Below are 115,343 nucleotides of genomic sequence, written 5' to 3'. Positions count from 1 at the left end.
CTTTGCCCAATACGAACTGGACGAGCCGATCCAGTACGTGAAGAGCAACGCGATCCAGTCGGCCACCAAGAACCTGCAGAACAACGACTGGACCCGGCGCAAATTGCTGGAGCAGCACGCCTTGGGCGGGCGCTACATCACCCTGGTCGGCTCGCCCGGACAGGTCGCCGACGAGCTGGAATCGTGGATCAGCGAGACCGGCCTGGATGGCTTCAACCTAACGCGCATCGTCACGCCGGAAAGCTATGTGGACTTCATCGACCTGGTGGTGCCGGAGCTGCAAAAGCGCGGGTCGTACAAAACTGAATATGAACAGGGAACGCTGCGGGAAAAAGTCTTCCAGGGCAGCGCCCGCCTACCCGAACAACACACCGGTTCCACCTACCGACAAACTGCTTCTCTGACTGGAAATACCCAATGAAAAAGACACTGCTCACTCATCCAGTCAAAGCACTGGCCCTGGCGTTCGGACTGTTCAGCTCAGCGGTATTCGCCGCCGATGCGCCGTTGAAGATCGGCACCACCGCCGCCTTTGCGATTCCTCTGGAAGCCGCTGTAGCCGAAGCCGGCAAGCAAGGCCTCAAAGTCGAGCTGGTGGAGTTCACCGACTGGATCGCACCCAACGTCAGCCTGGCTGCCGGCGATATCGACGTGAACTATTTCCAGCACATCCCGTTCCTGGAAAACGCCAAGGCCGCCGCCGGTTTTGACCTGGTGCCCTATGCGCCGGGCATCATCAACAACGTCGGGCTGTATTCGAAGAAGTACAAAAGCATCAACGACTTGCCCCAGGGCGCCAGCGTGGCGATTGCCAACGACCCGATCAACAGCGGTCGTGGCCTGCAACTGCTGGCCAAGGCGGGGCTGATCACGCTCAAGCCGGGAGTGGGCTACAAGGCCACCGAAGAGGACATCGTTTCCAACCCGAAGAAGATCAAGATCCTGCAGGTCGAGGCCGTGCAACTGGTGCGCGCCTATGACGATGCCGACCTGGTGCAGGGCTACCCGGCGTATATCCGCCTGTCCAAGACCTTCGATGCCGAGTCGGCGCTGCTGTTCGACGGCCTCGACCATCCGGAGTACGTGATCCAGTTCGTGATCCAGCCCAAAAGCAAGACCGACCCACGGGTGATCAAGTTTGTGGATATCTACCAGCATTCGCCGGTGGTGCGTGCCGCCTTGGATAAATCCCTCGGCAAGCTCTACCAAGTCGGCTGGGAAGATAAAAAATGACCGCCGCCCATGCCCAACTGCGCGACCTGGGCCTGCCGCCCAGGGACGCCGAGCAGAGCGAATTGCACCCGGACCTCAATCGCGCGCATGTGCGTTTCATCAACCTGGGCAAGACCTACGACGGCACGGTGCATGCCTTGCAAGGCATCGACCTGGCGATCCAGCGCGGTGAAGTGTTCGGCATCATTGGCCGCAGCGGCGCCGGCAAGTCATCGCTGATCCGCACCATCAATCGCCTGGAACAACCCAGCAGCGGGCGGGTGCTGATCGATCAGGTGGACATCGGTGAGTTTGATGAAGACCGTCTGGTGGCCCTGCGTCGACGCATCGGCATGATCTTCCAGCACTTCAACCTGATGTCGGCCAAAACGGTGTGGCAGAACGTCGAGTTGCCGTTGAAAGTGGCGGGCGTGCCGAAGCAGCAGCGCGAGCAAAAAGTACGCGAGCTGCTGGAACTGGTGGGGTTGCAGGACAAGCACACGTCTTACCCGGCGCAGCTGTCCGGTGGGCAGAAACAACGGGTGGGCATTGCCCGTTCGCTGGTGCACGACCCCGAGATCCTGCTGTGCGACGAGGCCACCTCGGCCCTCGACCCGGAGACGACCCAATCGATCCTCGGCCTGCTGCGTGAGATCAACCGGCGCCTGGGTTTGACCATCGTGCTGATCACCCACGAGATGGCGGTGATCCGCGAAATCTGCGACCGCGTGGTGGTGCTGGAACATGGGCGCATCGTCGAGCAAGGCCCGGTGTGGCAGGTGTTCGGCAACCCGCAGCATGAAGTCAGCAAAACCCTGCTGGCCCCCCTGCAACACGGGCTGCCGGACGAGTTGCAAAGCCGCCTGCAGGCCACACCGGCATCGCCTGACGCGGCGCTGGTGCTGCGTTTGCAATTCACCGGCGGCGACACCGACGAACCCGATCTGGCCGCCCTGTTCAGCGCCCTCGGCGGCCGCGTGCGCCTGTTGCAAGGCGGTGTGGAACGCATCCAGGGGCATGCCTTGGGGCAATTGCTGCTGGCGGTAAACGGCTCGCCCCACAGCGCCGAAGAACTGCGCAAACGGGCCGGGAATTGGGCACAACAGACGGAGGTGCTGGGTTATGTGGTTTGATCGATTGGTACAAGGCGCCATCGACACCTTGCTGATGGTCGGCGTGTCATCGCTGATCGCGCTGCTGGTGGGAATCCCGTTGGCGGTGTTCCTGGTGACCAGTGACAAGGGCGGCATTTACCAGGCCCCGGCGCTGAACCGCGTGCTGGGGGCGTTCGTCAATCTGTTCCGCTCGATTCCGTTCCTGATCCTGATGGTGGCGCTGATCCCGTTCACTCGTCTGATCGTCGGCACCACCTACGGCGTATGGGCAGCGGTCGTACCCTTGACCATCGCCGCCACGCCGTTCTTTGCACGCATTGCCGAAGTGAGCCTGCGCGAAGTCGACCACGGCCTGATCGAAGCCGCACAAGCCATGGGCTGCCGCCGCTGGCACATCATCTGGCACGTGCTGTTGCCGGAAGCGCTCCCGGGGATCGTCGGCGGTTTCACCATCACGCTGGTGACCATGATCAACTCATCGGCCATGGCCGGCGCGATTGGCGCGGGGGGCTTGGGGGATATTGCTTACCGGTATGGGTATCAGCGCTTTGATACACAGATCATGCTGACGGTGATTGTGCTGCTGGTGGCGTTGGTCGCGGTGATTCAGTTGGGCGGGGATCGGTTGGCGCGGGGGCTTAATAAGCGGTGAGGGAGGGTGCTGGTCTGTACCTGTTAGTTCTGACAGTTGTGGGGCCGTTTTTTGGGGTATCTAATCGGGTCAGCGTGGTAAACAACGGTATGGACAATCGATTACTGGAGTAAGGGGCATGTTGAAGGTCAAGGCATCTTGCGGTACTGCGATTGCAGTGTTTTTCATAGCAGTATCCAGTGTCACAACTGCAGTTGCGACCCCGCTCCCGGAGGCAAATACCCGTGGGTACTTCGCTGAAACCTGGATTTGGGATTGCGGCCGGCCAGCTATGAATACGAGTATGGTTTGTAGCCAGGGAGTAGATCAGAGCGTTCAGTTCATTTCGGGATTCGCTAAAAATGGCAGCTCATGGTTTCAGTCGCTCTAAAATCAATGTTGAGAGGCTTCCGTTAGTTTTTGAAAGCGAAAGGTCAGGATGAGTCGTAACACCTAAGTTGTCCCGACAAGTTGTTAAAGATGAGCTGATGCTTATGAACAATCGGCACAAACGACTTTAATAGTGAGCTGGGGGCTTGCTTGCAGCTGCCCCTATGGTATGACGTAGCCGCTCGTGGGAAAAAGCCTGCTGGGGGTGATATACGTTACTTACAAGTTCATTGATTGGCGCGGGGTTCAACACGCTCTAAAATATTTCGCTCGTCTGTACCCGTTAGTTCTAACAATTGCGTCATTTTTTTGGGGTATCCAATCAGGTCATCATCGGTGATAGACAGCCGACTATTGGAGTGAAAGTATGTTCAAGTTCAAAGCGCCTAAAAGTTTGGCAATGATTGTTCTTTTAGTCATTGTGGCTACTGGCGGTAGTGCAATGGCGACTCCGCTTGGGCAGCATAAGAGTGCTATGTCCATTCATCACAGCATTGCCCTGAAAGATACATTGAATTTTCTGGGCGCCTATGAATTTTTACCTAACACCCCGATTTTGGACTTTTTAGGCAACGCTTTTTGCGGGCCTAAGAATTCCGGCTTACAAGGTCTGTGTTCTAACGTCGTATTCTAGCGGCGCTTGTCTCATAAATAGGGTCTGCGCCTATTCGTCTTTAGTTAGCCCAAAGGTTTGGCAACAGTTGCATGTTTCCTAACTAGGCAGCTGTCGGCCATGCACAAGCAATCCCATTAAATACTCTCTCTTTAGCGTACAGCTTAATCTTATGGAACCGCCCACCCCCAGCTCTGCCACAGTCAGCATGATGTTCGTCAGTGGCAACTTACGCAATGATTCCAAGCAGTACGATGATACATTCATCCCCTCGCTTACATTGGCGGCACAGTGGGCGATCACGAAGAGCTTCTCTGACCCACTCGCCCCAACCGTCTCAAATGAATAAACTTACTCCTCGACCAATGAAGTTAACGAATATCTGCAAGCATTTACCGCTCGTATAAACCTGTTAACTTTGACAGTTGTTGGCGGTCTTGTTTGCGCATCTAATCAGCCCAAACCTTTATCCAAGGATGGAACGATGATGAACAAGTACCTGATAAGTTTCGTGAGCTGCCTGCTGGTCGGCGCGTTTGGGCTGTCGGTCAACGCCGCCGGTTACATCGACCTGGGTCATGCAACAGGTGAGCAATGCAAAACCGAAAGCGTCACCAACAACGGTATTGCTGTCGGCAACTGCTCTCCTGCCAGTACCAGCGCCAACAACGTCCCGTTTGTCGCAAACGTGAACACGCCGAACTCGCAGGCGCGACTGGAGCCACTGGATCCTCATCAACCCTGTGTCGCAAGGGCCATCTCCAATGACGGATGGATTGGCGGCAGCTGCAACGATGCCAACAGTGTCGACCAGGCGGTGATCTGGAACGCAGCGACGCCCGGCGCTGCACCGACTGTTCTGACGCCGCTTCCAAGTACTTTACTGCGTGCTGCAGATGTGCGAACCATGATCACTGCGTTCAATCAACGTGGAGACATGATTGGATGGAGTATCAGCAACAACGATGAACGCTCCACTGTCGTCTGGCTCGCGGGCACCGGCACACCTGTACGGGTTTTTTCATCGCTGCTTGGCCTGCTTGGCTACAACGACAAGTGCATCCCTACCGATGTGAACACCACCCTTGCCAACGGCTACCCCAGCATTGCTCTGAACTGCCCAGGCGCCAATGGCATCACCGTACCTCGAATTGCTCAAAGGAATGCCTCCGCCTACGCCGTCACATCCTTGCCCATTGCGAGCGGGGCCAACCGCTGTACTGTCAGCGGCATCAATAACTTGATGCAATCCGTGGGTGATTGCGAATATCCCCAGGCCGACATCAACCTGAACCGGACGGCCGTCTGGAATACACCCACCGCCACGCCACAGACATTGACCCTCGCCGTAGACTCCAAGAATGCAGGACTGGCAATTAACAATACGGGGGTTGTGCTGGCAGCGCGTCAGGATGCTACGGGCAGAGCCAGCTATTTGACGTGGCTTCCAACTCTCGGGGTGTTCGGCATTCAACTGATCGTCCCGCCCACCGGGGCTGTTTGGGTGCAAGCGTTCAGCATCGCTGACAACGGCATCGTGGCGTTAAATAGCACTGATAGCGATCAGTACAACACTGGATGCATCTGGACACCTGCTACAAGCGGTAGTCCCGCAACGAACAACTGCCTTGCCTCAATCGGGGGTGGCAAAAAAAATCAACTGACCACTCTCTCCCAAAACGGCGGATATGCAGGAGGCGTTAACGTTAACGGTGCCCAAGACCTGGATGCAGTAGCAACGCCACTGCCCTGAACTCAGGGGCCCGTCAGCAAAACATGGGATATAGTCACCGTTTAACCGCCCAAGCGTCTCCCTATGACTCTCAAGCCCGACGACCTCAGCACCATCACCGCCACCACCCTCGGCCACTACAACAAAGTGGCCGAGGACTTCCGTGAAGGCACCCGCGATCACGATGTGAGCCAGAACATCGATGCCCTGCTGCGGCATATCCAGGGTCCGGCACCGTTTACTGTGCTGGATTTCGGCTGCGGCCCCGGGCGTGACTTGCAGACCTTTACCCGCATGGGCCATATCGCGGTGGGGCTCGACGGCTCGGAGCGGTTTGCGCAGATGGCGCGGGAGGACAGTGGCTGCGAGGTGTTGCAGCAGGATTTCCTCAAGCTGGACCTGCCTGTCGAGCGCTTTGACGGGATCTTCGCCAATGCGGTGTTGTTTCATATCCCCAAGCAGGAACTGCCACGTGTGCTCAAGCAATTGCATGGGGCATTGAAGGCGGGCGGCGTGTTGTTCAGTTCCAACCCTCGGGGTGACAACCAGGAAGGTTGGAATGGGCCACGGTACGGGTCTTATCACGACCGGGCGGCGTGGCAAACACTCCTGACGCAAGCCGGGTTTGTGGAGTTGGAGCATTACTACCGGCCGGCAGGCTTGCCCAGGGCGCAACAGCCCTGGTTGGCGAGTGTGTGGCGCAAGCTGTAGATTTTCATTGCATGGTCTGACGCCATCGGGGGCAAGCCCCCTCCCACAGTTTGATGTGTAAATACAGTCAACACGTGGGAGGGGGCTTGCCCCCGATGACGCCTGCTGAGGCAGCCTTACTCCACCTGATACACCAACGGTTTTTCACCCACCCCATGTGCAGTCACACTGCGCCCGGCATAACCTTCTTTTTCCTCGCCAGAAAAATTCGCCACCAACCGCGTGCCATCGGCAAAGGTGGTTTGCTGCACCTGCCTGTCCGCCGTCAGCCAACGAAAATCCGTCATCGCCTGGGTCGCCAAACGCTGGTGCAGCGGCCGGAAGAACCGATCCTGCCGCTGGATCACCGGCAGCCGCTGTTTAACGGTCGAGGCACTCAGGTGATACAGCGGCGGCACGTTGTAGAGCAGTTGCGTCAGCTCATTCTCGACCCGCACATTGCTCAGTTTGAGACTGTCGAACAGCCAGTGGTGTGTGGTGATCACCGAGCCGTGGAACACCGCCTGGTACAACGGCAGCCGCATGCTCGGCTCAAAGTAGACCGTGCGAAACGGCTCTTTGAGCGGCACCGGCTTGAAGAACACCGTCGGCTGCTCCGGCGGGTACCAATTGCCCACGTAGTAGGGCGATTGCTTGTCCTGGGTCATGGCCTGGTCACCCCAGCCAATCACCGGCGTCTGCATGCCATGGGCGAACAGAATGCCTTGGGCGGTGATGGCGTTGCCGTCTTCGGAACCGGTTGGCAATTTGAGCACCGTGTTGAGCCAGCGCGAGGCGTCGACATTGCCCTCGGCGTTTTGCGCCTGGGTCATCCGGGCGCCGTCGCGGTAGCTGTCGAACACCATGCTGGTGGCATAGGCATCGAGGAACCAGGCGTTGAAACCGGCCTTGGCCTGCACGGCCTTCACACGGGCTTCGAGCAAAGGCCGCACGCAACGTGGGTCGGTGTAGTGACCGGACTGCTGGAAGCCGGTTTTCAGCTTGCCACCCTTCAACATAATCGCGCAGTCGCGGTAAGCCCTGCTGCCCAGGTGGGCGGTGGTCCAATCCGGATTTTCCGTGGCAGACAACGCGGTTTCATAGGAATCGTAGGGCGCCATCAGATAACCCGCCTCAACCCCGGCGCGGATCGCCTCGGGGTGCCACAGGCCGCCCTCCCAGCCTTCGCCCAGGGTCAGCAGCAAGCGTGAAAGACCTGTATCACGCAGCGACTGGATCGCCCGGCTGCCCCAGGCTTGGGGGGTATCGCTCAGCGCACCGGCGAACGCGACGGCCAACTCGCTGCGCAGCTCACCATAACGTGCAGCGAGGCGCGTCATATCCGGCTCTTGCACCTGCCAACTCTGCCGGGCCTTGCTGTTGATTGCCGCATTCAGCCCCCGCAGCAGCGCGGTCTGCTCATAGCGATTCAAGGCCGTCGCCTGCGCCAGGATCTTTGTCGACTCCTTGTCGAGCAAGCCTTTGAGTTCATGGCCACGCAGGCGTTTGAGCAACAACGGCCAGTCACGCACATCCTCCGGCGCCAGCAGGTCATTACCCCACAGGTAGACATGGCTGGCACCCAGCAACTTCTCGGCCTCGGGTGTCTGCCGCAGTTTTTCCGCCAGCGCTTCATAACGCCCTTGCTCCACCAGCCATTGGCGATAGCGCTTGGCGCCGGCCAAGGGATCGGCCTCCCCCAGGTGCAACAGCAGGGTCATCGGCGCATCAGGGTCGAGCGCGGTGAATTCGTGGGCCACGGACAGCGCCATCCCTTCCTGCCAGCGCAGGCGATTGTTGTAGGGGTTGGTCAGCAACCAGTTCAAGGTGAAGCGTCCGTGGTCCAGGCCCCACAGCGGCAGGCTGAGATCCTGGGTGGTGTTGAGATCACCTTGTTCCTGCAAAAACGCGTTCCATACAGCGTTGTCGGCGGGCACGTAATGCCCTTCGGCCAACGGCCACATCAGCCCGTTGCCCAGGGCGCTGGCGGGTTGCTGAAGGATAGGTAGCTCGCCAGGCTCACGCGCGCGCAGGGTCAACTTGAGGTCGCGCTGTTCAAGGCTGGCGCTCACCCGGAAGGCGCCGTCGTCCCACTGCCAACTGGCCTGTTGATCGCTCCGCACAAGCTGGCTGACGGCACGCGCCGGCAAGCCGCTGGAAGCTTGTACCGTCGCCTGCCCGTGGGGCGTCACGCGGATGGCGAGGGTGGCCGGGTCGAGTTCGACCCGCCACAGGGGGTTTTCCAATACGGTGCTGGCAAAAGCCATGGGTGACAGCAACAGTGTGCAAATCAACAGACCGTGGCGCAGGAAGTGAGGCATGTTCAGCTCTGCTCTGGTTTGGGCTCCCGGATCTTGTACCAAGCCACATAAAGCGCAGGCAAAAACAAAAGTGTTAACAAAGTCGCGATGATGATCCCGCCGATCATCGCGTAGGCCATCGGCCCCCAGAACACCTCACGGGCAATCGGGATCATGCCCAGGCTCGCCGCCGCCGCCGTGAGCAGGATCGGCCGGCGCCGATGCTCGGTGGCTTCCACCACCGCATCCCACGGCGTATAGCCGGCCACCTCATACTCATGAATCTGCGTCACCAGGATCACTGAGTTACGGATGATGATGCCGATCAACGCCAGGATGCCGAGGATCGCCACGAAACCCATGGGCGTGCCCGTAGGGATCAACGCCAGCACCACACCGATCAGCCCGAGCGGCGCGACGCTCGCCACCAGGAACATCTTCTGCACGCTGTGCAGCTGGATCATCAGGAACGTCGCCATGAGGAACAGCATCAACGGCACCACGCTGGCAATCGGTCCCTGGGCCTTGCCGCTTTCTTCCACGGTGCCGCCGGTAGCGACCTTGTAGCCCACCGGCAGGCCAGCGCTGAACTTGTCGATTTCCGGTTTGAGCTGCTTGACCAGGTCCGTCGGCTGCATCTCATCGCGCACCGAAGCCTTGATGGTGATGGTCGGCTTGCGGTCGCGACGCCACACCAGTGGCTGCTCCAGCTCGTAACGCACGGTGGCGAAGGCCAGCAGCGGAATCGACGTACCGTTGGGCGTGACGATCTGCAGGTTCTGCAAGGTTTCCGGCGTACCACGTTCGGCGTCTTCGGCACGACCCACCACGTTGATCAGGTAGATATCGTCATGCACCTGGGTCACCGAAGCGCCGCTGACCACGCTGTTCATCAGTTGCGCCACGTCTTCCGACGACAGCCCCAGTTGGCGTGCCTTGTCCTGGGCGATGTCGATGCGCAGCACTTTGCCCGGCTCGTTCCAGTCGTAGATGATCTCGCCCAGATGAGTGTTCTTGTCCAGCAAGGTCGCCAGTTCGATGGCGTGCTTGCGCACCTGGTCGGTGTCTTTGCCCGACACGCGATACTGAATCGGCCGGCCCACTGGCGGGCCCATTTCCAGCGGCTGCACGTAGCTGCCGATCCCGACGAAATCATCACGCAGGCGCTTTTGCAGGCGCGCGATCAACTCGCCGCGCTCTTCCAGGCCCTTGCTCACGATGACCAACTGCGCGTAGTAGGGGTTTTCCAGTTGCTGGTCGAGGGGCAGGTAGAAACGGATCGCGCCCTGGCCGATGTACGTGCTCCAGCGGGCAATGTCCGGGTCGTCCTTGATGATCGCTTCCAGGCGGTCGACGGCCTTGCGCGTCTCGTTGATCGAGGCGTTTTGCGGCAGGTTGAGGTCGACGAGGATTTCCGGGCGGTCCGACGAGGGGAAGAACTGGTTCTGCACGAACTGCATGGAAAACACCGACGCCGCGAACAACGCCACGGTGATGCCAATCGCCCACCAGCGGTTACGCATGGCCCACAGCATGCCGCCATTGAAAGCCCGTCCAATCCGCCCCGGCTCTGCGTTGTGAGGTTTGACGTTGGCACTCAGGATATGCACGCCGATCACCGGCGCAAACAGCACCGCCACCACCCACGACACCAGCATCGCCACGGCTATCACCGCAAACAGGGTAAAGGTGTACTCGCCCGCCGAGCTGGCGTTGAGGCCGATCGGCACAAACCCCGCGACCGTCACCAGCGTACCGGTGAGCATCGGGAACGCCGTGGACGTGTAGGCGTAGGTCGCCGCCTGTTCCTTGGTCTCGCCTTTTTCCAGGCGTGTGATCATCATCTCGACGGTAATCATCGCGTCGTCCACCAACAGGCCGAGGGCGATGATCAGCGCGCCCAGCGACACGCGCTGCATGGTGATGCCGCTGTACTCCATGAACACAAACACCAGCGCCAGCACCAACGGAATCGAGCACGCCACCACCAGCCCGGCGCGCATACCCAGGCTGATAAAGCTCACCACCAATACGATGATCACCGCTTCGAACAACGCGCTGGTAAAGCCGCCGACAGCCTCTTCCACCACTTCCGCCTGGTCGGACACCTTGTGCACGCCGACGCCCACTGGCAGGTCGGCGGTGAGTTCGTCCATGCGCTCGTGCAGGGCCTTGCCGAACGACTGGATATTGCCGCCCTTCTGCATGGCAATCGCCAGACCGATGGCCGGCTTGCCGTTGAACCGGAACATCGGCCGCGCCGGGTCCACATAACCACGGCTGATGTCTGCGATATCCGCCAGGCGATAGAAACGGTCATTGAGCCGCAGGTTGACGTTGGCCAGGTCCTTCTCCGAGGCGAACTGCCCCGAGGTGCGCACCGAAATCCGCTCCGGCCCGGCCTCGATCACCCCGGCCGGCGTCACTGCGTTCTGCGATTGCAGGCTCTGCACCACCTGGCGCTGGTCAATCCCCAGTGCCGCGAGTTTGCGCGTGGAGAAGTTCAGGTAAATCACTTCATCCTGCTGGCCGATCATCTCGACCTTGCCCAACCCCGGCACCGAGCGGATCTCGGCGCGTACCTGCTCCACGTAGTCACGCAACTGGCGCATCGACAGGCCATCGCCGGTAAAGGCGTACACCGAGCCAAATACATCACCGAACTCATCGTTGAACGACGGCCCCTGCAAACCCGGTGGGAAGCTGCCACGAATGTCGTCGATCTTCTTGTGTACCAGGTACCAGATATGGGGGATGTCCTTGGCGCTGGTGGTGTCCTTGAGGAACACGAATACCGTGGACTCGCCCGGCCGGGTGTAGCTTTTCACGTAGTCGAGGGAATCGAGCTCTTCGAGCTTTTTCTCGATGCGGTCGGTGACCTGCTTGAGGGTTTCTTCCTGGGTCGCGCCCGGCCAGCGGGTCTGGATCACCATGGTCTTGATGGTGAAGGAAGGGTCTTCCTCACGGCCCAGGTTCATGTACGAAAACACGCCCATCAGCAGCGCGACGAACATCAGGTACCAGACGAAGGACTGATGCTTGAGGGCCCAGTCGGATAAGTTGAAGCTCCCTTTCATCGCGGGCTGTCCTCGTCGATTTTGACTTTTTGCCCAGGTTTCAGGCTGTTGACGCCGGCGGTGACGATGCGCTCGCCGGGTTTGACGCCGCCGTTGAGCAAGGCGCTGTCGGCATCGCGGCTGATCACCGTGATATCACGCGGTTGTACCGTCTGGCTCTGGGTGTCGAGCAGCCAGATGCGGGCCTTGCCGTCGACGTCCTGCAAGGCGCTCAGGGGCACTTCGATGCGCGGGGCGATGGCGGTGCTCAACGTTACGCTGATCGCCGTGCCCAGGCGGAACGCGGGCGGCGTGTCGGCCAGGGTCAGGCGCGCACGCCGGGTGCGCGTGGCGCTTTGGGCCTGGGGTTCGATCTCGCGCACGATAGCGGTGGTATGCACGCTGGGGTCGAGCTGCCCGGCAACCAGGAACACCACGTCCGGTGGCAAGCGCTCGGCGAGGCCGGCGGGCAGGTCGATCACGGCTTCCTTGATATCCGGGCGCGCCAGGGTGACGACCTGCTGGCCGGCACTGACCACCTGGCCGGCCTCGGCATTCCAGGCGGTGACGATACCGGCGTGGTCAGTGCGCAGTTCGGCGTAGTTGAGCTGGTCCTTGGCTTGATTGACGGAGGCCTGGGCCTGATCGAGCGAGGCCTGGGTGGTCTTCAGGTCGGTCTGGGCAATATCCAGCTGGGCCTGGGCGCCGACGCCACGGTTGAACAACTCCTGCTGGCGGCGCGCATTGGCCTGGGCGTTGATGTATTGCGCCTGCACGCGGGCCAGCTCGCCCTGGGCCGAGCGCAGTTGGTTCTGTTGGTCGGTGGGGTCGAGGACGGCGAGCAAGGCGCCCTTCTCCACCTCGGCGCCCACGTCCACCGCGCGGCGGGCAATGCGGCCGGGTACGCGGAAGCCTAAATTACTTTCGTAGCGGGCCTGGATGGTGCCGGCGAAGCGACCGAGGTTTTCCTGGTCTTGCGACTTCACTTCCATGGACAGGACCGGGCGCACGGGCTCGGGCGGCGGTTCTTCCTTGGAGCAGGCCACCAGCAACACGCTGGCGACGAGTATCCCCGTGAGGCGTTTCATGGCTGCGCTCCTGGCTGGGCAATCTCGACAATCATGCCGGGATGCAGCAATTGCCCGCCGGCGACCACAACCTTTTCGCCGCCCTTGAGGCCGTCACCAATGATGACTTTGCCGGTGAGGTAACGTGCCACGGTGACTTTGTGCAATTGCGCCTTACCGTCGCCGTCGACAAACCACACAGCGGGTTCGCTGAGGTCTTTGGTCAGCGCGGCCCACGGCAATTCGATACTGGCCTTCGCCGGGCCATTGGCGGTGGCGCTTACCACCGAGCCCAGCTCCATGCCTTTGGGTAAGGCCTGCAGGGCGATTTTCACCTGCACAGTGCCGGTGTTGGCGGCCACGGCGGGGGTGACCTCACGGACCTTGCCCACGGCCTTGATGCTGGGGTTATCCAGCAGGCTGACGGTGATCGGCGCATCGGGCGGCGGCTCCACCAGCAGGGACTCATAGACGTTGAACACCGCATCACGCTCGCCATCGCGCGCCAGGGTGAAAATCGGTACGGTGGCCTGTACCACCTGGCCGACTTCGGCCTGGCGTGCGGTAATCACCCCAGGCGCTTCGGCGATCAGCGCGGTGTAGCCGAGTTGCTCGCGGGCGTTGGCCAGTTGAGCCTGGGCGGCAGCCAGGGCGCTCTGGCTGCTGCGTAACGCGGCCTGGGCGGAATCGTATTCGCTGCGGCTGGTGTAGCCCTTGGGCAAGAGTTTTTCCTGGCGCACAAATGCAGCGGCAGTCTGCTTGACCCGCGCCTGTTCGGCCACGACCTGAGCCTGCGCGGAATCGACGTTGGTCTGCAAGTCCTTGGGGTCGAGCTTGGCCAGCACTTGCCTGGCGCTCACGCGGTCGCCCACATCCACCATGCGCTGGATGATTTTGCCGCCCACGCGAAAGGACAGATCGGTTTGCACCCGAGCCTGGATATCCCCGGTCAGCGTGACCGCCGCCGCGAAGTCCGCCGGCTGCACGGTCTGCACGAACACCCGCGAATGGGCCTTGGGTTCAGCCTTGTCCTCGCCACAGCCGCTCAACAGCGCCAGTAGGCCAAGGCCGAAAATACAGGTGGAAATGCGAGCGCCCATGCAGGCTCCTTTTGCGTGATGCCGACGTGCCAGTGTGTATGCGACTGTGAGCTTAGTTCAGGGTTCCTTATCTGCATGGAGGCTCCCATACTCCAATGGTTCCCAAGGCGACTGGATGCCCATGCTCAAGACCCACGCGGTGGCCAATTACCGGTTTGCCGGCGAACAAGGTGCTGGGGGAAACCCGGATTGACGGGCAGGGGATTCTGGATGCGCCGGCTTGGCATTGGCCGGAGTAGGCGGTGGCTGTGCTGGCCTCAGCGGGGGCAAGTCGAATCGTCGCACCGCCCCTCCCACATTATTGATCTGTGAATATATTCAAGTGTGGGAGGGGCGGTGCGACTTGCCCCCGATAGCGGTATCAGCCCTGCCACTTCCCGCCTTCAACAATCACGCTTTCAGGCTTGGTGTCATCGCTCAGTTCTTTACGCACATACTGGTCATACAGCTTGAGCAAAAACTTCTCCTCGCCCAGCTTCGCCAACTCGGCATTCACCCAGTCGCGCAGTTCGATGTTGCCTTTCTTCACCGCCGGCGCGATGGGCGCTTCATCACCGAGCTTCTCTTCCAGCACGCGGTAGCCCGGGTTCTGCTTGGCCCAGCTGAACAGCACCAGGTTGTCCTGGGCGTAGGCGTCGCCACGGCCGGCGGACAACGCTTGCAGTGACTCGGAGTTCTTCTCGAACTTGAGCAGCTTCCAGTCCGGGTGGTTCTTGGTCAGCCAGATATCAGCCGTGGTGCCGGTGGTAACGATGGTGGTGCGGGTCGCCAGGTCATCCAGGCTTTTCACCGCGCTGTCATTCGGCACCAGGGCCTGTACCGCGACTTTCAGGTTGGGGTTGGTGAAGTCCACCGCTTCCTTGCGCTCGGGCGTTACGGTCATGTTGGCGAGGATCAGGTCGACCTTGTCGCTTTGCAGGAACGGGATGCGGCTGGCCGGTTCGACGGCGACGAATTCGACTTTGTTTTCATCGCCCAGCAGGTCCTTGGCGAATTGGCGACCGATGTCGGTATCGAAGCCGACATAGCGCCCGGCTTCGTTGACGAAACCAAAGGGCGGCTTGTCGGTGAATACACCCACGATCAGCTTGTCGCGCGCCTTGATCTTGTCGAGGTAGCTTGCGGCGGCAACCGGTTTTGCAGGCTCTTCGGCCTTTTTATCGCAGCCGGCGAGCAGGGCGACGGCAAACAGTGGCAGCAGTAGTTTTTTCATATCAGCTCCAGTTCCTGGGTTTTCTTGGGCAGTGTTGAAACAAAGGAGAACTTCTCCAGGAACTGCTGCGCGCGTGCGGTTTGCGGGTTCGTAAAGAATGCCTCGGGGGTGTTGTGTTCGAGGATGCGACCGGCCTCCATGAACACCACGCGGTCGGCGACGGCGCGGGCGAAGGCCATTTCGTGGGTGACGATCAGCAGGGTCATGCCATCGCGGGCCAGGCCCTGGATCACTTCCAGCACCTCCTTGACCATCTCCGGGTCGAGGGCTGCGGTGACTTCGTCAAACAGCATGACCTGGGGGTTCATGCACAGCGAACGGACGATGGCGATGCGTTGTTGCTGGCCGCCGGAGAGCTGGCGCGGGAAGGCATCGCGCTTGTCCGCCAGGCCGACGCGGGCCAGCAATTTTTCCGCCTGTTCGCGGGCTTCACGGGGGTCGCGTTTTTGCACTTTCAGCGGGCCGAGCAGGATGTTGTCGAGCACGCTCATGTGTGGGAACAGGTGGTAGCTCTGGAACACCATGCCCACGTCCTGACGCACCTGGCGCCAGTCGGTGTGTTTGTCCAACAGCTCTTTGCCGGCGAAACGCAGGCTGCCGCTGTGCGCGACTTCCAGCCCATTGAGGCAACGCAGCAAGGTGCTTTTGCCGCAACCGCTGGGGCCGAGAATCACCACCACTTCACCGCTTTGCACGCTCAGGTCGATGCCCTTGAGCACCTGCGCCTCGCCAAAGAATTTGTTGAAATCCTGGAACTCGATCAATGCGTTCATGCCTGGCCCCAGCGCCGTTCCAGCACCTTGGAGGCAGCCGACAACGGGTAGCAGATAAAGAAGAAAAACAGGAACAGCACGCCGTAGATCAACACGGACTCGTAGGTGCGTTCGATGATTTGCTGGCCGACCTTGATCACGTCCACCACACCGATCAGCACCGCGAGGGAACTGGTCTTGATAATGCGCGTGTAGACATTGATGGTCGGCGGCGTCATGCGCTTGAGCGCTTGCGGCAGCAGCACGTAGCCGTACAACTGCGGACCTGACAAGCCAATCGACAAGCCCGCTTCACGCTGGCCACGGGGCAGCGAATGCAACGCGCCGCGCACCACCTCGCCCACTTCGCTGGCGCCCCACAGCGACAGCACCAACACCGCGCACCAGAAGCTCGGAATGCTCAAACCAAAGAAAATCGGCAAGCCGAAAAACACCAGGTACAGCCACACCAGCACCGGGATCGCGCGGAACAATTCCAGGTACACCCGCAGCACGCCGTTGATCAGGCGGTTGTTCAAGGTGCGCAGTACGCCGTACAGCACGCCGCCGACGGTGCTCAAAGCGATACTCAAGAACGAAATCGACAGGGTTTGCGCAGCGCCCTTGCCCAGTTGCGGCAACGACACCCACAGCAACTCAAGACCCGAACTGGCCATGCTGGAGCCTCCTTTCCAGGCGGCTGAGCAGCAGCGACAGCGGCAAGAACAGCAACACGCAAATCAGCGTCAGCACGGCGAGCATTTCGTAGGTCTTGTAGTAGAGCGCTATGTAGCTCTTGGTGGTGTAGAGAATCTCCGGCACCGCCACGGCGGAGACCACGGTGGTCTCTTTGAGCAGGAAGATGAAATTGGCGAATAGCGCTGGCAGGCTGAGGATGCCGGCCTGGGGCAGGATCACATGGCGCAGCAGTTGCCAGTCGGACAGGCCGATGGACTTGCCCGACTCGATCTGCGCCAGTGGCACCGCTTCCACACCGGCGCGCAGCACTTCGGTGAGGTAGGCGCCGCCGAGGAAGGTCATGGTGATGATCGCCGCCCAGAACCCGGAAATATTGAAGCCCAGGGCCGGTAGCGCGAAGTACACGAAAAACAGCTGGATCAGCAGCGGCGTGTTACGCGCCAGCTCCACATACAGCGCCACCAGGCGCGACAGGTAAGGTGTGCGAAACACCAGCAGCGCGGCGTTGATCAGCGCCACCAGCAGGGAGGTGGCAATGGCGATCAGGCCCACTTGCAGCGTCACCCCCACGGCCTTCAGGAACGCCGGCAGGGTGCTGAGGATAAAAGCGAAATCGAAGGTCATTTCCAGTCCATGACGCCGCAAGGGTAATGCAGCGAGCGCAATCCGATCCGGTGTGGGTAACGCCGGGTAGCGCGAACTTTAAAGGTATAAAAAGTAAAGTTTAAATACCCAAATAGCATATTGATATCACCCAAAAAGATAACCGCCGGATTCGCGGGTTTGGCGGGTGAGGACTATGGTTTGGAGGTCTGAGATTCGAGGGATCGAACCATGAAGGAAGTGAAACCGATGGATCCGCAGGAGTTGGTGAAGTGGTTGATGGCGTTGCGCAGGGCGATCAATAGCAGAGCTCTCTAGATCAAAGCGGATCAAATGTGGGAGGGGGCTTGCCCCCGATAGCAGTGGTTCAGTCAGCACATTTTTTGCTGTGCTACCACCATCGGGGGCAAGCCCCCTCCCACATTTGGATTGCATTCCAAATTCCGGGCATAAAAAACGCCGACGCTATATAAGCCGTCGGCGTTCAAACCTTGAAGGGGGTTTGGGTTACATCAGAACGCAGGCACTACCGCACCGTTGTACTTCTTCTCGATGAAGGCTTTGACTTCCGGGCTGGTCAGGGCCTTGGACAGCTTCTGGATCGCATCGCTGTCCTTGTTGTCCGGGCGAGCCACCAGGAAGTTCACGTACGGCGACTTGGCGTCTTCGATGATCAGCGCATCCCTGGCCGGGTTCAGGCCGGCTTCCAGGGCGTAGTTGGTGTTGATCAGGTCCAGGTCAACCTGGTCCAGCACGCGTGGCAGCAGGGCCGATTCCAGCTCCTTGAATTTCAGGTGCTTGGGGTTGTCCTTGATGTCTTTTGGCGTGGCCAAGGCATTGGTCGGGTCTTTCAGGGTGATCACGCCGGCTTTCTGTAGCAGCAACAGGGCGCGGCCGCTGTTGGAACCTTCGTTGGGGATGGCCACGGTGGCGCCATCTTTCAGATCTTCAATTTTCTTGATCTTTTTCGAGTAGCCGCCGAACGGTTCAACGTGCACGCCGACCACTGTCACAAGGTTGGTGCCCTTGCCTTTGTTGAAGTTTTCCAGGTACGGCAGGGTCTGGAAATAGTTGGCGTCCAGGCGTTTCTCGGCAACCTGCACGTTTGGCTGTACGTAGTCGGTAAAGACTTTGATTTCCAGGTCCACGCCTTCTTTGGCGAGGGTTGGCTTGACCAGTTCGAGGATCTCGGCGTGCGGGATCGGCGTGGCGGCCACCACCAGTTTTTCGTTGGCCTGGGCGAAGCTTGCAGTCAGGGCAGCCGCCAGTGCGGTAAACAACAGAACCTTTTTCATGCAGTGTCCTTATCGGAATTCCGGGGGCGTCTCTGACGACCGTTTTTTATGTAGTGTGCCAGCGAAGTGCTATCGCGGCGTGGGAGGGACAATACCTAGATTTTTTATTCCCGAACAATATCTTTTATTCACGTTGATATTCCATTTTGTTCATGCAGGAATTTACTTAACGTTTCCCGCTCGGCGGGGCTGGCGCGCTCGAAAATCCGCCGCACCTGTTCCAGCGCAGAGCCCGCCACCGGCAGATTCAAATGTTCGGGCAAAATCTCATCCCCACTGCTGACCAGCAGGGCAAAGTGAATAACGTTTTCCAGCTCGCGGGTATTGCCCGGCCAGCTGTGGTGTTCCAGCACACGCTGCGCGGCATCGCTGATCAGCGGCACCGGCAGGTCCAGGCGCTGACTGTAGATGCCCAGGAAGTATTCGGCCAGGGACAAGATGTCACCGACCCGCTCGCGCAGCGCCGGCAAATCCAACCGACCTTCGCTCAGATAGTGGAACAGGCGCTCATGGAACTTGCCGGCCGCCACGGCCTGGGCCAGGTCGATGCTGGTGGCGGCGACCAGGCGCACATCCACCGGGCTCGGCTGATGGGCACCGACACGGGTGACTTCGTGGTTTTCCAGCGCGGCCAACAGTTTCACCTGGATCGGCAGCGGTAAATCGCCGATCTCGTCCAGGTACAAGGTGCCGCCATTCGCCGAACCGAACCACCCTGCCCGGCTGCTGGCCGAACCACTGTGGCTGCCGGCGGCATAACCGAACAATTCGGCATCGGCATAGGTCGGGCTGATCGCACCGCAATTGACCGAGACAAACAGACCGGTGCGGTCGCTGCCCCGGTGAATATGCCTCGCCAGCAACTCCTTGCCGCTACCGGTCTCGCCGCGGATCAATACGGGCAAGGCACGGGGTGCGAGGCTTTCGAGGTCTTCGCGCAGCTGCCGCGAACGCGGGTCGACAAACACCAGCGCCTTGGCGCGGATGCTCAGTGGGCTTTTTTCCGCGTCGGGAAAGGTCAGCAATGGCTGGCCGTAGGTTTCATGCAGACTCATGGCAGGCTCCCGCCGCCAATCCACTCAAGGGACGGGGCGTTGAAAAAATTCAGGCAGTACGCCGGGCGTGATGCTCAAGGCGGCTTTGCAGGCGATAGAGGTAGGCGAACCCCTGTTCCCAGCGCTGGTGGCCGGACTTCACATTGATGTGCCCCGCCCCCGACAGAATGCCGGCTTCGGCGCCCCAGTTGCGGGCCAATTCCAGGGCTCGCGCGGCGCTGACAGCACTGTCGTTGTCGGAGCTGACCACCTGGCTGGGGAACGGCAACAGGTCGGTCGGGATCGGCGCAAAATTACGCAACGCAGGTGAGCAGGCGGGCCGTTCGACATCGGCCGGGGCCACCAGCAAGGCACCGCGCACCTGGCGCAGGAAGTGCACCGGCGCGGTGGCCGCCCAATGCGCCACCGTGATGCAGCCCAGGCTATGGGCGATCAGGATCACCGGCGTGCTGTCGGCTGCGATGGCCTCGGCCAGCGCAGCGACCCAATCTTCTCGACGTGGCGTCAGCCAATCGGCCTGCTCCACGCGGGCGCTGTTGGGCAGGCTGGCCTGCCAGTGACTTTGCCAATGATCTTCTGGCGATCCTTGCCAGCCCGGCACGATCAGATAACGAATCGACTCGCTGTGCATGGGTGTGCCCTCCTGCAGCGTTTAACGTTGCTGAACAGTATAGGGACGGGTGTTATATTCGTTAAGGAATAAGAAGCTATTTATTAATAACCAAAAATTCAAAATTAATGAAGTTCAAAATGTGGGAGGGAGCTTGCTCCCGATGGCGGTGTATCAGTTACAGATTGATTGGCTGACACACTGCAATCGGGGGCAAGCCCCCTCCCACATTGATCGCATTTCAAGTTGAGGATTGAATCGCAGGCAAAAAAAAGGCCGCACCCTGCCAAGGAAACGGCCAAAAACTTGTCGAGGCTTTTGCAACTAACGTGCGGTAATCACCGACAGCTTGGTAATGCCCGCGCGTTCGATAGACGCCATGGCTCGCGCCACTTCGCCGTAGTTCACGCCATCATCCGCCTGCAGTTGCACCCGCACATCGGGGTCCTTGGCCTTGGCCGCCTGCAGGTTGAACTCCAGCAGGTCCGGCTGGATTTCGTCCTTGTTGATAAACAGTTTGCCGGCGCCGTCGATGCTCACCACCAGCGGGTCTTTCTGCTCCACCGGCGCGACCGCCTCGGTCTTGGGCAGGTTGATCGGGATCGCGTTGGTCAAAAGCGGCGCGGTGACGATAAACACCACCAGCAGCACCAGCATCACGTCCACCAGCGGCGTGACGTTGATCTCGCTCAGTACCTCATCGGTGTCTTGCGTGGAGAAGGCCATGTCAGGACGCCTCCTTCACTTTCTGCGGGTTGCCGGCAGTGGGTTTGTTCAGGGTCGGGTGCAGCAGCACACGGAAGGAATTTTTCTGCGCCAGGCTGTAGAAGTCGTGGGCGAAGTCATCGAGGTCGGCAGCGGTCAGCTTGAGGCGACGCAGGAAGTAGTTGTAGACCAGCACCGCCGGCACGGCGACGGCGATACCAACGCCCGTCGCAACCAGTGCGGCACCAATCGGGCCGGCCACCGTTTCGAGGCTGGCGGAACCGGCGGCACTGATGCCCTTGAGCGCTTCCATGATGCCCCACACGGTACCGAACAGGCCGATGAACGGCGAGGTGCTGCCGATACTGGCGACCACGGCCAGGCCGGTTTCCAGGGAGCGCCGCTCTCGCACGATCTGCTGGCGCAGGGCACGCTCAAGGCGGTCCTGGTGGTTGATCGCCTGGCTCAGGTCCGCTGCGTGTGGGGTTTCGCCCACCTGGATCGCGGCGTAGCCGGCCTGGGCCACGCGGGCAGCGGCACCCGGCTGGGTTTGCGCCAGCTCGGCAGCCGAGTCGAGACTCGACGCCGCCCAGAACTGTTTATGGAACTTGCGATCCTGCGCCTTGAGGCGACCGAACTGCACGCCCTTGAGCAGGGCCAGGCCCCAGGTGGCGACCGAAAAAACCACCAGCAGCCAGATCACCGCGCTTTCGATGGATTCAAGTGGAGATGCTAATGCCATGATGTCTTCCCTCTGTGCAGGTCGCGGCGCGTGCAACACACCGCAGCCGAATAATTAGTGAATCTTGAAATCGATCGGGACGCTGACCCAGCCGTCCTGGGCCACCTCGCCCTGCTTGGCCGGCACGAAGCTCCAACGCTTCACCGCGGTCAGTGCGGCGTCATCGAGCTGCTGGCGACCGCTGCTCTTCTGGATCTGGATCTCGCCCGGCTTACCGCTGGCCAGTACATGCACCCGAAGCAACACCGTGCCTTCCCAACCGCGCCGCTGGGCCAGTGACGGATACTCCGGCGCCGGGTTCTTCAAGTACGCGGCGTTGGCCGAAGCGGGCGTAACCGGAGCCGGCGCCGGTGGTGCTGGAGGCGCGGGAGTCGGTGGCGCAGGCGGTTGCTCGGGCGGTTTCGGTGCAGGCTTGGGCTCAGGCTTTGGCACAGGCTTGGGTTTGGGTTTAGGAATCGGTTTTGGCGGCGCCGGCTTGGCGGCCAATTCATCCACCACCGGCGGCGGTGGCTCGACCACAGGCGGCGGCGGTGGCGGCACGGGCGGTGGCGGCTCGACCACCGGGGGTGCCGGCTGGGAAAATTCGATGGTCATCGGTGGAATTTCCGGCGGCACGATCGGCAGCACCGGGGTCGGCTTCTGGCTCACCCAGTAGATCACCGCACCGTGCAGGGCCAGCACCAGCAGGCCGAGCAGGATACCTTCGCGACGGCTGGAGAAACGCTTCGGAGTCCTCTGCGTTCGCAGTTGTCCCAACGGCGCGCGGTGCGGCCGGCCAAGGTCGACCAACTCACCACCCGGCGCCTGGCGCCACGGCGCCTCGTGTGCACTGGCGGCGGTCTGGACATTGCCCATTGATTCACTCCCTACGGTTTTTAAGCAAAAAAACCGACAGGCCTGCTTGGAAGGCCGTCGTGGGCTGAATCATCGGCGCCAGAGTCTTATCTCTTAAAGTAATCTTTAAAGTTATACATAGACCTAAAACGAATAAATGAAACATGCTGAAACGCCAAAGCCCCGTCCTGCGTGGGCTGGCGTCCAGGCGATGTTTTTCAATGCTTTCCGGGCATGAAAAATATTCGGAAAAGGCATCGTTCAGGCTGGGCTGTTAGCACACAAATCCAGCAATTGGCGTTGCAGGCTCTGCCCCGCCGCGCCGAGGCCAGTGCGTCCGTACAACGCCAGCCGCACGCCCTGCACCGCAGGCAAACCGCTGTCCGCGCCCAATACGACATGCCCGGCCTGCACCACACGCCGGGGTAACAGACTGATACCCAACCCCGCCGCCACCGCCGAACACACACTGGCCAGGCTCGCGCTGGAGTAACCGATGCGCCAGCGCCAGCCCCCCACTTCCAGGTGTTGCAGCATTTCGTTGCGGTACAGGCCCCCCACCGGAAAGGCCACCAACGGCAAAGGGTCGCGCCCCAGGGATGGCGTACTGCGGCTGTCCACCCAACACAACGGCTCTGGCCATGAGGCCAGGCAGTCGTCGCTGTCGCCCATCTGCTTGACCAGCAATACGTCGAACTCACCGCTACGGTACTGGCGCTGCAACTCGGGGCCAAGACCGCTGGTGACCTCCAGGCGCACCCTGGGGTACGCCAGCACAAAGGCCGATAACAGAGGCATCAGGCGTTCGGCAGCGAAGTCTTCCGGCACACCGAGGCGCAGCACGCCGTCGCTTTGCTGGTTGATCAATACGTCAGCGGCTTCCTCATGCAACGCGAGGATGCGCCGCGCATAGGCCAGCAGGCGCTCGCCTTCCGCCGTCGCCACCACACGACGTTGGTCGCGATCCAGCAACTGGCACGCTACCACCTCTTCCAGGCGGCGGATCTGCTGGCTGACGGTGGACTGGGTCAAGTGCAGGCGCTCTGCCGCGCGGGTGAAATTGCCGCAGTCCACCACGGCGACAAAGCTGCGCAACAACACGGGATCGAACATCGTGCTTACCATTCCATTTGCCACTGGTTGGCATGGTTATATTTAATTTCAGAATACCTCGGCGACTGTGGATACTTCACGCCTCATTTGCACACTCCGCAGGTTCTGCATGTCGCTTTACTCCTCAACCGCAGGCCGGTTCGCCGGCTGGGGCCTGCTGGTGGTCCTGGGCCTGAACCTGCGGCCGATCCTCAGTTCCATCAGCCCGTTGCTTGGCGAAATCCGCCTGGCCACCGGCCTGAGCTTCCAGAGCAGCGCCCTGCTCACCAGCCTGCCCGTGGTGTGCATGGGCCTGGTGGCGCTGGTGGGCGTGCGTGTTGAAGCGCAGCTGGGGGAACGACGCGGCATCGCCCTGGGCCTCATGATGATCCTGTTGGCGTGCCTGGCCCGCTGGCTGATGGGCCAAGGGTCGACATTGCTGGTGACTGCGTTGCTTGGCGGTGCCGGCGTGGCACTGATCCAGGCGTTGGTGCCGGCGATGATCAAGCGTGAATTCCATCATCGCGTGCCGGTGGCGATGGGCGTTTATTCGGCCTCGTTGATGGCCGGCGGCGGCCTGGCGGCGCTGCTCAGTCCGGTGGCAGCCACGTATTTCCAGCAATGGGAGGCCGGGCTGGGCGTGTGGTTGTTACCCGCGTTGGCGGCGCTGCTGCTGTGGGCCTGGTTGCCACTGGGTGCGGCAAAAAACGCGAACGTCATCCCTGCCTACAAGGGGCTGCGCAATCGCCGTGCCTGGCTGCTGGCGCTGTATTTCGGCCTGGTGAACTGCGGCTACATGAGCCTGGTGGCGTGGCTGCCGGCCTACTATCAGCAACTGGGTTGGGGCGTGTTGCCCAGTGGTTCATTGCTGGCGTTCATGACCATCTTCCAGGTGATCGCCGCGCTGTTGATGCCGGTGCTGGCACAACGCGGGATCGACCGTCGGCCGCTGCTGTGGATCAGCCTGTTGGCCCAGACCATCGGCTATCTGGGCCTATTGATCGCGCCGTTGCAGTTTCCGCACCTATGGGTGGCGCTGTGCGGCTTTGGCCTGGGAGCATGTTTTGCCCTGAGCCTGTTGCTGACCCTCGACCACCACCGCGACCCGCGCCAAGCCGGCCAACTGGCGGCGTTCGTGCAAGGCGTGGGCTTTTTGATCAACGCGATTTCGCCGTGGATGACCGGTTGGCTGCGCGAACTCACCGGCAGCTTTGTCAGCGCCTGGATGGTGCTGACCGTGACAACGGTGGCGATGCTGGTGGTGACCCGCGTATTCAGCCCGGCCACCTATCGCACCGCCAGCGTACCGGCCTAAAAGTCGTAGCGACCGGTCACACCCAGGGTGCGAGGCGTGCCCAGCAAGCCTTCATAACCGCCGTTACCGCCGGTCCACAGGGTGGTGTAGTAGGTTTTGTCGAAGGCGTTTTTCAGCCACAGCGACACATCCCACTGCCCCTGCTGATAGTTGCCACGCAAGCCGGTAGACACGTTCACCACCGCGTACGCCGGGATCTGCCCGTAGTCCGAGTCCTCCACTGTCCCCACGGCCTTGGAGCGGAATGCATAGCTGGCAGTGACGTAGGGTTCCAGACCGTTGTCCAGGTTCCACTTGTACTCGCCATTGGCATTGGCGATCCATTTCGACGCGCCCACCACCTGATGCCCTGTCAGGTCACAGGAGGCCGGGGCACCCGGGCGCAGGCTGACTTCCGGTGGGCACGGGGCGTCCTTGTAGGACAGGTAGCTCACATCGTTGAACGAGCCATTCACGTTCAGCGTCAGTCCTTTGATGGGAACCAGGGTGCTTTCCACTTCCACCCCACGCGAACGTACGGAGCCTGCGTTGGTCAGGTACTGCACCCGGTTGTCCTGATCATAGGCGTTGGTCTGGTAGCCATTGACCTGGGTCCAGAACAGGTTGGCATTGAGTTGCAGGCGTCGGTCCCACAGCGTGCTTTTAAAGCCCAGTTCAGCGTTGTTGGCCCGTTCGGTGCCGACCAGCAGCGAATCCGCGCCGGCCGTTGGCGCCGAACCCACCGCCAGGTTGACCCCACCGGATTTCTCGCCATGGGACAGGGTCGCATAGCCCAGCAGGTTTTCATTGAAGCGGTAACTGAGGTTCAGCAGGCCCGAAGGGCTGGTGCTGTACTGGTTGAGGTCTGCGGAGTCGTAGGCCCCGGCACGCCCACGCCGAGCCGTAGCGGCCGCGCCCGTGACAGCCGCGCCACCCACCGGCGCATTGCGAGTCACCCAGGCGCTTTTCTCTTCATAAGTACCCCGCAGACCGGCGGTGAAATCCAGGCGCTCGGTGAGGTGCCAGGTCCCTTGGGCAAACAGCGCGAAGCTGTCGGTGCGGATGTGCCCGTTGCCCACACTGCTCACGTTGGCGAGCGCCCCCGTCGCCGTACCGTTCCAGATGTCGGCCTGGGGTCCGTAATAGGCGAAGGACTTGTTGTCCAGGGAGTTACCGAAGTAATAGGCACCCAGCACGTAATCGAAAAATCCGCCGGTCGGCGAAGCCAGGCGAAACTCCTGGGACCACTGCTTATCTTCCACCGACACCCCGGCGTTATAGGACGCCGGCACATTGAGGCCATCATCATTGCGCGGTGTGAAATTCCACCAGCGGTAGGCGCTGACCGAGGTCAGGGTGAAATCACTCGGCAGCGTCCAGTTGGCTTCCAGGGACGTACCGCCCTGGAACACCGTGACATGCTGGTCGTTGTCCAGATTGACCTTGCGGTGGGTGCCGTCCACCAGCGTTGCGCCAGCCGCCGCAGCGCGTGACTCATAGAGGTTGGTGCCATTGATCGTGGGCCCGGTGCTGTAGAGCACGCGGGTGCCGGCGCTGGAATCCTCTTCGTTGTAATCGCCAATCCAGCGCAGGTTGAACGTATCGCTCGGCTTGTACAACAGTTGCCCGCGAAAGCCCTGGCGTGAACCACCATTGAGATCATGGCCGTCGTGCTCGTTCTTGATGTCGCCATCGCTGCGCGTGCGATACGCCGAAAAACGTCCCGCCAGATCATCGGTGAGCGGGCCGGAAACCGTGCCCTTGGTCTGGAAATAGCCATCTTCGCCCAACGACGTCTCGATGCTGCGCTCCGGGGTAAAACTGGGCGCACGGGTACTGATATTGATGACCCCGGCAGTGGTGTTCTTGCCGAACAACGTACCCTGGGGGCCGCGCAATACCTCGAGCTGTTCGATGTCCATCAGGTCGAACACCGCCATCCCCGGCCGGCCGAGATAGACGTTGTCGATATACAACCCCACGCTGCCTTCCAGGCCATCGCTGGCCGGGTTGTTGCCCAGGCCACGGATTGACACGCTGGACTGGCGCGCATGCATGTAGGCAACGTTGACGCTGGGCACCAGTTGTTGCAAATCCTGGATGCGGTAGACCCTTTGGCTCTCCAGTGCCTGGCCGCCAACCACGCTCATCGGCGTCGGCACCTCCTGCGCGCTTTCGGTACGACGGCGTGCCGTCACCGTGACGGTTTCCAGTTGGCCGCTGGCGCTTTCGCCCTCAGGTTCAGGGGAGATCACCTCGGCCGCGTGACTGGACGACCAACTGGCGCTGCCGGCCAGCAACAAGGCCAGCGGCAGACGCTTGAGCCTCCAGGAAGAGCAAGGTACAGCGGGCTTGAACACACTCATAAGCGGCTCCGTAACCAGGAAATACTCATCGACACATATTCCCCAAGGTTATTTATTTATGTTTTTTAGAACATTTACTGCATAAGAGATAGCCTTTATAAGGAGTCGACCTAATGCATAGCCAATGCATTTCCCCGATATTTTTGATGTGAAAAATGCATATCGATTTGCGCCAGCTCCGCCACTTCATCGCCCTCGCCGAACAACGCAGTTTTGTGGCAGCGGCGTTGACCGTGAACCTGTCGCAATCGGCGTTCAGCCGCAGCATCCAGGCCCTGGAACATGCCGCCGGCTGCCAACTGGTGGACCGCGGTCGCAAGGACCTGGCGCCCACCAAACAAGGCCAGGTGCTACTGGAGCATGCCCGGCGCCTGGTCAGCGGTGCCCAGCAACTGGCCAACGAGATCAGCCAGTTCAATGGGTTGGAGGCCGGTGAGCTGCGCTTTGGGTGTGGCCCCGCACCCGCGGCCGGGTTGATTCCCCGCGCCATTGGCAGCTTTATCGGGCGCTACCCGAAGGCACGCGTGCTGTTCCAGGTAGATGACTGGCAAAGCCTGGGCAAGCGCCTGCTCAGCGAGGAGTTCGAATTCTTTGTCGCTGATACCCGTCACTTCGAAGCCAACCCTGACTATCACACCCATCGCTTGCGTCCACGCCGCTGGAATTTCTGCTGCCGCGCCGGCCATCCCCTGGCCCGTCGCGAGAGCGTGAGCGCCGCAGAGTTGATGAGTTATCCACTGGCCGTGACGATCCGCCCGCCCAACCTGCGCAAGGTCATCGTCGACCTCAGCGGACGCCCCGATTACCTGCCCAATGTGGAGTGCGAAAACGGCTACAGCTTGATGGGTGTGGTATTGCGCTCCGATGCCATTGGTATCGTCAGTGCCAACAGCGATGTGCTGCACATGGCCCGAGGCGAATTGGTGTGTTTGAAGATCGACGGACTCGCCGAAGACCTGGAGGAGCGTTTCACCCGCTACGGTATCGTCAGCCGCGCAGGGTACCGGTTATCACCACTGGCGGAGGCGATGATCGAGCAGATCAAGGAGATTGATGCGCTGGATGAGGATGTGTGTGCGCTGGAGAATTTCGCTGTCTGAACTGATGCCATCGGGGGCAAGCCCCCTCCCACTTTTGAATGCATTTCAAGTGTGGGAGGGGGCTTGTCCCCGATAACGCCTGCAGCAACGCCCATGCATGGCCTGCATGAAACCCAGTCCCCAAATGCACTTGCCAGCCCCGGCGCAAAGGACGAAAAAAACCCCCTGTCCTCCGTTCGGTAAACCCTCATGCCTCAACCAAAACCTGTACGCAATGTGCTGTACATCATGTGCGACCAACTGCGCCGCGATTACCTGTCGTGCTACGGCCACGCTCATTTGCACACGCCGAATATCGACCGTCTCGCCGCCGCCGGGGTGCGATTCGGCCGTGCCTACACCCAGGGCACCATTTGCGGACCGTCGCGGATGTCGGCCTATACAGGACGCTATGTCAGCAGCCACCAAGTGGCTTGGAACGGGGTGCCACTGCCGTTGGAAGAGTTGACGATCGGCGATTATCTGCGCCCCCACGGTATCCGCACCGCGCTGGTAGGCAAGACCCACGCCACGCCAAACCTGGACGCTTTGCAGCGCCTGAAAATCGATCCCCACGGCGCCCAGGCCGAGCCACTGAACGAGGTCGGTTTTGAAGCGTATATGCGTCACGACGGGATTTACCCTGACAGCCCGTTGTTCGACGACAAGCGCGAGTCCGCGCCCTACACGCATTACCTGCGCGAACAAGGCTACAACGGTACCAACCCATGGCATGACTGGGCCAACGCCGCAGAAGGTCAGGGCGGTGAGCTACTCAGTGGCTGGCACATGCGCAATGCCGGGCTACCGGCGCGGGTAGCCGAGGCGCATTCGGAAACCGTCTACACCACCGACCGCGCCATCGACTTTATCCACGAACAAGCCGAGCAGCCGTGGTGTCTGCACCTGTCCTATATCAAGCCGCATTGGCCTTACATCGCCCCCGCGCCGTACCACGCGCTGTATGGCGCCGAGCACATCCAGGCGCCCATCCAGCCGGGGCAACCCAGCGATCACCCGGTTTATCAAGCGTTTCGCCAGCACCAGGAAAGCCTCAACTTTTCCCGTGACGAGGTACGCCTCACGGTGATCCCGACCTACATGGGGCTGATCAAACAGATCGACGATCAACTCGGGCGGCTGTTCGATGTTCTGCAAAGCAATGGGCGCTGGGACGACACGCTGATCGTGTTCACCAGCGACCATGGCGATTTCCTTGGCGATCATTTCCTCGGGGAGAAAGAATTCCTGCTGGAGCCGGCCGTAGGCGTCCCGTTGATTGTGCGCGACCCACGCGCCAGTGCCGATGCCAGCCGTGGCACATTCGACGACCGCCTGGTGGAAACCATTGATGCGCTGCCGACCTTCCTCGACGCCCTGGGGCTGCCTGCTGCCGACCACCGCCTGGAAGGCCACTCACTGATCCCACTGTTGCACCGTACGCAAAACGCCTGGCGACGCTACGCCATCGCCGAATACGACTACGCCTTCCAGGCCCCGGCCCGTGAACGGTTGGAGCAGCCCATCGACCGTTGCCGCATGACGATGGTGCGCAGCGAACGCTGGAAATACCTGGCGTACGATGGCTTTCGCCCACAGCTGTTCGACCTGGAAAACGACCCGCAGGAACTGCATGACCTGGGGGCCGACCCGGCGTACGCCGACGTGCGCGAAACCCATTCGGGCTATCTGTTCGAATGGCTGCGCGGCCTGAAGCGGCGCACCACCATCAGCCACACAGAGATCGATCTGCGTGGCCAACGGTTTCGTTATGGAGAGCCGGAAACAGACAAGGTGGTGCAGATCGGCGTGTGGTGATCACACACCCTTGGTGGTCTTGCTGGCCTGCCCGTGCACGCTCACCGGCACATCGCCCTTGAGCGTGACCCGGCGCACGATACGCTCCTGGGTGCCATAGTCATCCACTGCGTAATGCTGGGTGGCGCGGTTGTCCCAGATCGCTACATCACCGGTGCTCCAACGCCAGCGCACGGTGTTTTCCAGGCGGGTGACGTAGCTCTGCAACAGGTTGAACAGCTGCGCCGAATCTGCCTGGGAGTATCCTTTGAGGCGCTTGACGAAGTGTCCCAGCAACAAGGTTTTCTCGCCGCTGACCGGATGTACGCGCACCACCGGGTGTTCGGTTTCGTAGACAGTGGAGGTGAACACTTTGCGGTATTCCTCCAGCGTTTCCACCGACACATCCGGCTTGCGCGCGGCGTAGTCGTATTCGTTGCTGTGCACCGCCCACAGGTTGTCCGCCAGGGCTCGCAGCTCGACGCTGAGGTCATTGTAGGCGCTGGATGTGTTGGCCCAGACCGTGTCGCCGCCGGACCTGGGTGCCAGCACCGAACGCAGGATCGAAGCCTTGGGATAGGCGTCGACGAAGGTCACGTCGGTGTGCCAGGAGTTGGCGCGCTGGCCACGACCGCCGTCCAGCTCCATCAGGAAACGGGTGCCGTCGCGCACTGGCACGGTCGGGTGGGCAATCGGTTCGCCCAGCAGGTGCGCAAATGCTTCCTGGCTCTGGTCATCAAGGTGGGTCTGCTCGCGGAAGAAGATCACCTTGTACTGCACCAGGGCCTGCTGGATGGCCTCGACGGTAGCGGCATCCAGGTCGCCGGACAGTCTGACCCCACGGATCTCGGCGCCAATGCGCCCGCCGACGGGGTGAATGTCCAGCGCTTGGGCGATGGGTTGAACAGCGAATGCGGCATTGCTCATTGTGGTGACCCTCATGTGCCTGATGGTGGGAACGCTTTCCGACAACGCTCTATTCATATGCAATTTAGATCTAGCAAATGAATGAATGCTTCGTTGACGGAATAAGAGCTTGCATTTAAAACCTCAGCTCCCTCGGTCGCAAATGCCTTCGACCTATTTTTAAAATGCCGGGAAAGCATATGGATCTTCGCCAACTGCGCTATTTCATCGCCCTCAACGAACACCGCAGTTTTGTGCGTGCCGCGGACGCCATGGGCATCACCCAACCCGCGTTCAGCCGCAGTATCCAAAGCCTGGAACATGAGTTCGGCTGCGTATTGGTGGACCGTGGCAACAAGGACTTGCGCCCCACTCCCGAGGGCCAGGTAGTGCTGCAACATGCGCTGAGCCTGGTGCACGGTGCCGCCTTGCTGAGCAGTGAAGTCACCCGCATGACCAAGCTCGATGCCGGCGACCTGCGCTTCGGCACCGGACCGGCGCCCGCGGTGAAACTGGTACCCGATGCGGTGGCGCGCTTTATCACTGCACACCCGAAGATCCGGACCAGTTTCCAGGTGGATAACTGGGAAAAACTCAGTCGCGCTCTGAGCCGCGAAGAAATCGAGTTCTTCATTGCCGACATCCGCCAGTTCGAAAACGATCCAAACTTCCAGACCCGCGCACTGAGCCCCAAGCGTGGTGTATTTTTTTGCCGTCCGGGCCACCCGCTGCTGGCCAAGGACAGCCTGTCGACCAACGACATGTTCGACTATCCGCTGGCGTCGCCGCTGATCTCCCAGGGCATTCGCAAACTGCTGGCGAACCTCAGCGGGCGCATGGACTTTTCACCCAGCATCCAGACCGAGCACTTCCCGGCGCTGGTGAAGATCGTGCTGCAGTCCAATGCCATTGGCGTGGGCACCGAAGAAGCATTTGCCGAAGACATCGCCCGTGGCTCCCTGGTGGTGCTGCACTGGCGCAACCTACCGCAGAACATGGACACCATGAGTGCGCGGTGCGGGGTGGTCAGCCGCACCGGCTCGCGCCTGTCGCCGGCGGCGAAGGCAATGATCGAGACGCTGGTACAAGTCGACCGCCAAGACGTGAGCGTGGCGGTCTGACGCCGCTTAGAGACCCGCCGCCTGCAGATTCGGCGCCACCCAGTCACTGACCTGGAAGGACTTGCGAATCAGCCGCTCCTTGGTCGCCAGGTCTACCGACTCCTGCAATTTGCCGAGGAACACCGGGTCGAGGGTCGAGGGGAACAGCTCGCTGAGCTTCTCGTTTTTCAGGTCATTGCTCAGGATGATCGGTGGGTAACTGGCCAGCCCCGACACCAGGTCGATATAGGCTTGCTTGTTGTTGTCATCGGTCAACCACTGCACCGCTTGCTGCTGGGCCTTGAGCAACTTGACCACGACATCGGGGTGCTCATCGACGAACTTGCCACTGCCCACCAATACAGCCTGGATGCTGCCAGCGCCGCCGAGGTCCTTGGTGGTCAGTGGCAATTCGGCCAAGCCCTTGGCCTGCAGCGCACTGAGGCTAGAACTGCCCCAAGTGGCATCGATCTGCCTGGCAGCCAGGGCGGCGCTCGCGGCGCTGAAATCCAGATTGATTACTTTCAGGTCTTTTTCACTCAGGCCCTGGCTGGCCAGGGCGCTGTCGAACGAGAGTTGAGTGGCCGTGCCGCGAAACACCGCAACGCGCTTGCCCTTGAGGTCCTGCAGGGTCTTGATGCCAGAGCCGGGAACCACGCCCAGATACTGTTTGACGCCGCGTGCCGAAGCACTGAGCAGGCGGGTGTCCAAGCCATTGGAGCGACCGATGATCGCCGCCAGGTCGCCCAGGTAGGCCAGGTCCAGTTGACCGTTGGCGAAGGCCTCGTTGATCACCGGTCCTGCGCCCTTGAAGTAATTCCACTGGATCTTGATGCCTTGGTCGGCAAAGGCTTTCTCGAAGATCTGCTGGTCGCGCAACACATCCGTGATACCACCACCACTGTGCTGGCTCCCCGCGCTGAGGTCGGGTACGGCAATGCGGATTTCCTTGAGTTCGGCGGCCTGGACCCAACCGGCCAGGGCGGTACCCGCGAACAATGCAATCAAGCGTTTAAAGGGCAGTTTCATAAGCGCAGCTCCTGTGGGCGACGGTCGTCCGGGAGCAGAAAGTAGGCACAACCCATACAAAACTTTAAATACTATAAATGCACAATTTAATAGCTTTTAGAACTATAAGGCTTAAAACGCCGACCCTTGGGGCCTATGCATGAACAGCATTGAAAATATTCTCCGAATGCATTGGATGCGTGCCCGGCTGAGGCATTAAATGCATTTTCTTATCCCTCAATCATCTTGATTGTGTTTTTGTAAGATCAAAATCACATAACGCCATCGGCGACAACGGAGGTCCTCCATGGCCCGAATATCACTGTTGAGCCTGCCTCTGGCCGCTCCCCGTCATGATCGGGCGCACCGCTGGCCAAAACTGGGAGAACGGTTATTGCCCTGGCTGTTGCCCTTGGCGCTGTTCGCGCTGTGGTGGCTGGCCAGCCACAATCACTGGATGAGCGAGCAGATTCTGCCACCACCCTCACTGGTGTGGAGCAGCGCTGTGGAATTGGCCGGTGGCGAGTTGTGGGCTCACCTGGCAATCAGTGTTCAGCGCTTGTTCTGGGGGCTCCTGGCGGGCATCGGCGCCGGGGCGTTGCTGGGTGCCCTGCTGGGGTTCAGCGCCCGTGTCGAGCGCGTGGTATTCCCCACGTTCAGCGCTTTGGCGCAAGTGCCAACACTGGCCTGGATCCCCCTGTTCATGGTGTTTTTCGGCATCGGCGAAACCTTGAAGCTGGTGGTGCTGGTGAAGGCAATCGTAGTGCCCGTCACCCTGCATGTACTGGTCGGCGTGCGCGATGCCCAGCCCCACCTGCGTGAAGCCGCCCGCGTGCTGCGCCTGCCCACTCACCTGCTGATTCGTCGGCTGATCCTGCCGGCCGCGCTCCCCGCGTTCATGGCCGGCGTACGCCTCGCGCTGGCCGCCGGCTGGACCTCATTGCTGGCCGTGGAGTTGTTGGCGTCCAGCGAAGGCATTGGTTACTTGATGGTATGGGCTCGCCAGTTGTTCATGCTCGATATCGTTTTCGTGTGCATCGTGGTGATCGGCGTGTTGGGCGTGGTGATGGATCGCGGCATCGGCTGGCTGGACCGCAAATGGGTGCACTGGCCCCATCCGGCGACGGCACAGATTCCTCAGGGCCCCCGCTATCAAGGCTGGCAACGCCTGCAGCCTTGGCTGCTGCCGCTGCTGTTGCTGGCGTTATGGCAACTGGCAACCCAGCAGGATTGGGTGGATGCGAACATTCTGGTCAGCCCATGGACAGTCCTGCACACCACCGTGACGGGCGTGCTGGATGGCAGCCTGTCCGGCGCCCTGGGCAAAAGCCTGGGCCGTACGCTGGGCGGCTTGATCCTCGGCACCAGCCTGGGGTTTGCCATGGGCCTGTGGCTGGGATTGTCGCGGCGCAGCGAGCGCGTACTCGGGCCGACGCTGTCTGCGCTGCGCCAGATTGCGATCTTCGCCTGGGTACCGTTGCTCACCGCGTGGTTCGGACTGGGCGAGTTGGCCAAGGGGGTGTTTATCGCCCTCGCCGCGTTCTTCCCGTTATTTATCGCCACCCAGCGCAGCGTATTGAACCTGTCACCCCAACTGCGCGAGGCGGCGCAGGTGCTGCGCCTGAACCTGTTCCAGCGCCTGCGCCGCCTGGTGTTGCCCGGCGCTGCGACGGGGATTTTCGCCGGCCTGCGCCTGAGCCTGATCTATGCCTGGCTGGGCACCATCGGCGCTGAGTATTTCATGCCCTCCAACGGCGGCATCGGCAGCCTGATGATCGGCGCTCAACAGTTGCTGCGCATGGACCTGATCATGAGCGGCATGCTTCTGGTCGGCCTCACTGGCGCAGCCCTCAACCTTATCGGCCAACGCATCGAAACCCGCGCTACCCGCTGGAGACACGCATGAACGCACCTATCGTCCGCTTCAACCATGTGGGCAAGAGCTTTGACGTCGACGGTGTCGAGCTGGAAGCCATCCGTGAATTCAACCTGGAGATTGCCGAAGGCGAATTCGTCGCGATTGTCGGTTCCAGCGGGTGCGGCAAATCCACCCTGTTGCGCCTGCTGGTGGGCCTGGACACACAGTTCCGCGGCCAGATCGAGGTGGACGGCAAAGCCGTCAGTGGCATCGGCCGGGAGCGCGGCATTGTGTTCCAGGAACACCGCTTGTTTCCCTGGCTGACCGTGGAGCAAAACATTGGGCTGGGGCTGGTCAACGAACCATCAGGCGACGCCGAGCGCAGCCAACGGGTCCATGATTTTATCGAGCTGGTCGGCCTGACCGACTTTACGCGTGCCTACCCCCATCAGCTCTCCGGCGGCATGGCGCAACGCGTGGCAATTGCCCGCGGCCTGGTGGCCAGCCCCCGTATCCTGCTGCTGGACGAGCCATTCGGCGCCCTCGATGCGCTGACACGCCAGCAGATGCAGGATGAACTACTGGCGATTCGCGCCCGCGCCAGGATCACGACAGTGCTGGTGACCCACGACGTGGAAGAAGCGATCTTCCTCGCCGACCGCGTCGTGGTGATGGAGCCAAGGCCAGGCCGGATCAAACAAGTGGTGCAAGTCACCCTGCCCCATCCGCGCCAACGCAGCAGTTTCGAGTTCCATCAATTACGTGAGGAGCTGTTGCACGAACTGACCAACGATGACCATTACCAACCCCCTGTGCGCGAACAGATCCGCAACCTGCCCCTGGCCTTTATTGCCTGCTGAATGAGGAGTGCCTTGATGCCGCAACGTCCCAATTTTCTCGTGATACTGGCCGATGACCTGGGCTTTTCCGACCTCGGCGCCTTTGGCGGGGAAATCGCCACACCACACCTGGACGCCCTGGCCCTGAACGGCCTGCGCCTGACCGACTTCCACACCGCGCCCACCTGCTCGCCGACCCGCTCGATGCTACTGACCGGCACCGACCACCATATCGCCGGCATTGGCACCATGGCCGAGGCCCTCACACCCGAGCTGATCGGCAAGCCCGGCTATGAGGGCTACCTGAACGATAAGGTCGTGGCCTTGCCGGAGCTGCTGCGCGAGGCCGGCTACCAAACCCTGATGAGCGGCAAATGGCACTTGGGCCTGACCGCCGAACTGGCGCCCCACGCGCGGGGTTTCGAACGCTCCTTCGCGCTGTTGCCCGGCGCGGCCAACCACTATGGCTTCGAACCGCCCTACGACGAGACGACGCCCGGCCTGCTCAAATCCACGCCTGCGCTGTATATCGAAGACGACACTTTCGTCGAGCGACTGCCTGAACATTTCTATTCATCCGACGCTTTTGGCGACAAGTTGCTGCAATACCTCAGGGAGCGCGACCAGGCGCGACCGTTCTTCGCTTACCTGCCATTCTCCGCCCCGCACTGGCCGTTGCAGGCTCCCGCCGAGATCGTCGACAAATACCGTGGCCGCTACGACGCCGGACCCGAGGTGCTGCGCCTGGAACGCCTGGAAAAGCTCAAGGCCCTGGGGCTGATCGACGCGGATGTCGAACCCCATCCACTGATCGGATTGAGTGCCCAATGGGCCGGCCTTACCGAGACACAGCGCCAAGTGTCGGCGCGGGCGATGGAAGTGTATGCGGCCATGGTCGAGCGCATGGACTGGAACATCGGCCGGGTGCTGGAGTACCTGCGCCAGCAGGGTCAACTGGATAACACGTTCATCGTGTTCATGTCCGACAACGGCGCTGAAGGTGCGCTGCTGGAAGCCTTTCCCAAGTTCGGCCCCGAGCTGCTGACCTACCTCAACCAGCACTACGACAACAGCCTGGAGAACATCGGGCGGGCCAACTCCTACGTCTGGTACGGCCCCTCGTGGGCTCAAGTGGCAACCGCCCCGTCACGGCTGTTCAAAGCATTTACCACCGAAGGCGGGATTCGGGTGCCGGCACTGATGCACTACCCTCGGCTGACGCTTGAAGGCCGGATCAGCCATGGGTTTGGCACAGTGATGGACATCACGCCGACGCTCCTGGACCTGGCCGGTGTGCGCCATCCGGGCCAACAATGGCGCGGCAAGCCGGTGGCGCCACTGCGGGGCAAGTCGTGGCTGGGCTTCCTTTCAGGTGAAACCGCCGAGGTGCACGATGAGCACACCGTCACCGGCTGGGAGCTGTTCGGGCGCCGGGCCATTCGCCAGGGCCGGTGGAAAGCCGTGTACATCCCAGGCCCGGTGGGCCCGGCGACATGGCAGCTCTATGACCTGGGCCAGGATCCCGGCGAGATCCACGACCTGGCCCAGCGTCACCCGGACAAACTGGCCACGCTTATCGACCATTGGCAGCAATACGTGGACGAAACCGGCGTAATACTCAGCGCATCACCGTTTCAGCCGGATTGAGCCCCGCGTTTGTGCGCGCTTGCGGCTCCAGCCGATTGGCCCGCGCAAACGTCCCGAAGTCATTGAAGCGCACGCCCATCTCAGCCATCACCTGGTGCGCCACCTTGGCGGTCATCTGGCGGATGTAGAACGGTTCCTTCACCACAAAATGGTGAATGCCATGGGTGCTGCCGAAGTTGAAGCAGAACGCCTGCAGAGGCCACATCCACCAGGGGTTCAACACTTGGGTCTGCTGGATCACATTGCCCAGTTCCACATCGCCGTAGTAGTGCATGTTGGAGCTGACAAAGTGCAGGCAAAAGGTACGCAGCACGTTGGGGCCGATGATCACCACGACAGCGATATCAATCACCTGCATCATCTGCACGGTGCCAGCTGACCACTCGATAGGCGCACCGAGCAGACTGGCAATGCCATTGGCGGCATGAAAGCCAAGGAACACATACCACGCGCCCCAATGCAGCAGTGCCAGCGGTGCGTACACCAGCAGCGAGCGCTTGAGAATCGTCAATTTGTGCGTCCAGGTCGTGGCCCGCAGGATGCGGATGAAGGCCGACATGACGTTATCGCCGACCATCAGCAACCGCGCAAAACCCCAGGGCTCGCCGTTGGTGATGGCGCGCTCTTCCATGTCGGTCTCGGTGCCGGACACCTTGTGATGGTTGAGGTGCAGGTGTCGGCGTACCCACGGGTTGATCGTACTGGGCCGCGCCAGCCACACCAGGCCCATCATCAGGTTGTGCGGCAGGCGCTGCTTGCGAAAGTACATGCTGTGGATCAGGTCGTGTTCCAGCTCGTGGGTCAGTGAAGCCAGGAACGCGTTGAGCAGCAGGCACACCCACCAGGCCATATGCCCGCTGATGTAGAGCGCTGCGCAGCCAATCATGCCCGCCAAGGCAAAGGCCAGGATGCCCGCGCCCAACGCGTCCTGATGCAGCAGCCAAGGGTGCTGCTGGCGCAGGCGCACGCCCTCGGCCAGCACCACTTCACGGATATGCGCCGAGCGCTGTTGTGCGTTCATCTGCTGGGGACTTGCAGAAGTACCGTCCATGCTTCCATCCTCTGGTTATTGATGGATGCATCCTGGCCCAAGCGGTCCGCCAGGGCATCAGCCACGCACGCCAACCTGTTGACCGCAAGCGCCAATCGCCATGACCGAACCCACCTCCCTCGCCAGCTGGACCCGCGCCCTGCGCAAGCAACTCGACGCCCTGGGCCTCGACAGCGCCGCGCTGTGCCTGGAAGCCGGGCTCGACCCGCGGCAGATGGACGATCCCAACGCGCGCTATCCGCTGTCAGCGACCACGCGTTTGTGGGAGCTGGCGGTGCAGGCCAGCGGCGACCCGGCGATTGGTCTGCGGGTGTCGCGGTTCGTCAGCCCCACCACGTTTCATGCGTTGGGGTATGCGCTGGTGGCCAGTGGCAGCTTGCGGGAAGTGTTCGAGCGCATCGTGCGGTATCACCAGGTGGTCAGCGATGCACTGGCCCTGGAGCTGAGCGGCGATGGCGAGCGCTACCGGTTCCGCTTGCTGCAACTACCGGGAAACCCAGCGCCAGCGTTCGAGGCCATCGATGCGTTTGCGGCGATCTATGTGCGCACTTGTCGCAATCGCCTGGGGCGCGAATACGCGCCGCTGGCGGTGTACCTGCGAAGGCCGGAACCGGCCGATCCCAAGCCATGGCACACAGTATTTCGCGCGCCGGTGTTTTTCGGCGCTGACGAAGACCGCCTGGAGTTCGCCGCGCAGGATTTCGACAGCCACCTGGACGACGCCAACCCCGAACTGGCCGAACACAACGAAACCGTGCTCAAGCGCACCCTCGCCCAACTGCAACCGCTGACCTGGGAACGCAAGGTCCGCCGGGTGATCGAAGCGCAGTTGCCCGACGGCGAACCCAGCGCCGAGCGGGTTGCGCAGGCGCTGCACCTGAGCCTGCGCAGCCTGCAACGCCATCTGGCGGATGAAGGCTGCCGGTTTGATGCGTTGCTCAATGAGTGCCGGGAGAATTTGGCGTTGCTGCATTTGCGGGATCCGCAATGCTCATTGGCGGAAATCAGTCATTTGCTGGGGTTTGCTGATACCAGCAGTTTCAACCGCGCGTTCAAGCGCTGGACGGGGATGACGCCGGGGCAGTTCAGGGATGGGTTGCGGTAGGTGGATTTGCGGTGTTCGTGATGGCCCCATCGCGGGCAAGCCCGGCTCCTACAGGGAATGCATTCCAAATGTGGGAGCTGGCTTGCCTGCGATGGCGGTGGTCCAGGTATTGAAGATGCCGGATCAATCAGCGCCCACGGTCACGCCGCAACAACTTCTTCACCCGCGCCACCAAGGCCTTGGCTTCAAACGGCTTGAGCAAGTAATCATCCTCATGCAGTTCCAACTCGCGCAGACGGTCCTCGATTCCTTCCGGGGTCGTCAAGAACAACACCGGCGTCTCGCCCTTCTTGCGAATCGACTGCTGCAACCTCCAGGCATTCAAACCCGGCAACATTACATCCAGGATCACCAAGTCATAGTCAGTGCTTTCCACAAACCGCTGAGCTGCCATGCCATTGGCTGCGACTTCTACTGCGAAGCCGGCCTCACTCAAGCCCTGGGCCATAAGTTGCGCCAATTTCGGCTGGTCTTCCACTAACAACACCTGCATGCCTACCTCTTGGTTCATTACAAACCTGTAATCGAATTGTTCGGCTTTTGAGCGAGACCGCTGGCTAAGGTAACCGCCTGCTTTCTGGAGCCGTTCCCATGTACCGCAATACCTTGTTCTTGAGCTTCGCCATCAGCGCCAGCGTCCTGGCAGCACCACCGCTGCCGCGCCACGCCGACCTGGATTTGCACACCGCACGCCAACTGGCAGACGCCAGCCTGGCGCAGTGCACGGCGGCACTTACCGTACTCGACCGGGGCGGTAATCCATTGCTGAGCCTGCGGGCCGATGGCGTAGGTCCACACAACAGCATCGCCAGCCAACGCAAAGCGTACACGGCGTTGTCGACTAAAACCCCCACTCGGTTGTTTGCCGAGCGTGCGCACAACAACCCAGAGGCCGCCAACCTTAACAGCTTGTCCGAATTGCTGTTGCTCGGGGGCGGCGTGCCGCTGTTCGCCGACACTGAACTGGTAGGCGCGCTTGGCATTGCCGGTGCCGGCGGTGCCGAGCAGGACGACGCGTGCGCGGTAAAGGCGGCCAATCAACTTGGCCTGACAATCACCCCTTGAGGAAACCTCAATGAAAACCCTGACTATGACCCTCGCCGCCCTCAGCCTGAGCGGCCTGAGCAGCCTGGCCCTGGCGGCCGGCAACCCGCTGAGCGTGCATGTGCTGAACCTGGAAAACGGTCTGCCGTCTGCCGGTGTCAACGTCACCCTGGAGCAACACGTAGGCGATCACTGGCAGTCGCTGTCCGAAGGTGTCACCAACCAGCAGGGGCGTATCGCCGAACTGTTCCCGGCCAACCAAGCCATGAAGCCGGGCGAGTATCGCGTGGTGTTCAAGACCGGTGACTACTACAAGAAAGCCAATCGCGAGACGTTTTTCCCGGAAGTCCCGGTAATATTCGAGGTCAAGCAGGCCGACCAGCACTACCACATCCCGCTGCTGCTGAGCCCTTACGGTTTTTCGACGTATCGCGGTTCCTAGCCAGCCCCCGCGGCCTGCCGCAAGCGCGGCAGGTCGAGCACTTCAATCGCGCCGTAACTCAGCTTGATGATCTCCTGCTGCTCTAACGCCTTGAGCAAACTGTTGGTGGTCTGGCGCGACAGGCTCAGCATCGCGGCCAGATCTTCCTGGGGCAGTTGCAGGACGCGACGGGAATGCTCTATCTCGCCGTACCCGCCGGCAATCATCAGCAGCCGGTGAGCGATACGTGTCGACGCCGGCATCAGGCTCATCTGTTCGATATTGATCAGCGACAGGCGCAACTTCTGGCTCATCAACAACGCCATGTCGCGCCAATACACCGGGCTTTGGTCAAGAATCTCGAGCATCGCCGATTGCGGTACCTGCAACAGCGTGCACGGCCCAACCGACAAGGCGTCGTGGGTACGTGGCAAACCATCGAACAGGCAGATCTCGCCGAACCAGTAAGGCGTTTCAACCAGGCTCAGAATAGCTTCCTTGCCCTGCGCATTGACCGCGCTGACCCGCACCGCCCCCTCCAATACCGCATACACCCCACAGGGCGGATCACCGCGCCGGAACAGGTACTGCCCCGCCGTCAGCTGACGCAGCCGAGCCGCCGCCAGCAAACTATCCTGTAGCGGTACAGGCAGGTGGCTGAACCACTGGCCGGTGGCCAATCGGGCATGCCAGGTTGCCGCAATCATGAGAACTCCAGAGATTGTCGCCCAGTTGACAGTCAGTCGCTGGCTGACGGGAGATGATCAAACATCCTACAGGAGGAATAACAATGAAAAGCCTCATCGACCACCTCAGTCAATATGCCGCGTACCACCGCGACCCGCGCAATATCGCCAGCCACTTTGTCGGCATTCCACTGATTGTGGTGGCAGTGGCCGTGCTGTTGTCACGCCCCGAATGGGCCGTCGCTGGCCTATGGCTCTCACCCGCCGTTCTTCTCGCGCTGTTCTCTGCGTGGTTTTACCTGCGCCTGGAATTGGCCCTGGGCGTGTTGATGACCGTGCTGATGGGCCTGTCGTTATGGGCCGGGCACGTGCTGGCGGCGCAGAGCACGCTGGTGTGGCTCAGCAGCGGCATCGGCCTGTTCGTGGTGGGTTGGGTGATTCAGTTTGTCGGGCATTACTACGAAGGACGCAAGCCGGCGTTTGTGGATGACGTCTCGGGATTGATCGTGGGGCCATTGTTCGTGGTGGCCGAACTGGCATTCCTGTTGGGGTTGCGGCATGACCTCAAGCAGCAGATCGAGGAGCGCTCGGGGCCGGTGGTTCGACGCGATCTGAAGCCGAGAGAGGCCTAAATGTGGGGGGGGGGGCTTGCCCCCGATGGCGGTGTTTCAGTGACATGTTTATCAACTGACCCACTGCTATCGGGGGCAAGTCGAATCGTCGCACCGCCCCTCCCACATTGGCACCGTTTCACAGTGCGGGGTTATCAGGCTTTCTGCCAGACCTTGGGCTTGAAGAACAGCGTCTCGCCCCGCGCCAGGCCAGTCAGGCTGTCGTGGTCTTTCACCACTTCCGCTTCGATCAGCTCGCTCTGGCCTTCCACCTTCAACGTCACACGGGTGGTAGCGCCGAGCGGACGGATATCCCGCACTTCAGCAGCATGGTGGTCTTCCAGCTCATGCCGCGACAGCGACACTTCGTGGGGACGGAACAGCACGTGTTTGTCTTCACCCAGGTGCAGGCGGTTCGAATCACCCAGGAAGTGATAAACGAAATCGCTCGCCGGGTTTTCGTAGACGTCACCCGGTGAGCCGATCTGCTCGATCACACCCTTGTTCATCACCACGATGCGGTCGGCGACTTCCATGGCCTCTTCCTGGTCGTGGGTCACGAACACCGACGTCAGGTTGATGTCTTCGTGCAGACGCGCCAGCCAGCGACGCAGCTCTTTACGCACCTTGGCGTCGAGGGCGCCGAAGGGTTCATCCAGCAGCAATACTTTCGGCTCCACCGCCAGGGCGCGGGCCAGGGCGATACGTTGGCGCTGGCCACCGGAGAGCTGCTCCGGGTAGCGGTCCGACAACCAATCCAGTTGCACCATGTTCAGCAATTCGTGGACCTTGACCGCGATCTGGCTTTCGCTCGGGCGCTGGTTCTTCGGTTTCATGCGCAGGCCGAACGCCACGTTGTCGAACACGGTCATGTGGCGGAACAGCGCGTAGTGTTGGAACACAAAGCCGACGTTGCGATCACGCACGTCGTGGCCGGAGACGTCTTCACCGTGAAACACGATGCTGCCGTCATCCGGGGTTTCCAGGCCGGCGATGATGCGCAGCAAGGTGGTCTTGCCGCAGCCGGACGGGCCGAGCAAGGCCACCAGCTCGCCACTCTGGATGTCCAGGTTGATGCTGTTCAGGGCCTTGAAGGCATTGAAGTTCTTGCTGACATTACGGACTTCGATCGACATGACTTATTCCTCAGCCGCACCGGCGCGCAGGCGGTTAATACGGTTCTCGCTCCACTGCTTGAGCAGCAGGATGAAGAGCGCCAGGATCAGCAGCAGACTCGCCACCGCAAACGCGGCAACGTGGTTGTATTCGTTGTAGAGAATCTCGACGTGCAGCGGCAGGGTGTTGGTCACGCCGCGAATGTGGCCGGACACCACCGACACCGCGCCGAACTCTCCCATGGCCCGTGCGGTACACAGCACCACGCCGTAGATCAGGCCCCATTTGATATTCGGCACGGTCACATGCCAGAACATCTGCCAGCCATTGGCACCGAGCAGGCGCGCGGCCTCTTCTTCCTGGGTGCCCTGCTCCTGCATCAGCGGGATCAGTTCACGGGCCACGAAAGGCACGGTGACGAAGATGGTCGCCAGCACGATGCCGGGCAAGGCGAACACGATCTGGATGTCGTGGTCCTGCAACCACGGGCCAAAGAAGCCCTGGGCGCCGAACATCAACACATAGACCAGGCCGGCGATCACCGGCGATACCGAGAACGGCAGGTCGATCAGCGTCACCAGGATGCTTTTGCCACGGAACGAGTACTTGCTCACGCACCACGCGGCGCTGACGCCGAACACCAGGTTGAGCGGCACCGAGATCACCACGGCGATCACCGTGAGTTTCAGCGCCGACAGCGCGTCCGGTTCGAGGATCGCGGTGAAGAACGCGCCGAGGCCGTTCTTCAGGCCCTGGGTCACCACGATAAACAGCGGCAACAACAGGAACAGGGCGAACACCAGCCAGCCAAGGCCGATCAGGATGCGTCGCGACGCGGCGCTGCCACGGCGGGCAGCATTGGCCGAGGACGCGGCGGAAATAGACGATTGGGACATGTTCCGCGCCTCCTTATGGACGTTCGATGCGCCGCTGCAACAGGTTGATCAGCAGCAGCAGGACAAAGGAAACCACCAGCATCAATACGCCAATGGATGTGGCGCCGCGGTAGTCGTACTGGTCGAGCTTGACCATGATCAGCAACGGCAGGATCTCGGTTTTCATCGGCATGTTGCCGGCAATGAAAATCACCGAACCGTACTCACCGACACCACGGGCGAACGCCAACGCGAAACCGGTCAACCAGGCGGGCAGGAGCGCCGGCACCAGGATGTGACGGAACACCTGCAACGGCTTGGCGCCCAGGCAGGCGGCGGCTTCTTCGACTTCCCGGGGGATATCGGCCAACACCGGCTGCACCGTGCGCACCACGAACGGCAGGGTGACGAAGGTCAGCGCCAGGGTGATACCCAGCGGGGTGTAGGCGATCTTGAAGCCCAGGTCGGCGGCGAACTGGCCGACCAGGCCGTTAGGCGTGTACAGCGCGGTCAGTGCGATGCCGGCAACAGCGGTGGGCAACGCGAACGGCAAGTCGATCATCGCATCGATGACCTTGCGGCCGGGGAAGGTGTAGCGCACCAGCACCCAGGCCAGCAGCGTGCCGATCACGCCATTGATCAACGCTGCGTACAGTGCGGTGCTGAAGCTCAGTTGCAACGCCGCCAGCACACGCGGTGCGGAGATGATGTTCCAGAACTGATCCCAGGTGAGTTGAGCGGCGTGTACAAACATCGCCGCCAGGGGGATGAGTACGATCAGGCTGAGGTACACCACGGTGTAGCCCAGCGTCAGCCCGAAGCCGGGTATGACGGGGGAGATACGACGCGACATAAGAGTCCTTGGTCAAAGGGTAGAAACCACTGTAGGAGCGCGCTTTTCTGTGGGAGCCGGGCTTGCCCGCGATGCAGGCACCACGGTGTATCAGTCACACCGCAGTGATGCTATCGCAGGCAAGCCAGCTCCCACAGAAAAGCGAGCCCCTACAGGTATTTTGGCTTACTGCGCCGTGTAGATCTGGTCGAACACGCCACCGTCGTTAAAGAATTTCGGTTGGGCAGTTTTCCAACCGCCGAAGTCTTTGTCGATAGTCACCAGGTCCAGTTTCGGGAATTGCTGGGCGTATTTGGCGGCCACTTTTGCATCGCGTGGGCGGTAGAAGTTCTTCGCCGCAATCTCCTGGCCGGCCGGGCTGTACAGGTGTTTCAGGTATTCAGTGGCGATTTCGGTGTTGCCCTTTTTCTCGGCGTTCTTGTCGACCACGGCAACCGGTGGTTCGGCGAGGATGGACAGGGACGGCACGACGATGTCGAACTTGTCGGCGCCACCGTCTTCCTTCAGTGCCAGGAACGCCTCGTTTTCCCAGGCCAGCAACACGTCACCCTGACCGTTGTTGACGAAGGTGATGGTTGAGCCGCGAGCACCGGTGTCCAGCACCGGCACGTGCTTGAACAGCTCCTTCACGTATTCCTGGGCCTTGGCTTCGCTGCCGCCGGCCTTGAGGCCATAGGCCCAGGCGGCGAGGAAGTTCCAACGGGCGCCGCCGGAGGTTTTCGGGTTCGGGGTGATCACGGACACGTCTTTCTTGATCAAGTCGCCCCAATCCTTGATGCCTTTTGGGTTGCCCTTGCGCACCAGGAACACGATGGTCGAGGTGTACGGGGTGCTCGCGTCCGGCAGGCGGGTTTGCCAGTTTTCCGGGAGGGTCTTGCCCAGCTTGGCGATTTCGTCGATATCACCGGCCAGGGCCAGGGTGACCACGTCGGCGCGCAGGCCATCGATCACGGCACGGCCCTGCTTGCCCGAACCACCGTGGGATTGCTGGATCTTGACGTTGTCACCCGGGTGGGCCTGTTTCCAGTAGTTGGTGAACTCAGCGTTGTAGTCCTGGTACAGCTCACGAGTAGGGTCGTACGAGACGTTGAGCAACTCGTAGTCCTTGGCAACCGCGGAACCTGCAAACACGGCGCTGGCCAGGGCGGCCAGGGCGTAACGGCGAATCGACGACATAGAAGCTCCTGAAATTCTTTGGGTGTTGGCTTTTTTTATAGTTGCGGGTCTATCGCCGTTCTTGCTCAGCTCGGTTTGTTACCCGGGTTCTGCAGGCGGAATTTTTCCTTGCGTTCAATCTGTACCACTTGGGCGTTGTGCACGGTGATTTCCACCGCGCCAAACCGCAGATCGCGCAAGGCGCTCTGGATCTCACGCAAAATGGCTGCTTCGTCCTGGCCGTCGACGCTACGTAGAGATGCGCTCATGGTCTCGCTCCTGAAATGAATAGTGCCTGGCAGTGGCGGCACTGCTTGCGGCGTGAGGGCGATAGTAGATAAGCGCGGATATTCTTAAAAATACTATTTAAGAATGTTTATATAACCAGAAAGAATTTTCTGGTGGGACGTGGGGTTGCGTGCGGGTTTGGTGCCCAAGTACGTAAATAAAGCCTAGAGAAGATCCAAATGCGGGAGCGGGCTTGCCCGCGAAAGCGGTGTGTCAGCTAAAAATGTGTTAACTGATGCACCGCATTCGCGGGCAAGCCCGCTCCCACCTTTTGACTGCATTTCAGGTCTGGATTGGGGGGGCTCGGTGCCAATCAATTTCGTGGGCAGGCACCGGCCGGCCAAACCAATACCCCTGCCCCATATCGCACTGCTGATCCAGCAGAAACCGCGCCTGTTCAACCTGCTCGATTCCCTCTGCATGCACTTGCATGCCCATGCTTTTCGCCAGGGCGATTACCACGCGCACGATCGCTGCATCGTCCTCGTCCCACGGCAAACCGGCAACGAAGCCCTGATCGATCTTGAGCTTCTGCACCGGCAGGCGCTTGAGGCGCAACAGCGAGGAATAACCGGTCCCAAAATCATCGATTGCCAGGCGCAAACCCAGCTCGCGCAGGCGATGCAGTTGTTCCAGGGCCATTTCAGGGTCATCCATCACCGCGCTTTCGGTGACTTCCAGTTCCAGGCAGGCGGGATCCAGACCCGTGTCGTGCAGCACCTGTGCGACCTGCTCGTACAACTCGCGCCGGGCAAACAGGCGGCTGGAGACGTTGATGGCGATAAAACTCAGCGGCACCTCATCGGCCAGCCATTGGCACATCTGCCGACAGGCCTGGTCCATGACCCAAGCGTCGATATCGGCAATCAACCCGGTGCGCTCGGCAATCGGGATGAACTCGCCCGGCGGCACCAGACCGCGCTCCGGGTGCTGCCAGCGCACCAGCGCTTCGACGCCGATCAGGCGGCTGCCCTGCAGGTCGTGCACCGGCTGGTAGTAGACGCACAGCTCCTGCTGTTCAAGGGCACGGCGCAGCTCACTGGCGATCTCCACCCGGTTCTGCGCATGGGCGGTCAGTTCTTCGGTGTACAAGGCATAGCTTTCGCGGCCGGCACTCTTGGCCTTGAACAGCGCGGAATCGGCGTTGCGCAACAGCTGTTCGGCGCTCAGCGCGTCGTTGGGGAACAGGCTGATGCCAATGCTGGCGCTGATAAACAGCTGATGGCCGTCGAAGATGAACGGTTGCTTCATCGCATCCAGCATGCGTTGCGCCAAACTGGCCGCTTGCGCCACCTGTGGACAACTTTCCACCAGCACGGCGAACTCATCCCCACCCAGCCGCGCCAGGGTCACGCCTGGGCCGAACAGCGCCTTGAGCCGTTCGCCGACCAACTTGAGCAACTGGTCGCCAATGTTATGGCCCAGGCTGTCATTGATGATCTTGAAGTGGTCCAGGTCCAGCAACAGCAAGGCGCAACCACGCTTGTGGATTTGTGCCGAAGCCAGCGCCTGTTCGGCACGGTCGGTGAACAGCAGGCGGTTGGGCAGGTCGGTCAGCGGGTCGTGATGGGCGAGGTGAGCCAACTCGTGCTCGGAGTCCTTGATGGCGCTGATATCGGAAAACACCGCGACGTAATGGCTGACGTGGCCCTGGTCATCGTGGATCACACGAATGGTTTGCCACTGGGGGTAAATTTCGCCGCTTTTGCGCCGGTTCCAGATTTCACCGCTCCATTCGCCGGTGCGCTCCAGGCTCTGGAACATCTGCTGGTAGAAATGCGACGAATGGCGCCCGGACTTGAACAGGCTGGGCTGCTGGCCCATGACGTCTTCGCGGCTGTAGCCGGTGATCGCCATGAAGGCCCGGTTCACATGCACGATCAGCCCCTGCGCGTCGGTGACCAGCACGCCTTCGCGGGTGCAGTCGAACACGGCGGCGGCCTGGCGCAGGCGTTCGCGGTTTTCCTTCAACGGTTGCTGAAGCTGGCTGGCACGCGCAAATCGGGCGCACATCAGGTAAATCGCCAAGGCGCTGAAGGCCACCCACACATAGCCACGCACTTGCAGCCAGCGTCCCAACTCCCACGGTTCATCGAGAAAGCTGATCAATAAGTGGTTGCTGAGCTGGAGCCACGCGATGGAAACCAGCAGGTATACCAGCCCCACACGCAGGGCACCTCGGTATGAAAACGGCATATGTTCAGTAATCCTTACCAAAAAAACAGAATCGCCCTACAAAGGCTGCGGATTATAGAATAAGAAACATCCAGTCACTCCTATCTGAAAGGGCGGCTGGTTTTCTCTGTAGGCTTAGTGATAATGCGTGAGCTGTTCTTTTCTTTATCTGAGGGCCATACAGCCTATGTGGTACAACGGTTTTCTTGACCTGTCAGCCTGGCAACTGGTGGCAGTCACGCTGTTGATGACCCACGTGACCATTGTTGGGGTCACGGTCTATCTGCACCGTTATTCAGCCCATCGCTCCCTGGAGCTCAATGCCGGCCTGAAACATTTCTTCCGCTTCTGGCTGTGGCTGACCACGGCGCAGAACACCCGCGAGTGGACTGCCATCCACCGCAAGCACCACGCCAAATGCGAAACCGTCGACGACCCGCACAGCCCGGTCATCAAGGGCCTGTCCACCGTGTTGCGCAAAGGCGCCGAGCTGTACCGCGCCGAGGCCGAAAACCCAGAGACCCTGCGTATCTACGGCAAGAACTGCCCGGACGACTGGATCGAACGCAGGCTCTACACCCCCTACCCGCTGCTGGGCGTGGCGATCATGGGGGTGATCGACCTGCTGCTGTTCGGCACCATCGGCATCACCATCTGGGCGATCCAGATGATGTGGATTCCCTTCTGGGCCGCCGGCGTGATCAACGGCCTGGGGCATGCCGTGGGCTATCGCAACTTCGAATGCCGTGACGCGGCCACCAACCTGGTGCCGTGGGGCATCATCGTCGGCGGCGAGGAGCTGCATAACAATCACCATACCTACCCCAACTCCGCCAAACTGTCGGTGAAGAAGTGGGAGTTCGACCTGGGCTGGGCGTGGATCAAGGTGTTCAGCTTCCTGCGCCTGGCCAAGGTGCAGCGTGTCGCCCCCATCGCACACCGCGTGGAAGGCAAGGGCCACCTGGACATGGATACCGCCATGGCGATCCTCAACAATCGTTTCCAGATCATGGCCCAGTACCGCAAGTTGGTGATCGGCCCGCTGGTCAAGCAGGAGCTGGAAAAGGTCGATCACTCGGTGCGCCATCAATTCCACCGCGCCAAGCGCCTGCTGTCGCGGGAAACCAGCTTGCTGGATGACCGCCATCACGTGCGCATCCAGAGCATGCTTGAACACAGCCATGCACTGAAAGTGATCTACGAAAAGCGCCTGGCGCTGCAGCAGATCTGGCTCAAGACCAGCTCCAATGGCCACGATATGCTGGCGGCCATCAAGGAATGGGTGCATGAAGCCGAGGCCAGCGGCATCCAGTCCCTGCGGGATTTTGCGCACCAATTGAAGACTTATTCGCTGCGTCCTGCGGCAGTCTGATGCTGTGGTGGGAGGGCTTGCCCTCCCACCTATCGGCTTTTTGGCGTCATTTACCGGGCACCGGCAATCGGTCCTGTTGACGGAACTTCACTGCAATTCGCCTCTCTCAATGAACACTTCGCCATCATGGTGGCCCCTTGTAGTGACCGCTGCTCCTGTTTGCGGCGCGCCCAGAGAGAGTTGTGCCGATGGTTCACGAAAAGTCCTCCTTAATCGACGCGCCTGCAGCTGAGCATCCCCGCCCAGCGGCGGCGGCGACCCTGCTGGCGCTGGTGCATGCCCAGGGCGAAGTCGAGCGACTGAGCGAACGTGAGCAATTGCTGAGCTCAATGCTGGTCAGCGTGAATGCTGTGCTGTGGGCCATCGATTGGGAAACCCGCCGCGTGCTGTATGTGAGCCCCGCCTACGAACGCGTCTTCGGGCGCTCTGCCGGCCTGCTGCTGGCCGACCACCGGGAGTGGCGCAACAGTATCCACCCCGAAGACCTCGACTACGCCGAACACAGCCTCGCCCGCGTGCTGGAACAGGGCGCCGTGGAAGACCGCGAGTACCGCATCATCACCGCCGACGGGCAGATTCGCTGGTTGAGCGACAAGTGCTACATCAACCAGCAGGTCGAGCCCGGCGAGCCACTGATCGTGGTGGGCATGGCCGAAGACATCACCGAAAAGAAACAGATGGAGCTGGAGCTGCACCGCCTCGCCACCACCGACGTGCTGACCCAGAGCAGCAACCGCCGGCACTTCTTCGAATGCGCCAACCAGGCCTTCGACAGTGCCTGCGCACAAGGTGCCCCGCTGGCCTTTTTGCTGCTGGATATCGATGACTTCAAGGACATCAACGACAGCTACGGCCACCTGGAGGGCGACCAGGTACTGCGGCGTATCGCCGAGAGCGGTCGAGGGGTGCTGCGCCGTGGCGACCTGTTCGGACGCATCGGTGGCGAAGAGTTCGCCGCCGTACTGCCTGGCTGTGCGCCGGAGATGGCGTTGCAGGTGGCCGAGCGCCTGGGCCGGGAGATCCAGGAGCTGAGCTTCAGCTACGAAGGCCAGGCTTTCAGCGTGACCATCAGCCAGGGCCTTGCCAGCCTCACCGAGCGCGACTCGACCCTGGACAGTCTGTTCGCCCGTGCCGATGCGGCCATGTACGAGGCCAAGCGCCTGGGCAAGAACCGTGTGATCGCGGGCTAGGAGTCGACACTGCTCAAATGTGGGAGGGGGCTTGCCCCCGATAGCAGGGGGTCAGCCAGCACATGGGTGACTGATACACTGCCATCGGAGGCAAGCCTCCTCCCACATTAGGATTTGCGTACTCGAGTCAGCTCCGAAAAGCCCAGCTTGAGCAATCGCGCCGTCTTGCCCGCCGCCAGCTCTTCCAAACCTTCATGTTCAGTCAAACGCGCCATCTGCGCCGCCAGATTCACCACCAGCGCATCCCGCGCATACACACCGCCCTCAAGCGAGTAGATCGCCGCAATCAACTGGCGCAGCTCCAGCGGCAAACGCCAACGCGCGCGCAGTGCCGAGCCGTAGGCGGCGCCAAAGGCGTAGAGGGATTCGCCAATCGCTTCGTCATCCAGCTCGCCGCCACCCTGGCGCCAGTCCTCCAGGCAGCGTAACAGCGCCAGGTCGCCCAGCCGATGGAGGATACCCGCGCTGTAGCAGCGCTCGTGATCCAGCTCCAGCATGCGGGCCAGGCGCAGGGCGTAGTCAGCGGTGTCCTGGGATAATTGCCAGTGCCGCTCGGCGTAGGCGACCAGCGCCGGGTCGCTCAGTACCACGTTATGCTTGAGCGCAAGGCCCAGGATCAGGTTCATGCTTTGTCCCGGCACCAGTTTGTGCAGGGCGCCGGGCAGGGTCTGTACCGGTGCGCCGTGATGGCCTGCACTGTTGGCAGCGGCGATGAGCACGGCGGTGATTTGCGGGTCCATGCGCACCTGGTCTTCCAGATGCTTGAGGTCCAGACCTTCCGGCCCGAGGCTGTGTTGCACGGCGGCTTTCACATCGACCCGCAAGGGCGCGCCATCGCACACTTCGCGGCGCCGCTCGAGGAACACTGGCAAGGTCATGCCGGGCGCCAGCGGTGGGATCTCGCAGTACACCGTTTCGCCTTCGTTGAGCAGCAGGTCCTGCAGGCGCTGGGTCAGGCCTTCCATGTTCAAGGGTTTGGTCAGGTACGCCGTGGGCGCCAGGGGCAAGGCTTCGCGCACGCTGGCGCTGTCATTGCGACTGCTCAGCAGAATGAACGGCAGAAGCGGCGAGCGGCGCTTATGGCGCACACTGCGCAGCAGGCTCAGGCCATCGATGCCGGGCAACTCCCAATCGGCCAGGATCAGGTCATAGGCCTTATCTCGCAGCAGGGTCGCCGCTTGCTGCCCGTCCGCACACACATCCAGCCGCGCATCGCAGCGCACATTCAACAGCACTTGCTTGAGCAGGTCCCGCGACCAAGGGTCCGCCTCGGCAATCAACACACGGGGTACAGCGGGTAAATCAACAGCAGTCATCCAGCACGCTCCATCGGCAATGCTTGCAACCTTAGTCAATGGAGCCGCCTACGTACAATGAACACGACCTGAATGTGCGGCAATGGGCGTAAAAAAACCCGCCGGAGCGGGTTTTTTTCTGTCGAACAGGTCAACTTTCTCTTACAGCTCGGAGAAGCACTCTTCGATGATCGCCAGGCCTTTGTCCAACTGTTCGTCCGGCGAAGTCAGCGGGACCAGTACGCGCAACACGTTGCCGTAGGTGCCGCAGCTCAGCAGGATCAGACCCTTGTCACGCGCCTTGGCCACCACGGAAGCAACAGCCGCCGCATTTGGCTTGTGGGTGTCGCCGTCATCGAACAGCTCGACCGCGATCATCGCGCCCAGGGCACGTACTTCGCCGATCACCGGATACTTGGCCTGGATGGCTTTGAGACCGGTCACCAGACGCTCGCCAACTGCCTTGCAGCGGTCCAGCAGGTGCTCTTCTTCGAACACTTCCATCACCGCCAGCGCAGCTGCGCAAGCGATCGGGCTACCGGCGTAGGTGCCGCCCAGGCCGCCTGGCGCGATGGCGTCCATGTATTCAGCCTTGCCGCACACACCGGCCAGCGGGAAACCGCCGGCGATGGATTTGGCAAAGGTGGTCAGGTCGGCGGCAACGCCCATCTGTTCCATGGCGAAGAAAGTACCGGTACGGCCGGCGCCGGTTTGCACTTCGTCGGCGATCAGCAGGATGCCGTGCTTGTCGCACAGTTCGCGCAGGCGCTTCATGAAGGATTTCGGCGCGACGTAGAAACCGCCTTCGCCCTGCACCGGCTCGATGATGATGGCAGCGATGTCACGCGGCTCGGCATCGTTCTTGAAGATGCGTTCGATGCTGGCGATGGCGTCGTCGTCGCTCACACCATGCAATTCGTTCGGGAACAGCGCGCGGAACACGCCGCCTGGCATCAGGCCCATGCCGGCCGAGTAAGGCACGACTTTACCGGTGAGACCCAGGGTCATCATGGTGCGGCCGTGGTAGGCGCCGGTGAAGGCGATCACGCCGGCACGGCCCGTGGCGGCGCGGGCGATTTTCACGGCGTTTTCCACGGCTTCGGAACCGGTGGTGACCAGCAGGGTTTTCTTGGCGAAATCGCCTGGGACCTTGGCGTTCACTTTCTCGCACAGTTCCACGTAAGGCTCATAGGCCAATACCTGGAAGCAGGTGTGAGTCAGCTTGTTCAGCTGCTCGGTCACAGCGGCGATGATCTTCGGGTGCACGTGGCCGGTGTTCAGCACGGCGATGCCGCCGGCGAAATCGATGAACTCGCGACCTTCAACGTCGGTCACGGTGGCGTTCTTCGCGGATTCGGCGAAGATCGGGTGAATCTGGCCAACACCGCGCGGTACAGCGGCTTCGCGGCGTTTCATCAGGGATGCGTTGGTCTTGCTCATAAAGTCCTCATTCGCCACTCATCGGGTGGCGTGGTCCAAGGAATACGTGGCGGGGAGGCAACTACGGCAGCATGCGATGATCGACTGCCACAGCTTTCCCGGCCACTACGAATTACGCGGTGAAACACGCAAAGGGTCAGCGCTCTCGTGCCCTTTGCGTTTGCTGCAAGCTCTTGCCGGGTCAGATGCCCAGGCAGAGGTATTTGATTTCCAGGTAATCCTCGATCCCGTACTTGGAGCCTTCACGGCCCAGGCCCGAGGCCTTGATGCCGCCGAACGGCGCCACTTCGTTGGAGATCAACCCGGTGTTGACGCCAACCATGCCGTATTCCAGGGCTTCAGCCACACGGAACACACGGCCCAGGTCGCGGGCATAGAAGTAGGACGCCAGGCCGAACTCGGTGTCGTTGGACATCGCGATCACTTCGGCTTCGTCTTTGAAGCGGAACAGCGGCGCCAGTGGGCCGAAGGTTTCTTCCTTCGCCACAGCAGCGTTTTTCGGCACGTCAACCAGGATGGTCGGCTCGAAGAAGTTACCTTCCATCACTTTGCCACCGGCCAGCAGCTTGGCGCCTTTGCTCAGGGCGTCAGCGATGTGTTCCTGCACCTTGGCCACGGCTTTCTCGTCGATCAGCGGGCCAGTGGTGGTGCCTTCTTCCAGACCGTTGCCGATCTTCAATTTGGCCACCGCCACTTTCAGCTTCTCGGCGAACGCGTCGTACACCGAGTCCTGGATGTACAGGCGGTTGGCGCAGACACAGGTCTGGCCGTTGTTGCGGTACTTGGAGATGATCGCGCCTTCGACGGCCTTATCCAGATCGGCGTCGTCGAACACGATGAACGGGGCGTTACCGCCCAATTCCAGGGAAACTTTCTTGATGTCCTTGGCGCATTCGGCCATCAACTGGCGACCGATTTCGGTCGAGCCGGTGAAGGACAATTTACGCACGATCGGGTTGCTGGTCAGCTCGCCGCCGATGTCGCCGGCACTGCCGGTGACCACGCTCAACACGCCTTTCGGGATACCGGCACGGTGCGCCAGTTCAACCAGGGCCAGGGCCGAGAACGGGGTTTGCGAAGCAGGCTTGATCACCATGGTGCAACCGGCGGCCAGGGCCGGGCCGGCTTTACGGGTGATCATCGCGGCCGGGAAGTTCCACGGGGTGATCGCGGCGGTCACGCCGATCGGCTGCTTGATCACGATCAGGCGCTTGTCCGGCTGGTGGCCCGGGATCACATCGCCGTAGATGCGCTTGGCTTCTTCGGCGAACCACTCGATAAAGGAGGCGGCGTAGACGATTTCACCCTTGGCTTCGGCCAGTGGCTTGCCTTGCTCGAGGGTCATCAGGCGACCGAGGTCTTCCTGGTTTTCGATCAGCAGTTCGAACCAACGGCGCAGCTTATTCGCGCGCTCCTTGGCGGTCAGTGCACGCCAGGCCGGCAGCGCCTTGTCGGCGGCTTCGATGGCGCGGCGGGTTTCAGCGGCGCCCATCTTCGGCACGGTGCCAAGAATCTCGCCCGTGGCCGGGTTGTTGACCTTGATGGTCTGACCGTTGTCCGCATCGACCCAAGCGCCATCGATAAAGGCTTGCTGGCGGAACAACTGGGTATCTTTGAGCTGCATGTCGGGTTTCCTTAACAGCACCGCGCGCACGCGGAGCGAATTAGAGTTGTTGAAAGGCGCCTTGTGGGCTGCCGTCAGGGAAATCAGCCCCAGCACGCGGGATAGCGTGAATAGCGCGCGGGAGACAGAGCGTTTGAAATCTCAAACGAATCCTAGGATCAATGGGGGGGCAGGGCAATAGTCTGTTCGAAAAAAAGAACGAAAACGGCGCTTTTAGTCGATCTTTCTGATCAGCGTCGTTGGGCCGGATTCTGCCCTTCTGATGGGTGGCGCCCGGCCTAGGGCCTTTATGCAGCGAATTCCTACGCTTGAACGCCCAAAGACCAGCATGGACGCCCAAGGTCGACATGGGTATGATGTCGCCCGCACAAGCATCCGTAGCTCAGCTGGATAGAGTACTGCCCTCCGAAGGCAGGGGTCGTGGGTTCGAATCCCGCCGGGTGCACCAGATACAATGAGAAAGCCCCAGGTCGAAAGGCCTGGGGCTTTTTTGTGGGCGTGGGGCAAAGACCGCATCGCCCGCCCTTCGCTTCAAACCCGGGCAGGCGACACAATGATTTTCACATTATGTTCTTTGTTTTTGACCAGTTCCTCGAAGCCCTGCCCCACGATCTGCTCCAACTGAATGCGCCCTGTCACCAGTGGCGTGATGTCCAGCCGCCCGTCCGCGATAAATGCGATCACGTCAGCGAACTCTCCGTTGTAGGCCAGCGCGCCCATTACCTGTTTTTCCGTGGCCACCAACTCGAAGAAGTTGAATTCGCTGGGCTCCTCGAAGATGCCCACCAGTACGCACTTGCCGGCCTTGCGGATCAGGTCGATGGCCAGTTTGGCGGTGTGTTTGTTACCGATGCATTCGAAACTGACATCCGCCCCGAGCCCGCCGGTCAGGCGGCGGACTTCGGCCAGGGCATCGCATTGATTGGGATCGAGCACGTGGGTCGCTCCCACTTCCAGCGCCTTGGCCTTGCGTGCTCCGGACATCTCCAGCGCGATCACCTGAGCAGCACCGGCGGCCTTGGCGCACATGATGGTGCACAGGCCAATGGTGCCCGCGCCGACCACCACCACGTTTTGCCCCAGCAGGCTTCCGGCTTTTTTCACCGCGTGCATGCCTACTGCCAGAGGTTCGATCAGTGCCCCGGCTTCTGCCGGAAAGTTCGCCGGCAACTTGTACAACAGGTTGGCGGGCACGTTGACCCATTCGGCAAAGGCACCGTTGTTCATTAGCCCGGTGAAGGCCAGGTTTTCGCAAATGTTGTACAGCCCGTGGGTGCAGTAGTAGCACGTGCCGCAATGCTGGCAGGCATCGGCTGCCACCGACTCGCCCACGCTGAAGCCCTGCACCCCGGCACCGAGCTCGACGATTTCGCCACAAAACTCATGACCGAGAATGCAGTGGCCCTTAATCCCGGTCAGCGGGTGCGGCGCATCAACCGGTATGAACACCGGACCGGCCACATACTCGTGCAGATCGGACCCGCAAATGCCGCACCATTGCACTCGGATCTGCACCCAACCCGCAGGGGGCGAAACGGGCAGCGGCACATCTTCGACGCGGATATCGTTACGGCCGTGCCATACAGCGGCACGCATGCTGCGTTGCGAATTGCTCGAGAGGCTCATGGCGCTTTTCTCCTTGAAGCGGATGGCACTGGCGTGCCGGGCGGTTTACCAGTGCCAGAGCAAGGCCAGTGCCAGCTGCGCGAAAACGCCTGGACACGCCTTTCATAGAGCGGCCGAAGAAAACCCGAGGGTAGCCGGCATTGAGTTCAAATGAGATCCGTGATGCCAGATCGCAAGCGGCGGCCATGAGACCGTGAGACATCGCGTCTCACGGCCTTTGTGGATCAACGCTTTTGCAACGCCTCCAAACGCGCCGGCAAGTCTTCGTCAGGGAAACGCGCATGCAATGCCAGCAGTTCTTCATCCGCGGCTTTGCTTTCACCGGCTTCACGCAAGCGCACAATCTTCTGCAACCCCTCCTCTAACGAAGGCAACACCACCGGCGCACGCTTGCTGAGTTTGGCGCCGGACTCCTCCGCCATCGAGCCCATGACCTGCGCACTCTCTGCCTGGGGCGCGGTGGCCATTCGGGCGACGGGGGCAGGCGCGGACATCGCGGGTGCAGCGGGACGCGGTGCTTCGTCGCGAAGCGCGGAGAAGGTCGCGGTGGAAACGTCGGGTTGCGGCACGGGTTCGCGCATCACCACGCCGATCATCAATGCCAAGCCTGCAACGGTGGCGAATGCCATCTGCCAGCGCGGCCGTTGGCAGGCTTGCAGCCAGCGTTGCCACAGGTTCGGCTGCGGCGCCGAGGCTTCACGGCGGGCGGCGTTGAGGATGAAGGCGTCGAGGGACGCCGGCGGCTCGACGGGGCTGTGTTGACGATAGTGCTGGAGCAATTCGTCGTCGGAATCGGGAGTGTTTCGGGAGTCGATCATGCGGGTATCTCCTCGGCCAGCAGGCGGCGCAGTTTCTGCTGGGCGTAACGCAGGCGGCTTTTCACGGTTTCCAGCGGGGCGTTGGTGAGGGCGGCGATTTGCGGCACTTCGAGGTCGCCGTGCAGGCGCAGCAGGAAGACTTCGCGCTGGTCTTCGGGCAGGTCTTGCAACGCGGCATCGAGGCGCGCCTGGTCGCGGCTCAGGCTCAGTTGCTGCTCGGGGCCGGCGCTGTCGTCGGCCTGGGCATGCAGTTGTTCGTCGTAGCTGTCGTGCAAGGGGTTGTGGACGCCGTGCTTGCGCCAGTGGTCGATCAGGCGGTTGCGGGCGATCTGGAACAGCCAGGTGCGAAAACTCGCCCGGCCTTGTGGCTGGGTGGCGCTGCGGATCAGGCTGAGCCAGGTCTCCTGGTAGATTTCCTCGGCCAGTTCAGTCTTGTTGCTCAAGGACACAAGGAACCGGTACAGGCCCTGGCGGTGCCGCGCGTACAAGGCTTCGAACGCGGCGCTGTCACCGGTGCGGTAGCGGGCCAGCAGCGATTCGTCGCTGGGTAGATCATCTGGAACAGCCATGTAGGGGCGAACTCCTTTTTATCAGCCGAAGCTGGTCTAACTGTGGGAGGGGGCTTGCCCCCGATAGCAGTGGGTCAGTAGCACACTTGATGCTGATACACCGCCATCGGGGGCAAGCCCCCTCCCACATTCGATTGTTGTCATGGCTGTGATCAGGGTTTCAGGCTTTGGGCCAGTTCCACCAGTTGCACGAATTCATTGCGCAGGCCGAACGGATCATCGCCTCGGGCCGAGCGGGCCAGTGCAGCGGTGTCCTGCAGGCTCATGCTGCCAGTGTAGCGGCCATCACCCTTGAGCTGTTGGGCAAAGGCCGCCACTGCCGCCGCAAAGCGCAGGTCATCGCTGGCCTTGGTGGGCTCTTGGCTGATGGGCCTTTCGATCAGTTGGCTGGCACCGCCCACAGCAGGTTTGTAGCGCACCCGCAGCATCGCCAGTTCAGCGGATCGATCCCCGGTCACAGGCGCAGTGGCATAGCGCAAAGGTTCCAACCACCCCTTCTCGCCCTTCGGCACAATTTCGTACAGTGCCGTGACCGTATGCCCCGCGCCAATCTCACCGGCGTCGACCTTGTCGTTATTGAAATCCTCACGCTTCAAGGCGCGGTTTTCATAGCCCAGCAGGCGATATTCACTGACCTGCGCCGGGTTGAATTCCACCTGCAACTTCACATCGCGCGCCACCACCGCCAGGGTCGAGCTGAGTTGGTCCACCAGCACTTTGCGCGCTTCGCGCAGGTTGTCGATGTAGGCGTAGTTGCCATCGCCCGCATCGGCCAGTTGTTCCATCAGGTGTTCGTTGTAGTTATCCACACCGAAGCCCAGGGTGGTGAGGGACACGCCGCTCTTGCGCTGTTCGACGGCCATTTGCTTGAGGCTGTCGAAATCACTGATGCCCACGTTGAAGTCACCGTCGGTCGCCAGCAGGATGCGGTTGATGCCCTTGTCGATAAAGCCTTCGCGGGCCATCTGGTAGGCCAGTTCGATGCCGGAAGCGCCCGCCGTGGAGCCACCGGCGGTGAGTTGATCGATGGCGTTGCGGATCTTGACCTTGTCGCGCCCGGAGGTGGGCTTGAGCACCACACGGGATTCACCGGCGTAGACCACCAGCGAAACGCGGTCCTGGTCGCGCAATTGATCCACCAGCAACTTCAGCGTGCTCTTCACCAGCGGCAAGCCTTCGCGGCGGTCCATGGAGCCGGACACATCCACCAGGAACACCAGGTTGGCCGGTGCCAATTGCGCCACGGCACGGTCGGACGCCTTGATGCCGATGCGCAGCAACTGGGTATGCGGGTTCCACGGCGTGGCAGCGACTTCGGTGGTCACGCCAAAAGGTGAGCCGTCGGTGGGCAGCGCGTAGTGGTAGGGGAAATAGTTGACCATCTCCTCCAGTCGCACAGCGCCTTCGGGCGGTAGGCTGCCTTGGTTGAGGAAACGCCTGACGTTGGCGTAGCTGCCGGTATCGACGTCGACGCTGAAGGTGGACACCGGCGTCTCGGCCACGCGATGCACCGGGTTGTCCGGCAGATTTGCGTATTGTTCACGGGGTTCGCTGCGGTAGTCCATCACGGCTGACTCCTGCATATGCATCGGTGCAGGCATTGCCATGCGTTTGACCAAAGCACCCTGGGGTGACGCGCTTTGCAGCTCGGCGACGGGCTCGGCCGGCTTGGCCAGCTCAGGGGATGAGGACAGCCCACAACCGGCCAACGCCACCACCATGGTAACGGCAAAGCCTTGGGCGGCAGGACGCAGGAAAAACAGAGGGTGGGACATGGGCTGAACCTCGTGAATGAATGATCCGTTCACAAGGTCAGACGCGAGGTGTGGAATGTTCGGGTTAACCCTGATTCAAATAACAGTTCAACTGTGGGAGGGGGCTTGCCCCCGATGGGGTGGGTCAGTCAAACATGGACTGACTGATCTACTGCTATCGGGGGCAAGCCCCCTCCCACATTTGGACCGTGGTGCTCTCAGAATCCGGATATCAGTCCGTGCCGTATTTGGGGTTACGCGGACCGTACAGGATCCCCGCACGTTGCCCCGGTGACAGCAGGCGCGCACTGGTGATACCGGCGATCGGGTGCGCCGCATCGGTGGAGCTGTTGATCACCTGCTTGACCGCCGCCGTGATCAGCATGCCGACGAGGCCGCCGCTGTTGTTGTTGCCCTCTTCGCTGGACGCTCGCGCCGAGCCGGTCCACAGGGTGGTGCCGGTACGCAGGTCCACCAGTTTGGCCGAAGCCGTCACAGCGGTGTCACTGGAGATCAGCATGTACTTGGTGCCGTACTCGGTGACGGTGATGTACAGCGCGGCGTCCGCGCCGAAGATGTCATGCAGCTTGGTCGGTGGCAGGGCCTGGATGTCGTTGGCGGTGGTGAGGCCGTTCTGGCGGAAGGTTTCATCCACCAGGGCAATCGGCAGCACGTAGTAGCCGGCTTCCGCCAACGGGTAGGTCACTTGCGAGACCAGGCTGTAGGACGCCTGCACTTCCGGCGACTCATTGAGCGGCGGCAGTACCAGGATCGACTTCGGTCGTGCCTGCTTGTACGCCGTGTAATCAATGGTCTTGGGGGCTGCGCAACCGCCGAGCAGGGCCAGGGCCAGCAAGGCGCCCGTGAGTTTCAACAGGCTCATTTAGTGGCGACTCCGGTCTTGGCGTTTTTCAGCAGAAAGTCCATGTACGAGGCGGATTCAGGGAACAACGCCTTCTCGGTGCGGAACTCCTGCACCATCTGGTCATCCTTGCCCATGCTCAGGTACAGCATGCCCAGGTGGGCGTGGTAACCCGGCGGGGCCTTGCGGCCGCTGGCATTGATCTTCTGCAGATCGCGCTCCAGCGCCTCCACCTGCGCCTCCTTTGGCTCACCCTTGAAGTATTCGTAAACCTGCGGCTGATAACTTTCCCATTGATACAACGGCTGGGGCGCGGTGTGGCACCCGGCGACCGTCGCCACTGCTGTCAGCATCAGGGCCAACTTGACTGCCTTGCTCATCCTTGTACTGCTCCTTGAGGTGCTGCTGATCAGTTGCGCGGGTTCCAGGCGCCGGCATTGATGCCGTCGACGAGGCGGTTGATGGCTTCGCGCATGGCCAGGTCGAGGACCTTGCCATTGAGGGTGGAGTCGTAGCTGGCGGTGCCGCCGAAGCCGACCACTTCACGGTTGGACAGCGCGTACTCACCGGCGCCCTGGGTGGAATACACCACTTCGGAGGTGCTGATGTTGACGATATTCAACGCGACTTTGGCGTAGGCCACTTGGGTCTTGCCACGGCCGAGAATGCCGAACAGCTGGCGGTCGCCGGTTTCCTTGCGGCCAAACTCGGTCACGTCGCCGGTCACCACGTAGTCAGCGCCCTTGAGCTTCTGCACGGTGCCTTTGATCGCGGCTTCCTGGGAGATTTCGCCCATGTTGTCGCGGTCCAGCACGCTGAAGCGGTTGGTCTGCTGCAGGTGGGTGATCAGGATGGTCTTGGCCTGGCCGCCGAGGCGGTCGACGCCGTCGGAGAAGATGCCGCGCATGTAGCTGGAGCGGTTGTCGAACTTGCCTACGGCAATCGGCACGCGCACGCCGGAATAGGCGACGTTGGCGCTGGCGACTTGTTCCACCGGCATCGCGCGGTTGCTCTCCGTGGCACAACCGGCCACGGTCAGCAGCGCTGCGGCGGTGAGGCCGGACAGCAGGATTTTGGACAGTGTGTTCACAGGGTGCTCCTAAGTGGGAAAACGGGTACGGCAGCTAACGCTAGCGGGACGGAATGCCACGCAGGTCGTCAACGATGAATCGGCTCAACAAACCGGTGTAGAAGGTCTCGACGCTGGAGTTGCCAGAGTTGGTCAGCACCCCGGCCATCGTTTTCATGTTCTGCCAGTCGCCCTTGTACCCGCCTGGCATCAGCCCTTGGCGAGCCTGAGAGAAATGCAGCACCTCGGCGCCGGCTTTCTTGACCTTGACCTGGTAGTTGAAGTCGACACTGGCGAGGATGGTCTTGTCATCGACGATTGCCGTCATGAAACCGCCTTGGGTGTCTTGTATGCGCCGGGTATAGATGACGTTCACATCCAGCAGGTAATCGGCCTTGTCCTTGCTGGTGGCGTAGCGCTTGGCCTTGAGCAGGCGGTCGACCAGATCAACCCCGAGTTGCTGGCGCACTTTGTCATCCGGCAGGAAGCGTTCGTTCTTGCCGACCACCTCGACGTCGAAGGTGTCGAGCCAGTAAGTAGCGGTCTTGGGAATGGTCACCGGCGCCGGGGAGATGTAGTAATCCGGCTTGGAGGCACAGCCCGCCATGAGGCAGGCCGCGAGAAATACGGCAAACACGCGCATGTATGAATTCGTCCCTGAAAAGTATCGTGTTTTGAACAGTGGCGGCATTTTACGGAGTTGAAAGGCGTTCTCAAGCTGTTTTACAGCTCGAGCGGCGCTGAACTTCACGATGAAAAAGATCAGTACTGCGATGGCACAGTCGATGCCCCGTGCAACCAGGCGACGACCGATGCTGGCCAGGACGGTCGGGCGTTCAGGGGTGTTGCTTGCATCCATACGGTGTTGCTCCAGATTCAAGGTGTTTGTGTCTGCGTTGAATGTGAACGGCCCATGGCATCAGGGCTCCAGCACTTCACTTCAAACCGACCTTGAGAGACCGCTCGGACGACCAGGAGTCCTGGCCTGCCTGCAATAGCGGCTCGGCAGGAAAGCGATATTGACCGAATGCGGTGACCACGGCCTGGTCTACCTCGGCGTTGCCCGAGCTTTCGATCAATAGGATTTTCGGCACATTCGAACCCGACAGGCCTTGCACTTGCAGCGTCACCGGCTTGCTCGCGCTGCCGCGTTTGATTTGCTTGTTCAAGGCAATCTCGATGTCCAGTGCCGTACGATTGAGGCTCTTGCGACTGGTGTCACCCCAGGCCTCGTTGTAGCGCTGTACCTGTTCAGGCGTCAGTACCGGCCGTTGCGCACGAATGCGCTGAAGGCCTTTCCACGCGACATCGCCGGCATGCTGGCTGGCCTCCACGTAATACATCATGGCCCCGAACAAATCCTGCGGACCACCGCGCCCCTCTTCCATCAATCGGGCCAAGGCGAGTTTGCTTTTATCGCTGTCGCTGTTGGTCAGCGCCAACTGATAAAGCCGTCGCGCCTCCACATCGTTGCGCACTTGCCCGTGGCCCTCCTCGGCCATGCGCGCCAGCCTCTCGTAACCGACGCCATCCACGGCGGCGACGGACTCATAAAGCGATCTGGCCTTGGCAAAATCTTGTGGCACGCCACCACGACCGGATTCGTACAAACCACCGAGCGCAGTCTTACAGCGCACGTTGCCGTTATCGCTGGCTTGACGAATGAACTGAACCTGATCGGCTGTGGGGCTTTTCTCGCCCTCGGACAGCATGCATTGAACGTTGGCCAGACTCTGCTCAAAGGAGCTTGGCGGCCTGGAAGCTTGACACCCGGTGACGAGGCCGGTGATTGCCAGTAGAACAATTGCCTTTTTCATGTGATGCGTCCGTGGAATCGGGAAACAGGGGCGGTCCAGCATTAATGCACGGGCTGGCTTATTTGAGCTCTTTGACCAAATACCCACTGGAGATCTGCGTAATCCCCGTGAGCGCGCGGCGCAACGCCTCGGGGTCGGTACGATAGGTGAGCGGCGTGTAGCCGTAGACGTTCTGGCCATTGAACGGCGTGACTGCCTCGCTGGTGCGCCAGACCATTTCATCGCCGCGATTCATCTGCGCCAACACATTGAGGGTGGGGTACACCACACTGCTGAACCCTTGGGTCAGGCGAAAGCCCCACTCGGCCACGGTCAGTTGGATCTGCGCATCGGCGGGTTCGTCGTCACCCACCACTTTGAGGGTTGAGGTCTTGCCCAACGCATCGATAAAGCCCTGTTTGAGCAACACGCCCAAATCGATTTTTTCAGCGTCCATCACCGTAAGGATCGCTACCGGCGTCGGCATCTCGGCCAACTGCCCAAGTTTCATGCCACCTGCAAACCCGGCGCCGCTCAACGCCGCCGTGCCCAACCTGGAAGCACCGCTGGCCATGCCAACGCCCGCGCCAAGCCCGGCCCCCAATGCTGCGCCCCAGGCTTGCTCACGGCCCATGTAGACCATCTGTTGCGGCTCCCACTTTACCGGCAGCACCTTGACCGTCTTGATCTGGGCGCGGTGTTCGGGCGTAAGGGGATGGCTGACACAGCCGCTGAGGATAAGGGTGGCAAAGAGGATGAAGAGGAGGTTTTTCACATCAGTCCTTGAAGGTTTGCGCAGGGTGAAAAATGACGGCCTGCCGGACCTGGAGCCCGGCAGGCTTCAACGGTTTAACTCACTTGCTTTCTTTTGCCACGGTGCCCAGGGACGCATCCTTGACCAGGTAACGGCCTTCGAGGTCGCTCAGCACTTTGAGGCTGTTGCGTGCGATGGCGAAGCCCATGTCGACTTCCTGCTTGAGGTAAACCACCTGACCCGCCTTGACATCAATCGGCATGTCCGCCCAGTTTTCAGCCTTGGAACTGATCACGTGCTTGCCCGGTGTCACGAAAAAATAGATGTACTGGTTACCGCGGTTGTAACCCATCTCCGAGTCGGCTTCCTTGTCATCCAGGAACACGTTGAAGCGAACCATCATCCCCACGTTGCTCGGACGCACCACATACACCAAGCCTTTATCGGCGACAGCAGCCTTAGGCAACGAATAGTTCGCCACATCGGCCTGCATCTTCTCCACCGACGGCGTCGAGGAACAGCCAAACAGCGTGGCCAGGGACAGAACAACAGCGGCTTTGCAGAACAACTTGATCATGCGTATCTTCCTTGTGGGTAGCGGTGGGGCGGTTTCGAAAACGCCGACGACGGCCGGTTCACCTTTTCCTGATGCGTCTGGCCATCGCCAGTGTGTCGGCAGTGGGTGGCGTTACATGAGGCATTGTGCCATCACTGTGATCCCGTGTGCGGTTTTGTACAAATGTGGTCTGGCCCGGATTTTCTCCTGATCGGCAAGTAATTATTAAATGAGACTGTCCCCTTTTTTGCGGAATTTGCCGCAGAAGCCACTTAGGTGCCCTTACCGAAATCCAATAAAAACCCCGATAAATAAATAACCAATGACACGCTCGCCAGGGCTGCCCGCCCTGCGGGGTTTGCATTTTTACCTAAACCACCTGGGCCAATAGAGACCCAGCCACCTCTCAGATAGGCGAATACTGCTTGCCCAAACCACAGTTGAAACATCAGTGCACTGAAAAATGGCCTTGTGTCACCCCAAAAACGAAGAAAACAATTGAGTAACGCGGCGATCAGCAGCAATGCCGCCAATAGATACCGATATTTGTACAAGGCCGACTTCATACTGACTCCCTTGAAACTACCGAGGGAAAAATAGGGAGCAGATCACTATTCATCTATTAAATAAACCTGCCACTTTTTCCCCGAATCATCACTTGAATTTCATCATCAGCAATATGACGAACACTCATCAACTACTCCGTGTGAAAACATCCAGTCGGATTTTCGGACATCTATTAAAAAACAACTTGACTACTTCTGCACAGCTGGCTTTATTTGGCACACATCTCAACTCAGTAAACCGTATAAAAAACAAGAAAAATCATCACATAACTTCCTAACACTCATATTCGATGAGTCCACTTCGACTATAGACCAGTTGTCGTTTGTATCGAAGCCGAAGCATCGGCCCTGCATATCATCTCCGAAAAATCGAATATCCCGAAAAGCGTTAGCAGGACCTGCATCAAAAATCTCTTCAGCCTCTAAAAAGCCGCTGTAAAGCATGATACCTGCATAGTCAATTTCTCCAGCACCAAAATCTTTTAAGAATGCCAGATAATCTTCGGGAACATTTTGAATGTTTTCTCTTACAGCACGTAAAACTGCATCATCCACAGCATCTAACCCATCCAATAAATGTTCATCTTTCTTCTCTTGCATCAAAATCTCAAAGTTCTCCATAAGTGCCTCTCTATTTTTTATCTGAGAAAATTTCTCGCACTACGGTCCCGGCGTAGAAAATAGAGAAAATAGGGGACAGACCACTATTAACTTCTTCCCTTTTTCTCCATTTTTCTCAAATAGACAAGCCGGACGGGTCTCTACCCCTCCTCACAAATAAGTGCTTAGCTTATCGACCAACCCGACCCTGCCAATATAATCAACAACGTACTCGGCAGCACCTTCGTCCGCTTCAGTTATAGCCGCGGACATTTCTTTCGAACGTCCTGCTTGCTTATAAGCCTCGTGTGCGAAAAAACCAACTACCAACAACACCAAAATCAAACTGTCCTGTTCTAAGCTGCCCTCGACAAAAAGATGCTCGGCCAAGGGGCCGTCTTGTATCTCTTCCGAGTCCAAGTAGTAGGCCAGCCGATCAGGCTCTACACTGTGGTCTTGCAGCCATGACCAACACAACTTTACAGCCTCACGGCATTTCTCTTGCGTCGCCACCTGCGTAGAAAAGCTATTCAATACGTGATCAATAACCCGAAGAAAAATAGTCGCCTTCTGAGTCCATGGCAGATCATTAACGAGAGCCAATACTTGCTTATTGTCCATTGACGATCTTCCCACCTTTAACCAGTACAGTAAGACGATTCGCCATTATAAAAATAGGGGTCATAAAAATAGAATAAGAATAGGGGTCAGACCACCAATATACATTGGTGCACTAATCGTGGTCTGCCCCCTATTTTCCATTGAATAAAAACACGCAGATCGGTTGTTTCCCCGCTGAATAATGTGCAACGGAATATCCGACAGCATAACTCTAGGACGGCGAACCATATAAACCGCCAAATGAATAAGAGCTTACAGCTTAGCCGCACATCACCAGGCCAACAAAATCGAATAATTACAAAAAACAAAGCATATTTTAAAAGAGCAATTCTGCTTAACTCTAAAAAGCGCAAAACCGTGGTCCGCCCCCTATTTTTATCTCGCATGAGCTGATCAGCCTGTTCCTTGGTCACGCTGTGCACATTGATAGGTACATCTTTAATCCCAGCTTTCGCAGGAAATAGAGGAAATAGGGGTCAAACCACCATTAACTTCTTAGTTTAACTGTGGACTGCCCCCCTATTTTTCCTTTTTTATCAACCTAGTAAGATATCCTGCGTATCAACGGTCTCCACAGAACCATTAGTGACTAGAACCCCCAAGCCAAGCTGGGGATCAAAAGTCGCATCAAAAATAAAACCAATTTGACGCATTCCCGCGTCAAAGGGAGACATTACTTTAATACACTTCAGATTAACCAAATCCCGCATATTATCAATTGCATGGACGTTGGGGGCTTTGACATCAACCTCATCAGCATCAAAGCCCTCTCGGTATTCCTCAGATTTACATATGTAATAGCTAAAGATAGCTTTTTCCACGGCCAAAGAGACGGCAGCTTTATTTGAATTAAACTCTCGAAACGCAAGCCTCTGAATATCAGAGATAGCATCACCATCAAAAGTTTGGACGATGAGTTCAACTTCACACAAACGTCCAAAAATAAACACTTCGCACAATCCTGTCCAAGCTTCGTCAAAATGCAGCTCACCAAAATCTCTATCTGATATAACAGTCATTTCTTAAGCGCCTCCAGCAAACTTTTCTCAGCGATTCCGCCAAGATGGCCATATTTTACACCAAAACCCATCGAACCGACCTTGCCAGTATGGATAAACGAGGGCACCAACTGCAGTGTTCGCATATCTTCAACCTCATGCCACGTATATTTCTCTTCTCTAATAAACCGAGCTACATCAGCTTCTTTAATACCCAGTTGACTCGCCAACATTTTGTTAGCTGCGCGAAAATTAGAATCCCGATTGGTAGTGATCAAACCCGGAAGCCTTATCTCTTGAACTGCAACTGGAGAAAAGTCCGGATAGCCATTCTTATATGAAATGCCATCAGGCAAGATCGTCTTTAACTCTGGATTATCGAATACAAAATTCGACTCACCTCTAAGTCCTGACCACGAGCCTCCGTTAATGGGTGTCAGTTTAATTCTATCTTCATACCTGCTAAGTTGAGGAACAAAAGGGCCCATGAAAATGGCATCGTTCGCCGCTGGCGCACTGCTGCCTACTAGCTTTGTTTCACCGGGCAGCAGAGTCGTAGCAGGCCCTTTCGCATCCGCCGCAAGCTCTACTGCTTTACCTACCGTACCGACTCGACCAGCCGGAATCATCGCCAACGCAAACTCAGCAGAACTCTTTGCCGCCAACCTGGCCCTGGCGACTTCATCGCCTTGGAGCAGATACAGGAAACCCTGCGCTTCGTCGTGGGTATCAGCCTCTGGTCCACGCCCAGATACCAAAGCGACTAACCCATTGGCCATTCGCGAGCTGATACCGGGGAAGTCGGTAAGAAGGCTCGTGCCAAGCGCCCAGACCCCACGAGCCGTATTCGCTGACCCCTCACCCAATCCCTGGGGAACTCCTGTTCCTGCGCCCTCCAGCAGATCGCCAAGCGACGAGTTATAACCAAGGTTTTTCTGATAAAAGTCGTGGTGCTGGTTCACGACGGGATCGAACTTGCCGACTAGGTACTCTTCATTGATCTCAGATTTGTTGTAGCTGCCGGAATTATTGACGCGATAGTCCTGAAGTAAACGAACAGTTTCATCAGGCGTGTAAGTCTTTTTCGCACCGGCAATAACCGGTACGTCACCCATTTCAACCCGCTTGCTGTAGCTATCCCCTAAGGGCGCTAGCGCGATCCCCAGGTATTTGAGTGTGAGTGGATCCGGCTGATCCTGATGAGCGCCAACAACTTTGTTCCAAGTCGCATCGACGTAGTACACAAGCCCTCTGGCCAAGCGCTGCTCAGCCTCGGCCGTAGTGATCCCGGCCGCAGCCGCCAACGCACTGACTTGGGTTTTCAGCGCCATAACTTCCGCAGGGTGCATTTGCCGGTTGAACATCTCGACTTTCGCCGCACTGTTCGCTCCGACTGCAGCCCCGGACAGGCCAGCACCCGAGCCCGCCCCAGCGCCGATGCCTGTAGCGATCAGCACGGAGATGGCGTCTCGGCTTTGTCGCTCAACAATGGTGTTTTTCAGTGCCTCCGTGACGATAGGCGTCAAGGTCGCAGAAGCTCCCGCGCCCAACGCTCCGCTCTGCACACTGCCACTGGACAACCCCATGGCCGCGCCTGCCAGCGCGTGCAACATCACACGCGCCGCACCGCCTTCAGCCCAAGCTGCCCGAGTGGCCGCATCTGCCTTCGGATCAGTCGCACGTGAGTGGGCGTAATCACCAATTTTATTGAAGATATCGCTGGAGGCCGTGTTAGCGACAATACCCACCGTTGTTCCCACAGGTGCACCACCCAGCCCTGCCGCAATCAACCCGGTCGCAATGTCTGCCATTAACTTCTTGTCGCCACCAACCTGCCAGCGCTTGGCTTCCGCATAAGCAGCATTCGCTGCGAGCACCGTTCCAGCGGCATCCGGCGAACCGGTTTCGGTTTGGGTTTTGGCTTTATCGGCCAGTGCTTTCGCCTCATCCGCCTTGGCTTTGCCTACCGCACTGATCACCCCACTGGCCAACTGCGCCGAGCTTTGGATCAGGTCAATACGCTCTTGCATGGCCTTTTCATCAGGCCGGTCGAGTTTCTGATTGGCGTTGGCGGTGTCGCGGTTCAGCCCCACCAGGTCATTGGTACCTTCGGCACTGCGAACCACAATCGTGCCTTCGCTGACCGCGCTACGGGTGTAGCTATGGTCTTTTTCCTTGAGCGCTATCGGGATGCTGCCGCCCATCGAGGCACCGCTGGTACTACTGGAAGACACCGAAATACCGGCAGACTGACTTTTGATTTCGCTGACATTCTTGATGTCGCTGACGATCAGGCGGTCAGTGCTGAGCCGGTTCTTATCAGCTGACGCTTCACTGGCAATCACCGCACCTTGCAGGGTGGTGTTCTTGCCGACATTGATGTCGTAGCCGCCCGTGCCCGCATACAAACCGCTCTGGTCGATCACGCCCTTGTAGTCGCTGTTCATATTGGCAGCGGCAAGGTTCGCCGAGCCCGCTACGGTTGAGCCGTAGCAGAACGGCGGGATGCAGATACTCGCGCCGAAGCCTGCGCTGCTCTGCTTGCTGCGCGACGACTCGGTGTCCTGGAGGGAGATGATATTGAGGTTGCCGCCAATATCGGCCTTGATGCGGTCTGCACGAACCTGGGCGCCTTTGAGGGTGGTATCGCCACCGCTTTGTAACAACAGGCTGCCTGTATCCAGGGTGCTGTTGACCTGAGTGACGGAGCTACCGTTGCCATTGTTCCTGGCACCCTGCGCACCGAGGTCGAGGGTGAAGCCGTTTTGCTCGCCAATATTGAAGCTGGCACCAATAGCGGTTTTACTTTTCGACCCTTCGTTTTTGCGGTCGGTGGTGTTTTGTGCGCTTTGCATCAGCACATCGTTTTTGGCTAACAACAAGGTGTTGGCGGCTTTCAAGCTGCTGCCGGTGATCTGGATATCACCCTGAGTACCCGCCGCAGCGCCCGTGGCAATGATCGACAAGTCTTGCCCTGCGTTAAGCGTGCTCTGCTTGGCGGTGACACTGTTGAATTCGCTGCTGTTCTTGCTGCGGTTATTGGCCAGTTCGGTACCGATCTTGATCAGCGAACCGTTGCCGGGCGTGCCGCCGGTTTTGTTTTTGAAGCCGGAGCTTTGCGCATTGGCGTCCGAAGCCTGGCCATTCAGGTTGTAGGCGGCGAGGGCCGCCTGGGCGATTTTGACTGCCTTGAGTCGTGGGTCATCAGCGCTACGGGCCGCTTTGACGGCGTCGCGCATGCTGGTGGCGGTGTCCACTACCGAGCCCGCGATCACCCGCCCAACGGCCAAGCTCTTGGAACTGTCCTTACTGGTTTGACTGGCAGTCTCCGTCCCTGAAGTAACGGTGACATTGGCCCCACTCAACTCCATGTTCTTGGTGCTCACCAGATCACTGGCCACCACCTTCAACTCACGCCCTGCCGTCAGCGACACATTGCCCGCACTCGAACCAATCGTGCTGCCGGTCAAGGTCATTTCATTGGCCGTGCCGTTGTGCTTCGAGCTGTTGATGTACAGCTTCTGGTTGCCGGTCATGTCGTCCAGACCGAGCTTGTTGCCGGTCAGCACGCCGGTGAGGTCGCGATTTTTTTCCTTGTGCATGTCGGTGCGGGCGAAGGTGTTTTGCGCCGCATCAATGGTCAGGTCGCGGCCGGCCTGGACGGCGAGGTCACCGGTGCTGACCAGGTTGGAACCGGTGACCGTGGCATCGCGCTTGGCGGCAACGGTGACGGTCTCGCCGGAAACCATACTGCCCAGGGCGGTGGTGCGTTTTTCGTCGACTTTGTCCTGGACTTTGCTCGACTTCAGGCCGCCCCAGCTGCTTTTGCTTTCTTTGCGTTCGTGGCGGGCGCTGTCGGCGTTGCTGACGGCGAGGATGTTCACGTCTTGGCCGGCCACCAGTTGGGTGGCGCCTTTTTCAGCAGTGACAGCACTGCCAGCCAACAGCAGGTCTGCACCCGCGACGACGGTGCTGTTTTTGCCAGCGCTGACCAGGCTGCCGACGTTGTTCACGGCATCGGTTTCATCCAGGCGGAATTTCTTGCCCTGGGAGGTTTTCTTGGTCTTGCTGTAGAAGCTGTAGTCCTGGTCTTGCGCGGCTTTGAGCTCAAGGTTTTTGCCGGATACCAGGTACGCCTCGTTGCCAGCATTGACTTGGCTGGCGACCAGTTGCAGGTTCTGCCCGGCACTCAGGGTGGCGTCGCCGCCGGCCTTGATCACGCTGGACACTTGCTGCACGTGGTCTTCGATGCTTTTGACCTTTTTTGTGTTGCCCGTGGAGTGCTGCTCATTGGCCGCTGCAACGGCGTTGAGGTCGCGGGTGGCAATCAGGTTGACGTCGCGCTTGGCCTCGACCTGGCTGGCCACGGCGCTGATATCGCGCCCGCCAATCACATGCAGGTCGCGGCCAGCGTCGACCACGGAGCCTTGCTGGGCGATGGTGGTGAAGCTGGAACGGTTGCCGATGGCGCCGCTGTCGAGGGTTTTCGAGGCGGTGATGTTGACGTCGCCCACGGCCTTGACCGTGGTGTCGGCACCGCTCTTGAGTACGCCGCCGACGTTGTTGACGTTGCCGCCCGCCTGCATGACCAAATCGTTGGCCGATTCGATGCGCGCGGCGCTGTCGACGAAGTCGCTGCGTTCGGTGCGGTAGCTGCTGGCGCTTGCGTGGGTGGTGACGCTGCGTTCGTTGAGCAGGTCGGCGCCGGCGGCGAGGTTGACGTTGCCCGCGCTGATCACACCGCCCGCGCGGTTGGTCAGGTTGTTACCGCTGAGCAGGTCGAGGCGGCCACCGGCTTCCATCAACCCACTGTTGGTGAGGTTGCCGCCAGCGTTCGCCAACAGGCTGCCGGTGGCACGCAAGGTGCCGGCGTTGTTGAGGTTACGGCCGGTGATCAGGTTGACGTCAGTGCCGGAAATCAATGCGCCGTTGGGCGCCAGGCGGTTGCCGGCTTGGGCCAGGTACAGCACCGGCACCAGCACTTGTTGGCCGGCGACGGTGGCGTTTTCCAGCCACACGATGTCGTGGGTCAGGGCGGCGACTTGTTCGGCGGTGAGGCTTACGCCTACGGACAAATTCAGCGCGCTTTTGCTGCTGATGGCGTTGTCCATCAGGTGCTTGAACAGGTCGGCGTCGCTGGTCTGGCCATCGATGAAACGCTGGCCGGTGCGAGCGAGCACGGCTTGCTGGATCAGCCGCTGTTCGTAGAAGCCATCGCCGAGACGTTTTTGCGCGGTGTCGGGGTCGTAGCCGAGCTTGCTCAGCATGTAGTCCGAGCTCATGAACTGGCGCATGTCGGTGAGCAGCGGGTTGGTTTCGATCAGGTACTTATGCGGGTTGGCCGCGAACTGGCTGGTGGGCAGGCCTTTGGCGCCATCGCTGTCGCTGAGGTGAAACAGGCCGTTCTCGCCAGTGGGCAGGTCGAAGCCGGGCAGGCCCAGTGGGTTGACCTGTTGCTGGGCAACGTCCGGCGGCAGTTGCGGGTTGAGGCTGACCAGGGTCGAGTAGCCCGGCGCATGGGTGTTGGCACCGCTGCCGACGTAGGTGTAGCCACCGCGCACGACGCTGTTGTCGATGCCGGCCTGAGCCTTCACATCCACGCTGCCGCCGGCTTGGATCACGGCGGCGTAACTTTGGTCTGGCGCGCTTAACTGGGTGGTCTTGCGCAGGGCGATCTGCTCGCTCTCCATCTTACCGATGAACGAGGCCAGGCCCGCTTCGACGCCGCCCATGTCCTGGCCTGCCGAATAGCGCTGGGTGAAGGCCGCCGCCTCGCGGTACCAGCCTCCCGGCTTACGCTCGCGTTCAGAGGTAAAGACACGGTCGTATTGGGTGTCGTGGGTTACCAAACCAATGTTGGTCAGTTGGTCGACGCGCACGGTCATACCGCCACCGGCGGCAATGCTACTGCTGCTGTTGAGTAGCTCGCCGCCGGTGAGCAGCATGTTGCCGCCCGAGGTGATGCTGGACGCTGCCGTGGCCTGGGTGACGATGAAGTGATCACGCTGGGTAATCAGGAACGGGCGGTTCTGCTTGGGACCGTCGCAGTCGCCACCGGTCACGCGAAAGATGCAGGCGGTGGGCGTGATGGAGGCGCTGTAGATGCCGGACTCGGTGTTGAGCACAGTGCGGATGTTCTGGATCGTGCTGGCGGCCAGGATCAGGTTGCGCTCGCTTTCGAGGGTGCCCGAGCTGTTGATGATGCTGGTGGCCAGGCCACCCTGGCCGTCGCGGTCGACGCGCAAGTTGCCCATGGCGTAGATCGTGGCGCCGAGGTTTTTCAGGCGGTCGACCTTGAGGTTCAGGTCGCCGCCGCTGAAGATCAAACCGTGGTCGTTGAGCAGGTTGCCCAACGAAAGATCCAGGCTGCCCTGGCTGGCGACGCTGCCGCCCACGGTCCAGTCCTGGCCGCGGCCAACCAGGGCGCGGGTGCCGAGCAGCTTGCCGGTGGCGGTCTGGTTCAGGGTCCCGACATTGACGGTCAGGCGCCCGGCCTGGATCGCGGTGCTATTGGTCCAGTTGGCTTTATCGAGGGTCAGGTCGCCGTTGGTCACCAGGCTGCCGCCGACTTCGTCGAGGCTGATGCCACTGAGGTCAAGCACGCCGGTGCCCACGTGCAACACCTTGCCGCCGGTGTTCTGGAAGCGGGTGGCGGCGAGGCTCAATTGATCGTTGGCGGTCTCCAGGCTACCGCTGTTGTTGAGCAGGCCGCCGATGGCGTAGCGGGTTTTGCCGCTGGTGCCCAAGGCGCGCATTTGCCCGCTGTTGTTCAGGCTGGCGGTCTCGACATCGAGGGCCGTGGCGCTTTCGATCAGGCCACGGTTGGTCAGTGCGCCATTGAGGCCAACGTCGATGCGGTTGCCGGCGATCTCGCCGCCGTTATCCACATTCATACCGGTCAGGTGCACACGATCCCGGGCGAACAGCGCACCGCTGCCGTTGTTGAAATCCGTGGCGTCGATCTGCGCATCACCGGCTTTGGCGGCGATGCGGCCACCGTTGTTGTCGAGGGTGCCGGCGGTGATGGTCACGCCAGCGTTTTCACTGTGGATCAGGCCATTGCCGCTGTTCTGCAACAGGCCGCTGGTGGTCAGGACCAGGCCATCGTTGGCGGCCAGGGTGCCGTTGCTCTGGTTGTCGACGCTGTTGGCGAACACGGTCAGCAAGCCCTGGCTGGCGAGCTTGCCGCCCTGGTTATTGATGTGCGCGGCGCGCTGGATCAGCAACGGCCCGGCGCTGGCCAGCTTGCCGTTACGGTTGATCAGGTCGCCGATCAGATCCAGGGTGATCGCCCCACCGCCGGTCAGGCTACCGGCGCTGTTATCCAGGCTATTGCCGTTGAGGGTGAACGCACCGCTGCTGTCGATGATGCCGCCCTGGCTGTTGTCCAGCAGGCCGCTGACGTTGAGCGTCTGTGCGCCGTCGCTGAGCAGGCGACCTTTGTTGCGGTTGTCGACACTGGCGGCGGTGATGTTCAGCGCCTGCTTGGCGCTCAAGGTCGCGCCCTGGTTATTCAGACTTTGCGCAGTAGCGGTGAGGCTGCGATTGGCGATCACGGTGCCGGTGTTGGTGATGCGCTGGCTGTCGAGGCTGACGTCGCCACCGGCATTACGCGTGTTGTCAGGGTTGACCCCGGCTTCGATGATGCCGCTATTGGTCAATTGGCCGTTGCTGGCCAGGGTGATGCTGTCGCGCGCGGCGAGGGTCTTGCTGTTTTTCAGGGTGCCCTTGGTCTGTGCCTTGAGGGTGGTGCCGGCGTAGACCGCGCCCTTGGTCTCCAGGCTGGCGGCCTTGATGTCCACCGCACCGCTGGCGGCGGCCTGGGCCATGCTCAGGTGGCCGTTGGCATCGAGTTGAATGTCGCCGCCACTGGCGGCCAGCGTACCGTCGAGCTTCACGCCCACACCGGCTTCGGTGCCCACCAGCTTGATCGCGCCGGCGTACATGCCGCCCAAGGCCGACGAGTCAATCGCCAGCTCCGGCTTGGCACTGCCGTCATCGGCACGGGCGGTGGTTTTCAGGCTTTGGGCATCGACGTCATTGCGCCCGGCGATCACCGTGAGTTGTTTTGCGTTGATCTGCGCATTGATCTTGGCCGAACGGGTGATGATCTCGAAACGGTCGACGTTGCTCGCGTTCAGGCCTTTGCCGTCGATGGTCACGGCGCCGCCGTCGACCTGATAGCTTTTCAGTTGCCCCGCCTGATCGATCACCGGTTTACCGGTGGTCAGGGTGATGTTGGGGGTGTTGATGAAGCCGCAACCGTTGCAGCTGATGCCGTAAGGGTTGGCGACGATCACCTTGGCCGACTGGCCCGCCACTTCGGTGTAGCCGCGCAATTGGCTGGGGCTGCCGCCTTTGACTTCGTTGAGGATGACATTCGCCGCACCGCCCTTGAGGTTCGGGTTGCCGACAATGATCCCGCCCAGTTGCGTGCTTTGCACAATGCCGTTGGCGTTGTTGAGGATCACGCCGTTGGGGCCGACGTTGTAGTCCTTGAACTGGTTGTGGGACAGGCCGCTGCCATTAGGGGTGGCGATGTTCACCACCGGCACGCCGTTGCCCGCCTGGCCGACCGTGGTACCGGGGCCACTGACCACGATGCCTTCGGCGCTCGCCAGCAATGGCTGCCAGAACAGCGCGTTGGCCAGGATCAAGGCCAGGCCGCGTTGGCTCAGGGTTTTCAGGGCAGTAACAGGGCGAACGTCCATATTCAAAATCTCAAAGCAGCGGGCGTTGAATTACAGGTAGAAATCCAGGCGGAAATAGATCGGCGCTTCGCGCTCGGTCATCACGCCAGGTCGCTCCAGGGAGTGGGCAAAGGTCACGCTGGTGCTGACGTTTTTGCCGCGGGCGAACAGCTCGAGGGAGTTACTCGACACCCGGCCGTGCTGCTCATCGTTGTAGCGATCGTGGCGAATCACGCCCTGGTCATAGCCGACGCTGGCGCCGTATTCGGCAAAGGCCGGGCGCATCCAGTCGAGGGTCACCGGGCGGGCCCAGCGCACTTCGTTGCGCCAGTAGCCGCCGCTGTCGCCGGTCAGTTGCTGGTCCTTGAATCCACGCACCGAGTACGAGCCGCCGAGGCTCATGCGTTGCGCCGGGTACAACACGTCTTCACTGCGCTGCCCGGTGGCCAGGCTGGAAAAACTCAACGATTCGCCCCACAGCGTGAAAGGTTGCAGGTAGCTCAACGTGGCGGTGTATTTGCGGTAGCGCGGGGTTGGGGTGAGGTTGCCGCGGATACGTTCCTGGTCATCCTTCTGGGCGTCAAAGGCACCGGTGCCGTTCTGCATGCCGACATCCAGGTTGACGAAGGCGCTGCCGATACGGCGTCCATGGTTGATGCCCACCTGGAACTCGCTGAGGCGGTTGCTGCTGACGTCCAGGCGCTCGTCGTTGAAGTAGTTGTTGGTGCGTAGATGGGTCAGGCCGACATTGACCGAGGTCTTGCTCACGTCATCGCGATGCACCACGCGCTCGGCACGCAACTGGTGGTTCTGGCTGTCGCCTGTCTGCTTGTACTTGTAGCCGTCAAGGTCGCCCGGCGTGCGGTAGTCGCTCTCGCTGTAGGTGTAACTGAAGTTCCACCAGCCCCACGGCACGTTGTAATACAGCATGCTGTTTTTCGAGGTTTTCTGGTGGTCGCTGATGGCGTCGTGACCACCGCGCAGGATCAGTTGATCGGCCAGGCCCAGGGGGCTGTCCCATTCCAGGCCTGCGCCCCATTGCTGTTCGCCGGTGCTTTTCTGCCCGTCGTTGTTACGCGACAGGCTGGCGCGCCAGGGCTTTTGCGGGGTGTTCTTGACCAGCACTTCACTGCCGCCGATCTGGCTGCCGGGGGTCAATTCCATCTGCGCCTGCCTGGACGGCAAGCGGCTGAGCTGGTCGACCAGTTGCTCGACCTCCCGCAGGTTCAGCGCCTCGCCGACCTTGCCAGGAAACGCCATGGCCAGTTCGCGGTCGGTGACGGTGCTACCCTGCGCGCCTTTCAAGCCTTCGAGTTTGCCTTCCACCACCAGCACCTGCAGGTGGCCACTGGAAAGGTCCTGTTGCGGCAGGTAGGCACGGCTGGTGACGCGGCCCTTGGCGATGTAGTAGTCGGTGATCACCTTGAGCAGCTCATTGAGCTGCGCCACGCCCAGGCATTGGCCGATGTAGGGTTTGAGCAGACGCGTGCGGTCGGCGCCGGACAGGCTGTCGGCGCCCTTGAGTTCGATGTCTTTGATCGGGAAGCAGCGGGTGTCGACCGGCGTGGCCGGGGCCTGGGGCTTTGCTTCTTTGCCAGGCAGGTCCTGGAGTTCTTCCAGGCGCCGACGCTGCTCTTCCAGAAGACGGTTCTGGCGGTCGCGGATCAGGTCCTGGTCCCCTGGCGTAGGGGCGGCCATGGCACTGTTCAGGCTCAAATAAGCGAGCACGAAAGTGCACAGAAAGTACCGAGTCCGTGGCAATAACAAAGACATGTTCGATCCGTCGAAAATCAAGGGCCGGCAAACTAACATCGAACTTGCACCAACTCAAAAGACCGAGCTAGTTTCACATTCGTACTAGTTATTCACGCAAGCATTTGATTAATAACAACTAAAAATAATCAATCAGATGAGCGGGCTGTCATCGGAAGTATTATTCCGACCAGCGGCAGCACTATTGATCACGATTCATCGGAGAACTTAGAAATTGCCATTAATTGGCCATCAAGTTCCTGCCGAGATAGGTTAGTACCGGGAAAAGTAGAAAAGTTCGCGGGTGTTTTGTGAATTGGATCCCATTTGTCGGGATTAACCGAAGTCGTTCCCACGTTGCAATGGGAACGACCTTGCAGCGCACTGGCTCAGCTGGCGTCTTTGTTCTGGTCCTTGCCGGGCACCAGGGTCAGCCCCGGCTTTTCTACATCGCGGGAGACATGGGACTTCACACCCGCCACACCGCCCTCGTCGTCATTCTGGATGACCAACACCCCGGGTCGGCGCAACTGCTCCAGGTCCCCTTCACCGAGGCTGAAGCTCTCGCTCAGGCGCTTATCGCTGAGGGCGTTGCCCTCGGCACGGCGCTGGGCAAACTTGCGCCCCTTGCGTTGCTGGTAGCGCGCCCAAGTGACCAGGATCACGGCATTGAACAATGCAATCCACAGGTACACCTGCAGGGTATTGAGCGCGGCAAAAATCGGTGCCTCGATGCGCGGCCCACCGTGGGTTTCCAGCATCGAAGTGATCCCCCGCGCCAGCAGCCAGATCAACCCGGCCCAGGCCATCAGGGTCAACAGCACATCAATGATCCACATCACCAAACGTTGGCGGGTTCTGACCAGTTTCATGATCACGCCTCCTCTTCAATGGGTTTGATGCCGCGATCGGGGCTGACCCAGCGCGCACGCTTGCGATGCTGGTTGAACAGCACCTTGGGGAAACTGACCAGGGTGGTAAACAGGCTCACCAGCCAGAACACCATCGGGTACCACACCGTCCAGAACAGGGTTTTCCACAGGTCTTTTTCGTAGCGGCGGTCGATCATGATGCTCACCGCGAACTGCACCAGGCACACCATCGCCAATACCAGCCCGGTAAACGCCGGCGGTACCAGCGAGTCCACGGTAATTGCCGGTGGCAGCACCATGAATTTGCCGAGTACGTAGAAGATCACCGACAGCAGGAAGGTAAACGCCCAACCGGTGGAGAGGCAGTACTCGAACAACAGCGGCCACAGGTAGCGATGGCGCCATTGCCAGATGCCACGGATGTTCTTGAACAGCACTTCGGCACCGCCCTGGGCCCAACGCAGGCGCTGCTTCCACAGGCCGCCGACGGTTTCCGGCATCAGGATCCAGCACAGGGCGCGAGGCTCGTAGAAGATGCTCCAGTGATCGAGCTGCAGCTTCCAACTGACATCGATGTCCTCGGTGATCATGTCGGTGCTCCAGTAGTCGATGCGGTCCAGCGCCTTTTTACGGAACGCTACCACCACACCCGACACCGTGAAGATCCGGCCGAACACCCGTTGCGTACGCTTGATCAAGCCGATGATCGAAGAGAACTCGCCCACCTGCACTCGACCGATCAGCGTCGAACGCGTGCGGATGCGTGGGTTGCCGGTGACCGCGCCCAGGCGCGGGTTGTCGAGCATCGGCGCGACCATGTAGGCGGCAGCGTTTTTGTCGAGCAACGCGTCGCCATCGATGCACACCAGGTATTCACTGCGCGCCGCCACGGCGCCCATGCGCAGGGCCACGGCCTTGCCCTGGTTCTGCGCCAGGTGCAGCACCCTTAGGCGTGGATGCTCCAATGCCAGGGCGTCGAGCACTGCGGCGGTGTTGTCCTTGGAGCCGTCATTGACCGCGATCACTTCAATGTTCGGGTACAACTGGCCCAACGCCGCATGGATGGTGTCGGCCGCGTTATCGCCCTCGTTGTAGCAAGGGATGATGATCGAGATCAGCGGGTTGCCGGCCAGGGTTGGTGCCGGAGTGTCTTCTTTCCACGGCCAATGGCGCTCCCAGTGCAGCCAGAAGTACAGGCCGCCCGCGATCCACAACGCCGACATGAACAGCGGGTAGAAGAACACAAAGTCCATCAGGAACTGCCCGGTGACCAGGAAGATCAGGCCCAGGGGCACACCCAATACCAATGCCAGCACGAATAAAGCCAGGATTCTATCGAACATGGTCAAGGGTTCCATTGGTTGGAAAGGGCCGGACGCACAGTCTTCAGGTCCGGGGAGTTTTCCAGGAAGTTGTCCGGGTAGTAGCCAAAACTCGTGACACCCTGGCGCTTGAGCACACCCATCCACTCAGCCATCTGTTGACTGTCGATGTCCGGTGCGGCCTTGGTGCGCCAGTCTTTGGCTTGCAGTTCGAATACGGTGCGCTCCAGCGCGCCAGGGCGTGCCTTGACCGTCGCCACCAGCTTTTCCAGCCAGGCGTTGGAGGTTTTGTATTCCTGGCCTTCCATCAGCGGCATGGCCATGGGCGCGGTCCAGTCGTAGGTCTGGAGGAAGTCATCGAGGTTCTGCGCGAACCAGGCTTCGCTGCCTGGGTTGAGCATCGGCTCGGCGAAGATATTGCGCGCCGTCAGCAACTGCGGCCCTCCGATGGCGCGGACCTTGGCGGTCAGCTCCTTGGTGAAGTCGATCAGGTAGCGGCTCTTGAAGCGCGTCCAGCGTTGCATCACCGCAGGGTCGGCACGCAAGGCCTGAATCGTGCCCGGCAGGCCGGCGGCGACATAGGCCTTGAGCGCGGCAGGGCTGGCATCTTCGAAATCGTTGAACACCGCATCGTCGTGGTACAGCACGCCGTCGATGGCGTTGTTGCGCGCCAGGTCTTCGTAGATTTCACCAATGATCTTGCGCACCTGCGGATCAAACGGCGACAGACGCTTGTATTGGTCCGGGTCGAGGCCGAACTGGCCGGTTTTCGGGTCCCAGCGCGTCACCCGTGGCAGCTTGGGGTCGAGGGCAAAGCTGAGCACCGGCATCCACGCGTACACCGCAGCATGAGCCCGGGTGTGCAACTGCCAGGAGACGCGGTTGAACAGGTCGGCACGTACCGGCAGGTGACGGTTGGGGAAGTACAGTTCATGCACCAGGCCGTCGCCCTTGGGATCGGCGAAGGCTTGCAGGAACACGGTGCCCGCGCCCATGTCCACCACCCGCTGTACAAGCTGGTCGAGATTGCGTGCCTGTTGGGCCGGGTCCGGGTCGTAGACGTTATCCAGGTCCACGTGCAACACGCGCAGCGGTGCCTTGGCTTGCGCCGCGACAATGCTGTTGGCGAAGTGCTCGCCATCCGGGTCGGACGCCACCAGGAAGCGCGGGCTGTTCATCAAGTCGGCGGAGCTGTCGAGACCATCTTCCAGGGTCAGGGCCATCTGGTAGCCCTGCTCGCCAATGATCGCCAGCGAGGTGCCCTTGGCAGCACCGTAAGGCCATACCCAGACGCGTGGTTTCTTGCCGGTGACGTTCTGGATTTTGTTGGAGATGGCTACGACGTCGGCACGCATGCGCGCATCGAACTGCGCCTGGCTTTCATAGCGACCCGTCGCCGGATCAAAGCGCAGCGAGGTTGCCGCCGGCTCCAGGTTGCCCTGGGGGTTGGCCAGGATGCCTTTATGGTTGTTGTCGGTATGCGCGGCAATTTCCACCAGGCCCGACTGCGACACTTCGCGAATCTGCTGCCAGGTCAGGAACTCCCCACGCGGCCGTGGCTGGCCGGCGAAGTCCACCGGCTGGTTCATCGGCGTATCGATCCAGTAGCCCACTGGCGCCAGCAGCGCCGGCCAGCGATAGGCGCGCAGCACCGGCATCACCCGGGTGTAGAAACTGGAGTAGCCGTCATCGAAGCTGAGCATGATGGCTTTGGGCGGCAACGCCGGCCCACCGTTGCGCGCCGCCAGGATCTGGTCGACGCTGACCGCCTGGTAGCCGTTCTCGCGCAGCCAGGCCAACTGCTCGATCAAACGTTCGGTGCGCACCGCCACCACTGCCTGATCGGGGTCGCGATCCTCGACGTCGTGATAGGCAATGCCCAGGAAATGGTTTTTCGGCCACGGCGCTTCGTTGGCCGGTGTCGGCCGCTCGGCGGGTGGGGTGAAAGGTGCGGGTTGCTGGGCGCAGGCACTGGCCAGCATTACACCCAGGATCAACAGGCAACGGCTGAAGACGGTCATGGTCAGGCTCTTCTAGAAACGGTAAGTGAGGTCGACGAGCAGACGCAGATCGCGTTCGCGATCACCGTCGTATGGTCGGCTGACCAGGCTCAGGTTGGCGCCGGCTTCCAGTACATCGTTCCAGCGAAAGCGTTGGCCGTAGCCCACCAGACCGATGCCACCGGTGGAATAGTCCCGCTGGCTGTAGGTACCCGCACCGACCTGGAACTGCTGACTCCACTGGGTCTCGTAGCGGTGATAGAGCACGTGGTTGATGTTGAGGACGGGCAACACGGTGAAGTCCGACTTCGGGTTGAAGTAGATCGTGTCTTCCTTGCTGTTGCGGCTGGCGCCGACTTCCAGGCCCAGGTCCACCTGTACTTTCGGCGAGCTGTAGAGGCCTTCGCGGCCACTGAGCAAGGCTTCGAAGCGGTCGTTGCCGTCGCTGAAATGGGAAGGGCTGAGGGTCAGTTTCCATTCACGGCTTTCGTTGGCGCGCCAGCGGATGAAACCGCTGCCGCCGTTGGCCGTGATCCCGTCATTCAATGCGCGCAGTGGCGTGGTGGACAGCAGGTAACCCAGGCTGCCGCCGTATTGCCAGTTGTCGTTGATGTCGCGGGCAATCGACACGGCGGCGCCTTGTTTTGAGCCATCGCCGTAGGAATGGTTGGAGACCTCGGCCTCAATGGTCATGTCGCGTGTGCGCCGCTCTACGCCAACCACTTGCCAACGATGCTGCCCGGTGCCCTCTTCGAACGTGGCGCGGGCATAGCCGGCACCGGCGAACAGGCGCCAGTCTTCGTCGATGGGTGGCGTGTAGAGGCGGCTTTCAATGCCCCAGTCACGGCTGCCCGAGACGGCACCGGCATCGCCGTTGTTACCGCCGCCGAAGCTTTTCCCGGTGTAGGCCTCGACCCGCAGCTCGGCCATGTCATGCACTTCGCGCAGGCGTTGCAGGCGCTGCACCTGGCGGTTGTCCGGGTTGCGGGCGACCACGTCGTCGGTGAGGATGTCGAGTTGACGCCATTCCTGCAGGTCCAGCGCGGTGAAGCCCTGGGACATTTCCAGGCCGATGTCGCGCGGGCTCTGCGCTTCGGTTTCCTTGAGCGAGCTTTCAGCGCGTCTAGGCCAGTCGCGGGCGCGGTACATTTCCGCTTGCGCCAGACGCAGGCCGATGCTGCCAGGGGCCTTGCCCACCAACTCCTCCAGGGCCTTTTCGCTGGACGGCAGGTCGGCGCCATAGGTGCCGGCCTGTGCGGACAATTGTTGGGCGTCCATCCACTCATCGTTCGGGTTGCCGATCGGCAGCCCCTTGAGTTCAACCCGGGGTTTCTGGGTGTCGGCCAAGTGCTTGGCGACCGCACGCGCTTCATCCACCTGGTCGTTTTCGAGCAAGGCGTAGAACAGCGCGGTGGTGTCTTCTACACGGTCGCCCACGTCCGCATCGGGAGCATCCAGCGCCTCGCGGTACAACGGCGCGGCCTTTTCCGGCAGACGCTGATCGAGGTAGGACGCGGCCACCCAACGCTTGGCATAGGTGGGCAAGCGCACACCTTCGGCCTGGAGGGTCTCGTATTCGCGGATCACCTCTGCGGTACGCGCCCGTGCCTTGAGCGCGCCCAGGCGGTCGATGCGCCAGATCACCACGTCGTCATGGGCGGTGGCGTCAGGGGTCCAGCGGGCAAGGAGCCTGTCGTAGTCCTGCAGCGCACGGTCGGCGATGACATAGCGTTCTTTCTCGGTACGCGTTGCGAACTCGGCGATGCGCACACGCTCGGCGGCCAGGTCACCTTCGAGGCGACGCTGGGTCACGGGGTCGACAAGCCCCGGACGCTGGGCCGAGAGACGCAACGCCGGCTGCGGCAGACGGGCCTTTTGCAGGGCGACCACGTATTCGCGGGCGACCTCAGGCTTGTCGCCGGCGCGAATAAAGGCCTGGTCGAATTCAAACAGCGCGTCGTACTGCAAGCCTGCACGGGTCAGCGCGTAGCCCAGCGCCATCCGGCGGTTGGGATCGTCGGGCTTGGCAGCCACCAGTGCGCGTGTGCGTTGCACCGCTGCGTTGGCTTTGCCACCGTCAGCCTCGGTGAGGGCCAGGCCCAATTGCAGGTCAATGTTATTCGGCTCACGCAGCAGCGCCTTGCGATAGACCGCTTCGGCCTGCGCCCACTGCTTCTGGTTACGATACGTGCGCGCAACCGTGGCCAGCGCCTGGGCGGTCAGGTTGCGATTCTGCCCCTGGGCCTCGTAAACCTTCAGCACCTCGGCATCCTGGCCGGCCCAACCGGCGATCACCAGGTGGTCGCTGATCTGGCCTGGCGTCTGGCGCTCGGCTGGCAATTGGCGCAATTGAGTCAGGGCGGGGGTGAAGTTGCCGTTGCGCGCCTGGATGATCAGGGCGTCATAGGCCGGGTCGGCCATGGCGAAAGTGGGCATCAGCAACTGGCTGCACAAGGTTACCCCGATGAGCAGCCGCAACCGGCCTGAGGCACTGAGTGGGAGTGTTCGCAGCATATCGTGAGCTTCCTTACACACGGAAAGCTGTAACGATAGGTGGTCCTGAGCGGTTTGCATCAGGGTGTCGGCGTCTCGTGACCCGACCTAGCTTTCCTGTAGGAACTATCCCCGACGCGCAGATGGAAAAGGACAAGTCATAACAATTGTTCAGAATTGCACTGCAAATCTGAAATACGAATGGGGGAGCAGGGTTAGCTGCGATAGAGGGTTGCCAGTCGACATAGGTGTCGACGGTTTGACCTTTATCGCGGCTAACCCCGCTCCCCCATTTTCTATTTCAGGGCGATGACGAAATTTTTACTGCGCGCCGCCAACCGCACCGACCTTGGACATCACGAAGCTGATGAATTGCTCGACGGTCATTTTCTGGCCGTTGAAAGTCACTTCATTGTTGGCGTAGTGCAGCTTGGACACCACATCGCTACCCACCAGGGTTGCCAGTTGCGTACCCACGGCCATGCCGCTGACCATTTCGCTGGCCATCTGGGATTGCTGCTCGATGGCTTTAGGATCGGTCACACCGCCGACCTGCGCTTGCAGGGCCGCCACGTCGGCGATCATCGGCTTGGACAGGGTCAGGTTGGCGTCCAGCAGCGAGACCATCTGCTTGCCCAGTTCAACCGGCGGCAGCTCCATGGAGGTCGGTTTGGCCAAGTCCAGCACCAGGTTGAATTTGCTCTCGCCGTGGGTGGTTTTCAGCGACAGATTTTCCAGCGCCAGGTGCGGCTTGGCAGCCAGCAACTGGTTGACGTTGGCTTCGGCCAGGGCCTGCTCGGCTTCGGTCAGTTGCAACTCCGGCACCGGTTGTCCGGCAGCGGCAGCGGCTTGCACCGGCTGCATCTTGTCCTGGTACAGCTTGGTCAGCACCAGGCCCGAAGGCACATCGATGTTCTTCAGGCTCAGGGCCATGGCGGCAGAGCCGACCGGTTTGCCCTGGTAGCCGATCTCGTCGATCTTGTAATCGACGCGGCCGGCCATGTTGTTGTCTTTGACTTCGCTGGAGTCTTTCTGCTCGAAGCCCTTGAGGGTCAGCACGGCTTTCTGCGGGCCGAAGGTGACTTTGGTGTCGCTCAGCTCGATGGTGTTCTGCCCGGTGTAGAAGCCGAAGGTGGATTTCTCCAGGTTGCTGGCCACGGTCAGGCCGGCGAACTCAGCGTCGAATGGCGCGCCATTGGCGTCGACAACGGCCAGTTTGAGGCTGTTCACGTAGCCATCCACCTTGACCTTCTTGCCTTCGGCAGTGCTGTCGAAATCCAGGTTGAGGCCGGAGAAGTCCACAGAGGACGTTTCGTCCTTGAACGCCAGGGGCAACAGTTCGAGATTGCCGTTCACCGAACGGCTGTAGCCGATATTGGCCACGCCTTTGAGCGGCGATACATCTTTGGCGGCAGCGAACCACTTCTCGGTGGTGGCGTTCTTTTCCAGTGCATAGTGACTGGTGGCCATGACCGGCAGCCATTTCAACGACACCAGGCGCGAGAACGGCAGCGGGCCGTGTTCGATATGGTCGACAATCAGCAGCTCGGGGTTCGGGTTCTGTTCGCCGAAGACCGAGCCCTGGCCCTTGAGGCGATAGTGCGCGGTACTGCTGAACAGGCCACGGTCCAGGGACACCAGCTCCAGGGAAACGGTGCCGTCGACGCCGGCCATGGAGCGTTGCAGTTCCTTGTTGGCGTCCTGCACGGCCGTTTGCAGCACCGGCTCCAACTGCTTGCCGGTGTACCAGGCACCGCCTGCACTGACGACGCCCACGGCGACAACAAAACCCAAAAGAACGACTGCTGGCTTATTCATGAAGTGACCTGATCAAATCCTGTGAGAAGTGGGCTGTCTTCCTTGAACCCCGAGGGGATTGGCTCAAGCCCGCCGAAAACGGGGGAAGATTAGCACTGGGGGCCGCGAACGGCCCAGCTTTTCAGAGGGATCAGTTCAGCAGTAGTTCAGGAGTACTCCAACTCAATTTCATCCAACTGGTGGTCGAAACTCTTCAACCGCGCCGTCCAGGTGTACACCAGCACCTCAAACTCGCGGTGTATCACGGCGTTGCCCGGGGTATCGGCCTTGGGGTCGCAGAAGTCCAACTGGTAGCGCTCGCGGGCCATTTGCGTGGCTACGTCGGACAATTCCCGCGCGTTATTCAGCCAGTGCCTACCTTCGGCAACTTGTTTATCGAGCGCTACGCACTGTTTTTTCAGGACTTCGAGGCTTTTTTCCAGGGGGGTGCCGGTAAGGTCGCCCATGACTTCCTGGAAGGTACGCCCCGGCTGCCAATAGCTGCCCCAGAAATAGCGGTCGAACACCGTCTCGACCCGGCGCAGCGCGACCTTGGTGTCCCAGATCGCGACACGGGTCTTGCCCTGTTCGAGGAGCTTTCGCTTCACCCGCTGATTTTGGTAGGAGGCCCAGGCCACCACACCGATGGACAGGGTGCCGATCACCAGGCAAGCGCTGTCGAGAAAAACCATGGCCTTGTCGAGTTGGTGAGCCAGCATGACGCCGTAGAAATAAGCAGCCGATAACAGCACCAGTGCGAAGAGCACGCACCAGAAAGCGGGAGCATAAGGGTTTTTCATTATTGGAATCCCCATGAGCAAACGCGAGCAGTGTCAGGTGGAGCGTCACGGCGCCCCACCTGACCAAGCATAGCTTTTAGCTCAGGGTTTGCCGGGCTGTGACGCTTGCGTTCGTCCGCTTTCCCAGCCGCCGCCCAGGGCCAGGAACAGATCGATCTGGCTCATGGCAACCTGGGTGTTGGCCGCCGCCAGCTGGGCGCGCACATCGGTATAGGTGCGGGTGGCTTGCAGGTCGGCCAGGAACGACGCGCGACCGGCCTGGAAGAAGCGATGGGTCTGGCCCGCCGCTTCCTTCGCCGACTCGCCGGCCTCATTCAGGGCATCACGGCGTTGCAGTTGCGCGGTGTATTGCGCCAGGCCGGTCTGGGTTTCGCGGATGGCATTGAGCACCACGCCGTCGAAGTGGGCCAGGGCGCCCTGGGTGGCGGCTTCGGCTTCGTGGATGCGTGCGCGGGCGCCGTTGGTCGGCACCGTCCAGCTGATCATCGGGCCGAAGCCCCAGCGGTTAGTGGGCGCCGTGCCCAAGTCGTCCAGTATGCCGACGGTACCCACGGTGGCGCCAATGCTGATGTCAGGGTACAGCGCAGCGGTGGCCACACCGATACGCGCCGTGACGGCGGCCAGTTGGCGTTCGGCCTGGCGCACGTCGGGACGGCGCTTGAGCAGCGCAGCGCCATCGCCCACCGGCAGCAATTGCGCGATATGCGGCAGCTCGGCGCAAGTGCCGGTGCCGGCCGGCAATTGATCCACCGGCTTGGCCAGCAGCATCGACAGGCGGAACAGTCCGGCCTGGCGCGCTGCTTCGTAGCGCGGCATGTCGGCGCGCAGGGATTTGTATTGGGTCTGCGAACGGGTGACCTGGGTTTCATCGCCCCGCCCGGCGTCGCGCAGGCGTTGGGTCAGCTGGGTGCTCTGGGCTTGCAGGTCGAGGGACTCGTTGGCGATGGCCAGCTCTTCATTGGCTGCGCACACCTGGGTGTAGGAACGCACGACATCCGCCACCAGGGTGATGCGGGCGATGTCGGCAGCGGCCTGAGCCGCATCCGCGTTGGCCTGGGCGCTTTCGATACCGCGCTGCAAGGCGCCGAACAAATCGAACTGGTACGAGGTGGTGATCCCCACGCTGCCGATGTTGGCCACCGGGACTTTTTCCGTCAGCAAAAACGCTTCGCCGGATTCCTGCAGACGCTGGGCCTCGGCCTTTGCGCCCGCGCTCCAGCCGCCCGCGGACTCAGCTTCCTGGGTCTGGAACCGCGCGCGCTGCAGGTTGGCGGCGGCCACCCGCAAGTCGGTGTTGGAGGCCATGGCCTGGCGCACCAGTTCATCCAGGCGCGGGTCCTTGTACAGCTTCCACCAGTCGGCCGGCACCGGGGCCGAGACGACGTTGCCACCCTCGCCGGCAATCTGCCCTTGCAGGTCGCTCCGGTTGATGGCGGACTTTTCCGGCAGCGTGTAATCCGGCCCCACCACTTGGCAGGCCGACAGCAGCAACCCCAGCGTAGCGGTGGCCAGCAGCTGCTTCATGGCTTGTCTCCGTCTTTAACCTTGTCGCCGATGATCGAGACGGTGGCCGTGCGCCCGGCGATCATGCGGAAGTCCGCCGGCACATCGTCAAAGGCGATACGCACCGGAATCCGCTGGGCCAGGCGCACCCAGCTGAACGCCGGATTGACGTTGGGCAGCAGGTTGGAGCCACTGCTGCGGTCGCGGTCTTCGATACCGGCGACGATGCTTTGCACGTGGCCATGCAGGCGGGCGTTGTCGCCGATCACCCGGATGTCCACGCCCATGCCGACATGGATACCGTCGAGCTTGGTTTCTTCGAAATAGCCGTCGATATGGAACGAATTGCTGTCCACCACCGACAGCACCGGGCGCCCGGCGGTGACGAACTCCTGGGTACGCGGCGCACGGTCGTTGACGTAGCCGTCCACGGGGCTGCGGATCACCGAGCGGTCGAGGTTCAGTTGCGCGGAATCCACCGTCACCTGGGCTTCGGCCAGGGCCGACTGGGCACGTGCCACACGGGATTGGCTTTCTTCCAGTTGCTCGCTGGGCACCAGGTTGCCCAGGCCTCGGTTGCGCTTGTACTCGCGCTGGGCCTGGGCCAGGGTTTCCTGGCGGTCGGCCACGGCGGCCTGGGCTTGGCGCAGGGCCAGCTTGAAGCGGTCCTGGTCGACGGCGAAGAGCACCTGGCCTTTGGTCACCAACTGGTTGTCGTGCACGTCCACGCGCTGGATCAGCCCGGACACGTCCGGGGCGATCTGCACGATGTCGGCACGGATGTGGCCGTCACGGGTCCAGGGGGCAAACATGTAGTACATGACCATGCGCCACACCACGACGACCGCGAACGTCACGATCAACAACGTGAGGACTACACGGCCGATGGTCAAAAAAGGTTTTTTCATGTCATCAGGTATCGACTGAGTGAGTCCACCGCGCCCAGCAACAGCGCGTACAGCCCCACATTGAACAATGCCCGGTGCCAGACCAGGCGATAGAAGTGGAGGCGGGTCAACAACCCGTGCACCACCAGGAACAACACATACGTAATGCCCATCAGCACCAGCAGCGTGGGCAGGAACACCCCGCTGATATCCAGATCACCGATCATAAAGGCGCTCCATCAGGCAGCGGCGCTTGCATCTCAGTACCGCCAATGAACTCCACACCCGGCAGCAACGCCAGGCGCAAACCGGCCAGCGCGTGCAGCAAGTGCAGGCGAGTGTCGTCTTCGTCTTGCAGGCCCTGGCCGTTGAGGGCGCGGCGCGTGCGGTCCAGGGTCATCAGCAGACCGCTGGGCGCGGGCAAGCGTTCACCGGCCTTGAGACACGCCTTGAAGTAGCCGCCCACGCCTTCCACCACTTGGTTGAGCAACACCCGTGGCACGCCGAGGATGCGCGGCGAGTAGGCCAGCAAATCGAGCAGGTTCAGCGCCACGCGCAAATCGCGCAGGGCGGTGCCGGTGTCCTGGTTGATCAGGGCCAGGCGCGGCAGGTGTTGCATCAGGCGGTCGAGCATCTGCACGGCCATGTGGCGGTGTTCGGCCAGGGTCGCAGGTTCGGTGAGGCTGACGATGTCGCGCCAGCTGAAACGGGTCAGGCGCTTGGCCGCCAGCTCGGCGCCGAAAGGCCGCGCGATCAGCGTCCACACAAAGGCGAACAGCAGGCCCACCGGCCCGGCCAGGTTGACGTTGGCGAAGTTGAGGAAGTCGGCGTCGTAAGCACCCTGGATGCTGATGAACGACGAGGTGTTCACCAGCGTCAGCAACATGCCCAGGTAGAAACGCGGCTGTACGGTGAGCGTGCCGATGCAGATGAACGGCACCGCGAAGGCCAGCACCAGCATCGGAAAGTCGTGCAGATTGGGCAGCACCAGGAACAGATAGAGACTGGCGAACAACACCGACATGGCGGTCCAGAAAAAGAACCGGTAGATCTGCGGCGCCGGGTCGTCCATCGAGGCAAAAAAGCTGCAGGCGACGGCGGCCAGGATCACCGCGCTGCCGCCGTCGGTCCAGCCGAGCAGGATCCACAATACCGACGCGACAATGATCGCGGTGACGGTGGAAAACGCCGAGTAGAACATCAGCCCACGGTCGAGGAACGGCGTGAGCCGGCCCAGGCGCCAGTGGCGGTAGACGGCGCGCCAGGTGTCCTGGCTTTCGCACTGGATGGCGGCTTGCAGGCTGCGGCAGTCCTGCCACAGGTCGATCCACTCGGCCAGACGATACAGCGCATTGGAGAACAGCAGCGTGTGACGATCGTCGAGCGCTTCGCCGCTGGGCTGCAGGGCGTCGACCTGATCACGCAGGACGCGCCAGCGTTCCATTGGCGCCGCTTCTTGGGTGTCCTCCAGCCACTGGCTGGTCGCTTCCAGCAGCGGCGTGATTTTATCGAGGAACTCGGGCGCGCGATGTTCGATGGCATAGAGCGCGTCGTCGAGGGCGTCCACCACCGGCAGCAGGTGAATCATGCGCCCGCGCAGCTCCTTGGTATTGCGCACCGTCTGCGGCCGTGCGCCTTCGTGAGGCAACTGGCCGATCATCAATTCGAGGGTATTGAAGGTGGCGACCATGCCGCCGCGCAAGGTGCTGATTTCTTCAGGCGCCACATTGCGCGTGATAAAGCGTTGGCTGTAGACCTGGGCATCGGCAAACCACTTGGCCACCGAGCCATCGAACACCGGCATCAGCCGGCGCGGCCAGAACATCGCACCCACCACCGCCGCTACGGCGATACCGAGGAAGATTTCTTCGGTACGCGCTTCAGCTACATCCCACACCGCCAGCGGGTTATCCACCACCGGCAAGGCGATCAACGGCAAGGTGTAGCCGGCGAGCATCAGGGCGTAGTTGTTGGCGGTGCGCAGGTGCATCGACAGGAACAGCAAAGTGCCCGTCCACAGGGCAATCACCACCACCAGCATGTAGGGCGACTGCACGAACATCGGCACGAACAGCACGGCCGCCGCCGCGCCCATGAAGGTGCCGATGGCACGGTACAGCGCCTTGGAACTGGTCGGGCCGACAAACGGGCTGGAAACGATATACACCGTGGCCATCGCCCAGTACGGACGTGGCATTTGCATAAGCATGGCGATGTACAAGGCAATCATCGAGGCCGCGAAGGTGCGCACCCCGTAGAACCAATCACGAGCGGGCGGGAAACCGGTAAAAAATCCGTTCAAAGCGACGCCGCCTCGAAGGCACGCAGCACGCGCAGCGCGGCCTCCATATCACCTTGGGTCATGTCGGCCAGCACTTCTTTGCGCAGGCGTACCAACTGCACTTCCACCGCCTGTACCAACTCGCGGCCACGCTCGGTGAGGCTGAGGGACTTGGCGCGACGGTCGTGGATGTCTTCGGTACGGCACACGTAACCGTCGGTGCACAGCCGGTCGAGCAAGCGCACCAACGACGGGCTTTCCATCCCCGAGGCCTGGGCCACTTTGACCTGGTGCACACCGTCGCCCAGGCGACCGATCATCAACAACGGCACGGCGCAGGCTTCGGAGATGCCATAGCTCACCAGCGTGGTCTGGCAGATTTTGCGCCAGTTACGGGCGCCCACCACCATGCTGCTGCTGAGGTTCATCTGGAGTTGTTCGAGGGATTGAGGCACTGGATAGTTCGCATACAGTTAGTTTGCTAACTATCAATATGATAGGTGAAGCCAGATGCGTCAAGTTTTGAAACAATTTTGCGGATGGGTGGTGGGTGGTAGCGGTAAGTAAAGCGGGTCTTGGGGGCCGGTGCTGAATTCCCGCCATCAACCCCATGGCCCGTGCGTCAGAAAAAGTTCACTAACGCGGAAAAACCTCAGATTTTTTTAACCTTCACCAGATTTTTTCAACTTTTGCCCTTTCTGCTAAGTTTTTTGCACCCCTCGCCCACCCCGCAACATCAAATTCAACTCATCCACCACCTCTGCCCAATCCGCATCCTCCAGAATCTCCTCGCGCAAAAACGCCTTCTGGCTGTCCGTCCAGAAAAACGCATCCGCCAGGTTCAGCTCCGGTTTGAGCGGTGAATGCACCGCCACGAATTTCTCGATACTCACCGGGTCATCCGGCAGCCCGAGCTGTTTGAACAGTGATGGCAAGCTATGTACGGGCGATTGCATGACGGGCTCCTGATAGAAAAGCATTTACCCAGTCTAGCGGCAGCCCTCGGGTTGCGCCGACGGGACGTTGCACAACACGAACAAGCGCGCCCTGGCGCCTCCGCCATCCTGGCGACTGAGTTCGCGCCAGCCTTCGGGCAGCGGGGCGAATTCGTCCGGCGCTTCATTGCTGCTGATCAGCCACACACGGCGGGTTTCGGCGGGCAGTGCCGACAGGCGGTCGAGGTAGATGCGTCCGCCGTCCTGGTCCACCAGGGTGCCGAAACCATAGGCATTCGGCCGGGTTGAGGTGCCATCCGGCTTAGGTGGGGTGTAGAGCTGCAATTGGGCATCGGTCTGGTCGTAATACACATAGCTCAGGTACCACAACATGTCACTGAGGACGATGCGGTCGTCTTCCTGGTAATTGCGGTTGACGAACTCCACCGGCACATTGAACTGGTCTTGCTCATCCTCGGTGAAATTGTTCTTCAATCCCACCAGCTCGACGCCGACGAATAGCACAAACAATGCCGCGCTCAGCAGTGCAAACCGCGACGGCAGACGATCAATGGCCATCGCCAGCAGGATCGGCAAGCCCAGGGCGTACACCGTCAGGTAACGTTCGATAAACACCGGGGAAATAAACGACACGCCGTAGACCAGCAACAGTGGCAACAGGAAAAAAAGCAACAACAGGCTGGCCGGTCGGTGGCGTTCGCGATCGCGCCAGGCGGTAATGACAACCACCGCCACCAGCAGCAGCGGAAACAGCCAGAACAGCGGCGCCCAGAAGCCGACGCCTTCATCCTGCAGCACGAACTGCCAGATCATCGACGGCAGGGAGAACAGGCTGACGGGATCTTCCCAACCGATGTCGCCCCCCACCTTGAGCTGTTCGACATGCTGCACCAGGTCCAGCAGGTTCGGCAGCCACGGCAGGTACAACAGCACAATCGCAGCGTTGGCCGCCCACCAGGCCGGGCGCGTGATCAGGCGCTGGCCTCGCGGCGCCGTGCCACACAACACACCCAGGTAAGCCCAGTGCACCAGCACACAGAGCGCGGTGAAGTAGTGGGTGTAGAAACCGGCACTCATCAACACGACATACGCCGCCAGATAACGCGTGCGCTCGGGCTGGCGCACCCAGTACACCAGCGCCAGCGTGGCGCCCAGCAGCCACACGCCGAGCAGCGAATACATGCGCACTTCCTGGCTGTAGCGCACCGCCGTCGGCAACAGCGCCAGCAGGATCCCCGCCAGCACCGCCGCCCGGCGGGTGGAGAGTTGCCGGGTCAGCCAGACGCCCAGGCCCACGGCGACCACACCGGGAATGGCGCTCATGCCGCGAATCGACCAGATGCTGTCGCCGAACAGCTCGATCCAGCCGCGCAGCAGGAAAAAATACAGCGGCGGGTGCACGTCGTGTGCGGCGTGGAACCACAGGTCGCCCACGGCGTATTCGCTGAGCAGCAGGCTCGAACCCTCGTCACCCCAGATCGCCGACGCCGTCAGGTGGTAAAACCGCAGGGCCATGGCCAGCGCCAGGATCGGCAACCACCAGAGACCGCTGATCCAGCCGGCACCTTCCCACGTGAGTCGATTGAGTGCCGGTAACGTCCCGACCTTTTCGTTTTGCTCTACCACAGACCGACGCACCTCAATTCCCCTGATTGCCCAAGCGCAAACACCGCCACTCTAGGACAAAAGCCCAGGATCCGCCGCTGGAATCGGACAAATCAGCAATTTGTGCAGGGCTTCTCCGAAGCAACCGCAGGAACAGGCTATTATTGCGCCCCTCCAAGGACTCAGGATCAAGGACACGTCATGCGCATCGGTTTTCTGTCACCCCTGGCACTGGCATTGCTCGCCGGTATTTCCCTACAGGCTCAGGCCAGTTCCGACGACTCGTGCTACCCCGACTGGCGGGTTTCGCGTGACAGCCTCGATTCGTGCAGCAACCTGCCTTTCCTCAGCCCCGGCAACGACAGTCGCGTCAACCTGCGCCTGCTGCTGGCCGACCAAAACGCGGCGCCCCTGGCACCCAATGCCTTGAGCGAAGACGATCTGTCCCAGGGCTTTGGCGCGGTGCCCTTCCCGGTCTACCGCCTGGCGCCGATTCCGAGCACCAACGAAGAACCGGATAACAAGCCCGACGACTCGCGCACTGCCGAACTGGACGCGCTGCTCCAGCCCCTGGGCATCAAGCGTGACGAGTACAAAACCGCCGGGGAAGAGTTTCTGAGTGGCGAAGGCAGCCGCTGCCGCAGCAACGACGATGACAGCGCCACCGCGTTCATCAGCCAGGTGACCAAGGCCGACATGCCGGCGGCCGAACGCGAGTTGCTGGTGAAGGCGCGCTTGCAGTTGCTGACGACCTGCTCGTGGGAAGGCCAGGTAGTCGACGCCCAGCAGATCCAGTCCGCCGATGGCCAACTGTTGCGCACTTACCTGCAAGCCGCTGCCGACTTCTACAGTGGCCGTTTCGGCGATGCCGAACGGGGGTTTGCCGCCGCCAGCTCCAGCCCTCTGCCTTGGCTGAAGGAAACCGCGCTGTACATGACGGCACGCACGTCCTTGAACCTGGCCCAGGCCGAGGCCTTCGACGAATACGGCATGCCGCAACTCGCGCGTGTGGACAAGTCGGCCTTGAACGACGCCGAACAAGGTTTTCTCGGCTATCTGAAGACTTATCCACAAGGCGTTTACGTGGCCTCCGCCCGAGGCCTGCTGCGCCGGGTTTATTGGCTGGGGGATGACAACAGCAAGCTTGCCGAGGCCTACGCCTGGGCCATGACCCAGGCCACTGACACACAGCGCAATGTATCGGTGGATGAGCTGGTGGAGGAAGCCGACCTCAAGCTGCTGATGGTCAACAGCGAGACCGTCTCCACACCGATGATCCAGTTTGTCAGTGACTTGATGGTGATGCGCGGCGGCAACCAGCCCGCCCTCTCCCGCGCCGATCTGGAAAAACAAAAAGCCGCGTTCGCCAGTGCGCCGGACTTGTATGACTACCTGCTGGCGGTCAACGCGCTGTACAGCGAGCATCAACCGGACGCCGCCCTGAAGCTGTTGCCGCAAAGCGTGCCGTCGAACCTGAATTACTTCGCCTTCAGCCAACAGACACTGCGCGCACTCGCCCTGGAAGAGAAAAAGGACTGGAAAGGCGCCGAAGCGCTCTGGCTGCAACTGCTGCCCCTGGCGAAATTGCCGCTGCAACGCGATCAGGTGGAACTGGCCCTGGCGATGAACTACGAACGCAGCGGCCAGTTGGCCAAGGTGTTCGCCGCCGACTCGCCGATCAGCGCCAAGCAGGTGCGTTACATCCTGCTGCGCAACGTCGCCGGCCCTGAGTTGCTGCGCCAGCAGATCGCCCAGGCCAGCGACCCGCTGGAACGCCAGACCGCACTATTCGTGCTGCTCTACAAAGACCTGTTGCGCGGCCAGTTCGCCACCTTCGCCGACGACCTCAAGCAACTGCCGGCCAGCGCCCCGGAAGACAAGCTGGGCACCAGCCTGGGCTACGTCTACAGCGCCAGCCAGACCTTGAAGCTATTCCAGTGGAACGGTGACAAAGCCGAGTCCGGCTACGCCTGCCCGAGCATCGCGCAGATCGCCACAACCTTGCAGGCCGATGCCAAAAACCCACAGGGCCTCAACTGCCTGGGCGAGTTCATCCTGCGCAACGGCCTGGACGGCATGCCGCTGGAACAGGCACGCGCCGCCGGCAGCCTGGGCAGCACCGCGTCGGACTTCAAGGGTGAAACCTTCTCGCGCCTGGACGGCTACAAGCAAGTGATCGGCAACGCCAAGGCGCCGAAGAACGACAAAGCCTATGCATTGTTTCGCGCCATCAACTGCTACGGGCCATCGGGCTACAACAGCTGCGGCGGCGTCGAGGTGGAGCCGGCCGTGCGCAAGGCGTGGTTCCGCCAGTTGAAAACCGGTTTCGCCGACACCCAGTGGGGCAAGTCCCTGCAGTACTACTGGTGAAGCACCTGTGGCTCGGCTTGCTGTTGCTGGCAAGCCCGGCCTTCGGCGCTGTCGACGCCCGCGACTATGACGCCTTCTGGCTGTGGAGTGGGGTCACCCCACAGCCGGTACTCAAGCAGGCCAAGACCCTGTATATCCTCCAGGGCCAGATCAACTCGACTCGCCGCGCCCCTCAGCTCGGCGTGCGGATGATCGCCCAGGGCATCAGCGTGCCGCGCCTGACCCAGGGCGACATCTGGATCGTCTACCGCGCCCACACCCTGCGCTGGCCCGAGCCGGTCTACCGCCAACTGCTCGGCCAGGTGCAACGCTGGCGCGACGCGGGCAACCCGGTGGTCGGTATCCAGATCGACTTCGATGCGCGCACCCAATACCTGCACGAATACGCCGGGTTCTTGCGCGACCTGCGCCGGCGTTTGCCGGCCGACCTGCGCCTGAGCATCACCGGCCTGATGGACTGGAGCAGCAACGCCGACCCGGCTGCCATCGCCCAACTCAAGGGCGTGGTGGATGAGGTGGTGGTGCAGACGTACCAGGGGCGCCATAGCATCCCGGATTACGCGGCGTACTTGCCACGCATGAATCGGCTGGGGCTGCCGTTCAAGATCGGGTTGATTCAGGGTGGAGAGTGGGAAGCGCCGGGGTATTTGCAGGGGAGCGAGTGGTTTCGGGGGTACGTGGTATTTTTGCAGAATCCCTAACCTGAGCCGCGCCCGCCGTTCGCAACGGATACACCGATTCCCATCCTCCGCCCAACGCTTTATACAAGCCAACCATCGCCAGAGAGACGCCGGTCGAGCTTTCGACCCACTGCTCCTGCGTGGCCAACAGTGCGCTTTGCACGGTGAGGACGTTGACGAAATCCACCACGCCTTCCACGTACTGCTGCTGCGCCGTGCGCAGGGCAATCCGGTTCTGGCGCACGGCTTCGGCCAGGCTGTCGCGGCGCAATTGGCTGGCGTTGTAGCGGGTCAACTGGTCGTCGATCTCATGCCAGGCGCGCAGCACGGTTTGCTGGTAGGCGAGCGCCGCTTCCTGTTGCTGGGCTTCGCGCAGGTTCAACATGCCTTGCAGGCGCCCGCCGTTGAACAGCGGCAGGCTGAACTGCGGGCCGAAGGCAAAGGCACGGGAGCTCCAGGAACCGAAGTCCGAGAGTTGCATGGCCTGGGAGCCGAGGCTGCCGGACAAGGTAATGCGCGGGTAGAAGTCGCCCTTGGCCACGCCGATGCTGGCAGTGGCGGCGTGCAGGCGGGCCTCGGCCTGGCGGATGTCAGGGCGGCGTTCGGCCAGTTCCGAAGGCAGGCCGATCGCGACCTGGCGCTGGGTTTGCGGCACGGCAGCGTCCTTGGACAGTTGCGCGTGCAGCGCCTGCGGCGGCGCCCCCATCAACAGGCTGAGGGCGTTGATCAGTTGGTCCTGGCGCTGTTGCAGATCCGGCAGGCGCGCCTCGATGGCGGCGACCTGGGCGGCGGCTTCGGCGACATCCAGGTCGGTGGCCACGCCGTCGGCCAGGCGCAATTGCGACAGCTTGAGGCTGTGACGGGCGACGTCGAGGTTCTGTTCGGTGACGGCGCGGGTGTTCTGCACGCCGCGCAGTTGGATGTAGTCTTGGGCGGTCTCGGCGAGTACCGACAGCAGCACGGCGCGGCGGTCGTCTTCGGCGACTTGCAGGGTGGCGTCGGCGGCTTCGGTTTCGCGTTTTACCCGGCCCCAGAAATCCAGCTCCCAGGAGGCGGAGAAGCCCGCGTCCCACTGGTTGAACGCCGCACGGCCGTTCTCGCCGGACGGGTCGCTCAGGCCTTGGCCGCTGTTGCGTTTGCGCTGGTAAGCCCCCGTCGCATCAACCTCGGGGTAGCGCTCAGCGATCGTCACCTGGCGTACCGCCCGGCTTTGTTGCAGACGGCTGCTGGCCAGTTTCAGGTCAAGGTTGTCGGTGAGCGCACGGCGTGTAAGGGCCGAAAGCTGCTCGTCGTGGAACACATCCCACCAGCGTTCCTGCAAAGGATCACTGACGGCGCGGCTGGCCGCCTGGCGCCCCTGGGGCTCGCTCCATTGCGTCACTTGCGGGCCCTGCGGCGTGTGGAAATCCGGGCCGACCGTGCAGGCACTCAGGCTGATGAGGCTCAAGGTGAGCCAGGCAACTCGCTTCATTGCTGGGCCACCTCACGCGCTTGCACGACCGGCCGAGTGTCGACGCTGGCTTCCACCGACATGCCGACACGCAGGCGTTCAATGTGAGCCTGGTTGGGTTCGAGGATGATCTTCACCGGAATGCGCTGTACCACCTTGGTGAAATTGCCCGTGGCGTTGTCCGGTTTGACCGAGGCAAACGTCACGCCTGTCGCAGGCGCGAGGCTATCCAGATGGCCGTTGAGCAACTCGCCGTCCAGGCTGTCGACACGCACCTGCACCGCTTGGCCGGCGTGCATGTGGGAAAGCTGGGTTTCCTGGAAGTTGGCCACCACGTAAGCGTCCTCCAGCGGCACGACCGCAAGGATCTTGCTGCCCGGTGTGACATAGGCGCCCACCCGCACCGCCCGCTCGCCGACCATGCCATCCACCGGCGCGACGATGCGCGTATACGACAGTTGATAACTGGCCAGTTCCAGCGCGGCCTGGGCACGTTTGAGCCCCCCTTCGGCGGCATCGCGCTGGGCGGTGAGGATTTCCACTTGCTTGCGCTCGGCCGCCAGCACCGCCGTAGCGTTGGCCAGGCGTGCGGTGGCCTGGTCGATGCGGGTCTTGGCTTGCTGGGCGTTCTGCACGGTGCCGGCACCGACACCGGCGAGGTGGTTGTAGCGGTTCAGTTCGTGTTCGGCAAAGGCCATTTCGGCGCGATCCGCTGCAACGGTGGCCTGGGCCTGGGCGATCACCGAGCTTTGGCGCTCCAGGGTCGCGGTGGCGTTTTTCAGTTGGGCCTGGGCGACCAAGGCGTCGGCATCGGCAGCCTGGGCAGCGGCGCGGAAGTCGCGGTCGTCGATCAGTGCCAACAGCTGGCCGGCCTTGACGCGCTGGTTGTCTTCCACCAGCACCTCCTTGATGAAGCCGGCCACACGCGGCGCCACCAGGGTGAAGTCAGCGGCGACGAAGGCGTCGTTGGTGGTCTGGCGCTTGCTGCCCAACACGCCCGGCGCGACCAGGTACACCAGCACACCCACGGCAACTATGGCGATGACGGCGACGGCGATTTTGTCTTTGCGTTTCATGAACAGTCCTTTCAATCAAGTCGGTGCGCGCGGCGGAAAAATCCGCGTGGGCATCCAGAAAATCAGCAGGATCAACGCCACCGCGACCGCGGCCATGGCGTAGTACAAATCCGAAGAAGTCAGCACCACGGCCTGCTCATGCAGGCGGTGCGCCAGGCCCGGCGCATCGCCGTCGGCCAGGGGCGAATTGCCCAGACGATCGACCAACATGGTCGAATGGAAGTGCAGGCGCTGGGTGGTCAAGGTATCGAGCACGCCGGTGGCGATCACGGCGGCCAGGCCCTTGATGGTGTTGAACCAGGCCGAAGCAAACGGCCCGTCCATGGGCTGGATGCTGCCGGTGGAGAGCATCAGCAGCGGCAGCACGGCCATCGGTTGCCCGAAGATTTGCAGCAGGTACAGGCCGTAGAAGTCGTCGCGAATCCACGCTGACGTCAGATGCGCACTGCCCACGCAGCACAGCACCAGCATGCCCAGGCCGATCCCCAGCACCCAGCGGCAATCGACCCAGCGCAAGTTGCACAACGCCGCCACCAGCGGCAGCGCGATCAACTGCGGGATCGCCATCAGCAGCATCACCGGCGCGGTTTGCAGTGGACGGTAACCCTGCACCTGGGCGAGAAAACTCGACGGGATGATGATCACCGAAGTCAACACCATCAGCACGCCCGCCAGCACAATCAGGGCGAACGCCAGGTTGCGCAGGCCGAGCATCTGCAGCTTGAAGAAGGGAATGGGCTGCGACCATTCGTTCAGCATGAACAGCACCAGCAACACCCCCCCGCCACACAGCAGGAAGGTGATCAGGCCCGACTCGAACCAATCCAGGCGGTTGCCTTGCAGAATGCCGATCACCAGCATGCAAATCGCCGGGAAGCCCAGCAGCAGGCCGCGCCAGTTGAACTGCTTGAAGCGTTCCAGACGCAGTGGGTCTTGCGGCAGGCCATAGGCCACGGCGGCCATGGCCAGCAGGCACGGCGCGACGATTTGCCAGAACGCCCACTGCCAGCCGACGTACTCGGTCCACAGGGCCGCCAGCGGTGTGCCGAGGCTTGGGCCGAAGGTAGCGGTGAGTGCGTAGCCGGCCAGGCCGTACAGCTTGACGTTGGCCGGCAGGAAACGCAGGGCCACGGTCATCAGCATCGGCGGCAACGCGCCGCCGGCCAGGCCTTGCACGGTACGCAAAACCAGCAGGCTTTCGTAGTTCGGCGCGAACGGGCACAGGATGCCGAGCACCGTGAACAACCCGATGGCATACAAGGTGAAGCGACGCAGGGAAAACGTTACCGAACACCAAGGCGCAAAGGCCATGGCCGCCACGGAAGTGGCGGTGTAGGCCGCGACCAGCCAGGTGCCTTCGTCAAACCCGATGTACAGCGCGCCACGGATATCCGCGAGAGCCACTTTGGTGACCATCTCGTTGAGACCGGAGACCAGCACCGCCAGCAACACCCCGACCAGGCCGATGATGATGCGCGGGCCGAATACGGGCGGGGTCATGGCAGTGGGTTTGGCTGCGGCCGCAAGGGTGGGGGCAGCGAGGGAAGTCATGAACAGGTAACTCGGAATGATCAATACCCGAGCAGTTTAATCAGGCACACACATGACAAAAAGTTACTTGTTGGCAGGATATAAGTGCGCCAAACGCAATTGTCAGGCGGGCTGGGCTTCGAGCCACGTGGCGTGACAGCTCTCGCGCATGGTTTCACGCAGCCATTTGTGGGCGGGGTCCTTGTCGAAGCGCGGGTGCCAGGACTGGGCCAATACCAGGGTCGGCAACGAGATCGGCAAGGCGAAGGCGCGCAGTGGCAGTTTCAGGCGCGTGGCGCTCAGCAGCGCTTCCTTGGGCACCGGCAACAGCAAATCGGAATCGGGCAGCATGAACATTGCACCGTGAAAGCCCGGAGCGATCATCGCCACGCGACGTTCCAGGCCCTGGGCGTTCAGTGCGGTATCGATCGGCCCCCGCGCAATACCGCGCCGCGAGATGCTGATATGGGAATAGCTGGCGAAACGTGCAGCGGTGATTTCCTGATCGAACAACGGATGGTCCTCCCGCGCCAGGCCGACGAAGGTAGTGGAGAACAGGTTCTGCACCTTCACTTCAGGGCTGGCGGGCATGGTGTTGCTCACCCGCAGATCCAGGCGACCTTCGCGCAGCGCCTCGTCGTCGGTGTCGCCTTCGGGCACGAAGCACAGTTCGCACAGGGGGGCCATGCGCTCCATGGTGTCGAACAGGCGCCCGCCATACACACCGATGAAAAAGTCATTGGCACGCACGCTGAAGCGGCGACGCAGGGTGCTCAGGTCCACCTGGTCCGCCGAGCGGAACAGCAGCGCCGCCTGCTCCACCACATTGCGCACCTGGCCTTGCAACTGCAGGGCCTTGGGCGTGGGCACCAGGCCACGACCGGCGCGCACCAGGATCGGGTCGCCCACGGCTTCGCGGATACGCGTGAGCGTGCGGCTCATGGCCGCCGGGCTGAGGTTCATGCGGCGCGCGGCACCGACCACGCTGCCCTCGTCGAGCAGGGCGTCGAGGGCGACCAGCAGGTTCATGTCCGGTAGTTGCATGCCAGGCACTCGTGATCGGTGGCGCGTGAATTTGACGCAATCGTAGCGTATTCAACGTTGCATGCCCCAGCGTTTCACGGTCAAGCGCTCGAATGTGTCGAACACCAGGTTCTCCACCAACAGTCCGATCAGGATCACCACCGCCAGTCCGGCGAACACCTTGTCGGTGTACAGCTCGTTGCGGTTCTGGAAGATGTACCACCCCAGGCCACCCTTGCCGCTCGTGGCACCGAATACCAACTCGGCGGCGATCAGGGTGCGCCAGGCAAATGCCCAACCGATCTTCAGGCCCGCGAGGATCGACGGCAGCGCCGCCGGGATCAGGATGAACAGCACAAAACGCATGCCCTTGAGGCCATAGTTGCGACCGGCCATGCGCAGGGTTTCGGACACGCCGAGGAACCCCGAGTAAGTATTGAGTGCCAGCGCCCACAACACGGAATGCACCAACACAAAAATCAAGCTGTTCTGCCCCAGGCCGAACCACAGCAGCGCCAGCGGCAGCAACGCAATCGCCGGCAACGGGTTGAACATCGAGGTCAGGGTACTCAGCAAGTCGCGTCCCAGTTGGGTCGACACCGCCAGGGTGGTCAGGGCGAACGCCAGCACGATGCCGATCAGGTAGCCTTTGATCAGCACGGCCAGCGAGATGCTGACTTTGCTGAGCAATTCACCACTGAGCAGGCCGTCGTACAGCGCATGAAAAGTCTGCAAGAAACTCGGCAACAGCAGGTCGTTGTCCTGGTAGCGTGCAACGGCTTCCCAAAGGATGGCGAGCACAATCAGGATCAGGCCCTTGCGCAGCCAGCCTTGTTGCCACAGGCGCTGTCGCAGGGGCAACTCGCGTTCCACAGGGACGCTGAGCAGCGGTTCCAGGGTGATTTCAAATTCCTCGCGCATTGGGTTGACCCTTCAGTAAGCGATGCGGATATCGGCGAAACCCAACTCACGTTCGGCCTCGGGTGCTTCATCGAACAGCAGGCGATGAATGCGCCGCGCCGATGCCTGGAACGCCACGCCCCCAAGGCTGTGCAGGTCGTATTGATGGCTGTGGACTTCCGCACGTACGCGCCCGGGATGAGGCGACAGCAACAGGATGCGATTGCCCACCACCAGCGCTTCTTCGATGGAGTGGGTGACGAACAGCAGGGTAAAGCGCACCTCTTCCCAGAGCAGCAGCAACTCTTCCTGCATTTTGCGTCGGGTCAGGGCGTCGAGGGCGGCGAAGGGCTCGTCCATCAGCAGGATTTTCGGCTGCATGGCCAGGGCGCGGGCGATGGCGACGCGGGCTTTCATGCCGCCGGAAAGGGTATGTGGATAGGCATCGGCAAAGGCGCTGAGGCCGACTTTGTCGAGGTACTGCAGCGCGCGCTCTTCAGCTTCGGCGCGCTTCAAGGTCTTCGAGGCCAACAGCGGGAACATCACGTTCTGCTTGACGGTTTTCCACGGCGGCAACTGGTCGAACTCCTGGAACACCACGATGCGATCCGGGCCGGGTTGCTCGACCTTTTGCCCCAACAGGCGGATCTCGCCTTCGCAGGGTTTGATAAACCCGGCGATGGACTTGAGTAAGGTGGATTTGCCACAGCCCGACGGGCCGAGCAGCACGTAGCGGTCGGCCGGGTCGATCTCGAAACTCACTTGGTGGGTGGCCCGCACCACCCGCTCGGGCGTGCGATATTCCAGGCTGACGTTATCCACCGCCAGCAGCGGCTGCGCCGTGTTCAGAGTGCTGGCCGCGTGGCCTTGCAGGGGCATGTTCATTTCATCTCACTTGGCGCAAATGGGGATCAGAAAGGCGCATCGCCCTGGATGGTGGTGCGAAACAGCTTGCGGCGCAGGTGGCTTGGGCAGCCGGCGGCCAGGTGGATCAGCGAGCGGTTGTCCCAGAACACCAGGTCGTGGGGCTGCCATTGGTGGCGATAGATGTTGTGTGGCAACACGCTATGGGCGTAGAGCTGGGCCAGCAGGTCACGGCTTTCGTCTTCCGGCAGGCCGACGATGCGGGTAGTGAACCCTTCACTGACGAACAGCGCCTTGCGGCCGTTTTCCGGGTGGGTGCGCACGATGGGGTGCACGACTTCCGCGACCTGGGCGAGCTGCTCTGGGGTCAGCGTGGGGCGCCAGTTACCTTCGAATTTGGTCTCGCTGTAACGCGCGGTGTAGGAATGCGCGGCGCTGCGGCCCTCGACGGCTTTACGCAGGTGCTCGGGCAACTGGTCCCAGGCTTTGTGCATGTCGGCGAACAGGGTATCGCCACCTTCAGACGGCAGTTCCTGGGCGTGCAGCATCGAGCCCAGGCTCGGCAGCTCTTTGTAAGACAGGTCCGAATGCCAGAATTTTCCCGCATCTCCCAGGCCGATGGATTGGCCGTTTTCGATGATGTTGGAGACGATCAGGATTTCCGGATGGTTGGCCAGCAGGAACTGTTTGAGCACGTGGATCTGCAGCACACCGAATCGGCGACTGAAGGCAATCTGTTGTTCGGGGGTGATGCGTTGGTCGCGAAACACCACGACGTGGTGGTCCAGGTGCGCTCGATGGATGCGGGTGAAATCCTGATCGTTGACCGGACGCGACAGGTCCAGGCCGATGATCTCGGCGCCGACACTGCCGGAAAAAGGAAGAATCTCGAAGGTTTGGGCGGTGGCGGTCGCTGTTGGAACAGTAGAGGTGGCGGACATGAGGTCACTCCCGGTCAGTCAGGAGAGCGACTTTATAGATATAAGAACTTCAATTTAAATACCGTTAATGAATATCCATATGCAGGAAAGTACCGTGAGAACTCATCCCTCTGGCACCTGGGAAATAAATTGCAACGGCAAAGTGTTTTGAGTACATCGCCGGCGGTCTTGCCATTGGTGGCTGCTGGAACAGGCTCAATGAACCTGGTTGCGTAAGACGCCATAAATGCCGGCTGTGGGCGCTGAGAGCATGGTGTTGAACCGCTTACAAGCCGAAACCGTGCCCGTTTGACAAGCTCATGGGCAGTCTCTAGTGTGCATTGGATCCAATTAGCTACCCAATTAGAAAAAGGAGGATAGCGTAACCGTGACGCAGAAGCCGAACCCTTTGAACAGCATCAAGATAAGCGGTCCTATTCCCGCGCATCTTGCTCGTTCCGTGATAGAAGAAACCTTGCGCAACGCCATCCTGGATGGTCGATTGCCCTGCGGTACCGCTATGCGTCAACAGGAACTGGCCAGCCTGTTCGGAGTCAGCCGCATGCCGGTGAGGGAAGCCTTGCGCCAGCTGGAAGCCCAATCACTGCTGCATGTGGTAACGCACAAAGGCGCCGTGGTTGCCCCCTTGATCGAGGACAACTCGGCCGAGACCTATGAACTGCGGATGCTCCTGGAATCTGAGGCGCTGCGCTTGTCGATTCCTTTGCTCACCGAGGCCGATATTGCCGAGGCGGACGCCATTATTTGTGCTCTTGAGCAGGAAAAAGACTATGCCGAAATGGGCCGCCTCAATCGACTGTTTCACATGGCCCTCTATGGCAAAGCCCCGAACCAAAGGCTACTCAAATTGGTGGAGCATGGGTTGAACGAAGAGGAGCGTTTCCTGCGTTATAACCTTGAGGCCATGGGGCTGGGCGAGACGTCCCAGGAAGACCACCGCGAACTGCTGAACCTGGTGGCGCGGAAGAAAACCCAGGAAAGCATCCTGACGCTGCGCAATCACTTGATGCGAGGCATGGAAGTGATCACAGCGTACCTCAATGGTCTGGATGCCCAAGGCAAGAAAGATACGCAGTAAGGCACACGGCCCTCTTGCCCCGACCTTCCCTGTGGCGGGGCATCCTGACTGACGGTGAGCGCCTCGCCCCGAAGAAACTTCCCACTTACAACCAAGACGCCAACTTACATAAATATTATTTAGAAAAACTTCTAACATATTTGTATGTTCGCCAACTTGTTTAACCCGCTTATTATATTTATTAACAACCCTGGCACTCGTCATATTTAGCGACCCTGCACGCCAGCAGCCGTTTAACAACGACTTCCCCCTGCCAACCATAAAGAACTCATCGCTGTTTACACAGCAGACGCGACAACTTATAGGCATCAACCATGCATCAACCGTTACTTGAAACAGCAAAACTGCAGTTATGCAGTCATTCGTTATTTTCAGAAATAACTTCCTTACGGAAGTTACAACTTTTCATGGAGAGCCATGTATTTGCAGTCTGGGACTTCATGACCCTCGCCAAACGCCTGCAACAGGATCTGACCTGTACACGCCTGCCCTGGCTGCCACCGACAGACCCGCTGGCCGCACGTCTGATCAATGAGATCGTATTGGGCGAGGAGTCGGACGAACATCCCGCGCAAGGCTATTGCAGCCACTTCGAACTCTATCTGGAGGCCATGGCCGAAGTGGGCGCCAGCACCACGTCTATCAACCGCTTTATTACGCTGCAACGCCAAGGCCTGGAAGCACATGCTGCCTTACAGGAAGTCGAGGTTCTTCCTGGCGTGGCGCGCTTTGTCAGCGACACCTTGAACCTTGCGCTGAGCGCTCCCACCCATTGTGTGGCTGCAACATTCCTGTACGGACGCGAGCATGTCATCCCGATAATGTTCGAGCGCATCCTGCAATCCGATCAACGCCTCCACCACCAGGCGCCTACCTTGTGCGCCTACCTCAAGCGTCACATTGAGATGGACGCCCAGGAGCATGGGCCGGCCGCCGAGCGGTTGCTCGAACGGCTCGCCAGCGCAGACCCGGCGCACGCGCAACAGGCCCATGACGCAGCCCTTACCGCCATGGAAAACCGCATCGCGTTCTGGGATGAGGTTCAGGGCTCGTTGCAAGAGGTGCGCCCATGAACACCGGCGACTACCCATCCATCGCCGACGACTGGGAGCGCCGTGCAACCATCCGTACACGCCCTCGCCGTTTGCTGGAAAACGATGACAAGCTGATCTACCCACTGTGCCGCCAACCGTTGGTGCTCAGTGCGACTTTTCTTGAACACTGCCCGCAATGGCGCGATTTCGTGCTGGTGCAGAGCTTCTACAAGTTCATCAACGACGTGGTGATATTCGAGACGGAGATCGTCGACAAGACTGCGCGCAGCATCGCCAAGAACCGCTTCTCGATCCCCTTCCCGCTGGCGTGCCGCGTTGATGCAATGACAGTCGTCGTGGACGAGGACTACCACGCGCTGGTCGCACTGGATTTCCTGCAGCAAACCGTGGCCCTGACCGGCATACAGCCGTTGGAGCTACCCAGGCAAATCGAATTGACCCGCGCACTGCCGACAGCACAAGCCCAGGCGCCAGCCCATCTGCACGATGCAGTAGAACTGATTGCCGTGGCCATCGCCGAAAACACGGTGACCCATGATGTAGCAGCATTCTCCAAGGACAGCAGTGTCAAAGCCTCCATCCGTGGCTTGATGGCCGACCACCTGTTTGATGAAGGCCGCCACGCGCACTTCTGGACGCGACTCGTACGCATGTATTGGCAAGCCGCGAACGCGGACGATCGCGACAGTATTGCCAAGGTACTGCCGACGTTCCTGGCTCAGTACCTGACGAACGATCTGCAAAAAGACTTTGACCTTCACTTGATCGAACACCTCGACATCGACGCCAGCCTGCGCAACGCGTTGCGCAATGAAATCGCCGCGCTCACCTTCCCCATCACCCGCCGGCACCCGTTGTTGAGCAATATCCTTGGCTTCCTGCAACACAGCGGTTTGCTGCAGACACCGAGCGTGGTGCACGCGTTGAAAGACTATTTGCCGATGCCCGGGGGCGCGACATGAAGCGCCTGACAATCGGATTTTCCGGTGCCAGCAGTGCCTTGGACGCCATCAGACGGGAGCTGGAACAGCATGGGCATGTCTCGAGCGATGAAGGCGTCGACCTGTGGATAGACGACGGACGTCAGCCGCTGCGGGACCCGACAGACCCAACCCCAGCGTTGAGCCTGCGCCTGGGCGTTGGCCCGGTACCCGACTGCGGACTGCCCGCGCTGCAGTTGCGCGCCTATGGAGCCAGCCGGAGCTTGTCGGGAGTCCTGGACATCGCCGACGAACCAACGGGCAACGGGCAACGGTTACGCCAGCAAGTGAGCCACGCATTGGTGGAATGGGTCGCGCTGCACGTCAGTCGTTTCTCACGGGACCCTGGATATTTCTCCGTGAGTGCGGTTGCCAATGACTGGCCAGAGCAGGGTTTGGATGCGCTTGACGCGCTGGCGTTTGTCCATCGATTCAACCGCACCGAAGACCTCGCTGTACTGCGCGAAGCTCAGGTGCCCTTGATTGAACGCGTGCAGGCCAGCCTCCATAGGTCCGCTGATCGACCGGCGCTGAGAATCGCCGGTAGTGTAGTGACTTACCGCGAGCTGCACGTCCAGGCCCTCACGATCCAGCAACAGTTACACCCCATGCTGGGCAATACGCAGGCGCCCCCCGTGGTTGGCGTGTGCCTGGAAAAATCCATCGAGTTGTACGCCAGTATCCTTGCGGTGCTCGGCTGTGGAGCGGTGTATCTACCGCTGGGCCCGGACCACCCGCCACAACGCCATCAAGTCATGCTCGAGACCGCAGGGGCGCATGTGTTGCTGGACGCCGGTCAACATCCTTTGCGAGCGCACTTCACTGCACTGGATGTCACCCGTCTCGACCTCAGGCATGTCGACCTCACGCTTGCGCTGATGCCAGCTCGCCCCCACCCCGATGCGCCCTGCATGACGCTCTTTACGTCTGGCACCACAGGCCAACCCAAGGGCGTGCTGCTCAGCCAGGCAAACCTGGCGCATTTCACGGCCTGGTTCAGGTCCTGTATGAACGTGGATGACCAGAGCCGTGTCTTGCAGTTCTCACCATTGAGCTTCGACTCATCGCTGATCGATATTTTCCCCGCCCTGATAGCGGGTGCCGAGTTGATCGTCCCCAGCGCCGAGCAACGGCACGCCCCTGAGCAACTGTTGGATCTGCTCCACCAGCAACGCGTCACCCATGCCTTTTTGCCGCCTGCGCTGTTGAGCATCCTGCCGCTTGATCAACCATTGGGCCTGACGCACCTGCTGACCGGCGGCGATGTGTGCGAACCCCATGTCATCGAACGCCTGGCAGGGCAGTGCCGGTTTCACAACCTGTACGGGCCCACGGAGACCACGGTGCTGGCCACCCATCGGACACTGCTCCCCGGTGACTGCAACCGCAACCTCGGCTACCCCATCGCCAACAGCCAGGTGCTGATCCTCGATGACACTCTGCAACCGGTGGATGAAGAGGTGATGGGTGAGGTGTACATCGTCGGCCCCGGAGTCAGCTTGGGGTATGTGGGCACGTCGCAACCGTCTGCCAGTCCTTTCGTGGAACTGGCGGTACCAGGGAGTCAGCCACTGCGGGCCTACCGCAGTGGCGACCTGGCACGATGGACCGCCGACGGGATCGTGCTGGGTGGACGGCGTGATGACCAAGTGAAAATCCGCGGGTTTCGGGTCGAGCCGCAGGAGATTGAACAATGCCTGCGCAATAGTCGGCTGTATCGCCAGGTGGCGGTAGTAATCGACCGGGACAGCAGGATCCGCAGCTACATCGCCCAGCCTGAACCAGACGCGAGCGTGGCCGCCCTGAAGCACCATGCACGACAATGGCTGCCAGACTACATGCAGCCGGGCTTCTGGGAGGTGTTGCCCCACCTGCCGTGCTCCGTCAATGGGAAAGTCGACCGGCCGGCATTGCTGGCACTGCCGATTCGGTCTGCGTTGCAAGCAGACGGCAGTGCCGCGAAAAGTCCGCTTCACGTTCGGTTGTCCCGCTTGTGGAGCGAGCTGCTGGCAGTGCCCGCAGGTAATCTGTCTATTGACCAGAGCTTCTTTGATCTCGGCGGGCATTCGATTTTGCTATCGACCTTGCTGCTGCGTGTTCGCGAGCAATTCGGCCGTAGCTTTGTGTTGAGTCACTTTATTGAAGTGCCGACGATTCGTACGCTCGCAACGCTGGTGGAGAACGGTGAACGACCCGATGCAGGATCCGGCCGGGCCGCCCGTGATGCTCAATCGGAGTGGGTGCTCGACACGTTGCCCGAGGACCGTGCAGGTGATCCGCACAAAGTGATCGTGACCGGAGCCAACAGTTTTGTGGGTGTCCATATCGTCGAAGCATTACTGGCCGCTGGTGCAGCCGAGGTGGCGTGCCTGGTACGTGAGGAACCGGGGCGGTCGCCAATGTCACGACTCATCCAGGCGTTACATGAATACCGCCTGGAGCATGTGGACCTGAGCCGAGTGAAGGTATATGCGGCCGATATCAGCCAACCTCGATTGGGCCTGGCTGACGCTGTGCATGAGTCTCTCGCCAGAGACTTCGGCGTGCTGGTCCATAACGCGGCGCGGGTCAATCACGTGATGGACTATGCGTCACTGACGCGGGACAACGTTGACCCCATACGCGAATGCCTGCGCTTGTGTGAAACCCACCGCAAGAAAGTCTTCAACTTTGTCTCGACACTGTCCGCCTCAAGCAGTGTCGACTCGCAGGGCTATGTCCTCGAAGCACCCGCCTCTACCACGCTGCCGCTGTACATCAAGAATGGCTACAACCTGTCCAAATGGGTTGCGGAGCGACAGTTGGGGCATGCGGTGGCGCGCGGTGCCTGGGTGAATATCCATCGTCCAGGCAATATCAGCTTCAACAGCCGAAACGGCGCGTGCCAGCCGCAAAAAAATCGCCTGATGCTGATGCTCAAGGGGTCACTGCAACTGGGCCTGCTGCCCCGGCTGGCGCTGAACTTCGACCTGATGCCGGTGGACTTTCTGGCTCGCTTCATTGCATTCCACTGCACCCGCTTTCACGCCAGCCGGAGTGTGTTCAACCTGCATAACCCACAACCGTTGAGCTGGGCGCACTACCTGGATGCGTTCAGTCGGGCGGGCCATCGCTTCAAGCGAGTGGGCATAGCGCAATGGCAGCAGGCGCTGCGAACGGTAAGCCAGGACAACGCACTGTTTGGCGTGCTCGGTTTTTACCTCGACCGCCTCGACGAAGACATCGGGGACACTTCAATGATTCGTTATGACAACGCGCGAATAGGTGTCCAGCAGATGGGTGAACACTACCCCGCAAAGGACACGGCACTGTTGAGCAAAGGCTGCAGTTACCTCAAGGCCATCGGCTTTCTTTGAATACCCCAGGACAACCTCATGAAACTGCTGCAACCCGATACATTAATCCGCAACCCGAGTGGCCTGCCGATAGTGGCGTCCGTTGTGGTCAACTGCTCCGCCTCTCGCCTGTGGGACATGGTGGGACGATTTGCCGGCTTCGATATGTTCATTCCGGACTTGAGCCATATCGAAATGATGGGCTCAGGCGTGGGCGCCTTGCGGACAAAATTCTTCCGCGATGGCAATTGTGTAGTGGAGCAACTCAATAGCCGGGACGAGCAGGCTATGCACATGACCTGGACCACGATCTACAACACCCTGGGTGTGGCCAGACTATGGGCGGCGATCCAAGTGGAAGCAATTGAAGCGGAGCGCGCCAAGGTGATGTGGACAATTATTGCAGAGCCCACAGAGGAGGCGAACGAGGGGTTCGAACAGTTTGTGCAAGGCTTTGCCAGCAGCGCCCTGGACAATGTCCGTCGAATGCTCAGCTAAACGGCAGGAGCGACTCGATGCGCCCCCGCCGTTGAATCAGCGGGTCATATCTTGAAGCTATCGACCAATTGCTTCAAACGATTGGCCTGCTGCGACAGGGCATCGCAATCCTTCAGGGTTTCATTGAGATTCGCCACGCCCTGCTGGTTCAGCAAGTTGATCTGATTGATGTCCACATTGAGGGTTTCCACCACGGCCGTCTGTTCTTCAGTAGCTGCGGCGACAGACTGGTTCATGCCGTCGATCTCAACGATCCGCTGCGTCACACTTACCAGGCGCTCACCAGCCTGGTTCGCGACTTCTACGCTTTCTTCGCTGGAGGCCTGGCTGGCGTTCATGGTGGTGACCGCTTCGCGCGAGCCTACTTGCAGCGAAGTGATCATTTTGTGGATCTCCTCGGCCGACTCCTGGGTGCGGTGAGCCAGGTTACGCACCTCGTCGGCGACCACTGCAAAGCCTCGCCCGGCCTCACCTGCACGGGCGGCCTCGATGGCAGCGTTAAGCGCCAGCAAATTGGTTTGCTGGGAGATGCCTTTGATCACATCAAGGATGTGACCGATGTTGTCGGTGCTGGCGTTCAGGGTCTCGATCTGGGTGCAGGACAAGCTGATCTTTTGCGACAACTCAGACATGGCAAGGATGGTCTGCTCGACCACTTTGCGGCCATCGTCGGCCTGCTCGCTGGCACCACTGGCGTGTTGTGACGCATCGGCGGCGTTGCGCGCGATTTCCTGGGTGGCGGCACCCAGTTCATTGATCGCTGCGGCGACGCTGTTAGTGCGCGCGCTTTGCTCGTCGGAACCGACGATTGAGGCATTGGACGAGGCCATCACACGCTGGGACAAGTCATGCACCTGGCGGGTAGCCGAGGACACTTCCGAAATCGAAGCATGGATGCGCTCTACGAACTGATTGAACGCACTGCCGACCTCGCCAAATTCGTCCTTGCTGGTGACCGCCAGACGACGGGTCAGGTCACCCTCACCCTGGGCGATATCCTGCATCGCCACGCCCATAGTGGTCAGGGGTCGCAGCAAGACTTGAATCAGCAAGCTCAGGAGCACGGCAATCGCAACCACGGCGATCAACATGGCAATCAACGCAGATGTCCGGAATTTGCCCAGTGGTGCGTAGGCTTTGTCTTTATCAATCGACAGGCCGATATACCAATCCGCGCCTGGCAAGCCGCTGATAGGGGTGAATGACAAGATTCGGTCCTGGCCATTGAGAACGACGTCCTGACTGACCTTCTCAATGCGCACTTGGGTGCCGGGGTAGATGTCCTTGAGGTTTTTCATCACCTGGTCCTGATCGGGACTGACGATGACTTGCCCGTCACCACTGACCAGGAACGCATGGCCAATGCCGCCAAAATCCACCGAGTTGATGATCTTCACCAGGGTCTGCAGACTCAGGTCACCGCCGACCACACCGAGCAACTCGCCGTTCTTTTTCACCGGCATGGCAATGGTCACGATCTGCCCACCCACCGCTGCCATATAGGGTGGCGTAAGCATGGGTTTATCTGCAGCTACGGCTTGTTTGTACCAAGGGCGCTGACGGGGGTCGTAGCCGTCGGGCATTTTTGCGTCAGGACGTTGGGTAAACACGCCGTTGGTTTGGCCAACATAGGTGAACTGGAAGTTATCAGTGAACGCCGGCTGATCAACCAGGCCAGGAAGGTCGGCACCACTGCCTTGGTGAGCAACGTTTTGCGTAAGGCTTTCGAGTACCAATATTCGGCCACTAAGCCAGTTCTGCACACTGCTGGCAGTGAGTTCACCGGATTGCTGGATGGACGACTCCAGGTTCTGCTTGATCGTGCTGCGCTGCAGGTAGTCGTTGTAGAGGGTGAATAACGCGAAGGCCAGAACCACGACGCCTGACGCGGCCAACAGAATTTTATGACTGAACTTGAGATTCATTTCATCGACTTCTTTTGCCAAAGGGGGGTGAGCGTGCCGAGCGGAACATTCCATGTAACGGTATAGGCAGCTTCTCGGGCCGCTCTATTTCGGTGCACGCATGGCTCGTCAGGCTTTCGGCCACGCCGCGGTAAAGCTTAGAAAATTGTGAGACGTTTCTGATTTTTAAGCAGGAAACTGACCAGCGGTAGGCATGTGTGAGGAAACTAAAAATTGTGCCGACTTATAGCCCCAAACGACAAAACCCCTGTCTGTGCTAGCAGACAGGGGTTTTGGAATTAAATCTTGACGATGACCTACTCTCACATGGGGGAACCCCACACTACCATCGGCGATGCATCGTTTCACTGCTGAGTTCGGGATGGGATCAGGTGGTTCCAATGCTCTATG

General features: G+C 60.8%; 95 protein-coding genes, 1 tRNA gene, 1 rRNA gene and 1 pseudogene (1 of these 98 running past the window's edge). 29 read left to right on the top strand and 69 right to left on the bottom strand.

What is annotated here, in order from left to right:
• From AC3WP7_RS07320 to AC3WP7_RS07290, 7 genes are all read left to right on the top strand, one after another.
• A protein-coding gene (locus AC3WP7_RS07320) for an LLM class flavin-dependent oxidoreductase (RefSeq protein WP_092248601.1) crosses the window boundary here: on the top strand, nt 1–421 show its final stretch. Its footprint begins 959 nt before the window's first position; the window shows 421 of its 1,380 coding nt (coding positions 960–1,380); its start codon lies beyond the left edge, outside the window; it ends in the stop codon at nt 419–421.
• Nucleotides 418–1,233 (top strand): MetQ/NlpA family ABC transporter substrate-binding protein, encoded by an 816-nt coding sequence (locus AC3WP7_RS07315; RefSeq protein WP_025855519.1) that lies wholly within the window; start codon nt 418–420, stop codon nt 1,231–1,233. Before AC3WP7_RS07320 ends, AC3WP7_RS07315 begins: the two co-directional genes overlap by 4 nt.
• On the top strand, nt 1,230–2,345 hold the full coding sequence (locus AC3WP7_RS07310; RefSeq protein ID WP_102592461.1) for a methionine ABC transporter ATP-binding protein: 1,116 nt from the start codon (nt 1,230–1,232) through the stop codon (nt 2,343–2,345). The genes AC3WP7_RS07315 and AC3WP7_RS07310 overlap by 4 nt, the downstream gene beginning before the upstream one ends.
• The gene (locus AC3WP7_RS07305) at nt 2,335–2,979 is read left to right on the top strand and encodes a methionine ABC transporter permease (protein ID WP_093121718.1); all 645 of its coding nucleotides are present in this window, start codon (nt 2,335–2,337) and stop codon (nt 2,977–2,979) included. Before AC3WP7_RS07310 ends, AC3WP7_RS07305 begins: the two co-directional genes overlap by 11 nt.
• 736 nt (nt 2,980–3,715) lie before the next feature.
• Entirely contained in the window at nt 3,716–3,982 is a 267-nt protein-coding gene (locus AC3WP7_RS07300) for a hypothetical protein (protein WP_093121728.1), read from the top strand.
• A 466-nt stretch (nt 3,983–4,448) separates the two neighbouring features.
• Nucleotides 4,449–5,714, top strand: a complete 1,266-nt coding sequence (locus AC3WP7_RS07295; protein ID WP_146012701.1) for a hypothetical protein — start codon at nt 4,449–4,451, stop codon at nt 5,712–5,714.
• A gap of 63 nt (nt 5,715–5,777) precedes the next feature.
• Nucleotides 5,778–6,404 (top strand): class I SAM-dependent methyltransferase, encoded by a 627-nt coding sequence (locus AC3WP7_RS07290; RefSeq protein ID WP_093121737.1) that lies wholly within the window; start codon nt 5,778–5,780, stop codon nt 6,402–6,404.
• Nucleotides 6,405–6,520: 116 nt separating this feature from the next.
• Here AC3WP7_RS07290 and AC3WP7_RS07285 read toward each other — a convergent pair whose 3' ends face one another.
• The 4 genes from AC3WP7_RS07285 to AC3WP7_RS07270 are packed head-to-tail and all read right to left on the bottom strand — an operon-like array spanning nt 6,521 to nt 13,906.
• Nucleotides 6,521–8,704: a glycoside hydrolase gene (locus AC3WP7_RS07285; RefSeq protein ID WP_102592463.1), complete on the bottom strand. Its 2,184-nt coding sequence runs from the start codon at nt 8,702–8,704 to the stop codon at nt 6,521–6,523.
• A gap of 2 nt (nt 8,705–8,706) precedes the next feature.
• Nucleotides 8,707–11,760 carry an efflux RND transporter permease subunit gene (locus AC3WP7_RS07280; RefSeq protein ID WP_093513589.1) on the bottom strand — a complete coding sequence of 1,018 codons (3,054 nt, stop codon included), beginning with the start codon at nt 11,758–11,760 and terminating at the stop codon, nt 8,707–8,709.
• Nucleotides 11,757–12,827, bottom strand: coding sequence for an efflux RND transporter periplasmic adaptor subunit (locus AC3WP7_RS07275; protein ID WP_102592464.1), 1,071 nt, complete (start codon nt 12,825–12,827; stop codon nt 11,757–11,759). Before AC3WP7_RS07275 ends, AC3WP7_RS07280 begins: the two co-directional genes overlap by 4 nt.
• Nucleotides 12,824–13,906, bottom strand: coding sequence for an efflux RND transporter periplasmic adaptor subunit (locus AC3WP7_RS07270; RefSeq protein WP_102592465.1), 1,083 nt, complete (start codon nt 13,904–13,906; stop codon nt 12,824–12,826). Before AC3WP7_RS07270 ends, AC3WP7_RS07275 begins: the two co-directional genes overlap by 4 nt.
• Before the next feature lie 167 nt (nt 13,907–14,073).
• Here AC3WP7_RS07270 and AC3WP7_RS07265 point away from each other — a divergent pair.
• Nucleotides 14,074–14,145 (top strand): annotated as a pseudogene (locus tag AC3WP7_RS07265) (ATP-binding protein); the annotation flags it as partial.
• Nucleotides 14,146–14,267: 122 nt separating this feature from the next.
• Here AC3WP7_RS07265 and AC3WP7_RS07260 read toward each other — a convergent pair.
• From AC3WP7_RS07260 to AC3WP7_RS07210, 11 genes are all read right to left on the bottom strand, one after another.
• Nucleotides 14,268–15,119: a transporter substrate-binding domain-containing protein gene (locus AC3WP7_RS07260; protein WP_071492525.1), complete on the bottom strand. Its 852-nt coding sequence runs from the start codon at nt 15,117–15,119 to the stop codon at nt 14,268–14,270.
• Complete coding sequence (locus tag AC3WP7_RS07255) at nt 15,116–15,892, bottom strand: amino acid ABC transporter ATP-binding protein (RefSeq protein ID WP_093528345.1); 777 nt, start codon at nt 15,890–15,892, stop codon at nt 15,116–15,118. Before AC3WP7_RS07255 ends, AC3WP7_RS07260 begins: the two co-directional genes overlap by 4 nt.
• The gene (locus tag AC3WP7_RS07250; protein ID WP_092248628.1) at nt 15,889–16,548 is read right to left on the bottom strand and encodes an amino acid ABC transporter permease; all 660 of its coding nucleotides are present in this window, start codon (nt 16,546–16,548) and stop codon (nt 15,889–15,891) included. Before AC3WP7_RS07250 ends, AC3WP7_RS07255 begins: the two co-directional genes overlap by 4 nt.
• Nucleotides 16,529–17,194: an amino acid ABC transporter permease gene (locus AC3WP7_RS07245; RefSeq protein ID WP_003187615.1), complete on the bottom strand. Its 666-nt coding sequence runs from the start codon at nt 17,192–17,194 to the stop codon at nt 16,529–16,531. Before AC3WP7_RS07245 ends, AC3WP7_RS07250 begins: the two co-directional genes overlap by 20 nt.
• Before the next feature lie 491 nt (nt 17,195–17,685).
• A complete protein-coding gene (locus AC3WP7_RS07240; protein ID WP_092248631.1) occupies nt 17,686–18,468 on the bottom strand; it encodes a MetQ/NlpA family ABC transporter substrate-binding protein in 783 nt (260 codons plus the stop codon).
• Between the two features lie 128 nt (nt 18,469–18,596).
• A complete protein-coding gene (locus tag AC3WP7_RS07235) occupies nt 18,597–19,523 on the bottom strand; it encodes a sigma 54-interacting transcriptional regulator (protein WP_058424836.1) in 927 nt (308 codons plus the stop codon).
• Between the two features lie 49 nt (nt 19,524–19,572).
• Nucleotides 19,573–20,154, bottom strand: coding sequence for an alpha/beta hydrolase (locus AC3WP7_RS07230; protein ID WP_092248637.1), 582 nt, complete (start codon nt 20,152–20,154; stop codon nt 19,573–19,575).
• Nucleotides 20,155–20,457: 303 nt separating this feature from the next.
• Complete coding sequence (locus AC3WP7_RS07225) at nt 20,458–20,859, bottom strand: ExbD/TolR family protein (RefSeq protein WP_093121774.1); 402 nt, start codon at nt 20,857–20,859, stop codon at nt 20,458–20,460.
• Between the two features lies 1 nt (nt 20,860).
• Nucleotides 20,861–21,580: a MotA/TolQ/ExbB proton channel family protein gene (locus tag AC3WP7_RS07220; protein WP_219731876.1), complete on the bottom strand. Its 720-nt coding sequence runs from the start codon at nt 21,578–21,580 to the stop codon at nt 20,861–20,863.
• A 54-nt stretch (nt 21,581–21,634) separates the two neighbouring features.
• Complete coding sequence (locus AC3WP7_RS07215; protein WP_093513591.1) at nt 21,635–22,435, bottom strand: energy transducer TonB; 801 nt, start codon at nt 22,433–22,435, stop codon at nt 21,635–21,637.
• Between the two features lie 240 nt (nt 22,436–22,675).
• Complete coding sequence (locus AC3WP7_RS07210; RefSeq protein ID WP_102592466.1) at nt 22,676–23,527, bottom strand: LysR family transcriptional regulator; 852 nt, start codon at nt 23,525–23,527, stop codon at nt 22,676–22,678.
• A 109-nt stretch (nt 23,528–23,636) separates the two neighbouring features.
• Here AC3WP7_RS07210 and AC3WP7_RS07205 point away from each other — a divergent pair, with 109 nt between their 5' ends.
• Nucleotides 23,637–24,821 carry a CynX/NimT family MFS transporter gene (locus AC3WP7_RS07205; protein ID WP_102592467.1) on the top strand — a complete coding sequence of 395 codons (1,185 nt, stop codon included), beginning with the start codon at nt 23,637–23,639 and terminating at the stop codon, nt 24,819–24,821.
• On the opposite strand, the gene AC3WP7_RS07200 is transcribed toward AC3WP7_RS07205, so the two are convergent.
• Nucleotides 24,818–27,166, bottom strand: coding sequence for a TonB-dependent receptor (locus AC3WP7_RS07200; RefSeq protein ID WP_071489781.1), 2,349 nt, complete (start codon nt 27,164–27,166; stop codon nt 24,818–24,820). The two genes, AC3WP7_RS07205 and AC3WP7_RS07200, sit on opposite strands and share 4 nt — an antisense overlap.
• A 155-nt stretch (nt 27,167–27,321) precedes the next feature.
• On the opposite strand from AC3WP7_RS07200, the gene AC3WP7_RS07195 reads away from it, so the two are divergent.
• Together AC3WP7_RS07195 and AC3WP7_RS07190 are read left to right on the top strand one after the other, a co-directional pair.
• Nucleotides 27,322–28,266 (top strand): LysR family transcriptional regulator, encoded by a 945-nt coding sequence (locus AC3WP7_RS07195; protein ID WP_102592468.1) that lies wholly within the window; start codon nt 27,322–27,324, stop codon nt 28,264–28,266.
• A 189-nt stretch (nt 28,267–28,455) separates the two neighbouring features.
• A complete protein-coding gene (locus AC3WP7_RS07190; protein WP_102592469.1) occupies nt 28,456–30,063 on the top strand; it encodes an alkaline phosphatase family protein in 1,608 nt (535 codons plus the stop codon).
• Here AC3WP7_RS07190 and AC3WP7_RS07185 read toward each other — a convergent pair whose 3' ends face one another.
• Nucleotides 30,064–30,969 (bottom strand): TauD/TfdA dioxygenase family protein, encoded by a 906-nt coding sequence (locus AC3WP7_RS07185; RefSeq protein ID WP_092248649.1) that lies wholly within the window; start codon nt 30,967–30,969, stop codon nt 30,064–30,066.
• 179 nt (nt 30,970–31,148) lie between these two features.
• On the opposite strand from AC3WP7_RS07185, the gene AC3WP7_RS07180 reads away from it, so the two are divergent.
• The gene (locus AC3WP7_RS07180) at nt 31,149–32,069 is read left to right on the top strand and encodes a LysR family transcriptional regulator (protein ID WP_071489777.1); all 921 of its coding nucleotides are present in this window, start codon (nt 31,149–31,151) and stop codon (nt 32,067–32,069) included.
• A gap of 6 nt (nt 32,070–32,075) precedes the next feature.
• Here the strand turns inward: AC3WP7_RS07180 and AC3WP7_RS07175 are convergent, their stop codons facing one another.
• On the bottom strand, nt 32,076–33,077 hold the full coding sequence (locus AC3WP7_RS07175) for an ABC transporter substrate-binding protein (RefSeq protein ID WP_092248652.1): 1,002 nt from the start codon (nt 33,075–33,077) through the stop codon (nt 32,076–32,078).
• Between the two features lie 286 nt (nt 33,078–33,363).
• Here AC3WP7_RS07175 and AC3WP7_RS07170 point away from each other — a divergent pair, with 286 nt between their 5' ends.
• Genes AC3WP7_RS07170 through AC3WP7_RS07160 form a run of 3 tightly spaced genes read left to right on the top strand, consistent with a single transcriptional unit; the run spans nt 33,364 to nt 37,400 of the window.
• Complete coding sequence (locus tag AC3WP7_RS07170; RefSeq protein ID WP_093121785.1) at nt 33,364–34,962, top strand: ABC transporter permease; 1,599 nt, start codon at nt 33,364–33,366, stop codon at nt 34,960–34,962.
• Nucleotides 34,959–35,774: an ABC transporter ATP-binding protein gene (locus AC3WP7_RS07165; protein ID WP_102592470.1), complete on the top strand. Its 816-nt coding sequence runs from the start codon at nt 34,959–34,961 to the stop codon at nt 35,772–35,774. Before AC3WP7_RS07170 ends, AC3WP7_RS07165 begins: the two co-directional genes overlap by 4 nt.
• Nucleotides 35,775–35,789: 15 nt before the next feature.
• Entirely contained in the window at nt 35,790–37,400 is a 1,611-nt protein-coding gene (locus AC3WP7_RS07160; protein WP_102592471.1) for an arylsulfatase, read from the top strand.
• On the opposite strand, the gene AC3WP7_RS07155 is transcribed toward AC3WP7_RS07160, so the two are convergent.
• On the bottom strand, nt 37,372–38,451 hold the full coding sequence (locus tag AC3WP7_RS07155; RefSeq protein ID WP_093121795.1) for a fatty acid desaturase: 1,080 nt from the start codon (nt 38,449–38,451) through the stop codon (nt 37,372–37,374). The two genes, AC3WP7_RS07160 and AC3WP7_RS07155, sit on opposite strands and share 29 nt — an antisense overlap.
• Nucleotides 38,452–38,551: 100 nt before the next feature.
• Here AC3WP7_RS07155 and AC3WP7_RS07150 point away from each other — a divergent pair, with 100 nt between their 5' ends.
• Complete coding sequence (locus tag AC3WP7_RS07150; RefSeq protein WP_102592472.1) at nt 38,552–39,556, top strand: AraC family transcriptional regulator; 1,005 nt, start codon at nt 38,552–38,554, stop codon at nt 39,554–39,556.
• Nucleotides 39,557–39,683: 127 nt separating this feature from the next.
• Here the strand turns inward: AC3WP7_RS07150 and AC3WP7_RS07145 are convergent, their stop codons facing one another.
• On the bottom strand, nt 39,684–40,049 hold the full coding sequence (locus tag AC3WP7_RS07145) for a response regulator (protein WP_071489770.1): 366 nt from the start codon (nt 40,047–40,049) through the stop codon (nt 39,684–39,686).
• 98 nt (nt 40,050–40,147) lie between these two features.
• Between AC3WP7_RS07145 and AC3WP7_RS07140 the strand changes: the two genes are divergently transcribed.
• Complete coding sequence (locus AC3WP7_RS07140; RefSeq protein WP_102592473.1) at nt 40,148–40,621, top strand: GlcG/HbpS family heme-binding protein; 474 nt, start codon at nt 40,148–40,150, stop codon at nt 40,619–40,621.
• A 10-nt stretch (nt 40,622–40,631) separates the two neighbouring features.
• Nucleotides 40,632–41,042 carry a hydroxyisourate hydrolase gene (gene uraH / locus AC3WP7_RS07135; protein WP_058424846.1) on the top strand — a complete coding sequence of 137 codons (411 nt, stop codon included), beginning with the start codon at nt 40,632–40,634 and terminating at the stop codon, nt 41,040–41,042.
• Here uraH and AC3WP7_RS07130 read toward each other — a convergent pair.
• Entirely contained in the window at nt 41,039–41,728 is a 690-nt protein-coding gene (locus AC3WP7_RS07130; RefSeq protein WP_092248673.1) for a Crp/Fnr family transcriptional regulator, read from the bottom strand. The two genes, uraH and AC3WP7_RS07130, sit on opposite strands and share 4 nt — an antisense overlap.
• A gap of 83 nt (nt 41,729–41,811) precedes the next feature.
• Between AC3WP7_RS07130 and AC3WP7_RS07125 the strand changes: the two genes are divergently transcribed.
• On the top strand, nt 41,812–42,339 hold the full coding sequence (locus AC3WP7_RS07125; RefSeq protein WP_102592474.1) for an Mpo1 family 2-hydroxy fatty acid dioxygenase: 528 nt from the start codon (nt 41,812–41,814) through the stop codon (nt 42,337–42,339).
• 134 nt (nt 42,340–42,473) lie between these two features.
• On the opposite strand, the gene AC3WP7_RS07120 is transcribed toward AC3WP7_RS07125, so the two are convergent.
• The 6 genes from AC3WP7_RS07120 to dibA all read right to left on the bottom strand — a co-directional run bounded on the left by AC3WP7_RS07120 (nt 42,474) and on the right by dibA (nt 48,801).
• Entirely contained in the window at nt 42,474–43,454 is a 981-nt protein-coding gene (locus tag AC3WP7_RS07120; RefSeq protein ID WP_034101869.1) for a sulfate/molybdate ABC transporter ATP-binding protein, read from the bottom strand.
• A 3-nt stretch (nt 43,455–43,457) separates the two neighbouring features.
• Nucleotides 43,458–44,330 carry a sulfate ABC transporter permease subunit CysW gene (gene cysW / locus AC3WP7_RS07115; RefSeq protein WP_010214166.1) on the bottom strand — a complete coding sequence of 291 codons (873 nt, stop codon included), beginning with the start codon at nt 44,328–44,330 and terminating at the stop codon, nt 43,458–43,460.
• A gap of 13 nt (nt 44,331–44,343) precedes the next feature.
• Complete coding sequence (gene cysT, locus AC3WP7_RS07110) at nt 44,344–45,162, bottom strand: sulfate ABC transporter permease subunit CysT (protein ID WP_016975029.1); 819 nt, start codon at nt 45,160–45,162, stop codon at nt 44,344–44,346.
• A gap of 165 nt (nt 45,163–45,327) precedes the next feature.
• Nucleotides 45,328–46,338 (bottom strand): sulfate ABC transporter substrate-binding protein, encoded by a 1,011-nt coding sequence (locus AC3WP7_RS07105; protein ID WP_071489766.1) that lies wholly within the window; start codon nt 46,336–46,338, stop codon nt 45,328–45,330.
• A 65-nt stretch (nt 46,339–46,403) separates the two neighbouring features.
• On the bottom strand, nt 46,404–46,586 hold the full coding sequence (gene oscA / locus AC3WP7_RS07100) for a sulfur starvation response protein OscA (protein ID WP_003170956.1): 183 nt from the start codon (nt 46,584–46,586) through the stop codon (nt 46,404–46,406).
• A gap of 301 nt (nt 46,587–46,887) precedes the next feature.
• Nucleotides 46,888–48,801 carry a phosphodiesterase DibA gene (gene dibA, locus AC3WP7_RS07095; protein ID WP_102592475.1) on the bottom strand — a complete coding sequence of 638 codons (1,914 nt, stop codon included), beginning with the start codon at nt 48,799–48,801 and terminating at the stop codon, nt 46,888–46,890.
• 166 nt (nt 48,802–48,967) lie between these two features.
• Between dibA and desA the strand changes: the two genes are divergently transcribed.
• Entirely contained in the window at nt 48,968–50,152 is a 1,185-nt protein-coding gene (gene desA / locus AC3WP7_RS07090; protein WP_093528327.1) for a delta-9 fatty acid desaturase DesA, read from the top strand.
• A 188-nt stretch (nt 50,153–50,340) separates the two neighbouring features.
• Entirely contained in the window at nt 50,341–51,342 is a 1,002-nt protein-coding gene (locus AC3WP7_RS07085; protein WP_071489763.1) for a sensor domain-containing diguanylate cyclase, read from the top strand.
• Between the two features lie 107 nt (nt 51,343–51,449).
• Here AC3WP7_RS07085 and AC3WP7_RS07080 read toward each other — a convergent pair whose 3' ends face one another.
• From AC3WP7_RS07080 to gabD, 3 genes are all read right to left on the bottom strand, one after another.
• Nucleotides 51,450–52,658, bottom strand: coding sequence for an HDOD domain-containing protein (locus AC3WP7_RS07080; protein WP_102592476.1), 1,209 nt, complete (start codon nt 52,656–52,658; stop codon nt 51,450–51,452).
• Between the two features lie 141 nt (nt 52,659–52,799).
• On the bottom strand, nt 52,800–54,077 hold the full coding sequence (gene gabT / locus AC3WP7_RS07075) for a 4-aminobutyrate--2-oxoglutarate transaminase (RefSeq protein ID WP_092248693.1): 1,278 nt from the start codon (nt 54,075–54,077) through the stop codon (nt 52,800–52,802).
• A gap of 181 nt (nt 54,078–54,258) precedes the next feature.
• Nucleotides 54,259–55,701 (bottom strand): NADP-dependent succinate-semialdehyde dehydrogenase, encoded by a 1,443-nt coding sequence (gene gabD / locus AC3WP7_RS07070; protein ID WP_092248696.1) that lies wholly within the window; start codon nt 55,699–55,701, stop codon nt 54,259–54,261.
• Nucleotides 55,702–56,072: 371 nt separating this feature from the next.
• Between gabD and AC3WP7_RS07065 the strand changes: the two genes are divergently transcribed.
• Nucleotides 56,073–56,149 (top strand) — tRNA-Arg (locus AC3WP7_RS07065).
• 83 nt (nt 56,150–56,232) lie between these two features.
• On the opposite strand, the gene AC3WP7_RS07060 is transcribed toward AC3WP7_RS07065, so the two are convergent.
• The 30 genes from AC3WP7_RS07060 to AC3WP7_RS06915 all read right to left on the bottom strand — a co-directional run bounded on the left by AC3WP7_RS07060 (nt 56,233) and on the right by AC3WP7_RS06915 (nt 95,281).
• Nucleotides 56,233–57,297 carry a 2,3-butanediol dehydrogenase gene (locus AC3WP7_RS07060; RefSeq protein ID WP_256579937.1) on the bottom strand — a complete coding sequence of 355 codons (1,065 nt, stop codon included), beginning with the start codon at nt 57,295–57,297 and terminating at the stop codon, nt 56,233–56,235.
• Between the two features lie 254 nt (nt 57,298–57,551).
• Entirely contained in the window at nt 57,552–58,145 is a 594-nt protein-coding gene (locus AC3WP7_RS07055) for a hypothetical protein (RefSeq protein ID WP_102592478.1), read from the bottom strand.
• The gene (locus AC3WP7_RS07050; protein ID WP_071489758.1) at nt 58,142–58,714 is read right to left on the bottom strand and encodes an RNA polymerase sigma factor; all 573 of its coding nucleotides are present in this window, start codon (nt 58,712–58,714) and stop codon (nt 58,142–58,144) included. Before AC3WP7_RS07050 ends, AC3WP7_RS07055 begins: the two co-directional genes overlap by 4 nt.
• 152 nt (nt 58,715–58,866) lie before the next feature.
• The gene (locus AC3WP7_RS07045) at nt 58,867–60,489 is read right to left on the bottom strand and encodes a vWA domain-containing protein (RefSeq protein WP_102592479.1); all 1,623 of its coding nucleotides are present in this window, start codon (nt 60,487–60,489) and stop codon (nt 58,867–58,869) included.
• Nucleotides 60,490–60,700: 211 nt separating this feature from the next.
• Nucleotides 60,701–61,351, bottom strand: a complete 651-nt coding sequence (locus tag AC3WP7_RS07040) for a DUF799 domain-containing protein (RefSeq protein WP_058426354.1) — start codon at nt 61,349–61,351, stop codon at nt 60,701–60,703.
• The gene (locus AC3WP7_RS07035) at nt 61,348–61,710 is read right to left on the bottom strand and encodes a DUF4810 domain-containing protein (RefSeq protein ID WP_102630105.1); all 363 of its coding nucleotides are present in this window, start codon (nt 61,708–61,710) and stop codon (nt 61,348–61,350) included. Before AC3WP7_RS07035 ends, AC3WP7_RS07040 begins: the two co-directional genes overlap by 4 nt.
• 29 nt (nt 61,711–61,739) lie before the next feature.
• Complete coding sequence (locus AC3WP7_RS07030) at nt 61,740–62,420, bottom strand: CsgG/HfaB family protein (RefSeq protein WP_058426355.1); 681 nt, start codon at nt 62,418–62,420, stop codon at nt 61,740–61,742.
• 40 nt (nt 62,421–62,460) lie between these two features.
• Nucleotides 62,461–63,042, bottom strand: a complete 582-nt coding sequence (locus tag AC3WP7_RS07025) for a hypothetical protein (protein WP_093528627.1) — start codon at nt 63,040–63,042, stop codon at nt 62,461–62,463.
• Nucleotides 63,043–63,334: 292 nt separating this feature from the next.
• A complete protein-coding gene (locus AC3WP7_RS07020; protein ID WP_158243787.1) occupies nt 63,335–64,216 on the bottom strand; it encodes a tetratricopeptide repeat protein in 882 nt (293 codons plus the stop codon).
• A 58-nt stretch (nt 64,217–64,274) separates the two neighbouring features.
• Nucleotides 64,275–64,970 (bottom strand): hypothetical protein, encoded by a 696-nt coding sequence (locus tag AC3WP7_RS07015; protein ID WP_102592482.1) that lies wholly within the window; start codon nt 64,968–64,970, stop codon nt 64,275–64,277.
• A 79-nt stretch (nt 64,971–65,049) separates the two neighbouring features.
• Complete coding sequence (locus AC3WP7_RS07010; protein ID WP_170856112.1) at nt 65,050–65,442, bottom strand: DUF2846 domain-containing protein; 393 nt, start codon at nt 65,440–65,442, stop codon at nt 65,050–65,052.
• Between the two features lie 335 nt (nt 65,443–65,777).
• Entirely contained in the window at nt 65,778–66,071 is a 294-nt protein-coding gene (locus AC3WP7_RS07005; protein ID WP_102592483.1) for a hypothetical protein, read from the bottom strand.
• Between the two features lie 225 nt (nt 66,072–66,296).
• Nucleotides 66,297–66,692: an SMI1/KNR4 family protein gene (locus tag AC3WP7_RS07000; protein WP_102592484.1), complete on the bottom strand. Its 396-nt coding sequence runs from the start codon at nt 66,690–66,692 to the stop codon at nt 66,297–66,299.
• A 150-nt stretch (nt 66,693–66,842) separates the two neighbouring features.
• Entirely contained in the window at nt 66,843–67,292 is a 450-nt protein-coding gene (locus AC3WP7_RS06995) for an Imm6 family immunity protein (RefSeq protein ID WP_102592485.1), read from the bottom strand.
• Nucleotides 67,293–67,828: 536 nt separating this feature from the next.
• A complete protein-coding gene (locus AC3WP7_RS06990) occupies nt 67,829–68,311 on the bottom strand; it encodes a DUF6985 domain-containing protein (protein ID WP_102592486.1) in 483 nt (160 codons plus the stop codon).
• On the bottom strand, nt 68,308–77,001 hold the full coding sequence (locus tag AC3WP7_RS06985) for a hemagglutinin repeat-containing protein (RefSeq protein ID WP_102592487.1): 8,694 nt from the start codon (nt 76,999–77,001) through the stop codon (nt 68,308–68,310). Before AC3WP7_RS06985 ends, AC3WP7_RS06990 begins: the two co-directional genes overlap by 4 nt.
• A gap of 30 nt (nt 77,002–77,031) precedes the next feature.
• On the bottom strand, nt 77,032–78,753 hold the full coding sequence (locus AC3WP7_RS06980; RefSeq protein WP_092248738.1) for a ShlB/FhaC/HecB family hemolysin secretion/activation protein: 1,722 nt from the start codon (nt 78,751–78,753) through the stop codon (nt 77,032–77,034).
• Between the two features lie 368 nt (nt 78,754–79,121).
• Nucleotides 79,122–79,604 carry a poly-beta-1,6-N-acetyl-D-glucosamine biosynthesis protein PgaD gene (gene pgaD / locus AC3WP7_RS06975; RefSeq protein ID WP_071489608.1) on the bottom strand — a complete coding sequence of 161 codons (483 nt, stop codon included), beginning with the start codon at nt 79,602–79,604 and terminating at the stop codon, nt 79,122–79,124.
• A gap of 2 nt (nt 79,605–79,606) precedes the next feature.
• The gene (gene pgaC / locus AC3WP7_RS06970; RefSeq protein ID WP_071489607.1) at nt 79,607–80,947 is read right to left on the bottom strand and encodes a poly-beta-1,6-N-acetyl-D-glucosamine synthase; all 1,341 of its coding nucleotides are present in this window, start codon (nt 80,945–80,947) and stop codon (nt 79,607–79,609) included.
• 2 nt (nt 80,948–80,949) lie between these two features.
• The gene (gene pgaB, locus AC3WP7_RS06965) at nt 80,950–82,947 is read right to left on the bottom strand and encodes a poly-beta-1,6-N-acetyl-D-glucosamine N-deacetylase PgaB (protein WP_093528310.1); all 1,998 of its coding nucleotides are present in this window, start codon (nt 82,945–82,947) and stop codon (nt 80,950–80,952) included.
• Between the two features lie 12 nt (nt 82,948–82,959).
• A complete protein-coding gene (pgaA, locus tag AC3WP7_RS06960; protein WP_092248744.1) occupies nt 82,960–85,440 on the bottom strand; it encodes a poly-beta-1,6 N-acetyl-D-glucosamine export porin PgaA in 2,481 nt (826 codons plus the stop codon).
• 300 nt (nt 85,441–85,740) lie between these two features.
• Complete coding sequence (locus AC3WP7_RS06955) at nt 85,741–87,237, bottom strand: YdgA family protein (RefSeq protein WP_071489604.1); 1,497 nt, start codon at nt 87,235–87,237, stop codon at nt 85,741–85,743.
• Between the two features lie 146 nt (nt 87,238–87,383).
• Nucleotides 87,384–88,016: an NADH:ubiquinone oxidoreductase subunit N gene (locus AC3WP7_RS06950; protein WP_092248747.1), complete on the bottom strand. Its 633-nt coding sequence runs from the start codon at nt 88,014–88,016 to the stop codon at nt 87,384–87,386.
• Between the two features lie 81 nt (nt 88,017–88,097).
• On the bottom strand, nt 88,098–89,540 hold the full coding sequence (locus tag AC3WP7_RS06945) for an efflux transporter outer membrane subunit (protein WP_102592488.1): 1,443 nt from the start codon (nt 89,538–89,540) through the stop codon (nt 88,098–88,100).
• Nucleotides 89,537–90,427, bottom strand: coding sequence for an efflux RND transporter periplasmic adaptor subunit (locus AC3WP7_RS06940; protein WP_058425808.1), 891 nt, complete (start codon nt 90,425–90,427; stop codon nt 89,537–89,539). The genes AC3WP7_RS06945 and AC3WP7_RS06940 overlap by 4 nt, the downstream gene beginning before the upstream one ends.
• The gene (locus tag AC3WP7_RS06935) at nt 90,424–90,633 is read right to left on the bottom strand and encodes a DUF1656 domain-containing protein (protein ID WP_010214247.1); all 210 of its coding nucleotides are present in this window, start codon (nt 90,631–90,633) and stop codon (nt 90,424–90,426) included. The genes AC3WP7_RS06940 and AC3WP7_RS06935 overlap by 4 nt, the downstream gene beginning before the upstream one ends.
• Nucleotides 90,630–92,708, bottom strand: coding sequence for an FUSC family protein (locus tag AC3WP7_RS06930; protein WP_092248756.1), 2,079 nt, complete (start codon nt 92,706–92,708; stop codon nt 90,630–90,632). Before AC3WP7_RS06930 ends, AC3WP7_RS06935 begins: the two co-directional genes overlap by 4 nt.
• Complete coding sequence (locus AC3WP7_RS06925; protein ID WP_058425810.1) at nt 92,705–93,115, bottom strand: MarR family winged helix-turn-helix transcriptional regulator; 411 nt, start codon at nt 93,113–93,115, stop codon at nt 92,705–92,707. Before AC3WP7_RS06925 ends, AC3WP7_RS06930 begins: the two co-directional genes overlap by 4 nt.
• 273 nt (nt 93,116–93,388) lie before the next feature.
• Nucleotides 93,389–93,643, bottom strand: coding sequence for a DUF2789 domain-containing protein (locus tag AC3WP7_RS06920; RefSeq protein WP_058425812.1), 255 nt, complete (start codon nt 93,641–93,643; stop codon nt 93,389–93,391).
• A gap of 33 nt (nt 93,644–93,676) precedes the next feature.
• Nucleotides 93,677–95,281, bottom strand: coding sequence for a glycosyltransferase family 39 protein (locus tag AC3WP7_RS06915; RefSeq protein ID WP_102592489.1), 1,605 nt, complete (start codon nt 95,279–95,281; stop codon nt 93,677–93,679).
• A 168-nt stretch (nt 95,282–95,449) separates the two neighbouring features.
• Here AC3WP7_RS06915 and AC3WP7_RS06910 point away from each other — a divergent pair, with 168 nt between their 5' ends.
• Both AC3WP7_RS06910 and AC3WP7_RS06905 read left to right on the top strand, forming a co-directional pair.
• Nucleotides 95,450–97,618 carry a PA5441 family protein gene (locus AC3WP7_RS06910; protein WP_102592490.1) on the top strand — a complete coding sequence of 723 codons (2,169 nt, stop codon included), beginning with the start codon at nt 95,450–95,452 and terminating at the stop codon, nt 97,616–97,618.
• On the top strand, nt 97,615–98,319 hold the full coding sequence (locus tag AC3WP7_RS06905; protein ID WP_093121898.1) for a DUF3142 domain-containing protein: 705 nt from the start codon (nt 97,615–97,617) through the stop codon (nt 98,317–98,319). The genes AC3WP7_RS06910 and AC3WP7_RS06905 overlap by 4 nt, the downstream gene beginning before the upstream one ends.
• Here AC3WP7_RS06905 and AC3WP7_RS06900 read toward each other — a convergent pair.
• The 7 genes from AC3WP7_RS06900 to AC3WP7_RS06870 form a co-directional block, all read right to left on the bottom strand.
• Nucleotides 98,219–99,769, bottom strand: a complete 1,551-nt coding sequence (locus AC3WP7_RS06900) for an efflux transporter outer membrane subunit (protein ID WP_256579936.1) — start codon at nt 99,767–99,769, stop codon at nt 98,219–98,221. The two genes, AC3WP7_RS06905 and AC3WP7_RS06900, sit on opposite strands and share 101 nt — an antisense overlap.
• Complete coding sequence (locus AC3WP7_RS06895) at nt 99,766–100,824, bottom strand: HlyD family secretion protein (RefSeq protein ID WP_093121903.1); 1,059 nt, start codon at nt 100,822–100,824, stop codon at nt 99,766–99,768. The genes AC3WP7_RS06900 and AC3WP7_RS06895 overlap by 4 nt, the downstream gene beginning before the upstream one ends.
• 15 nt (nt 100,825–100,839) lie before the next feature.
• Complete coding sequence (locus AC3WP7_RS06890) at nt 100,840–102,375, bottom strand: MFS transporter (protein WP_092248792.1); 1,536 nt, start codon at nt 102,373–102,375, stop codon at nt 100,840–100,842.
• 102 nt (nt 102,376–102,477) lie between these two features.
• Entirely contained in the window at nt 102,478–103,398 is a 921-nt protein-coding gene (locus tag AC3WP7_RS06885; protein WP_102592491.1) for a LysR family transcriptional regulator, read from the bottom strand.
• A gap of 51 nt (nt 103,399–103,449) precedes the next feature.
• Entirely contained in the window at nt 103,450–104,298 is an 849-nt protein-coding gene (locus tag AC3WP7_RS06880; RefSeq protein ID WP_071489596.1) for an ABC transporter permease, read from the bottom strand.
• Between the two features lie 12 nt (nt 104,299–104,310).
• The gene (locus tag AC3WP7_RS06875; protein ID WP_093528298.1) at nt 104,311–105,162 is read right to left on the bottom strand and encodes an ABC transporter ATP-binding protein; all 852 of its coding nucleotides are present in this window, start codon (nt 105,160–105,162) and stop codon (nt 104,311–104,313) included.
• Nucleotides 105,163–105,188: 26 nt separating this feature from the next.
• Entirely contained in the window at nt 105,189–106,082 is an 894-nt protein-coding gene (locus tag AC3WP7_RS06870) for a TauD/TfdA dioxygenase family protein (protein WP_071489594.1), read from the bottom strand.
• A gap of 367 nt (nt 106,083–106,449) precedes the next feature.
• Here AC3WP7_RS06870 and AC3WP7_RS06865 point away from each other — a divergent pair, with 367 nt between their 5' ends.
• From AC3WP7_RS06865 to AC3WP7_RS06845, 5 genes are all read left to right on the top strand, one after another.
• Nucleotides 106,450–107,160 carry a GntR family transcriptional regulator gene (locus AC3WP7_RS06865; RefSeq protein WP_071489593.1) on the top strand — a complete coding sequence of 237 codons (711 nt, stop codon included), beginning with the start codon at nt 106,450–106,452 and terminating at the stop codon, nt 107,158–107,160.
• 314 nt (nt 107,161–107,474) lie between these two features.
• Nucleotides 107,475–108,233, top strand: a complete 759-nt coding sequence (locus tag AC3WP7_RS06860; RefSeq protein WP_092248771.1) for a DUF3050 domain-containing protein — start codon at nt 107,475–107,477, stop codon at nt 108,231–108,233.
• Nucleotides 108,230–109,177 carry a diiron oxygenase gene (locus tag AC3WP7_RS06855; RefSeq protein ID WP_093121915.1) on the top strand — a complete coding sequence of 316 codons (948 nt, stop codon included), beginning with the start codon at nt 108,230–108,232 and terminating at the stop codon, nt 109,175–109,177. The genes AC3WP7_RS06860 and AC3WP7_RS06855 overlap by 4 nt, the downstream gene beginning before the upstream one ends.
• A complete protein-coding gene (locus AC3WP7_RS06850; protein ID WP_093513611.1) occupies nt 109,174–112,551 on the top strand; it encodes an amino acid adenylation domain-containing protein in 3,378 nt (1,125 codons plus the stop codon). The genes AC3WP7_RS06855 and AC3WP7_RS06850 overlap by 4 nt, the downstream gene beginning before the upstream one ends.
• Before the next feature lie 18 nt (nt 112,552–112,569).
• The gene (locus AC3WP7_RS06845; protein WP_092248780.1) at nt 112,570–113,028 is read left to right on the top strand and encodes an SRPBCC family protein; all 459 of its coding nucleotides are present in this window, start codon (nt 112,570–112,572) and stop codon (nt 113,026–113,028) included.
• A gap of 44 nt (nt 113,029–113,072) precedes the next feature.
• On the opposite strand, the gene AC3WP7_RS06840 is transcribed toward AC3WP7_RS06845, so the two are convergent.
• A complete protein-coding gene (locus AC3WP7_RS06840; protein ID WP_071489588.1) occupies nt 113,073–114,953 on the bottom strand; it encodes a methyl-accepting chemotaxis protein in 1,881 nt (626 codons plus the stop codon).
• Between the two features lie 283 nt (nt 114,954–115,236).
• Nucleotides 115,237–115,343 (bottom strand): 5S ribosomal RNA (gene rrf, locus AC3WP7_RS06835); the annotation flags it as partial.

It is taken from the genome of Pseudomonas sp. FW305-3-2-15-C-LB1 (assembly GCF_058787615.1).
Note: the sequence above shows the minus strand (reverse complement) of the source record. Positions and strands in the feature narration are given on the sequence as shown.

What these genes read in the sequence shown, in the direction of transcription:
- AC3WP7_RS06955 (WP_071489604.1), bottom strand. Translation starts at nt 87,237, where the DNA reads ATGAATAAGCCAGCAGTCGTTCTTTTGGGTTTTGTTGTCGCCGTGGGC.
- AC3WP7_RS07165 (WP_102592470.1), top strand. Translation starts at nt 34,959, where the DNA reads ATGAACGCACCTATCGTCCGCTTCAACCATGTGGGCAAGAGCTTTGAC.
- AC3WP7_RS07105 (WP_071489766.1), bottom strand. Translation starts at nt 46,338, where the DNA reads ATGTCGTCGATTCGCCGTTACGCCCTGGCCGCCCTGGCCAGCGCCGTG.
- AC3WP7_RS07185 (WP_092248649.1), bottom strand. Translation starts at nt 30,969, where the DNA reads ATGAGCAATGCCGCATTCGCTGTTCAACCCATCGCCCAAGCGCTGGAC.
- AC3WP7_RS07215 (WP_093513591.1), bottom strand. Translation starts at nt 22,435, where the DNA reads ATGGGCAATGTCCAGACCGCCGCCAGTGCACACGAGGCGCCGTGGCGC.
- AC3WP7_RS07005 (WP_102592483.1), bottom strand. Translation starts at nt 66,071, where the DNA reads ATGAAGTCGGCCTTGTACAAATATCGGTATCTATTGGCGGCATTGCTG.
- AC3WP7_RS06840 (WP_071489588.1), bottom strand. Translation starts at nt 114,953, where the DNA reads ATGAATCTCAAGTTCAGTCATAAAATTCTGTTGGCCGCGTCAGGCGTC.
- pgaA (WP_092248744.1), bottom strand. Translation starts at nt 85,440, where the DNA reads ATGCTGCGAACACTCCCACTCAGTGCCTCAGGCCGGTTGCGGCTGCTC.
- AC3WP7_RS07260 (WP_071492525.1), bottom strand. Translation starts at nt 15,119, where the DNA reads ATGAAAAAACTACTGCTGCCACTGTTTGCCGTCGCCCTGCTCGCCGGC.
- AC3WP7_RS06925 (WP_058425810.1), bottom strand. Translation starts at nt 93,115, where the DNA reads ATGAACCTCAGCAGCAGCATGGTGGTGGGCGCCCGTAACTGGCGCAAA.
- gabD (WP_092248696.1), bottom strand. Translation starts at nt 55,701, where the DNA reads ATGCAGCTCAAAGATACCCAGTTGTTCCGCCAGCAAGCCTTTATCGAT.
- AC3WP7_RS07235 (WP_058424836.1), bottom strand. Translation starts at nt 19,523, where the DNA reads ATGAGTCTGCATGAAACCTACGGCCAGCCATTGCTGACCTTTCCCGAC.
- AC3WP7_RS07010 (WP_170856112.1), bottom strand. Translation starts at nt 65,442, where the DNA reads ATGCAGGCCGATGTGGCGAACTATTCGTTGCCTAAGGCTGCTGTCGCC.
- AC3WP7_RS06910 (WP_102592490.1), top strand. Translation starts at nt 95,450, where the DNA reads ATGCGCATCGGTTTTCTGTCACCCCTGGCACTGGCATTGCTCGCCGGT.
- AC3WP7_RS06895 (WP_093121903.1), bottom strand. Translation starts at nt 100,824, where the DNA reads ATGAAACGCAAAGACAAAATCGCCGTCGCCGTCATCGCCATAGTTGCC.
- AC3WP7_RS06880 (WP_071489596.1), bottom strand. Translation starts at nt 104,298, where the DNA reads ATGCGCGAGGAATTTGAAATCACCCTGGAACCGCTGCTCAGCGTCCCT.
- AC3WP7_RS07020 (WP_158243787.1), bottom strand. Translation starts at nt 64,216, where the DNA reads ATGAAAAAGGCAATTGTTCTACTGGCAATCACCGGCCTCGTCACCGGG.
- oscA (WP_003170956.1), bottom strand. Translation starts at nt 46,586, where the DNA reads ATGAGCGCATCTCTACGTAGCGTCGACGGCCAGGACGAAGCAGCCATT.
- AC3WP7_RS06900 (WP_256579936.1), bottom strand. Translation starts at nt 99,769, where the DNA reads ATGAAGCGAGTTGCCTGGCTCACCTTGAGCCTCATCAGCCTGAGTGCC.
- AC3WP7_RS06985 (WP_102592487.1), bottom strand. Translation starts at nt 77,001, where the DNA reads ATGGACGTTCGCCCTGTTACTGCCCTGAAAACCCTGAGCCAACGCGGC.
- AC3WP7_RS07295 (WP_146012701.1), top strand. Translation starts at nt 4,449, where the DNA reads ATGAACAAGTACCTGATAAGTTTCGTGAGCTGCCTGCTGGTCGGCGCG.
- AC3WP7_RS07050 (WP_071489758.1), bottom strand. Translation starts at nt 58,714, where the DNA reads ATGGCTGTTCCAGATGATCTACCCAGCGACGAATCGCTGCTGGCCCGC.
- AC3WP7_RS07245 (WP_003187615.1), bottom strand. Translation starts at nt 17,194, where the DNA reads ATGACCTTCGATTTCGCTTTTATCCTCAGCACCCTGCCGGCGTTCCTG.
- AC3WP7_RS07190 (WP_102592469.1), top strand. Translation starts at nt 28,456, where the DNA reads ATGCCTCAACCAAAACCTGTACGCAATGTGCTGTACATCATGTGCGAC.
- AC3WP7_RS06980 (WP_092248738.1), bottom strand. Translation starts at nt 78,753, where the DNA reads ATGTCTTTGTTATTGCCACGGACTCGGTACTTTCTGTGCACTTTCGTG.
- AC3WP7_RS07085 (WP_071489763.1), top strand. Translation starts at nt 50,341, where the DNA reads ATGGTTCACGAAAAGTCCTCCTTAATCGACGCGCCTGCAGCTGAGCAT.
- AC3WP7_RS06855 (WP_093121915.1), top strand. Translation starts at nt 108,230, where the DNA reads ATGAACACCGGCGACTACCCATCCATCGCCGACGACTGGGAGCGCCGT.
- AC3WP7_RS07205 (WP_102592467.1), top strand. Translation starts at nt 23,637, where the DNA reads ATGTCGCTTTACTCCTCAACCGCAGGCCGGTTCGCCGGCTGGGGCCTG.
- AC3WP7_RS07200 (WP_071489781.1), bottom strand. Translation starts at nt 27,166, where the DNA reads ATGAGTGTGTTCAAGCCCGCTGTACCTTGCTCTTCCTGGAGGCTCAAG.
- AC3WP7_RS07225 (WP_093121774.1), bottom strand. Translation starts at nt 20,859, where the DNA reads ATGGCCTTCTCCACGCAAGACACCGATGAGGTACTGAGCGAGATCAAC.
- AC3WP7_RS06850 (WP_093513611.1), top strand. Translation starts at nt 109,174, where the DNA reads ATGAAGCGCCTGACAATCGGATTTTCCGGTGCCAGCAGTGCCTTGGAC.
- AC3WP7_RS06935 (WP_010214247.1), bottom strand. Translation starts at nt 90,633, where the DNA reads ATGATCGGTGATCTGGATATCAGCGGGGTGTTCCTGCCCACGCTGCTG.
- AC3WP7_RS07175 (WP_092248652.1), bottom strand. Translation starts at nt 33,077, where the DNA reads ATGAAACTGCCCTTTAAACGCTTGATTGCATTGTTCGCGGGTACCGCC.
- AC3WP7_RS07130 (WP_092248673.1), bottom strand. Translation starts at nt 41,728, where the DNA reads ATGATTGCGGCAACCTGGCATGCCCGATTGGCCACCGGCCAGTGGTTC.
- AC3WP7_RS07035 (WP_102630105.1), bottom strand. Translation starts at nt 61,710, where the DNA reads ATGAGCAAGGCAGTCAAGTTGGCCCTGATGCTGACAGCAGTGGCGACG.
- AC3WP7_RS07150 (WP_102592472.1), top strand. Translation starts at nt 38,552, where the DNA reads ATGACCGAACCCACCTCCCTCGCCAGCTGGACCCGCGCCCTGCGCAAG.
- dibA (WP_102592475.1), bottom strand. Translation starts at nt 48,801, where the DNA reads ATGCCGTTTTCATACCGAGGTGCCCTGCGTGTGGGGCTGGTATACCTG.
- AC3WP7_RS07255 (WP_093528345.1), bottom strand. Translation starts at nt 15,892, where the DNA reads ATGAACGCATTGATCGAGTTCCAGGATTTCAACAAATTCTTTGGCGAG.
- AC3WP7_RS07125 (WP_102592474.1), top strand. Translation starts at nt 41,812, where the DNA reads ATGAAAAGCCTCATCGACCACCTCAGTCAATATGCCGCGTACCACCGC.
- pgaB (WP_093528310.1), bottom strand. Translation starts at nt 82,947, where the DNA reads ATGACCGTCTTCAGCCGTTGCCTGTTGATCCTGGGTGTAATGCTGGCC.
- AC3WP7_RS06845 (WP_092248780.1), top strand. Translation starts at nt 112,570, where the DNA reads ATGAAACTGCTGCAACCCGATACATTAATCCGCAACCCGAGTGGCCTG.
- AC3WP7_RS06870 (WP_071489594.1), bottom strand. Translation starts at nt 106,082, where the DNA reads ATGTCCGCCACCTCTACTGTTCCAACAGCGACCGCCACCGCCCAAACC.
- AC3WP7_RS06860 (WP_092248771.1), top strand. Translation starts at nt 107,475, where the DNA reads ATGCATCAACCGTTACTTGAAACAGCAAAACTGCAGTTATGCAGTCAT.
- AC3WP7_RS06950 (WP_092248747.1), bottom strand. Translation starts at nt 88,016, where the DNA reads ATGAAAAACCCTTATGCTCCCGCTTTCTGGTGCGTGCTCTTCGCACTG.
- AC3WP7_RS07315 (WP_025855519.1), top strand. Translation starts at nt 418, where the DNA reads ATGAAAAAGACACTGCTCACTCATCCAGTCAAAGCACTGGCCCTGGCG.
- AC3WP7_RS07210 (WP_102592466.1), bottom strand. Translation starts at nt 23,527, where the DNA reads ATGTTCGATCCCGTGTTGTTGCGCAGCTTTGTCGCCGTGGTGGACTGC.
- AC3WP7_RS07300 (WP_093121728.1), top strand. Translation starts at nt 3,716, where the DNA reads ATGTTCAAGTTCAAAGCGCCTAAAAGTTTGGCAATGATTGTTCTTTTA.
- cysW (WP_010214166.1), bottom strand. Translation starts at nt 44,330, where the DNA reads ATGTCCCAATCGTCTATTTCCGCCGCGTCCTCGGCCAATGCTGCCCGC.
- AC3WP7_RS07195 (WP_102592468.1), top strand. Translation starts at nt 27,322, where the DNA reads ATGCATATCGATTTGCGCCAGCTCCGCCACTTCATCGCCCTCGCCGAA.
- AC3WP7_RS07160 (WP_102592471.1), top strand. Translation starts at nt 35,790, where the DNA reads ATGCCGCAACGTCCCAATTTTCTCGTGATACTGGCCGATGACCTGGGC.
- AC3WP7_RS06940 (WP_058425808.1), bottom strand. Translation starts at nt 90,427, where the DNA reads ATGAAAAAACCTTTTTTGACCATCGGCCGTGTAGTCCTCACGTTGTTG.
- AC3WP7_RS07080 (WP_102592476.1), bottom strand. Translation starts at nt 52,658, where the DNA reads ATGACTGCTGTTGATTTACCCGCTGTACCCCGTGTGTTGATTGCCGAG.
- AC3WP7_RS07145 (WP_071489770.1), bottom strand. Translation starts at nt 40,049, where the DNA reads ATGCAGGTGTTGTTAGTGGAAGACCAGCCGAAATTGGCGCAACTTATG.
- AC3WP7_RS07310 (WP_102592461.1), top strand. Translation starts at nt 1,230, where the DNA reads ATGACCGCCGCCCATGCCCAACTGCGCGACCTGGGCCTGCCGCCCAGG.
- AC3WP7_RS07055 (WP_102592478.1), bottom strand. Translation starts at nt 58,145, where the DNA reads ATGATCGACTCCCGAAACACTCCCGATTCCGACGACGAATTGCTCCAG.
- AC3WP7_RS07270 (WP_102592465.1), bottom strand. Translation starts at nt 13,906, where the DNA reads ATGGGCGCTCGCATTTCCACCTGTATTTTCGGCCTTGGCCTACTGGCG.
- uraH (WP_058424846.1), top strand. Translation starts at nt 40,632, where the DNA reads ATGAAAACCCTGACTATGACCCTCGCCGCCCTCAGCCTGAGCGGCCTG.
- AC3WP7_RS06885 (WP_102592491.1), bottom strand. Translation starts at nt 103,398, where the DNA reads ATGCAACTACCGGACATGAACCTGCTGGTCGCCCTCGACGCCCTGCTC.
- AC3WP7_RS07285 (WP_102592463.1), bottom strand. Translation starts at nt 8,704, where the DNA reads ATGCCTCACTTCCTGCGCCACGGTCTGTTGATTTGCACACTGTTGCTG.
- AC3WP7_RS07230 (WP_092248637.1), bottom strand. Translation starts at nt 20,154, where the DNA reads ATGCACAGCGAGTCGATTCGTTATCTGATCGTGCCGGGCTGGCAAGGA.
- AC3WP7_RS06890 (WP_092248792.1), bottom strand. Translation starts at nt 102,375, where the DNA reads ATGACTTCCCTCGCTGCCCCCACCCTTGCGGCCGCAGCCAAACCCACT.
- pgaC (WP_071489607.1), bottom strand. Translation starts at nt 80,947, where the DNA reads ATGTTCGATAGAATCCTGGCTTTATTCGTGCTGGCATTGGTATTGGGT.
- AC3WP7_RS07170 (WP_093121785.1), top strand. Translation starts at nt 33,364, where the DNA reads ATGGCCCGAATATCACTGTTGAGCCTGCCTCTGGCCGCTCCCCGTCAT.
- AC3WP7_RS06990 (WP_102592486.1), bottom strand. Translation starts at nt 68,311, where the DNA reads ATGACTGTTATATCAGATAGAGATTTTGGTGAGCTGCATTTTGACGAA.
- AC3WP7_RS07275 (WP_102592464.1), bottom strand. Translation starts at nt 12,827, where the DNA reads ATGAAACGCCTCACGGGGATACTCGTCGCCAGCGTGTTGCTGGTGGCC.
- AC3WP7_RS07000 (WP_102592484.1), bottom strand. Translation starts at nt 66,692, where the DNA reads ATGGAGAACTTTGAGATTTTGATGCAAGAGAAGAAAGATGAACATTTA.
- AC3WP7_RS07025 (WP_093528627.1), bottom strand. Translation starts at nt 63,042, where the DNA reads ATGCGCGTGTTTGCCGTATTTCTCGCGGCCTGCCTCATGGCGGGCTGT.
- AC3WP7_RS07290 (WP_093121737.1), top strand. Translation starts at nt 5,778, where the DNA reads ATGACTCTCAAGCCCGACGACCTCAGCACCATCACCGCCACCACCCTC.
- AC3WP7_RS07220 (WP_219731876.1), bottom strand. Translation starts at nt 21,580, where the DNA reads ATGGCATTAGCATCTCCACTTGAATCCATCGAAAGCGCGGTGATCTGG.
- AC3WP7_RS07040 (WP_058426354.1), bottom strand. Translation starts at nt 61,351, where the DNA reads ATGAGCCTGTTGAAACTCACGGGCGCCTTGCTGGCCCTGGCCCTGCTC.
- AC3WP7_RS07140 (WP_102592473.1), top strand. Translation starts at nt 40,148, where the DNA reads ATGTACCGCAATACCTTGTTCTTGAGCTTCGCCATCAGCGCCAGCGTC.
- AC3WP7_RS07155 (WP_093121795.1), bottom strand. Translation starts at nt 38,451, where the DNA reads ATGGACGGTACTTCTGCAAGTCCCCAGCAGATGAACGCACAACAGCGC.
- desA (WP_093528327.1), top strand. Translation starts at nt 48,968, where the DNA reads ATGTGGTACAACGGTTTTCTTGACCTGTCAGCCTGGCAACTGGTGGCA.
- AC3WP7_RS06920 (WP_058425812.1), bottom strand. Translation starts at nt 93,643, where the DNA reads ATGCAATCGCCCGTACATAGCTTGCCATCACTGTTCAAACAGCTCGGG.
- gabT (WP_092248693.1), bottom strand. Translation starts at nt 54,077, where the DNA reads ATGAGCAAGACCAACGCATCCCTGATGAAACGCCGCGAAGCCGCTGTA.
- AC3WP7_RS07240 (WP_092248631.1), bottom strand. Translation starts at nt 18,468, where the DNA reads ATGAAAAAGGTTCTGTTGTTTACCGCACTGGCGGCTGCCCTGACTGCA.
- AC3WP7_RS07120 (WP_034101869.1), bottom strand. Translation starts at nt 43,454, where the DNA reads ATGTCGATCGAAGTCCGTAATGTCAGCAAGAACTTCAATGCCTTCAAG.
- AC3WP7_RS06995 (WP_102592485.1), bottom strand. Translation starts at nt 67,292, where the DNA reads ATGGACAATAAGCAAGTATTGGCTCTCGTTAATGATCTGCCATGGACT.
- AC3WP7_RS07060 (WP_256579937.1), bottom strand. Translation starts at nt 57,297, where the DNA reads ATGCGTGCCGCTGTATGGCACGGCCGTAACGATATCCGCGTCGAAGAT.
- pgaD (WP_071489608.1), bottom strand. Translation starts at nt 79,604, where the DNA reads ATGAAACTGGTCAGAACCCGCCAACGTTTGGTGATGTGGATCATTGAT.
- cysT (WP_016975029.1), bottom strand. Translation starts at nt 45,162, where the DNA reads ATGTCGCGTCGTATCTCCCCCGTCATACCCGGCTTCGGGCTGACGCTG.
- AC3WP7_RS06945 (WP_102592488.1), bottom strand. Translation starts at nt 89,540, where the DNA reads ATGAAGCAGCTGCTGGCCACCGCTACGCTGGGGTTGCTGCTGTCGGCC.
- AC3WP7_RS07250 (WP_092248628.1), bottom strand. Translation starts at nt 16,548, where the DNA reads ATGGCCAGTTCGGGTCTTGAGTTGCTGTGGGTGTCGTTGCCGCAACTG.
- AC3WP7_RS06875 (WP_093528298.1), bottom strand. Translation starts at nt 105,162, where the DNA reads ATGAACATGCCCCTGCAAGGCCACGCGGCCAGCACTCTGAACACGGCG.
- AC3WP7_RS07305 (WP_093121718.1), top strand. Translation starts at nt 2,335, where the DNA reads ATGTGGTTTGATCGATTGGTACAAGGCGCCATCGACACCTTGCTGATG.
- AC3WP7_RS07045 (WP_102592479.1), bottom strand. Translation starts at nt 60,489, where the DNA reads ATGTCCCACCCTCTGTTTTTCCTGCGTCCTGCCGCCCAAGGCTTTGCC.
- AC3WP7_RS07280 (WP_093513589.1), bottom strand. Translation starts at nt 11,760, where the DNA reads ATGAAAGGGAGCTTCAACTTATCCGACTGGGCCCTCAAGCATCAGTCC.
- AC3WP7_RS07180 (WP_071489777.1), top strand. Translation starts at nt 31,149, where the DNA reads ATGGATCTTCGCCAACTGCGCTATTTCATCGCCCTCAACGAACACCGC.